General features: G+C 71.2%; 105 protein-coding genes and 1 pseudogene (2 of these 106 cut by a window edge). 70 read left to right on the top strand and 36 right to left on the bottom strand.

Features of this window, described 5'->3' with window-relative positions; translation table 11 throughout:
• The 16 genes from rsmH to LGI35_RS14290 all read left to right on the top strand — a co-directional run.
• Positions 1-386, top strand: partial view of a 16S rRNA (cytosine(1402)-N(4))-methyltransferase RsmH gene (rsmH, locus tag LGI35_RS14365; protein ID WP_116502573.1) — the end only. Its footprint begins 574 nt before the window's first position; the window shows 386 of its 960 coding nt (coding positions 575-960); its start codon lies off the left edge, out of view; its stop codon occupies positions 384-386.
• Positions 387-411: 25 nt separating this feature from the next.
• Complete coding sequence (gene ftsL / locus LGI35_RS14360) at positions 412-936, top strand: cell division protein FtsL (protein WP_227294237.1); 525 nt, start codon at positions 412-414, stop codon at positions 934-936.
• Between the two features lie 4 nt (positions 937-940).
• Complete coding sequence (locus LGI35_RS14355) at positions 941-2,920, top strand: peptidoglycan D,D-transpeptidase FtsI family protein (protein ID WP_227294236.1); 1,980 nt, start codon at positions 941-943, stop codon at positions 2,918-2,920.
• 31 nt (positions 2,921-2,951) lie between these two features.
• Positions 2,952-4,616 (top strand): UDP-N-acetylmuramoyl-L-alanyl-D-glutamate--2,6-diaminopimelate ligase, encoded by a 1,665-nt coding sequence (locus LGI35_RS14350; RefSeq protein ID WP_227294235.1) that lies wholly within the window; start codon positions 2,952-2,954, stop codon positions 4,614-4,616.
• A 4-nt stretch (positions 4,617-4,620) separates the two neighbouring features.
• A complete protein-coding gene (locus tag LGI35_RS14345; protein ID WP_227294234.1) occupies positions 4,621-6,033 on the top strand; it encodes a UDP-N-acetylmuramoyl-tripeptide--D-alanyl-D-alanine ligase in 1,413 nt (470 codons plus the stop codon).
• On the top strand, positions 6,030-7,103 hold the full coding sequence (gene mraY, locus LGI35_RS14340; RefSeq protein WP_100592220.1) for a phospho-N-acetylmuramoyl-pentapeptide-transferase: 1,074 nt from the start codon (positions 6,030-6,032) through the stop codon (positions 7,101-7,103). The genes LGI35_RS14345 and mraY overlap by 4 nt, the downstream gene beginning before the upstream one ends.
• A complete protein-coding gene (gene murD / locus LGI35_RS14335) occupies positions 7,085-8,533 on the top strand; it encodes a UDP-N-acetylmuramoyl-L-alanine--D-glutamate ligase (protein ID WP_227294233.1) in 1,449 nt (482 codons plus the stop codon). Before mraY ends, murD begins: the two co-directional genes overlap by 19 nt.
• Before the next feature lie 86 nt (positions 8,534-8,619).
• Positions 8,620-9,933 (top strand): putative lipid II flippase FtsW, encoded by a 1,314-nt coding sequence (gene ftsW / locus LGI35_RS14330; RefSeq protein ID WP_227294232.1) that lies wholly within the window; start codon positions 8,620-8,622, stop codon positions 9,931-9,933.
• A 6-nt stretch (positions 9,934-9,939) separates the two neighbouring features.
• A complete protein-coding gene (gene murG, locus LGI35_RS14325) occupies positions 9,940-11,031 on the top strand; it encodes an undecaprenyldiphospho-muramoylpentapeptide beta-N-acetylglucosaminyltransferase (RefSeq protein ID WP_227294231.1) in 1,092 nt (363 codons plus the stop codon).
• Positions 11,032-11,172: 141 nt separating this feature from the next.
• The gene (locus tag LGI35_RS14320) at positions 11,173-12,021 is read left to right on the top strand and encodes a cell division protein FtsQ/DivIB (protein ID WP_227294230.1); all 849 of its coding nucleotides are present in this window, start codon (positions 11,173-11,175) and stop codon (positions 12,019-12,021) included.
• 285 nt (positions 12,022-12,306) lie between these two features.
• Positions 12,307-13,518 carry a cell division protein FtsZ gene (gene ftsZ, locus LGI35_RS14315; protein WP_227294229.1) on the top strand — a complete coding sequence of 404 codons (1,212 nt, stop codon included), beginning with the start codon at positions 12,307-12,309 and terminating at the stop codon, positions 13,516-13,518.
• 35 nt (positions 13,519-13,553) lie between these two features.
• On the top strand, positions 13,554-14,285 hold the full coding sequence (gene pgeF / locus LGI35_RS14310; protein ID WP_227294228.1) for a peptidoglycan editing factor PgeF: 732 nt from the start codon (positions 13,554-13,556) through the stop codon (positions 14,283-14,285).
• A 6-nt stretch (positions 14,286-14,291) separates the two neighbouring features.
• Positions 14,292-15,011 carry a YggS family pyridoxal phosphate-dependent enzyme gene (locus LGI35_RS14305; RefSeq protein ID WP_227294227.1) on the top strand — a complete coding sequence of 240 codons (720 nt, stop codon included), beginning with the start codon at positions 14,292-14,294 and terminating at the stop codon, positions 15,009-15,011.
• Between the two features lie 127 nt (positions 15,012-15,138).
• Positions 15,139-15,777 (top strand): cell division protein SepF, encoded by a 639-nt coding sequence (locus tag LGI35_RS14300; RefSeq protein ID WP_227294226.1) that lies wholly within the window; start codon positions 15,139-15,141, stop codon positions 15,775-15,777.
• A gap of 75 nt (positions 15,778-15,852) precedes the next feature.
• Entirely contained in the window at positions 15,853-16,137 is a 285-nt protein-coding gene (locus LGI35_RS14295; RefSeq protein ID WP_033318070.1) for a YggT family protein, read from the top strand.
• A 46-nt stretch (positions 16,138-16,183) separates the two neighbouring features.
• Positions 16,184-17,374, top strand: coding sequence for a DivIVA domain-containing protein (locus tag LGI35_RS14290; RefSeq protein WP_227294225.1), 1,191 nt, complete (start codon positions 16,184-16,186; stop codon positions 17,372-17,374).
• Between the two features lie 312 nt (positions 17,375-17,686).
• Here the strand turns inward: LGI35_RS14290 and ileS are convergent, their stop codons facing one another.
• Both ileS and LGI35_RS14280 read right to left on the bottom strand, forming a co-directional pair.
• Positions 17,687-20,815, bottom strand: coding sequence for an isoleucine--tRNA ligase (gene ileS / locus LGI35_RS14285; RefSeq protein ID WP_227294224.1), 3,129 nt, complete (start codon positions 20,813-20,815; stop codon positions 17,687-17,689).
• A 383-nt stretch (positions 20,816-21,198) separates the two neighbouring features.
• A complete protein-coding gene (locus LGI35_RS14280; RefSeq protein ID WP_116502588.1) occupies positions 21,199-21,390 on the bottom strand; it encodes a DUF1059 domain-containing protein in 192 nt (63 codons plus the stop codon).
• A 344-nt stretch (positions 21,391-21,734) separates the two neighbouring features.
• Between LGI35_RS14280 and LGI35_RS14275 the strand changes: the two genes are divergently transcribed.
• The 6 genes from LGI35_RS14275 (at position 21,735) to LGI35_RS14250 (ending at position 27,274) form a co-directional block, all read left to right on the top strand.
• Complete coding sequence (locus tag LGI35_RS14275; RefSeq protein ID WP_341483361.1) at positions 21,735-22,736, top strand: TraR/DksA family transcriptional regulator; 1,002 nt, start codon at positions 21,735-21,737, stop codon at positions 22,734-22,736.
• Between the two features lie 102 nt (positions 22,737-22,838).
• A complete protein-coding gene (gene lspA, locus LGI35_RS14270; protein ID WP_116502589.1) occupies positions 22,839-23,420 on the top strand; it encodes a signal peptidase II in 582 nt (193 codons plus the stop codon).
• 62 nt (positions 23,421-23,482) lie between these two features.
• Entirely contained in the window at positions 23,483-24,424 is a 942-nt protein-coding gene (locus tag LGI35_RS14265) for an RluA family pseudouridine synthase (protein ID WP_116502590.1), read from the top strand.
• A complete protein-coding gene (locus LGI35_RS14260) occupies positions 24,421-24,924 on the top strand; it encodes a GNAT family N-acetyltransferase (RefSeq protein WP_227294222.1) in 504 nt (167 codons plus the stop codon). The genes LGI35_RS14265 and LGI35_RS14260 overlap by 4 nt, the downstream gene beginning before the upstream one ends.
• 141 nt (positions 24,925-25,065) lie before the next feature.
• Positions 25,066-26,652 (top strand): Na+/H+ antiporter, encoded by a 1,587-nt coding sequence (locus LGI35_RS14255; protein WP_227294221.1) that lies wholly within the window; start codon positions 25,066-25,068, stop codon positions 26,650-26,652.
• Between the two features lie 52 nt (positions 26,653-26,704).
• Positions 26,705-27,274, top strand: a complete 570-nt coding sequence (locus LGI35_RS14250) for a dienelactone hydrolase family protein (protein ID WP_227294220.1) — start codon at positions 26,705-26,707, stop codon at positions 27,272-27,274.
• Between the two features lie 63 nt (positions 27,275-27,337).
• Here LGI35_RS14250 and LGI35_RS14245 read toward each other — a convergent pair whose 3' ends face one another.
• The 5 genes from LGI35_RS14245 to LGI35_RS14225 all read right to left on the bottom strand — a co-directional run bounded on the left by LGI35_RS14245 (position 27,338) and on the right by LGI35_RS14225 (position 33,446).
• Complete coding sequence (locus LGI35_RS14245; RefSeq protein WP_227294219.1) at positions 27,338-28,336, bottom strand: zinc metalloprotease; 999 nt, start codon at positions 28,334-28,336, stop codon at positions 27,338-27,340.
• Positions 28,337-28,654: 318 nt separating this feature from the next.
• A complete protein-coding gene (locus LGI35_RS14240; RefSeq protein WP_227300301.1) occupies positions 28,655-30,334 on the bottom strand; it encodes an alkaline phosphatase D family protein in 1,680 nt (559 codons plus the stop codon).
• A 143-nt stretch (positions 30,335-30,477) separates the two neighbouring features.
• Positions 30,478-31,287 (bottom strand): thioredoxin domain-containing protein, encoded by an 810-nt coding sequence (locus LGI35_RS14235; protein WP_227294218.1) that lies wholly within the window; start codon positions 31,285-31,287, stop codon positions 30,478-30,480.
• 60 nt (positions 31,288-31,347) lie between these two features.
• Positions 31,348-32,037: a hypothetical protein gene (locus LGI35_RS14230; RefSeq protein WP_227294217.1), complete on the bottom strand. Its 690-nt coding sequence runs from the start codon at positions 32,035-32,037 to the stop codon at positions 31,348-31,350.
• An 83-nt stretch (positions 32,038-32,120) separates the two neighbouring features.
• Complete coding sequence (locus LGI35_RS14225; protein WP_323182765.1) at positions 32,121-33,446, bottom strand: DUF2252 domain-containing protein; 1,326 nt, start codon at positions 33,444-33,446, stop codon at positions 32,121-32,123.
• A gap of 223 nt (positions 33,447-33,669) precedes the next feature.
• On the opposite strand from LGI35_RS14225, the gene dnaE reads away from it, so the two are divergent.
• Positions 33,670-37,209, top strand: coding sequence for a DNA polymerase III subunit alpha (gene dnaE, locus LGI35_RS14220; RefSeq protein ID WP_227294215.1), 3,540 nt, complete (start codon positions 33,670-33,672; stop codon positions 37,207-37,209).
• A gap of 116 nt (positions 37,210-37,325) precedes the next feature.
• Here the strand turns inward: dnaE and LGI35_RS14215 are convergent, their stop codons facing one another.
• Positions 37,326-37,505 (bottom strand): hypothetical protein, encoded by a 180-nt coding sequence (locus LGI35_RS14215; RefSeq protein ID WP_116502594.1) that lies wholly within the window; start codon positions 37,503-37,505, stop codon positions 37,326-37,328.
• Positions 37,506-37,813: 308 nt separating this feature from the next.
• On the opposite strand from LGI35_RS14215, the gene LGI35_RS14210 reads away from it, so the two are divergent.
• The 4 genes from LGI35_RS14210 (at position 37,814) to LGI35_RS14195 (ending at position 42,091) form a co-directional block, all read left to right on the top strand.
• Complete coding sequence (locus tag LGI35_RS14210; protein ID WP_227294214.1) at positions 37,814-39,136, top strand: NYN domain-containing protein; 1,323 nt, start codon at positions 37,814-37,816, stop codon at positions 39,134-39,136.
• A gap of 362 nt (positions 39,137-39,498) precedes the next feature.
• Positions 39,499-40,521: an ABC transporter ATP-binding protein gene (locus LGI35_RS14205; protein WP_206301911.1), complete on the top strand. Its 1,023-nt coding sequence runs from the start codon at positions 39,499-39,501 to the stop codon at positions 40,519-40,521.
• Between the two features lie 51 nt (positions 40,522-40,572).
• Positions 40,573-41,406 carry an ABC transporter permease gene (locus LGI35_RS14200; protein WP_227294213.1) on the top strand — a complete coding sequence of 278 codons (834 nt, stop codon included), beginning with the start codon at positions 40,573-40,575 and terminating at the stop codon, positions 41,404-41,406.
• Between the two features lie 34 nt (positions 41,407-41,440).
• Positions 41,441-42,091, top strand: coding sequence for a hypothetical protein (locus LGI35_RS14195; protein ID WP_227294212.1), 651 nt, complete (start codon positions 41,441-41,443; stop codon positions 42,089-42,091).
• Between the two features lie 146 nt (positions 42,092-42,237).
• Here LGI35_RS14195 and ybaK read toward each other — a convergent pair whose 3' ends face one another.
• From ybaK to LGI35_RS14175, 4 genes are all read right to left on the bottom strand, one after another.
• Positions 42,238-42,738, bottom strand: a complete 501-nt coding sequence (gene ybaK, locus LGI35_RS14190) for a Cys-tRNA(Pro) deacylase (RefSeq protein WP_227300300.1) — start codon at positions 42,736-42,738, stop codon at positions 42,238-42,240.
• 36 nt (positions 42,739-42,774) lie between these two features.
• Positions 42,775-43,557, bottom strand: a complete 783-nt coding sequence (locus LGI35_RS14185) for an LON peptidase substrate-binding domain-containing protein (RefSeq protein WP_116503744.1) — start codon at positions 43,555-43,557, stop codon at positions 42,775-42,777.
• Between the two features lie 11 nt (positions 43,558-43,568).
• Positions 43,569-44,564 carry a hypothetical protein gene (locus LGI35_RS14180; RefSeq protein WP_227300299.1) on the bottom strand — a complete coding sequence of 332 codons (996 nt, stop codon included), beginning with the start codon at positions 44,562-44,564 and terminating at the stop codon, positions 43,569-43,571.
• 142 nt (positions 44,565-44,706) lie between these two features.
• On the bottom strand, positions 44,707-46,281 hold the full coding sequence (locus LGI35_RS14175) for an oxidoreductase (protein WP_227294211.1): 1,575 nt from the start codon (positions 46,279-46,281) through the stop codon (positions 44,707-44,709).
• A gap of 216 nt (positions 46,282-46,497) precedes the next feature.
• On the opposite strand from LGI35_RS14175, the gene hisD reads away from it, so the two are divergent.
• The 10 genes from hisD (at position 46,498) to LGI35_RS14125 (ending at position 54,252) form a co-directional block, all read left to right on the top strand.
• On the top strand, positions 46,498-47,820 hold the full coding sequence (hisD, locus tag LGI35_RS14170; RefSeq protein WP_227294210.1) for a histidinol dehydrogenase: 1,323 nt from the start codon (positions 46,498-46,500) through the stop codon (positions 47,818-47,820).
• Positions 47,817-48,932: a histidinol-phosphate transaminase gene (locus LGI35_RS14165; RefSeq protein WP_227294209.1), complete on the top strand. Its 1,116-nt coding sequence runs from the start codon at positions 47,817-47,819 to the stop codon at positions 48,930-48,932. The genes hisD and LGI35_RS14165 overlap by 4 nt, the downstream gene beginning before the upstream one ends.
• Positions 48,929-49,522 (top strand): imidazoleglycerol-phosphate dehydratase HisB, encoded by a 594-nt coding sequence (hisB, locus tag LGI35_RS14160; RefSeq protein WP_100592249.1) that lies wholly within the window; start codon positions 48,929-48,931, stop codon positions 49,520-49,522. The genes LGI35_RS14165 and hisB overlap by 4 nt, the downstream gene beginning before the upstream one ends.
• A gap of 3 nt (positions 49,523-49,525) precedes the next feature.
• Positions 49,526-49,690 carry a hypothetical protein gene (locus LGI35_RS14155; protein WP_165914440.1) on the top strand — a complete coding sequence of 55 codons (165 nt, stop codon included), beginning with the start codon at positions 49,526-49,528 and terminating at the stop codon, positions 49,688-49,690.
• A 20-nt stretch (positions 49,691-49,710) separates the two neighbouring features.
• The gene (hisH, locus tag LGI35_RS14150; RefSeq protein ID WP_100592250.1) at positions 49,711-50,373 is read left to right on the top strand and encodes an imidazole glycerol phosphate synthase subunit HisH; all 663 of its coding nucleotides are present in this window, start codon (positions 49,711-49,713) and stop codon (positions 50,371-50,373) included.
• Complete coding sequence (priA, locus tag LGI35_RS14145) at positions 50,373-51,101, top strand: bifunctional 1-(5-phosphoribosyl)-5-((5-phosphoribosylamino)methylideneamino)imidazole-4-carboxamide isomerase/phosphoribosylanthranilate isomerase PriA (protein ID WP_116502603.1); 729 nt, start codon at positions 50,373-50,375, stop codon at positions 51,099-51,101. Before hisH ends, priA begins: the two co-directional genes overlap by 1 nt.
• Complete coding sequence (locus LGI35_RS14140) at positions 51,098-51,499, top strand: RidA family protein (RefSeq protein ID WP_227294208.1); 402 nt, start codon at positions 51,098-51,100, stop codon at positions 51,497-51,499. Before priA ends, LGI35_RS14140 begins: the two co-directional genes overlap by 4 nt.
• Positions 51,496-52,251, top strand: coding sequence for an imidazole glycerol phosphate synthase subunit HisF (gene hisF, locus LGI35_RS14135; protein WP_227294207.1), 756 nt, complete (start codon positions 51,496-51,498; stop codon positions 52,249-52,251). Before LGI35_RS14140 ends, hisF begins: the two co-directional genes overlap by 4 nt.
• A 151-nt stretch (positions 52,252-52,402) precedes the next feature.
• A complete protein-coding gene (locus LGI35_RS14130) occupies positions 52,403-52,990 on the top strand; it encodes an ArsR/SmtB family transcription factor (protein WP_227294206.1) in 588 nt (195 codons plus the stop codon).
• 14 nt (positions 52,991-53,004) lie between these two features.
• Entirely contained in the window at positions 53,005-54,252 is a 1,248-nt protein-coding gene (locus LGI35_RS14125) for an MFS transporter (RefSeq protein WP_227294205.1), read from the top strand.
• 7 nt (positions 54,253-54,259) lie between these two features.
• Here the strand turns inward: LGI35_RS14125 and LGI35_RS14120 are convergent, their stop codons facing one another.
• On the bottom strand, positions 54,260-54,895 hold the full coding sequence (locus LGI35_RS14120; RefSeq protein WP_227294204.1) for a TIGR03085 family metal-binding protein: 636 nt from the start codon (positions 54,893-54,895) through the stop codon (positions 54,260-54,262).
• An 83-nt stretch (positions 54,896-54,978) separates the two neighbouring features.
• Between LGI35_RS14120 and hisI the strand changes: the two genes are divergently transcribed.
• The 11 genes from hisI to lgt all read left to right on the top strand — a co-directional run bounded on the left by hisI (position 54,979) and on the right by lgt (position 63,842).
• The gene (hisI, locus tag LGI35_RS14115; RefSeq protein ID WP_100592257.1) at positions 54,979-55,353 is read left to right on the top strand and encodes a phosphoribosyl-AMP cyclohydrolase; all 375 of its coding nucleotides are present in this window, start codon (positions 54,979-54,981) and stop codon (positions 55,351-55,353) included.
• A 75-nt stretch (positions 55,354-55,428) separates the two neighbouring features.
• Complete coding sequence (locus tag LGI35_RS14110; RefSeq protein ID WP_227294203.1) at positions 55,429-56,910, top strand: anthranilate synthase component I; 1,482 nt, start codon at positions 55,429-55,431, stop codon at positions 56,908-56,910.
• Positions 56,911-56,932: 22 nt separating this feature from the next.
• Positions 56,933-57,589, top strand: a complete 657-nt coding sequence (locus LGI35_RS14105) for a TIGR02234 family membrane protein (protein ID WP_116502609.1) — start codon at positions 56,933-56,935, stop codon at positions 57,587-57,589.
• Positions 57,590-57,730: 141 nt separating this feature from the next.
• The gene (locus tag LGI35_RS14100) at positions 57,731-57,973 is read left to right on the top strand and encodes an HGxxPAAW family protein (protein WP_227294202.1); all 243 of its coding nucleotides are present in this window, start codon (positions 57,731-57,733) and stop codon (positions 57,971-57,973) included.
• A 115-nt stretch (positions 57,974-58,088) separates the two neighbouring features.
• Entirely contained in the window at positions 58,089-58,535 is a 447-nt protein-coding gene (locus LGI35_RS14095) for a DUF2752 domain-containing protein (protein ID WP_227294201.1), read from the top strand.
• 146 nt (positions 58,536-58,681) lie between these two features.
• Positions 58,682-59,491 carry an indole-3-glycerol phosphate synthase TrpC gene (gene trpC / locus LGI35_RS14090; protein WP_116502611.1) on the top strand — a complete coding sequence of 270 codons (810 nt, stop codon included), beginning with the start codon at positions 58,682-58,684 and terminating at the stop codon, positions 59,489-59,491.
• An 8-nt stretch (positions 59,492-59,499) separates the two neighbouring features.
• Entirely contained in the window at positions 59,500-59,646 is a 147-nt protein-coding gene (gene trpM / locus LGI35_RS46600) for a tryptophan biosynthesis modulator TrpM (protein ID WP_368080809.1), read from the top strand.
• Between the two features lie 105 nt (positions 59,647-59,751).
• Positions 59,752-61,038: a tryptophan synthase subunit beta gene (gene trpB, locus LGI35_RS14085; RefSeq protein ID WP_227294200.1), complete on the top strand. Its 1,287-nt coding sequence runs from the start codon at positions 59,752-59,754 to the stop codon at positions 61,036-61,038.
• Positions 61,035-61,850, top strand: coding sequence for a tryptophan synthase subunit alpha (gene trpA / locus LGI35_RS14080; protein ID WP_227294199.1), 816 nt, complete (start codon positions 61,035-61,037; stop codon positions 61,848-61,850). The genes trpB and trpA overlap by 4 nt, the downstream gene beginning before the upstream one ends.
• A 93-nt stretch (positions 61,851-61,943) precedes the next feature.
• Complete coding sequence (locus LGI35_RS14075) at positions 61,944-62,723, top strand: DsbA family protein (RefSeq protein WP_227294198.1); 780 nt, start codon at positions 61,944-61,946, stop codon at positions 62,721-62,723.
• A gap of 90 nt (positions 62,724-62,813) precedes the next feature.
• Positions 62,814-63,842, top strand: a complete 1,029-nt coding sequence (gene lgt, locus LGI35_RS14070; RefSeq protein WP_227294197.1) for a prolipoprotein diacylglyceryl transferase — start codon at positions 62,814-62,816, stop codon at positions 63,840-63,842.
• Positions 63,843-63,916: 74 nt separating this feature from the next.
• Here lgt and LGI35_RS14065 read toward each other — a convergent pair whose 3' ends face one another.
• The 6 genes from LGI35_RS14065 to LGI35_RS14040 form a co-directional block, all read right to left on the bottom strand.
• A complete protein-coding gene (locus tag LGI35_RS14065; protein ID WP_227294196.1) occupies positions 63,917-64,753 on the bottom strand; it encodes an HpcH/HpaI aldolase/citrate lyase family protein in 837 nt (278 codons plus the stop codon).
• Positions 64,750-66,012 carry a CaiB/BaiF CoA transferase family protein gene (locus LGI35_RS14060; protein WP_227294195.1) on the bottom strand — a complete coding sequence of 421 codons (1,263 nt, stop codon included), beginning with the start codon at positions 66,010-66,012 and terminating at the stop codon, positions 64,750-64,752. Before LGI35_RS14060 ends, LGI35_RS14065 begins: the two co-directional genes overlap by 4 nt.
• The gene (locus LGI35_RS14055) at positions 66,009-67,499 is read right to left on the bottom strand and encodes an ADP-ribosylglycohydrolase family protein (protein ID WP_227294194.1); all 1,491 of its coding nucleotides are present in this window, start codon (positions 67,497-67,499) and stop codon (positions 66,009-66,011) included. The genes LGI35_RS14060 and LGI35_RS14055 overlap by 4 nt, the downstream gene beginning before the upstream one ends.
• Positions 67,499-68,707 carry an ADP-ribosylglycohydrolase family protein gene (locus tag LGI35_RS14050; RefSeq protein WP_227294193.1) on the bottom strand — a complete coding sequence of 403 codons (1,209 nt, stop codon included), beginning with the start codon at positions 68,705-68,707 and terminating at the stop codon, positions 67,499-67,501. The genes LGI35_RS14055 and LGI35_RS14050 overlap by 1 nt, the downstream gene beginning before the upstream one ends.
• Positions 68,707-69,906: an ADP-ribosylglycohydrolase family protein gene (locus LGI35_RS14045; protein ID WP_227294192.1), complete on the bottom strand. Its 1,200-nt coding sequence runs from the start codon at positions 69,904-69,906 to the stop codon at positions 68,707-68,709. Before LGI35_RS14045 ends, LGI35_RS14050 begins: the two co-directional genes overlap by 1 nt.
• A 648-nt stretch (positions 69,907-70,554) precedes the next feature.
• Positions 70,555-71,646: an ADP-ribosylglycohydrolase family protein gene (locus LGI35_RS14040; RefSeq protein ID WP_227294191.1), complete on the bottom strand. Its 1,092-nt coding sequence runs from the start codon at positions 71,644-71,646 to the stop codon at positions 70,555-70,557.
• Between the two features lie 361 nt (positions 71,647-72,007).
• Between LGI35_RS14040 and LGI35_RS14035 the strand changes: the two genes are divergently transcribed.
• The 3 genes from LGI35_RS14035 to LGI35_RS14025 all read left to right on the top strand — a co-directional run bounded on the left by LGI35_RS14035 (position 72,008) and on the right by LGI35_RS14025 (position 79,134).
• Complete coding sequence (locus LGI35_RS14035) at positions 72,008-72,739, top strand: VIT1/CCC1 transporter family protein (protein ID WP_100592271.1); 732 nt, start codon at positions 72,008-72,010, stop codon at positions 72,737-72,739.
• A gap of 346 nt (positions 72,740-73,085) precedes the next feature.
• Positions 73,086-77,681 carry a glutamate synthase large subunit gene (gltB, locus tag LGI35_RS14030; RefSeq protein WP_227294190.1) on the top strand — a complete coding sequence of 1,532 codons (4,596 nt, stop codon included), beginning with the start codon at positions 73,086-73,088 and terminating at the stop codon, positions 77,679-77,681.
• Positions 77,674-79,134 carry a glutamate synthase subunit beta gene (locus LGI35_RS14025; protein ID WP_227294189.1) on the top strand — a complete coding sequence of 487 codons (1,461 nt, stop codon included), beginning with the start codon at positions 77,674-77,676 and terminating at the stop codon, positions 79,132-79,134. The genes gltB and LGI35_RS14025 overlap by 8 nt, the downstream gene beginning before the upstream one ends.
• Positions 79,135-79,281: 147 nt before the next feature.
• On the opposite strand, the gene LGI35_RS14020 is transcribed toward LGI35_RS14025, so the two are convergent.
• The 6 genes from LGI35_RS14020 to LGI35_RS13995 form a co-directional block, all read right to left on the bottom strand.
• Entirely contained in the window at positions 79,282-80,277 is a 996-nt protein-coding gene (locus LGI35_RS14020; protein ID WP_227294188.1) for a hypothetical protein, read from the bottom strand.
• 18 nt (positions 80,278-80,295) lie between these two features.
• Complete coding sequence (locus LGI35_RS14015) at positions 80,296-81,201, bottom strand: chitosanase (RefSeq protein ID WP_227294187.1); 906 nt, start codon at positions 81,199-81,201, stop codon at positions 80,296-80,298.
• Between the two features lie 191 nt (positions 81,202-81,392).
• On the bottom strand, positions 81,393-82,307 hold the full coding sequence (locus LGI35_RS14010; protein WP_227294186.1) for a rhomboid family intramembrane serine protease: 915 nt from the start codon (positions 82,305-82,307) through the stop codon (positions 81,393-81,395).
• 73 nt (positions 82,308-82,380) lie between these two features.
• A complete protein-coding gene (locus tag LGI35_RS14005) occupies positions 82,381-83,331 on the bottom strand; it encodes an alpha/beta hydrolase (protein WP_227294185.1) in 951 nt (316 codons plus the stop codon).
• Positions 83,328-84,056 carry a glucose 1-dehydrogenase gene (locus LGI35_RS14000; RefSeq protein WP_227294184.1) on the bottom strand — a complete coding sequence of 243 codons (729 nt, stop codon included), beginning with the start codon at positions 84,054-84,056 and terminating at the stop codon, positions 83,328-83,330. The genes LGI35_RS14005 and LGI35_RS14000 overlap by 4 nt, the downstream gene beginning before the upstream one ends.
• Positions 84,053-85,186, bottom strand: a complete 1,134-nt coding sequence (locus LGI35_RS13995; protein ID WP_227294183.1) for an LLM class flavin-dependent oxidoreductase — start codon at positions 85,184-85,186, stop codon at positions 84,053-84,055. Before LGI35_RS13995 ends, LGI35_RS14000 begins: the two co-directional genes overlap by 4 nt.
• Before the next feature lie 88 nt (positions 85,187-85,274).
• Between LGI35_RS13995 and LGI35_RS13990 the strand changes: the two genes are divergently transcribed.
• Entirely contained in the window at positions 85,275-85,880 is a 606-nt protein-coding gene (locus LGI35_RS13990; protein ID WP_227294182.1) for a PadR family transcriptional regulator, read from the top strand.
• On the opposite strand, the gene LGI35_RS13985 is transcribed toward LGI35_RS13990, so the two are convergent.
• On the bottom strand, positions 85,805-86,356 hold the full coding sequence (locus tag LGI35_RS13985) for a flavin reductase family protein (RefSeq protein ID WP_227294181.1): 552 nt from the start codon (positions 86,354-86,356) through the stop codon (positions 85,805-85,807). The two genes, LGI35_RS13990 and LGI35_RS13985, sit on opposite strands and share 76 nt — an antisense overlap.
• A 109-nt stretch (positions 86,357-86,465) precedes the next feature.
• Here LGI35_RS13985 and LGI35_RS13980 point away from each other — a divergent pair, with 109 nt between their 5' ends.
• Genes LGI35_RS13980 through LGI35_RS13970 form a run of 3 tightly spaced genes read left to right on the top strand, consistent with a single transcriptional unit; the run spans position 86,466 to position 89,693 of the window.
• On the top strand, positions 86,466-88,049 hold the full coding sequence (locus LGI35_RS13980; RefSeq protein WP_227294180.1) for a FadD3 family acyl-CoA ligase: 1,584 nt from the start codon (positions 86,466-86,468) through the stop codon (positions 88,047-88,049).
• Positions 88,046-89,083, top strand: coding sequence for an acyl-CoA dehydrogenase family protein (locus LGI35_RS13975; RefSeq protein WP_227294179.1), 1,038 nt, complete (start codon positions 88,046-88,048; stop codon positions 89,081-89,083). Before LGI35_RS13980 ends, LGI35_RS13975 begins: the two co-directional genes overlap by 4 nt.
• 43 nt (positions 89,084-89,126) lie before the next feature.
• Positions 89,127-89,693: a HutD/Ves family protein gene (locus tag LGI35_RS13970; protein WP_227294178.1), complete on the top strand. Its 567-nt coding sequence runs from the start codon at positions 89,127-89,129 to the stop codon at positions 89,691-89,693.
• A gap of 731 nt (positions 89,694-90,424) precedes the next feature.
• On the opposite strand, the gene LGI35_RS13965 is transcribed toward LGI35_RS13970, so the two are convergent.
• From LGI35_RS13965 to LGI35_RS13955, 3 genes are read right to left on the bottom strand one after another with little or no spacing between them, the layout of a single operon-like run.
• Positions 90,425-91,393, bottom strand: a complete 969-nt coding sequence (locus LGI35_RS13965; RefSeq protein ID WP_227294177.1) for an acyl-CoA dehydrogenase family protein — start codon at positions 91,391-91,393, stop codon at positions 90,425-90,427.
• Positions 91,393-92,535 (bottom strand): acyl-CoA dehydrogenase family protein, encoded by a 1,143-nt coding sequence (locus LGI35_RS13960; RefSeq protein ID WP_227294176.1) that lies wholly within the window; start codon positions 92,533-92,535, stop codon positions 91,393-91,395. Before LGI35_RS13960 ends, LGI35_RS13965 begins: the two co-directional genes overlap by 1 nt.
• Positions 92,535-93,428: an enoyl-CoA hydratase gene (locus LGI35_RS13955; RefSeq protein WP_227294175.1), complete on the bottom strand. Its 894-nt coding sequence runs from the start codon at positions 93,426-93,428 to the stop codon at positions 92,535-92,537. The genes LGI35_RS13960 and LGI35_RS13955 overlap by 1 nt, the downstream gene beginning before the upstream one ends.
• A 47-nt stretch (positions 93,429-93,475) precedes the next feature.
• Here LGI35_RS13955 and LGI35_RS13950 point away from each other — a divergent pair, with 47 nt between their 5' ends.
• From LGI35_RS13950 to LGI35_RS13925, 6 genes are all read left to right on the top strand, one after another.
• The gene (locus tag LGI35_RS13950) at positions 93,476-94,624 is read left to right on the top strand and encodes an acyl-CoA dehydrogenase family protein (RefSeq protein ID WP_227294174.1); all 1,149 of its coding nucleotides are present in this window, start codon (positions 93,476-93,478) and stop codon (positions 94,622-94,624) included.
• The gene (locus LGI35_RS13945; RefSeq protein WP_227294173.1) at positions 94,621-95,406 is read left to right on the top strand and encodes an SDR family oxidoreductase; all 786 of its coding nucleotides are present in this window, start codon (positions 94,621-94,623) and stop codon (positions 95,404-95,406) included. Before LGI35_RS13950 ends, LGI35_RS13945 begins: the two co-directional genes overlap by 4 nt.
• Before the next feature lie 36 nt (positions 95,407-95,442).
• Positions 95,443-96,063: a TetR/AcrR family transcriptional regulator gene (locus tag LGI35_RS13940; RefSeq protein WP_227294172.1), complete on the top strand. Its 621-nt coding sequence runs from the start codon at positions 95,443-95,445 to the stop codon at positions 96,061-96,063.
• A gap of 13 nt (positions 96,064-96,076) precedes the next feature.
• Positions 96,077-97,234, top strand: coding sequence for an acetyl-CoA C-acetyltransferase (locus tag LGI35_RS13935; protein ID WP_227294171.1), 1,158 nt, complete (start codon positions 96,077-96,079; stop codon positions 97,232-97,234).
• A gap of 199 nt (positions 97,235-97,433) precedes the next feature.
• Entirely contained in the window at positions 97,434-97,637 is a 204-nt protein-coding gene (locus tag LGI35_RS13930; protein ID WP_042152846.1) for a cold-shock protein, read from the top strand.
• A 154-nt stretch (positions 97,638-97,791) separates the two neighbouring features.
• Positions 97,792-99,492, top strand: a complete 1,701-nt coding sequence (locus LGI35_RS13925; RefSeq protein ID WP_227294170.1) for a DEAD/DEAH box helicase — start codon at positions 97,792-97,794, stop codon at positions 99,490-99,492.
• 76 nt (positions 99,493-99,568) lie between these two features.
• Here the strand turns inward: LGI35_RS13925 and LGI35_RS13920 are convergent, their stop codons facing one another.
• The 5 genes and pseudogenes from LGI35_RS13920 to LGI35_RS13900 form a co-directional block, all read right to left on the bottom strand.
• Positions 99,569-100,489 (bottom strand): tyrosine-protein phosphatase, encoded by a 921-nt coding sequence (locus LGI35_RS13920; protein WP_227294169.1) that lies wholly within the window; start codon positions 100,487-100,489, stop codon positions 99,569-99,571.
• A gap of 27 nt (positions 100,490-100,516) precedes the next feature.
• Positions 100,517-101,581, bottom strand: coding sequence for an NAD(P)H-dependent flavin oxidoreductase (locus LGI35_RS13915; RefSeq protein WP_227294168.1), 1,065 nt, complete (start codon positions 101,579-101,581; stop codon positions 100,517-100,519).
• Positions 101,578-102,288: a CoA-transferase subunit beta gene (locus LGI35_RS13910; RefSeq protein WP_227300298.1), complete on the bottom strand. Its 711-nt coding sequence runs from the start codon at positions 102,286-102,288 to the stop codon at positions 101,578-101,580. Before LGI35_RS13910 ends, LGI35_RS13915 begins: the two co-directional genes overlap by 4 nt.
• Before the next feature lie 111 nt (positions 102,289-102,399).
• Positions 102,400-103,251 (bottom strand): annotated as a pseudogene (locus LGI35_RS13905) (CoA transferase subunit A); the annotation flags it as partial.
• Positions 103,248-104,027: an enoyl-CoA hydratase family protein gene (locus LGI35_RS13900; RefSeq protein WP_227294167.1), complete on the bottom strand. Its 780-nt coding sequence runs from the start codon at positions 104,025-104,027 to the stop codon at positions 103,248-103,250. The pseudogene LGI35_RS13905 and the gene LGI35_RS13900, both read right to left, overlap by 4 nt.
• An 88-nt stretch (positions 104,028-104,115) precedes the next feature.
• On the opposite strand from LGI35_RS13900, the gene LGI35_RS13895 reads away from it, so the two are divergent.
• The 8 genes from LGI35_RS13895 to LGI35_RS13860 all read left to right on the top strand — a co-directional run bounded on the left by LGI35_RS13895 (position 104,116) and on the right by LGI35_RS13860 (position 111,148).
• On the top strand, positions 104,116-104,871 hold the full coding sequence (locus LGI35_RS13895) for an SDR family oxidoreductase (RefSeq protein ID WP_227294166.1): 756 nt from the start codon (positions 104,116-104,118) through the stop codon (positions 104,869-104,871).
• A gap of 1 nt (position 104,872) precedes the next feature.
• A complete protein-coding gene (locus tag LGI35_RS13890) occupies positions 104,873-105,826 on the top strand; it encodes an SDR family oxidoreductase (protein WP_227294165.1) in 954 nt (317 codons plus the stop codon).
• Positions 105,827-106,022: 196 nt separating this feature from the next.
• Positions 106,023-106,805 (top strand): 2-keto-4-pentenoate hydratase, encoded by a 783-nt coding sequence (locus tag LGI35_RS13885; RefSeq protein ID WP_227294164.1) that lies wholly within the window; start codon positions 106,023-106,025, stop codon positions 106,803-106,805.
• 34 nt (positions 106,806-106,839) lie between these two features.
• Entirely contained in the window at positions 106,840-107,739 is a 900-nt protein-coding gene (locus LGI35_RS13880; protein ID WP_227294163.1) for an acetaldehyde dehydrogenase (acetylating), read from the top strand.
• Complete coding sequence (gene dmpG / locus LGI35_RS13875) at positions 107,736-108,761, top strand: 4-hydroxy-2-oxovalerate aldolase (RefSeq protein WP_227294162.1); 1,026 nt, start codon at positions 107,736-107,738, stop codon at positions 108,759-108,761. The genes LGI35_RS13880 and dmpG overlap by 4 nt, the downstream gene beginning before the upstream one ends.
• A gap of 17 nt (positions 108,762-108,778) precedes the next feature.
• Complete coding sequence (locus tag LGI35_RS13870) at positions 108,779-109,924, top strand: 3-ketosteroid-9-alpha-monooxygenase, oxygenase component (RefSeq protein ID WP_227294161.1); 1,146 nt, start codon at positions 108,779-108,781, stop codon at positions 109,922-109,924.
• Positions 109,924-110,151 carry a hypothetical protein gene (locus LGI35_RS13865; RefSeq protein ID WP_116502649.1) on the top strand — a complete coding sequence of 76 codons (228 nt, stop codon included), beginning with the start codon at positions 109,924-109,926 and terminating at the stop codon, positions 110,149-110,151. Before LGI35_RS13870 ends, LGI35_RS13865 begins: the two co-directional genes overlap by 1 nt.
• Positions 110,144-111,148 carry a ferredoxin--NADP reductase gene (locus tag LGI35_RS13860; protein WP_227294160.1) on the top strand — a complete coding sequence of 335 codons (1,005 nt, stop codon included), beginning with the start codon at positions 110,144-110,146 and terminating at the stop codon, positions 111,146-111,148. The genes LGI35_RS13865 and LGI35_RS13860 overlap by 8 nt, the downstream gene beginning before the upstream one ends.
• Before the next feature lie 126 nt (positions 111,149-111,274).
• On the opposite strand, the gene LGI35_RS13855 is transcribed toward LGI35_RS13860, so the two are convergent.
• Both LGI35_RS13855 and LGI35_RS13850 read right to left on the bottom strand, forming a co-directional pair.
• Positions 111,275-112,144 carry an IclR family transcriptional regulator gene (locus tag LGI35_RS13855; RefSeq protein ID WP_227294159.1) on the bottom strand — a complete coding sequence of 290 codons (870 nt, stop codon included), beginning with the start codon at positions 112,142-112,144 and terminating at the stop codon, positions 111,275-111,277.
• A 329-nt stretch (positions 112,145-112,473) separates the two neighbouring features.
• Complete coding sequence (locus tag LGI35_RS13850; RefSeq protein ID WP_227294158.1) at positions 112,474-113,181, bottom strand: HAD family hydrolase; 708 nt, start codon at positions 113,179-113,181, stop codon at positions 112,474-112,476.
• A 214-nt stretch (positions 113,182-113,395) separates the two neighbouring features.
• Between LGI35_RS13850 and hsaA the strand changes: the two genes are divergently transcribed.
• Positions 113,396-113,618, top strand: partial view of a 3-hydroxy-9,10-secoandrosta-1,3,5(10)-triene-9,17-dione monooxygenase oxygenase subunit gene (gene hsaA, locus LGI35_RS13845; protein WP_227294157.1) — the 5' end (the start) only. The gene runs 962 nt beyond the window's last position; the window shows 223 of its 1,185 coding nt (coding positions 1-223); its start codon is at positions 113,396-113,398; the stop codon falls past the right edge of the window.

Genomic DNA, 113,618 nt, shown 5'->3' with positions numbered 1-113,618 from the left:
ACGCGCTGCCGCAGGCCGCCAAGCGCACCGGCGGCAACCCCGCCAAGCGCACCTTCCAGGCCCTGCGCATCGAGGTGAACGGCGAGCTCAGCGTCCTGGAGCGGGCCATTCCGGCCGCCGTGCAGGCGCTCGCCGTCGGGGGACGCATCGCCGTCCTGTCGTACCACTCGCTCGAGGACCGGCTGGTGAAGCAGGTGTTCGCGGCCGGCGCCGCGACGACCGCGCCGCCCGGACTCCCGGTCGTCCCCGAGCGCTACCAGCCACGGCTCAAGCTGCTCACGCGCGGCGCCGAACTCCCCACGGAGGAAGAGGTCGCCGAGAACCGCCGGGCGGCCCCGGCGCGGCTGCGGGGTGCGCAGCGCATCCGCGAGGAGGTCGCCGGGTGAGTTCCGGGCGCGCGAGGAGGGGTCGATGAGTCCCAGGGGCGAACTGCGGGGGAGGGCCGCGCGACTCGCGCGGCTGCTGCCCTCGGGATCCGCGGGCGCCGGCCAGGCGGCCCGCACACCGTTCGTGCTCCTCGTCGTGCTCCTGCTCGGCGGCGGGCTGATCACGCTCCTGATGCTGAACTCGGCGCTCAACGAAGGGTCGTTCAGGCTGAACGACCTCAAGAAGCAGACGACCGACCTCACCGAGGACGAGCAGGCGCTCCAGCGCGACGTCGACGCCTACGCGGCCCCCGACGCCCTGCAGCGCCGCGCCCGCGAGCTCGGCATGGTCCCCGGCGGCGACCCGGCCTTCCTCAACCCCGACGGCACCGTGCGCGGCGTCCCCGGCGCGGCGACCGCCCCCTCCACCCTGTGGCGGCCCGCGCCGCCCCCACCCGAGGTCGTGGGCACGACTCCGAGCCCCTCGCCGACCCCGTCCGCGACCCCCAAGGCCACGCCTAATCCCACGTCCTCGCAGGTGAAACCCGCGCCCTCGACCTCCGGCAGGTGACGGAATGACCGACAGGGAGCCCCCGCGACGCCGGGTCCCAGCCCCCGCGAGGCCCGCGAGGAACGGCCGCCCCGCCGCCTCCCGGCGCCCGAACCCCGGTGCCAGGCGCCCGCGTCCCGCCCCCGTCAAGGCGCCCACCGCCCTGCGCCTCGGCAGCCCGCGCCCCCGGCTGCGCATGGTCAGCCTCGGCCTCACCCTCGTCCTCATCGCCTTCGTCGTCCGCCTGCTCCAGGTGCAGGCCGTCGACGCCAGCGCGTACGCGGCCAAGGCCGAACAGCACCGGTACGTCGAGCACGTCCTGGCTGCCGAGCGCGGCGGGATCACGGACCGCAGCGGGGTCGCGCTCGCCACCAGCGTGGACGCGTACGACATCACGGCCGACCCCACGATGTTCCGGCCGGCGGACACCGCGGCCGCCAAGAACTCCACGGCCCCGGTGGTGCCGCGGGACGCGCCCGAGCAGGCCGCGGCGCTCCTCGCCCCGATCCTCGGCCTGGACGCCGACGTGGTCGCGAAGAAACTGCGGACCCCCAGGACGCGCTACGTCCTGCTGGCCCGCCGCCAGACCCCCCAGGTCTGGAAGCAGATCAAGGACCTCAAGAGCACGCTCTCCGAGAAGGCGGACCGGGAGAAGTCGGCGAGCGTCATCGCCGGAGTCTTCGCCGACCCCAGCAGCAAGCGCGTGTACCCGAACGGCGATCTGGCCGCCGGGATACTGGGCTGGGTCAACGCCGACGGCAAGGGCGGCGGCGGTATCGAGCAGCAGTTGAACAAGGATCTGGCGGGCAAGCCCGGCAAGATCAAGTACGCCCAGTCCGGCGGCCGTCAGGTACCCACGGCCGGCAGCAACGAGCAGCCCGCCGTGCCCGGTTCGGAGATCGAGCTCACCATCGACCGCGACATCCAGTGGGCCGCGCAGAAGGCCATCACCGACCAGGTGAAGAAGTCCGGGGCGGACCGCGGCTACGTGATGGTGCAGGACACCAGGACCGGCGAGGTCCTGGCGATGGCCAACGCGCCCGGCTTCGACCCCAACGACCTCTCGCAGGCCAACTCCACCGCCATGGGCAACGCCGCGCTCCAGGACGCGTACGAGCCCGGTTCCACCGCGAAGGTCATGTCGATGGCCGCCGTCCTGGAGGAGAACGCGGCCACCCCCGCCACGCATGTCACGGTGCCCAACCGGCTGCACCGCGGCGACCGGCTCTTCCAGGACGACATCGACCACCCCACCTGGCATCTCACGCTGAACGGCGTGCTCGCCAAGTCCAGCAACATCGGCACCATCCTGGCGGCGGGCCAGCTGGGCAAGACCCAGCCCCAGGCCAACCAGGTGCTCTCGTCGTACCTGCGCAAGTTCGGCATCGGCCGCCCCACCGGGCTCGGCTTCCCGGGCGAGACACCGGGCATCCTGGCCCCCGCCGACAAGTGGTCGACCTCGCAGCAGTACACGATCCCTTTCGGCCAGGGTTTCTCCATCAACGCGATGCAGGCGGCCTCCGTCTACTCCACCATCGCCAACGGCGGCGTACGCGTGGAGCCCACCCTCGTACGCGGCACCAAGGGACCCGACGGCAGGTTCACCCCGGCCCCGAAGCCCAAGGAGAACCGGGTCGTCAGCGCGAAGACGGCCAAGACGGTCGCGCAGATGCTCGAGTCCGTCGTGGACGACGAGGAGGGCACCGGCGCCAAGGCGCGCATCCCCGGCTACCGCGTCGCCGGCAAGACGGGCACCGCCAACCGAGTCGATCCGGCCACCGGCAGGTATAAGGGGTACACGTCGTCGTTCGCCGGTTTCGCCCCCGCCGACAAGCCCCGCGTCACCGTCTACTGCGCGATCCAGAACGCCACCAAGGGCAGCTACTTCGGCGGCCAGATCTGTGGCCCCATCTACAAGCAGGTCATGGAGTTCGCCCTCAAGACGCTCCAGGTGCCGCCCACCGGCGCCGAGCCCGCCCGGCTGCCCGTCAGCTACCAGCCCTGATCCGAGCCCCGAGAGTGACCAGGTACAGCCCGTGACAACGATCACCCCGGACCCCGGGAACCAGCCCGCGCCACGCCCCTCGCTTCGCTCCATGGGGGGTGAGCCCGGTACGCTCACCGCCGTGCCACACGCTGATCAGTCCCAAAACACCCAGAAGGGCGCCCCCGTGACATATCCGGGACCGCCGCGACCGGTGCAGGTCACCGCGACACGACTTGCCGATCTCGCAGATCAGCTGGGTGTCCCCGCGCCCGAAGGGCCCGCGGCGTCGACGGGGAGCACCGGCATCACGCACGACTCGCGTGCCGTGCGCCCCGGCGACATCTACGCGGCCCTGCCCGGCGCCCGCTTCCACGGCGCCGACTTCGCCGCCCAGGCCGCGAGCCTCGGCGCCGTCGCCGCCCTCACCGACCCGTCGGGCGCCGAACGCGTCGCGGCGGCCGGTCTGCCGGCCCTCGTCGTGGAGAACCCGCGCGGCCGGATGGGAGAGCTGGCGGCCACGATCTACGGCCACCCCGGCCGCGATCTGCTCCAGATCGGCATCACGGGCACCTCCGGCAAGACCACGACGGCCTACCTCATCGAGGGTGGGCTGCGCACGATGCACAGCACCGGACTCATCGGCACCGTCGAGATGCGCATCGGCGACGAGCGCATCAAGTCGGAGCGCACCACCCCCGAAGCCACCGACCTCCAGGCGCTGTTCGCGGTGATGCGCGAGCGCGGTGTGGACGCGGTCGCGATGGAGGTCTCCAGCCACGCCCTCGTGCTCGGCCGGGTCGACGGCTGCGTCTTCGACGTGGCGGTCTTCAACAACCTCAGCCCGGAACACATGGAGTTCCACTCCGACATGGAGGACTACTTCCGGGCCAAGGCGCAGCTGTTCACACGCGCACGCAGCAAACAGGGCGTCGTGAACTACGACGACGAGTACGGCCGCCGGCTCATCGACGAGTCCGAAGTGCCCGTCGTGACCTTCTCCGCCGAGGGCCACCCGGACGCCGACTGGCGCGCCGAGGACGTCGAGGTCGGCCCGTTCGACTCCACCTTCGTGGCCGTCGGCCCCAAGGACGAGCGGATCACCGCCAAGTCCCCGCTGGCCGGGCCGTTCAACGTGGCCAACGCGCTCGCCGCGATCGTCGCGCTCGCCGGCGCGGGCATCGACCCGCAGCAGGCCGCGGACGGTGTCGCCGCCGTGCCGGGCGTCCCCGGCCGCCTGGAGCGCGTCGACGTGGGCCAGCCCTACCTCGCCGTCGTCGACTACGCACACAAGACCGACGCCGTCGAGTCCGTGCTGCGCGCGCTGCGCAAGGTCACCGAGAACAAGCTGCACATCGTGCTCGGCTGCGGCGGCGACCGTGACACCACCAAGCGGATGCCGATGGGCGCCGCCGCCGCCCGGCTCGCCGACACCGCCGTACTGACATCTGACAACCCCCGCTCCGAGGACCCCCTCGCGATCCTCGCCACGATGCTCGCGGGCGCCGCCGAGGTGCCCGCCCACGAGCGCGCCGAGGTCCAGGTCTTCGAGGACAGGGCGGCGGCCATCGCCGCCGTCGTCGCCCGCGCACAGCCGGGCGACACCGTCCTCGTCGCGGGCAAGGGCCACGAGCAGGGCCAGGACATCGCCGGGGTGGTGCGTCCCTTCGACGACCGCCTGGTGCTTCGCGAAGCTATCCAGCAAACCCAGGGATGAAGTTGTGATCGCCCTCTCCCTCGCCGAGATCGCCACAGCCGTCGGCGGGCAGACGTACGACATACCGGATCCGTCGGTCCGGGTGACAGGACCGGTCGTCATCGACTCCCGGAAGGTCACGGACGGCAGCCTGTTCGCCGCCTTCGTCGGCGAGCGTGTCGACGGCCACGACTACGCGGCCGCCGTGGTGGAGGCCGGGGCCGCCGCCGTACTCGCCTCGCGCCCGGTCGGGGTGCCGGCCATCGTTGTCGACGACGTGCAGGCCGCCCTCGGCGCGCTGGCGCGCACCGTCGTCGAACGGCTCGGCGCCACCCTCGTCGCGCTCACCGGTTCCGCCGGCAAGACCAGTACCAAGGACCTGATCGCCCAGGTTCTGCGCCGCAAGGCGCCCACGGTCTTCACACCGGGCTCGTTCAACAACGAGATCGGCCTGCCGCTGACCGCGCTGAGCGCCACCGACGACACCCGCTTCCTCGTCCTGGAGATGGGCGCGCGCGGCAAGGGCCACATCCGGTACCTCACCGGCCTGACCCCGCCGAGGATCGGCGTCGTCCTCAACGTCGGCACCGCCCACATCGGCGAGTTCGGCGGCCGCGAGCAGATCGCCGAGGCCAAGGGCGAGCTGGTCGAGAGCCTGCCGGCCGACGGCACCGCGATCCTCAACGCCGACGACCCCCTCGTCCGCGCGATGGCCTCCCGCACGAAGGCGAGGGTGCTGCTCTTCGGAGAGGGCGCCGATGCCGACGTGCGCGCCGAGAATGTCCGTCTCACGGAGAACGGACAGCCTTCCTTCAGCCTTCGCACACCCTCCGGGTGCAGCGACGTGACCTTGCGCCTGTACGGTGAGCACCACGTGTCGAACGCGCTCGCCGCGGCCGCCGTCGCCCATGACCTTGGCATGTCCGTGGAGGAGATCGCCCTCGCGCTCTCCGAGGCGGGCACACTGTCCCGCTGGCGTATGGAGGTCACCGAGCGCCCGGACGGCGTGACGGTCGTCAACGACGCCTACAACGCGAACCCCGAGTCCATGCGAGCCGCTCTGCGAGCGCTCGTAGCGATGGGCAGAGGGCGCCGTACATGGGCGGTGCTCGGTCACATGGCCGAGCTCGGGGACGAGGCGCTGGCCGAGCACGACGCGGTCGGACGGCTTGCCGTCCGGCTCAACGTCAGCAAGCTCGTGGCAGTCGGGGGCAGGGAAGCGTCCTGGCTGCAACTGGGCGCCTATAACGAGGGTTCGTGGGGTGAGGAGTCGGTGCACGTGTCCGACGCACAGGCGGCTGTCGACCTGTTGCGCAGCGAGCTGCGCCCGGGTGACGTCGTGCTCGTGAAGGCCTCCAGGTCGGTGGGCCTGGAGAGCGTCGCGCAGGCGCTGCTCGCCGTCGACGGCGACAACGTGGGCGAGGTTGCTGCCCGATGATGAAGCAGATCCTCTTCGCGGGTGTGATCGGGCTCTTCCTGACCCTGATCGGGACGCCCCTGCTGATCAAGCTCCTTGCGCGCAAGGGCTATGGCCAGTACATCCGTGACGACGGCCCGCGCGAGCACCACGCCAAGCGCGGTACGCCGACGATGGGTGGTATCGCCTTCATCCTGGCGACGTTCATCGCGTACTTCATGAGCAAGATCATCACCGGTGCCGCGCCGACCCTGTCGGGTCTGCTGGTGCTCGGCCTGATGGGCGGCATGGGCCTGGTCGGCTTCCTCGACGACTACATCAAGATCGTCAAGCGCCGCTCGCTCGGCCTGCGGGCCAAGGCGAAGATGGCCGGACAGCTGACCGTCGGCATCGCCTTCGCGGTGCTCTCGCTCCAGTTCGCCGACAACCGCGGCAACACCCCGGCCTCCACGAAGCTCTCCTTCGTGCAGGACTTCGGCTGGACGATCGGCCCGGTCCTGTTCGTGGTCTGGGCGCTGTTCATGATCCTCGCGATGTCCAACGGCGTGAACCTCACGGACGGCCTCGACGGCCTCGCCACCGGCGCCTCCGTGATGGTCTTCGGCGCGTACACCTTCATCGGTGTCTGGCAGTTCCAGGAGTCCTGCGCCAACGCGCAGACCCTCACCAACCCCGCCGCCTGTTTCGAGGTCAGAGACCCACTCGACCTGGCGGTCGTCGCATCGGCCCTGATGGGCGCCTGCTTCGGCTTCCTGTGGTGGAACACCTCGCCCGCGAAGATCTTCATGGGTGACACCGGCTCCCTCGCACTCGGCGGCGCCCTCGCGGGTCTGGCCATCTGCTCCCGCACGGAGTTCCTGCTCGCCCTGCTCGGCGGCCTCTTCGTCCTGATCACCATGTCCGTGGTCATCCAGGTCGGCTCCTTCCGGCTCACCGGCAAGCGCGTCTTCCGCATGGCGCCACTGCAACACCACTTCGAACTCAAGGGCTGGTCCGAAGTCCTTGTGGTGGTCCGCTTCTGGATCATCCAGGGCATGTGCGTGATCGTCGGACTCGGCCTCTTCTACGCGGGATGGGCAGCCGACAAGTGACCACTGCGTCCGACTGGCAGAACAAGCGAGTCACCGTCGCCGGTCTCGGCGTGAGCGGCATCAGTGCCGCCCGCGCCCTGGCCGGCCTCGGCGCGTCGGTCACGGTCGTGGACGGCGGCGACAGCGAGACGCACCGCGCCAGGTCGGCCGAGCTCGCGCAGCTCGGCGTCGCGGCCCGCCTCGGGGACGCCGAGACGCTCCCCGAAGGCACCGAACTCGTCGTCACGTCACCGGGCTGGAAGCCCTCGTCCCCGCTCTTCGCGGCGGCGGCCGAGGCGGGCGTGGATGTCGTCGGGGACGTGGAGATCGCCTGGCTCCTGCGTGGCCCCGGCGCCGCCCCCTGGCTCGCCATCACGGGCACCAACGGCAAGACCACCACCACGCAGATGCTCGCGTCGATCCTGGAGGCGGCGGGCCTGCGCACGGCGGCCGTCGGCAACATCGGTACGCCGATCATCGACGTCGTACTCGAAGGCGACGACGCGTACGACGTGTTCGCCGTCGAGCTCTCCTCGTACCAGCTGCACTGGGCGCCCTCGCTGCGCGCCCACTCCGCGGCGGTCCTCAACCTCGCGCCCGACCACCTCGACTGGCACGGCTCCATGGAGGCGTACGCCGCCGACAAGGGCCGTATCTACGAGGGCAATCAGGTCGCCTGCGTCTACAACGCCGATGCCACCGACAAGCCGTCGACCGAGGACCTGGTCCGCGAGGCCGACGTCGAGGAGGGCTGCCGCGCGATCGGCTTCACCCTCGGCACGCCTGGCCCCTCCCAACTGGGCGTCGTGGACGGCATCCTGGTCGACCGTGCCTTCGTCGACAACCGGCACAAGAACGCCCAGGAGCTCGCCGAGGTCGCGGACGTCAACCCGCCCGCCCCGCACAACATCGCCAACGCCCTCGCGGCCGCCGCCCTCGCACGCGCCTTCGGCGTCGAGCCCGCCGCCGTACGCGACGGACTGCGCGCCTTCACACCCGACGCGCACCGCATCGCGCACGTCGCCGACGTCGACGAGGTCGCGTACGTCGACGACTCCAAGGCGACCAACACCCATGCCGCGGAAGCCTCCTTGGCCGCCTACGAGTCGATCGTGTGGATCGCCGGCGGGCTCGCCAAGGGCGCGGTCTTCGACGAGCTCGTCACCAAGTCGGCCGAGCGGCTGCGCGGGGTCGTCCTGTTCGGCCAGGACCGCGCGCTGATCCGGGAAGCCCTCGCGCGACACGCCCCTGACGTCCCGGTGGTCGACCTCGACCGGACCGACACTGGGGCGATGTCGCAGGCGGTCCAGGAGGCCGCGCGGCTCGCCCGGCCGGGGGACACCGTGCTGATGGCCCCGGCCTGTGCGTCGATGGACATGTTCACCAACTACAACAAGCGTGGCGACGCGTTCGCGGAAGCGGTCCGCGAACTCGGCTCCACGAGCGTCTGACGGGGCCTTCGGGTGCCCGGTGACGCCGGGCACCCTCGGGAGGGGATCGTGGCAGCGTCATCGTCGTACAGCGGTGGGGTGCGCTGATGCCCGGCAGCAGCGCACGGGCGGCCCGGCGGCCCCCGGCGGCGCGTCCCCCGAAGAAAGCGGCCAGGCCGGCCCGCGTCAGCCCCGTACGACGCCTCTACACCCAGGCCCGCCGCGCCTGGGACCGTCCTCTCACCGCGTACTACCTCATCCTCGGCTCCAGCCTCCTGATCACCGTGCTCGGCCTGGTGATGGTCTACTCGGCCTCGATGATCACGGCGCTGCAGAACGGGCTGCCCAGCTCGTACTACTTCCGCAAGCAGTTCCTCGCGGCGGTGATCGGCGGAGCCCTCCTGTGCGCGGCCATGCGGATGCCGGTGAAGCTGCACCGCGCGCTGGCCTACCCGCTGCTCGCCGTCAGCGTCTTCCTGATGGTCCTCGTGCAGGTGCCGGGGATAGGAGTCTCCATCGGGGGCAACCAGAACTGGATCTCGCTGGGCGGCCCCTTCATGCTCCAGCCCAGCGAGTTCGGGAAGCTGGCCCTCGTCCTGTGGGGCGCCGACCTCATGGCACGCAAGCACGACAAACGGCTGCTGACCCAGTGGAAACACATGCTGGTGCCGCTCGTCCCGGTGGCCTTCCTGCTGCTCGGACTGATCATGCTCGGCGGCGACATGGGCACGGCGATCCTGCTCACCGCCATCCTCTTCGGCCTGCTCTGGCTGGCCGGGGCGCCCACCCGCCTGTTCGTCGGCGTGCTCTCCGTCGCGGCCGCCATCGGCGTCTTCCTCATCAAGACCAGCCCCAACCGCATGGCACGCCTGTCCTGCCTCGGCTCCACCGACTCGGGCCCCGACGACATCTGCTGGCAGGGACTGCACGGCATCTACGCCCTGGCCTCGGGCGGATTCTTCGGATCCGGACTCGGGGCGAGTGTGGAAAAATGGGGCCAACTCCCCGAAGCGCACACCGACTTCATCTTCGCCATCACCGGTGAGGAACTGGGCCTTGCGGGGACGCTGTCGGTGCTCGCCCTGTACGCGGCTCTAGGCTATGCGGGTATCCGCGTGGCCGGACGCACGGAGGACCCCTTCGTGAGGTACGCCGCGGGTGGCGTGACCACCTGGATCACGGCCCAGGCCGTGGTCAACCTCGGTGCGGTGCTCGGTCTCCTGCCGATCGCCGGTGTCCCGCTCCCGCTGTTCTCGTACGGGGGGTCAGCGTTGCTGCCGACCATGTTCGCCGTAGGGCTTCTGATCGCGTTCGCGCGGGACGAACCCGCGGCGCGGGCGGCCCTGGCCATGCGGCAGCCTCGGATGAGATGGAACACGATGCGACGGCGCGCCACGGCGCGTACGTCCGGAGAGCGGTGAATTTCGGTGCATGTCGTACTCGCCGGCGGGGGGACCGCCGGCCACATCGAGCCCGCGCTCGCCCTCGCGGACGCCCTGCGCAGGCAGGACCCGACCGTGGGCATCACGGCCCTCGGTACGGAGAAGGGGCTCGAGACGCGGCTCGTACCCGAGCGCGGATACGAACTCGCGCTGATCCCCGCCGTACCGCTGCCGCGCAAGCCAACCCCTGAACTGATCACCGTCCCGGGCCGGCTGCGCGGCACCATCAAGGCGGCCGAGCAGATCCTGGAGCGCACCAAGGCGGACTGCGTCGTCGGCTTCGGCGGCTATGTCGCCCTGCCCGGTTACCTCGCGGCCAAGCGCCTCGGTGTGCCGATCGTCGTCCACGAGGCCAACGCCCGCCCCGGACTCGCCAACAAGATCGGTTCGCGCTACGCCGCGGGCGTCGCGGTCTCCACGCCCGACAGCAAGCTGCGCGGCGCCCGTTACGTGGGTATCCCGCTGCGCCGCACCATCGCCACGCTCGACCGGGCACGTGTACGGCCCGAGGCGCGCGCCGCCTTCGGCCTGGACCCGAACCTTCCGACGCTGCTCGTCTCCGGCGGTTCCCAGGGCGCCCGCCGCCTCAACGAGGTCGTCCAGCGGGTCGCTCCGCTGCTCCAGCAGTCCGGGATCCAGATCCTGCACGTCGTCGGCCCCAAGAACGAACTGCCGCACGTCCAGCAGATGCCGGGGATGCCCCCGTACATCCCGGTACCGTACGTGGACCGGATGGACCTCGCGTACGCCGCGGCCGACATGATGCTCTGCCGCGCGGGCGCGATGACCGTCGCCGAACTCTCCGCCGTCGGGCTCCCCGCCGCCTACGTCCCGCTGCCCATCGGCAACGGCGAACAGCGGCTCAACGCCCAGCCGGTGGTCAAGGCCGGCGGCGGACTGCTGGTCGACGACGCGGAGCTGACGCCCGAGTGGATCATGGGCAACGTCCTGCCCGTGCTCGGCGACCCGCACCGGCTGTACGAGATGTCCCGCGCCGCCTCCGAGTTCGGCCGCCGGGACGCCGACGAGCTGCTCGTCGGCATGGTGCGCGAGGCGATCGCCTCACGCCACCGCTAACAACACACCGGCGGGTGCGGCGAAGGGGCGTGCCGGTGCCGGGAGGTCGAGCGCGCGGAGGTCCGAAGGGCTGAGCACGCTCGGGCCCCGACACCGGCCGAGGCGCCCCTGAGGTGAACCGAGCCAGGACAGGGAGTGCGCGTGGCCGGACCGACGACCGCAGACCGCGGCGAGCGGCACAAGCCGAAGTCCGGCCCGCCCCGGCCCCCGCGTGGCCGCCGCCTGCGCATGCGCCTGCCGCGCCCGCGCGTCGTGATCGTGACCGGGGTCGCCCTCCTGCTCGGCGCCGCCACCATCTGGCTCCTGTACGGCTCTCAGTGGCTGAGGGTGGAGCGTGTCACGACCTCGGGGACCGGGGTCCTGACGCCCGCTCAAGTGCGCGCGGCCGCCGCCGTTCCGGTCGGCGCCCCGCTGATTTCCGTCGACACGGGCGACATTGAGGACCGTCTTCGCCGGAAATTGCCCCGGATCGACTCGGTCGAGGTCGTGCGTTCCTGGCCGCACGGAATCGGATTGAAAGTGACCGAACGCAAGCCGGCCCTGATTGTCGAAAGCGGCGCAAACGGTAAAAACGGCGAAAATCGCGAAGGTGGCTCCAACGCGGGCAAGTTCGTCGAAATTGACGCCAAGGGTGTCCGTTTCGCGACCGTGCAGAAGGCCCCTCGCGGCGTTCCCCGACTGGAATTGACGCCGGATCAGACGGGCGCCGCCGCAAGCCTTCGGCGCTTCGGCCCCGACCGTCTGGTGCGCGAGGCGGTCCGCGTCGCGGGTGATCTGCCCCCGGCCGTGGCCCGTGACACCCGCACGGTCAGGGTCCGTTCGTACGACGACGTGTCCCTGGCGCTGAGTGGCGGCCGCACCGTCGCATGGGGAAGTGGTGAGAAGGGCGACACCAAGGCGACCACCCTCACCGCCCTCATGAAAGCCGCCCCGAAGGCGCGGCACTTCGACGTCAGTGTCCCCACCGCCCCTGCGTCATCGGGGAGTTGACGCACATCAGCGCAGGCCAGCACCCTGGTTGGGCACTGCTACGGCTGATCACATAGGGTGAAAAGAAAAACGGGAGGTTCGGCGTGTTCGTTGAACGTGCGCCACTTGTCGACTTAGTGTCCTGTTCGGAAGAGTCCAGGGAACAGACACACTGGTAACCCTAAACTTCAGCGTTAGGGTTCGGGTCGGCAGACAAGTAGTCCGGGCCGCCCCAATTCGGCATCAGTCGTCGCAACGTACCAATGCGAGGCGGCGACACGTAACTCGAGGCGAGAGGCCTTCGACGTGGCAGCACCGCAGAACTACCTCGCAGTCATCAAAGTCATCGGTGTCGGCGGCGGTGGTGTCAATGCCATCAACCGGATGATCGAGGTCGGTCTCAAGGGCGTCGAGTTCATCGCCATCAACACCGACGCGCAAGCCCTGTTGATGAGCGACGCGGACGTCAAGCTCGACGTCGGCCGTGAACTCACCCGCGGACTCGGCGCCGGAGCCAATCCGGCCGTCGGACGCAAGGCGGCCGAGGATCACCGCGAGGAGATCGAGGAGGTCCTCAAGGGGGCCGACATGGTCTTCGTCACCGCCGGCGAAGGCGGTGGCACCGGCACCGGCGGCGCACCTGTCGTCGCCAACATCGCACGCTCGCTGGGCGCCCTGACGATCGGTGTGGTCACCCGGCCGTTCACCTTCGAGGGCCGGCGTCGCGCGAACCAGGCGGAGGACGGCATCGCCGAGCTCCGCGAAGAGGTCGACACCCTCATCGTCATCCCCAACGACCGTCTCCTGTCCATCTCGGACCGGCAGGTCTCCGTCCTCGACGCCTTCAAGTCGGCCGACCAGGTCCTCCTGTCCGGTGTCCAGGGCATCACCGACCTGATCACCACGCCCGGCCTGATCAACCTCGACTTCGCCGACGTCAAGTCGGTCATGTCCGAGGCCGGTTCGGCGCTCATGGGCATCGGCTCGGCCCGCGGCGACGACCGCGCGGTGGCCGCCGCGGAGATGGCGATCTCCTCGCCGCTCCTCGAGGCCTCCATCGACGGCGCACGCGGTGTGCTGCTCTCCATCTCCGGCGGCTCCGACCTCGGTCTCTTCGAGATCAACGAGGCGGCGCAGCTGGTCAGTGAGGCCGCGCACCCCGAGGCCAACATCATCTTCGGTGCCGTCATCGACGACGCCCTGGGTGACGAGGTGCGGGTCACCGTCATCGCGGCCGGCTTCGACGGCGGACAGCCGCCGTCCAAGCGGGACAACGTGATCGGCAGCGCGTCCGCCAAGCGCGAGGAGCCGGCGCCGCGAGCCGCCGAGGCCCGTCCGTCCTTCGGCAGCCTCGGCAGCGTCACCCCGCGCGACGAACCGAAGGTTCCGGAGCCCGTCGAGGTCACCCCGGCGAACGAGGTGCCGTCCGCCCCGGTCGCCGCGCCGCAGGTTCCGCCGGCCCGTCCCTACCAGGACAGCCAGGCCGAGGAGCTGGACGTGCCGGACTTCCTGAAGTGACCGGCACAAGTGACCTGCAGAAGTGACCTCCTGAAGTGATAGGACAGCGCGACCACGTGAGCGGCGCCCACTTCGCCTTCACCGACCGGTGGGGCGGGGTGAGCGCCGCTCCGTACGAGGAGCTCAACCTCGGCGGCGCGGTCGGCGACGACCCGGCCGCCGTCCACGCCAACCGCAGCAGCGCGGCGCGGTCGCTCGGCCTCGACCCGGCGCAGGTGGTCTGGATGAACCAGGTGCACGGCCCGGACGTCGCGGTGGTCGACGGGCCCTGGGGTCCGGCCGCCGACATCCCGTCCGTCGACGCGATCGTCACCGCACGGCGCGGACTCGCTCTCGCGGTGCTCACCGCGGACTGCACACCGGTTCTGCTCGCCGACCCCGTCGCGGGAATCGCCGCCGCCGCTCACGCCGGACGCCCCGGCATGATCGCCGGAGTCGTCCCCGCGGCGGTCGAGGCGATGGTGGGGCTCGGCGCCGAACCCGCCCGCATCGTGGCCCGCACCGGCCCCGCCGTCTGCGGGAAGTGCTACGAAGTCCCGGACGGGATGCGCGCCGAGGTGGCCGCCGTGGAACCCGCGGCGTACGCCGAAACCAGCTGGGGCACCCCTGCCGTCGATGTGACCGCCGGAGTGCATGCACAGCTGGAGCGGCTCGGGGTGCGTGACCGGCAGCAGTCGCCGGTGTGCACCCTGGAGTCGCACGACCACTTCTCGTACCGCCGCGACCGCACCACCGGTCGGCTCGCTGGCTATGTCTGGCTGGACTGATGGGACATGACGGACCGTAAGGCTCAACTCGCAGCAAATCTGGCACAGGTGGAGGAACGCATCGCTTCGGCATGCGTCGCCGCAGGCCGTAAGCGCGAGGAAGTGACCCTGATCGTGGTCACCAAGACGTACCCCGCGAGCGATGTGCGGATCTTGTCGGAACTCGGTGTGCGCGATGTCGCCGAGAACCGCGACCAGGACGCGGCGCCCAAGGCTGCGGAATGTGCGGATCTGCCGCTCCGGTGGCACTTTGTCGGGCAGCTGCAGACCAACAAGGTTCGCTCCGTGGTCGGTTATGCCGACGTCGTGCAGTCGGTCGACCGGTCGAAGCTCGTCACGTCACTGTCGACGGCGGCCGTGCGCGCGGAGCGTGAACTCGGCTGCCTGATCCAGGTCGCACTCGACGCGGGGGAGAACGGGCGGGGCGAGCGCGGCGGCGTAGGGCCGGGCGGAATTGAGGAGTTGGCCGCAATTGTGGCGGACTCTCCCGGTCTGCGCCTCGACGGTCTGATGACGGTCGCACCACTCACCGGTCCCTACGCCGACCGCCAACAGGCCGCGTTCGAGCGGCTGATGGATTTGTCGACTGACCTGCGCCGGGCTCATCCGGCTGCGAACATGGTGTCAGCAGGGATGAGTGCGGACCTCGAACAGGCCGTGGCGGCCGGAGCGACACATGTGCGCGTCGGTACGGCGGTACTCGGAGTCCGACCCAGGCTCGGGTAACGTCGCCAAGAAGTCGGACCACAGCAGAAAATATGGTCATTCTCGCTGATGGGCGGGGAGATCGCGTGGATCGCAGGCACTTTGGTTGACGTCAGCCGATCCACCACAGAGCGGAGGACTCAGAGCAATGGCCGGCGCGATGCGCAAGATGGCGGTCTACCTCGGCCTCGTGGAGGACGATGGGTACGACGGCCGGGGGTTCGACCCCGACGACGACTTCGAGCCTGAGCTGGACCCCGAACCCGAGCGGGACCGCAGGCGCCACGAACCGTCGCATCAGTCGCACAACACTCATCAGCCACACCAGTCCCAACGGGACGAATCGGTACGAGTGGTGCAGCCTCCCGCCCAGCGCGAACCGGTTCCGCTGCCCGCGGAATCCGGACGTCCGGCGCGAATCGCCCCCGTGGCATCCATCACACCTGAACGCCAGAGTCTGGAGAAGAACGCACCGGTGATCATGCCCAAGGTTGTGTCCGAGCGGGAGCCCTACCGCATCACGACGCTGCACCCCCGGACGTACAACGAGGCCCGTACCATCGGGGAACACTTCCGTGAGGGCACTCCGGTGATCATGAATCTGACGGAGATGGACGACACCGACGCGAAGCGACTTGTCGACTTTGCCGCCGGTCTCGTCTTCGGTCTGCACGGCAGCATTGAGCGGGTGACGCAGAAGGTGTTCCTGTTGTCGCCTGCTAACGTCGATGTCACGGCAGAGGACAAGGCCCGCATCGCAGAGGGCGGGTTCTTCAACCAGAGCTGAGACGCAGCACCGGTGAAGTGCCGGTGCAGTAACTAGCCACGAAGCACGAGACACAGGGGAGAGGGAACCGCGGACATGAGCGTGGTTTTGGATGTTGTCTACATCGCGCTGATGTGTTTCCTCATCGTGCTGATCTTCCGGCTGGTCATGGACTACGTCTTCCAGTTCGCCCGCTCGTGGCAACCCGGCAAGGCGATGGTGGTCGTACTTGAGGCCACCTACACTGTCACTGATCCACCGCTCAAGCTTCTGCGGCGGTTCATTCCGCCGCTGCGTCTCGGGGGCGTGGCGCTCGACCTGTCCTTCTTCGTACTGATGATCATCGTCTACATCCTGATCTCCGTCGTGAGCCGGCTGTGAACGATACGGTCTTGCCGAATGCCGACGACTACGTTGAGGTGAAGAGATGCCGTTGACCCCCGAGGACGTGCGGAACAAGCAGTTCACGACCGTCCGCCTCCGAGAAGGCTATGACGAGGACGAGGTCGATGCCTTCCTCGACGAGGTCGAAGGCGAACTGACTCGCCTTCTCCGAGAGAACGAGGACCTGCGCGCGAAGCTCGCCGCAGCCACCCGCGCCGCTGCGCAGAACCAGCAGCAGGGCGGTATGCGCAAGCCTCCGGAACCGCAGGACCAGCGCGGTCCCGGTGCGCCGGTGCCCGCCGCAATATCGGGTCCGCAGCCGGTGCAGCCGCAGCAGCAGATGGGTGGCCCCATGGGCGGCCCGCCCCAGCTGCCCAGCGGTGCGCCGCAGCTGCCCGCAGGCCCCGGTGGACATGGTCCGCAGGGTCCCGGTCCGCAGGGTCCCGGTCCGCAGGGTCCCGGCCCGATGGGCCAGGGTCCGATGGGCCAGGGTCACCCCGGCCAGAACCAGCTCGGTCAGGGCCAGATGGGCCAGGGCCAGATGCAGCAGCAGATGGGCGGCCCGATGGGCGGTCCCATGGGTGGCCCCATGGGCGGTCACGGTCCGCAGATGCCGCAGCCCGGTCAGGGCCCCGGTGGCGACAGCGCCGCCCGTGTCCTCTCCCTTGCGCAGCAGACCGCCGACCAGGCGATCGCGGAGGCCCGTTCCGAGGCCAACAAGATCGTCGGCGAGGCCCGCAGCCGCGCCGAGGGTCTCGAGCGTGACGCCCGTGCCAAGGCCGACGCCCTGGAGCGGGACGCGCAGGAGAAGCACCGCGTCGCGATGGGCTCCCTGGAGTCCGCCCGCGCCACGCTGGAGCGCAAGGTCGAGGACCTGCGTGGCTTCGAGCGCGAGTACCGCACGCGTCTGAAGTCCTACCTCGAGTCGCAGCTGCGTCAGCTGGAGACCCAGGCCGACGACTCGCTGGCGCCCCCGCGGACGCCTGCGACCGCGTCGCTGCCGCCGTCGCCCGCGCCTTCCATGGCGTCGGCCGGTGCGGGTGCCCCGTCCTACGGTGGCAACCAGACCATGGGCGGCAACCAGCCGCCGGCCGGTCCGTCCTACGGCGGCCAGCAGCAGATGTCGCCGGCGATGACCCAGCCGATGGCGCCGGTGCGGCCGCAGGGTCCCGCGCCGATGCAGCAGGCTCCGTCGCCGATGCGCGGTTTCCTCATCGACGAGGACGACAACTGACGGGCGTGACCACGCCATAGGCGTCGGCAGCGTTCAAGGGCCGGGCCCCCGGATTTCCGGGGGCCCGGCCCTTTGCCGTGGTCAGGGCGCGGAAGTCGCCGTGGGCCAGAGGCGGATACCGCCGAGGGGCATGTGCGGGCACCGGTGAGCCAGGCGCGGGCACCGCTGTGAGTCAGTTGCGGTCACCGCTGTGGGCCAGGTGCGGATCCTGCCTTGGGTGCGGTGCAGAAACGTTCATCTGTGCGTGAGTACGAAACGCCGAAGGCCCGGTCCCGCCAAGATCTTTGGCGGGACCGGGCCTTCGGTCGTGGGTTACGCCTTGCGGAGGCGGAACGCGAGGGCGAGAGGCTCGTCCGCGAACGTCTCGCCGTAGGCGTCGTCGGCCTCGCCCTGGGCGAAGTCCGTGGCGAGGACCTCGTCCGCGATCAGCGTGGCGTGCTCGGACAGGGCCGTGACGACCGCGGGCTCCGTGGACGTCCACCGCAGGGCGATCCGGTCCGCGACGTCCAGGCCGCTGTTCTTACGGGCCTCCTGGATCAGACGGATCGCGTCACGGGCCAGGCCCGCCTGACGCAGCTCCTCCGTGATCTCCAGGTCGAGCGCGACCGTCGCGCCGGAGTCCGAGGCGACGGACCAGCCCTCGCGCGGGGTCTCCGTGATGATGACCTCGTCGGGCGCCAGCGTGATCGTCTCGCCGTCCACCTCGACCGACGCCGTGCCCTCGCGCAGGCCGAGCGAGAGCGCGGCGGCGTCCGCCTCGGCGACCGCCTTCGCGACCGCCTGGACGCCCTTGCCGAACCGCTTGCCGAGGGCGCGGAAGTTCGCCTTGGCGGTCGTGTCGACCAGTGAGCCACCGACCTCGGAGAGCGACGCCAGCGAGGAGACGTTGAGCTCCTCGGTGATCTGCGCGTGCAGCTCCGGGTTGAGCGTCTCGAAGCCCGCGGCCGCGACCAGCGCGCGGGACAGCGGCTGACGCGTCTTGACGCCCGACTCCGCGCGCGTGGCGCGGCCCAGCTCGACGAGGCGCCGGACGAGGACCATCTGCCGCGACAGGTCCGGGTCGACGGCGGAGAGGTCCGCCTCCGGCCAGGTGGACAGGTGGACCGACTCGGGGGCGCCCGGCGTGACGGGAACCACCAGGTCCTGCCAGACCCGCTCCGTGATGAACGGGGTCAGCGGCGCCATCAGCCGCGTGACCGTCTCGATGACCTCGTGCAGGGTGCGCAGGGCCGCCTTGTCGCCCTGCCAGAAGCGGCGGCGCGAGCGGCGCACGTACCAGTTCGACAGGTCGTCGACGAAGGAGGAGAGCAGCTTGCCGGCGCGCTGGGTGTCGTACGCCTCCAGGGACTGCGTCACCTGGTCGGTGAGCGCGTGCAGTTCGGAGAGCAGCCAGCGGTCGAGCACGGTGCGCTCGGCGGGGGCCGGGTCGGCCTCGCTGGGCGACCAGTCCGACGTACGGGCGTACAGGGCCTGGAAGGCGACCGTGTTCCAGTACGTCAGGAGGGTCTTGCGGACCACTTCCTGGATCGTGCCGTGGCCGACGCGGCGCGCGGACCACGGGGAGCCGCCGGCGGCCATGAACCAGCGCACCGCGTCCGCGCCGTGCTGGTCCATCAACGGGATCGGCTGGAGGGTGTTCCCCAGATGCTTGGACATCTTGCGGCCGTCCTCGGCGAGGATGTGGCCGAGGCACACGACGTTCTCGTAGGACGACTTGTCGAAGACGAGCGTGCCGACCGCCATGAGGGTGTAGAACCACCCGCGGGTCTGGTCGATGGCCTCCGAGATGAACTGCGCCGGGTACCGGCTCTCGAAGAGCTCCTTGTTCTTGTACGGGTAGCCCCACTGCGCGAACGGCATCGAACCCGAGTCGTACCAGGCGTCGATGACCTCGGGCACGCGCGTGGCCGTCTTCTCGCACTGGGGGCACGCGAAGGTGACCTCGTCGATGAACGGGCGGTGCGGGTCGAGGTTCGCCAGGTCGGTGCCGGTCAGCTCGCCGAGCTCGGCCAGCGAGCCGACGCAGGTGAGGTGGTCGTCCTCACAGCGCCACAGCGGGAGCGGAGTGCCCCAGTAGCGGCTGCGGGAGAGCGCCCAGTCGATGTTGTTGTTCAGCCAGTCGCCGAAGCGGCCGTGCTTCACGCTCGAAGGGAACCAGTTGGTCTTCTCGTTCTCCTGGAGGAGGCGGTCCTTGATCTCCGTGGTGCGGATGTACCAGGACGGCTGCGCGTAGTAGAGCAGCGCCGTGTGGCAGCGCCAGCAGTGCGGGTAGCTGTGCTCGTACGGGACGTGCAGGAAGAGCAGGCCGCGGTCCTTGAGGTCCTCGGTGAGCTTCTCGTCCGCCTTCTTGAAGAAGACACCGCCCACGAGCGGGACGTCCTCCTCGAACGTGCCGTCGGGACGGACCGGGTTCACCACCGGCAGGCCGTACGCCTTGCAGACCTTGAGGTCGTCCTCACCGAACGCGGGGGACTGGTGGACGAGACCGGTGCCGTCCTCGGTCGTGACGTAGTCGGCGTTGACCACGTAGTGGGCCTCGGCCGGGAACTCCACGAGCTCGAACGGACGTTGGTACTTCCAGCGCTCCATCTCGGCACCGGTGAAGGACTCGCCGGTCTTCTCCCAGCCCTCGCCGAGCGCCTTTTCGACGAGGGGCTCGGCGACGACGACCTTCTCGTTGCCGTCCGTCGCGACGACGTAGCGGACGTCGGGGTGGGCGGCGACCGCCGTGTTCGAGACGAGCGTCCAGGGGGTCGTCGTCCAGACGAGGAGCGAGGCCTCGCCGGCCAGCGGACCGGAGGTGAGCGGGAAACGGACGTAGACGGAGGGGTCGACGACCGTCTCGTAGCCCTGCGCCAGCTCGTGGTCCGAGAGCCCGGTGCCGCAGCGGGGGCACCAGGGGGCGACGCGGTGGTCCTGGGTCAGCAGACCCTTGTTGAAGATCTCCTTGAGCGACCACCAGACGGACTCGATGTACTCGGGGTCCATGGTGCGGTACGCGTCGTCGAGGTCGACCCAGTAACCCATGCGGGTCGTCAGGTCGGTGAAGGCGTCGGTGTGCCGGGTCACGGACTCGCGGCACATGGCGTTGAACTCGGCGATGCCGAACGCCTCGATGTCCTTCTTGCCGTTGAAGCCGAGCTCCGTCTCGACCGCCAGCTCCACGGGCAGGCCGTGGCAGTCCCAGCCGGCCTTGCGGGCCACGTGGTAGCCGCGCATCGTGCGAAAGCGCGGGAAGACGTCCTTGAAGACGCGGGCCTCGATGTGGTGGGCGCCCGGCATGCCGTTGGCCGTGGGCGGGCCCTCGTAGAACACCCACTCGGGGCGTCCCTCGGACTGCTCCAAGGTCTTGGCAAAGATCTTCTGCTCGCGCCAGAAGTCGAGCACGGCGTGCTCGAGGGCGGGCAGGTCGACCTGGGCGGGCACCTGGCGGTACGTCATCGATCTTCCTCCGGCGGACACTGTTTCTTCCGTCTCCGTCGGAGGGACGAGAGCTTCGTCTGTGACATACGCCGTGTGCGGCGCGCTCCCGCGGTACCACCCTCCTTGGCCCTCCGGGGCGCTGACTGCTCCGGTGAGCCCCCTCATTGGGGTCGCGATGCCGGTTCTACTCGCCCCGCGAGCGGGGCTTTCTTCCGGCGGCTCCGGGGTGATCTTCGCGTCGCGCTCGCCCCCGGGCTTCCACCGTCCCCGGGTCGCTCATGGCTGCGTACGCCGCTACTCGGCCCCATCCACGCTTCTCGCTCCGCCCAGTGTACGGGGCCCGGGCGCACGCGGCCGACCGGTTTCGGGGCGGGCGGCGAAGCACCCCGGGGCGGCTGGTGTCAGACGTGCTGAGGGATCTCGTCCTTGAGTCCGCTGCGGATCATGTTCCGCAGCTCGGGGGTGTCGGTGTGACCGTGGACGGACACAGCGTGCTCGGCCGCGGCGCGGACCACCTCGTCCTCCTCGCCCGTGATGGCGAGCGTGCAGTTCGTCTCGCTCGGCATGTCACGACAGTCGACTACTTTGCGCATGATAATGCACCTTCTCCGCTTCCGCCCCATTTTATTCCTCCAGAGCTCTGCGGAGCGGGCTCGTCAGGGGCTTTCGCCGGGCTGGTCACGGCCGCGTGGGCTGACCCGAATGGCGACGTGGGCTGCGGCGGATCCGCGGGCCGGGGCCTCGGCGGATTACCCGGCGGGGAGCTGGGCACAACGCTTGCAAGTCTGCCGCGCGGGACGTGCGGGGCGGGCGCATCGGGCGATGTGCCCCGTTGCCGCGGGTCAGAAGTCGATTTATCGTCCCAGAACGATTCGCGTGCAAGATCACAAAATGTGAAGGGGCCGCGGCCATGGTGGCGAAAAAGAGTCCGGCGGGGGTGCGTGAGGCATCCGCCGGCGTGAAGGCCGCGGCCGAGGAGGCGGTGCCCGCGACGGCGGCGGCCAAGGCGGCTCCGGCCGCGAAGAAGCCTGCCGCCGGGAAGAGGAGCACCGCGACGGAGACGGCCGTCGGGAAGAGCACGGCGGCCACGAAGACCACTACGAGGGGCGCGGGTGCGAAGACCGCGGCCGCCAGGAAGACGGCGAGGATCGCGAAGGCGGACACCGAGCCCGTGGCCAAGGCCACCAAGAGCACCAAGACCGCCAACAGCACCAAGGCCGCCAACAGCACCAAGACCGCCAAGTCGACGAGGGCTGCGAAGGCCGTCACGAGTACGACGTCCACACAGGCCTCCGCGGAAGCGGAGAGTGTCGCCGCCGAGAAGGGCGCGGCCGGGAGAACGGGCGCCAGGAAGAGCGCGGTCAAGAAGGCCACCGGCCACAAGACCGCGGAGAAGAAGGCGGCCGCGTCCGCGGCCGATGGCGCGGCGTCGGCCGCGGAGACGACGGGAGCCACGACTGTGGTTGCGAAGAAGACCCCTGGCACGGCCACGGTGAAGAAGTCCCGCGCGGTGCCGAACGCGAGGATCGTGGCCGCGAAGCCGGGCGAGCTCGCGGTACGGCCGGGCGAGGACCCCTGGACCCCGGCGGAGGTCGAGGAGGCGCGGGCGGAGCTTCAGAGCGAGGCGCTGCGCCTGGACAGTGAGATCGAGTCGTCGGAGAAGTCCCTCGCCGGGCTCATGCGGGACTCCGGGGACGGCGCCGGCGACGACGAGGCGGACACCGGCACGAAGAACATCACGCGGGAGCACGAGCTGTCGCTGGCCGCGAACGCCAGGGAGATGCTCCAGCAGACCGAGCGCGCCCTGGAGCGGCTCGACGCGGGGACGTACGGGATCTGCGAGAACTGCGGGAACCCCATCGGCAAGGCGCGGATGCAGGCCTTCCCGCGGGCGACCCTGTGCGTCGAGTGCAAGCAGAAGCAGGAGCGCCGTTACTGACCCCGCCGCACGCGGCGTCATGGAGTCGCTCCTGGGCTGCTGAGGGCGTACGTGTGTGCCGTACTCTCGTCCTCAGTCAGGTACCTAGGTTGAGGGACTCACGTGGCAGAGGCGGAGCGCGTCATCGGTACTCCGGACACCCCGGATGCGGGGGCAGACGGGCCGGACAACGGCGGGGAGGCCCAGGAACGGCCCAAGGGCAAGCGGAAGATCGCCGTGCTGTTCGCGGTGGCCGCCCTCGCGTACGCCCTCGACCTGGTCAGCAAGATGATCGTGGTCGCGAGGCTGGAGCACCACGAGCCGATCGAGCTCCTCGGTGACTGGCTGCGGCTCGAGGCGATCAGGAACGCGGGTGCCGCGTTCGGCATCGGCGAGGCCTTCACGATCATCTTCACCGTGATCGCCGCGGCCGTGATCGTCGTGATCGCCCGCCTCGCCCGCAAGCTCTACAGCCTGCCCTGGGCGATCGCCCTGGGGCTGCTGCTCGGCGGGGCGCTCGGCAATCTCACCGACCGGATCTTCCGTTCGCCCGGCGTCTTCGAAGGGGCCGTGGTCGACTTCATCGCGCCGAAGAACTTCGCCGTGTTCAACCTCGCCGACTCGGCGATCGTGTGCGGCGGCATCCTGATCGTGCTCCTCTCGTTCCGGGGGCTCGACCCGGACGGGACCGTCCACAAGGACTGAGGGGCCAGGGGCTTTCCCCTCGCGCGGTCCGGAGTGTCGGCGGGCTCCTGCATACTCAATGGGTGAGCACGTTTCCCGAGATCCGAACCCTGCCCGTGCCCGACGGCCTGGAGGGCGAGCGCGTAGACGCCGCCATCTCCCGCATGTTCGGCTTCTCCCGCACCAAGGCCGCCGAGCTCGCCGCGGCGGGGAAGGTGGCGGTCGACGGCTCTGTGGTCGGCAAGTCCGAGCGCGTGCACGGCGGGGCCTGGCTCGAGGTGGAGATGCCGCAGGCGCCCGCCCCGGTGCAGATCGTCGCCGAGCCCGTCGAGGGCATGGAGATCGTCCATGACGACGACGACATCGTCGTGATCATGAAGCCGGTGGGCGTCGCCGCGCACCCCAGCCCCGGCTGGACCGGGACGACCGTGATCGGCGGCCTCGCCGCAGCCGGGTACCGGATCTCCACGTCCGGCGCCGCCGAGCGCCAGGGCATCGTCCACCGGCTCGACGTCGGCACCTCCGGCCTCATGGTCGTCGCCAAGTCGGAGCGCGCGTACACGACGCTGAAGCGGCAGTTCAAGGAGCGCGTCGTCGACAAGCGCTACCACTCGCTGGTCCAGGGGCACCCGGACCCGATGAGCGGCACGATCGACGCCCCCATCGGGCGCCACCCGAACCATGACTACAAGTGGGCCGTGACCGCCGAGGGCAAGCCCTCCGTCACGCACTACGACCTCATCGAGGCGTTCCGCGCCGCCAGCCTCCTCGACATCAAGCTGGAGACGGGGCGTACGCACCAGATCCGCGTGCACATGTCGGCCCATCGGCACCCCTGCGTCGGCGACCTGACGTACGGCGCCGACCCGACGCTCGCCAAGCGGCTCGGCCTCACCCGCCAGTGGCTGCACGCCGTGCGGCTCGGCTTCGAGCACCCGGCCGACGGCGAGTGGGTGGAGTTCTCCAGCCAGTACCCCGAGGACCTGCAGACGGCCCTGGACCGCGTCCGGGCGGAGAGCTCGTGACCGTGCCGCAGCCCTCTTCCCCGTACGTGGTGCGGGTCGCCGACAGCGAGGCCGACCGCAAGGCCTGCTTCGCCGTGCGCCAGGAGGTCTTCGTCGTCGAGCAGCGGGTTCCTCAGGAGCTCGAGTACGACGAGTACGACGACGGGGCCGGCACGGTGCATGTGCTGGCGCTGCGCGCCGACGGTGAGCCGCTCGGCACGGGGCGGCTGCTGACCGGCGCCGCCGCCGTGGCGAAGAACGGCGGGGACGCCGGGGTCGGCGCGCTCGGGCGGCTCGCGGTGGCGAAGGCCGCGCGCGGGCTCGGCGTGGGAGCGGCCCTCGTGCGAGCCATCGAGGACGCCGCGACGGAGCGTGGGCTCGTCGCCGTGGACCTGCACGCGCAGACACATGCGCTGGGGTTCTACGAGCGTCTCGGCTATGCGGTGTACGGGCCGGAGTTCCCCGACGCGGGAATTCCCCACCGGGCGATGCGCAAGGCGCTGGGTCAGCCGCAGGGCTAGGGTCATTCGCCCCAGCGCGAGCACGGTCCGGTCCCAACGGCGCCGACTCGCGCCACAAATCACCACAGAGCGATGCGCGTGGCACGCTGAGGACTTGATCGTCCGATGGCTTGACCGCCGCTACTCGCCGGGGTGCGCACCGTGGATCAGTTGGCCCTGCTGTTCGTGCTCCTGCTCGGGGCCGTGCTGAGCGTGCCACTCGGAGACCGGCTCGGGCTGCCCGCGCCCGTCCTGATGACGCTGCTCGGCATCAGCCTGGCGCTCGTCCCGGTCGTGCCGAACGTCGAGGTCCCGCCCGACCTGATCCTCCCCATCCTGCTGCCGCCCCTGCTCTACGCGGCCGTGAAGCGCACGTCATGGCGCCAGTTCGCGGCGAACAAGAGACCGATCTTCCTGCTCGCCGTGGCCCTGGTCTTCGTCACCACGGCCGCCGTGGCGTTCGTCGCCAACGCCATCGTGCCGGGCCTGCCGATCGCCGCGGCCGTCGCGCTCGGCGCCCTCGTCGCTCCGCCCGACCCCGTCGCCGCGACCGCCGTGGCCGGCCAACTCGGCCTGCCCCGCCGCCTGGTGTCGACCCTGGAGGGCGAGGGCCTGTTCAACGACGTGACCGCGATCGTGCTCTATCACGTGGCCATCGCCGCGGTGGTGAGCGGCAGCTTCTCCTGGCCGGAGGCCGTCGTCTCGCTCCTCCTGTCCGCCGTCGTCGCGCTCGTCGTCGGGCTCGTGATCGGCTGGACCGCCAACAAGGTGATGGACTTCCTCGACGACTCCACGCTCCAGATCGGCCTGACGCTCCTGATGCCGTTCGCCTCGTACGTGCTGGCCGAGGAGCTGCACGGCTCCGGTGTGCTCGCCGTACTCGTCACGGCGCTGTTCCTCGCCGAGTACGCCTTCGACGCGGACGACGTCATGACCCGGCTGACCGGCCGCGCCTTCTGGGACATCGTCGACACACTCGTCACCGGCGTCGCCTTCGGCCTCATCGGCCTCGAACTGCACAACGCGATCAGGACCGCGGCCGGCCGCTGGGGCGAGATGCTCGGCTGGGCCGGCACCGTCGTGGCGGTCGTCATCTTCGTACGCCTGCTGTGGCTGCTTCCGGCGACCTGGCTGACGCGGCGTCTGCATGCGCGGCGGGACCTCGACGAGGACATCCCGATCTCCTGGCGCGAAGCCGTGATCATGTGGTGGGCGGGAATGCGCGGGGTGGCCTCCGTCGCCCTGGCCCTCGCCATTCCGTTCACCATGGACGACAACTCGCCCTTCCCCGACCGCGACGAGATCGTCTTCATCGCCTTCGGCGTCATCATGGGCACCCTCGTGCTCCAAGGGCTGAGCCTGCCCTGGCTGGTGAAGAAGCTGGGGGTCAAGGCGGACGCCGAAGCCGAGAAGGAGTTCGAGCAGCAGCTCGCGCTCCGCGCGGCCAAGGCTGCCAAGCGGCGGCTGAAGGAGATCGAGGAGGTCGAGGAGCTGCCTGACGACCTCTCCGACCAGATGGCGCGCAGGGCCTACGACATCGGACTGCGCATCGACCCCGAACTGGGCAGCGAGGAACGCAAGGAGGCGCACGCCAAGCGCGTCTCAAGGATCAAGCGCGTGCGCCGCATCCAGAACGAGATGCTCTCCGCCGCCCGCCACGAGGTGCTCGCGGCACGCAGCGAGCCGGGCGCCGATCCCGAGATCGTGGACCGTGTACTGCGCCATCTCGACGTGCGCAGCCTGCGCTGAGGAGCCCGGCCGCTGACGGGCACGGGCGCCCCCGGATGGCACCATGGGCCACATGAACATCATGCTTTTCCACTCGACGTACGGCCTGCGTCCCGCCGTCCGTGACGCGGCCGACCGGCTGCGGGCCGCCGGACACGAGGTGTGGACCCCGGATCTCTTCGAGGGCCGCACCTTCGACACCGTCGAGGACGGCATGGCCTTCAACGAGGAGATCGGCAAGGACGAGCTGCTCAAGCGCGCCATCCTCGCCGCCGCTCCCTACTCCGAGCGTGGGCTCGTCTACGCCGGTTTCTCCCTCGGCGCCTCGATCGCGCAGACCCTGGCCCTCGGTGACGACAAGGCGCGCGGCCTGCTGCTGTTGCACGGCACCTCGGACATCGCCGAGAACGCCGCCGTGGACGAACTGCCCGTCCAGCTGCACGTCGCCGAGCCCGATCCGTTCGAGACCGACGACTGGCTGAGCGCCTGGTACCTCCAGATGGGCCGGACCGGCGCCGACGTGGAGGTCTACCGCTACCCGGGCGCCGGCCACCTCTACACCGACCCCGAACTGCCGGACTACGACGCGGAGGCGGCCGAGACCACCTGGCGGGTGGCGCTCGGCTTCCTCGATTCGCTCTAGGGCCGCTCGCCCGGATCATGCCGCCCGATCCGGGCGAAAGGCCCTACGTCGTACCGCGGTCCGTCAGCCCGCGCGGTACGCCGTCCAGCTGTCCTTCATCCGCTGCACCTGGCCCGCGGTGAACTGGTACATGCAGGAGTCGTACGTGTAGTCCATGAAGTTGTGGATCGGGTCGACACCCGTCTTGTTGGTGCAGGTGTCGCGCCCGGTCGGGCACTCGAACGCGGCGCTCTTCTCGGCCGGAGTGTCGGAGACGTAGTCACCGTTGCCGTTACAGCCGCCCTGGAACGTGTGGTACAGCCCCATCCAGTGGCCGATCTCGTGGGTGCCCGTGTCGCCCTGGTTGTAGTTGGTGGCCGAGCCGCCCGGCAGCGAGGTGTCGAGGACGACCACGCCGTCGTCGGACGGGTTCGACTTGTACGAGGACGGGAACGTCGCCCAGCCGAGCAGGTCGTCGCCGAGGTTCGCGGTGTAGAAGTTCAGCGCGCCCGCGCCGCCCTTGCGGAGCGAGGACTTCATGGACTTCTCGGCGGCGGAGCCCGGTGTGATGCCGTTGTACCAGGCGGCGTTGTCCGTGTAGTCGGTGCCGGCCAGCGTGAACGTGAAGCCCGAGTCGTTGTTGCCGGTGCCCTGGCCGCTGTAGGCCGCGTTCAGGACGTCGATCTGCTTGGTGATGTCGGTCGACGTGAGCTTGCCGGTCGTGCCGTCGTGGATGACGTGGACGTAGACCGGGATCGTGGTCGACGCCGCGGCGAGGCCTCTGGAGAGTGTGCCGTCGGCGCGCATCCTGTCGAGTCTGCGCCGCATGTCCGCGTCCATGGACTTGGCCTTGGCCGCGCTGACCTCGTTCGGCTCCTGCGCGTGGTCGGCGCCGGTGGGCTTCTTCTCGCGTGCCACGGCGTTGCCACTGTCGGCGCACTTCTCCGCGGAGGCCGACGCCTTGGCGGTCGCGGCGCTGCCCGCCGGGGCGGACAGCGGGGCGATGGCCAGGGTTCCGGCCACGAGTGCGGTGCCGATCAGTCGGCGGCGCATCAGCGGAGATATTCGGGCAAGCGTGGTCATGCGGACTCCTCGCGGACGGGTGGGGGGAGGAACTTCCTCGCCGCCGCGGGGAGATTACGTGGCCATGTCATCCCTTGAAGAGCGATGTTCTGGCCCAATCAACTACCTCTCTTCCTCCGGCAATTCGGGGCAACGGGAAGAAATTTTCGTGTGGCGTCCGGAGTTTGAGATCCGTACGTAACGGGAGCGGTTACCGCGACGGGCGGTGTGTCCGCATTCGATCCGCGGACAGCACCACCCGCCGTAGTGCTGTGATCTGTTCTTAACGTGCCGACGAGTGGCCGGAATTAGCCCCTCATCGGCCCCCCGGGGTCCGGGTCAGCGCACCGGCGCGTTCACCCGCTCGACCTTCTGCGTACCGCTGAGCGTGCGGTAGGAGCGGGACCAGGAGGTCGTCGCGGCCGGATCCCTGCGGTCGGAGACGACGTAGTAGTCCATCTGCGAGCGCTCGGCGGTGACGTCGAGGACGCCGTAGCCGTGCGCGTCCATGTCCAGCCACTTCACATGGCGGTTGGCCGCCTTGATGGCGCCCTCCGCCACCGTCGAGATGGTGTTCGGGGCCACGTGCAGGATGTCGTCGAGGTTGTCGGAGGTCACCGACGTGACGACGAACTCCGTGGCCGCGGACGGGGAGAGCGGATACGTTCCGGCCGTCACCGGTACGTCGTTCGCCCAGGCCATGTGGATGTCGCCGGTGAGGAAGACCGTGTTGTGGATCGCCTTGTCCCGCAGGTGCCCGATCAGCTCCTTGCGGTCGTGGGTGTAGCCGTCCCACTGGTCGACGTTGATCGCGAGGCCGCCGGTCGGCAGGCCGAGCAACTCGGCGAGCGGCTCCAGCAGATGGGCCGGCAGCGAGCCGAAGGCGACCGGCGAGATCATCACCGAGGTGCCGACGAGCTTCCACGAGGCGTCGGACGCGGCCAGGCCCGCCTTCAGCCAGTCGAGCTGGGCGCGGCCGGTGATCGAGCGCTCGGGGGAGTCCACGTCGCCGTTGCCGACGGTCGACTGCTGGGAGCGGAACGAGCGCAGGTCGAGCAGGTGCAGATCGGCCAGCTTGCCGAAGCGCAGGCGGCGGTAGACCGTGCCCGCGGTGGACGGGCGCACCGGCATCCACTCGAAGTAGGCCTGCTTGGCGGCCTGCTGACGCGCCGCCCAGTCGCCCTCGGTGCCGGGCGTGTGGTTCTCGGCGCCGCCCGACCAGGCGTCGTTGGCGAACTCGTGGTCGTCCCAGATGGCGATGAGCGGGTGCGCGGCGTGCACGGCCGTCACGTCGGCGTCGGTCTTGTGCAGGCCGTGGCGCACGCGGTAGTCGGCGAGCGTGAGGATCTCGTGCCGCGGCTCGTGCTGCCGTACGACGTACTTGGCCTCGGGGTACTCGCCGGTCTTGTACTCGTAGATGTAGTCGCCGAGATGGAGCACCGCGTCCAGGTCGGTGCGGGCGGCGAGATGGCGGTACGCGGAGAAGTAGCCGGCCTCCCAGTTGGCGCACGAGACGACGCCGAACCGGACGCCCGCGGCCTGCGCGTCGAGCGCGGGCGCCGTGCGTGTACGGCCCACGGGGGAGACGGTGCCCTGGGCGCCCTCTACGGAGAAGCGGAAGTAATAGACGCTCGCCGGGAGCAGGCCCCTCACATCGGCCTTGACGGTGTGGTCGGCGGACGCCCGCGCCGTGGTGGTGCCGTGGGCGACGACCTGGCGGAAGTCCTTGTCCTGGGCGACCTCCCAGCGGACGTCCGTGTCGGGGCCCTTTCCGGAGCCGGGCACGGCGTCGGGGGTGGGCGTCACGCGCGTCCACAGGAGGATGCCGTCGGGCAGTGGGTCGCCCGACGCGACGCCGTGCAGGAAGGCGGGTCCGTCGGCCGCGTGCGCGGCGGGCGCGGTGGCGAGCGGGGCGAGGGCGGCGGCTCCGGCCGTGGCGGCGGCGGCCTTCACGACCGAACGGCGGCGCGGGGCAAAGGAGTTGGCCGTACCGGCGGCGGTGCCGGGAGGGCTGTCTATGTTGAGTCGACTGGTCACGAGTGATCACATTACTGACCAGTAAAGGCAAAGTGTGGGCGAACTCCGAAGAGTTCGCCCACACTTCGACGGCGCGTCAGCCGACGGGGCGATCAGCCGACGGGGCGATCAGTCCGGCAGGACCGTCAGGCCTTGAGGGCCTTGTCGATCGCGGTCGTGTAGTCGGCCACCGTCATCGGGGCGTTCCCGTCGGGCCCGGTGAGTGCCTTGCCGTCCATCTTGAGGGTCGGCGTGCCCTTGACGTCGCTGTCGTCGAACTTCTTCGACATGGTCAGCGCCCACTTGTCGTAGGTGCCGTCCTCGACGTTCTTCTGGAACGCCTTGTTGTTCTTGAGGGCGTCGACCGTGTTCGCCACCTTGATCAGGTAGGCGTCCTTCTTGAACTTGTCGTCCGTCTCCTCGGGGTGGTTCGCCTTCGAGTACAGCGCGGTCTTGTACTCGAGGAAGGCCTCGGGGCTGACGTTCAGCGCGGCGCCCAGGGCGCTGAGGGCGTTCTTTGAGCCCTCGCCGTTGTCGCTGTTGTCGATGAACGTCGCGCCGATGTACTGGATCTTGTACTTGCCGGCCTCGACGTCCTTGTCGACGTTCGAGCCGACGGTCTGCTCGAAGGTGGCGCAGATCGGGCAGCGCGGGTCCTCGTACATCTCGAGGGTCTTCTTCGCGCTGTCCTTGCCTATGACGACCGTGGTCCCGTCCTTGCCCGACGTGTTCGCGGGCGCGACCAGCTTGTCGTCCTTCGCGGCCTCCCAGTAGCTGGGCTTGTTGGCCTGCATCACGGCGAAGCCGATGCCGCCGGCGATCGCCAGGACGGCGACGATGGCCCCGGCGACGGTCACCTGCCGCTTCGTCTTCTCCTTCTTGGCCTGCCGCTCGCGCTCGACGCGAAGCCGCTCGCGGGCGGCCGTCTTCGCGGCCTGGCTGTTCCTCTGGCTCATGATCGTTCTCCGTGTGGGTTCTGCGAGGTCTTCGGGGGACTGCTGTGCCGGGCCCGGGCCTCAGGCGGCCAGGGCCACGCACGGCGGTCCGCGCCGTCCCACGGAGTGCGCCCACAACTGCGTACGGGCGGCCCGCACCCGGCGCGAGGGGCGCCGCGGCAGGCGGCGTGCGGGCTCCAGGTGGGCCCGTACCGCGGCGAAGGCGATCAGCAGCGGCCGGAAGGTGAACCCGGCGACCGCGCGCAGCAGCTGGGCCAGCGCCTGCTCGCCGCGGCGAAGCCAGGCGGCGGCGAGGAGGCCCACGGCGACGTGCGCGCCGAGGAGCAGCCAGGCGGCGGCCGGGTCGGTGTGCGCGAGGAGCGCGGCCGCCTTGTCGGTGTGGCCGCCGGTCATGCGGGCCAGCGGCGTACCGATGCTGCCGCCGCACAGGACGTCCAGGCCGACCGCGCGCAGCGGCCCGGCGACGGGCCCGCCCGCCGCGCCGTAACAGACGTGCTGGCCCGTGGTGAACACCGTGTCGGCGGCCAGCTCCAGGGGCACGAGCAGCGCCGCGATCCGGCCGAAGCTCCGCTCACGCCCCGCCAGCGCGTACGCGAGGACGAAGACGGCGAAGGCCGTGGCCGCCACCGTCACCACCGGAAGGGGGACCCGGGACAGCAGGACGTGCGACGCGGCGGAGAGCGTCACGACGAGCGCCGTGAAGAGCGCCGCGCGCACGGCTCTGAGCTGGGTCCCGGATATGTCGTCCATCGCGGAGGAGTGTGCCATGCGTTCCTGTAAGGGACCCCTAAAGGGTCGCTGTGAGTTACGGGAGCGTTGTCGGCCCCTGTGGCCTACAGGCCCGGGATCCGGCCGTTGCGGAAGAGGTCCACGAAGATCTGGTGGTCCGCACGCGCGCGTGCCCCGTAGTCGTGCGCGAAGTCGACCAGCAGACCCGCGAAGCCGTCCTCGTCCGCCGCGATGGCCGCGTCGATGGCCCGCTCCGTGGAGAACGGCACCAGGGACTGCCCGGACAGGTCGTCGGCCGCCGCGTGCATCGCCGCCGTGGCCCGGCCGAGGTCGGCGACGACCGCGGCGATCTCCTCCAGGTCGTCGATGTCCGACCAGTCCAGGTCCACGGCGTACGGCGAGACCTCGGCGACCAGCTGCCCAGAGCCGTCCAGCTCGGTCCAGCCCAGCCACGGGTCGGCGTGCGCCTGGAGCGCGCGCTGCGAGATCACCGTGCGGTGGCCCTCGTGCTGGAAGTAGTCGCGGATCGCCGCGTCGGTGATGTGCCGCGACACGGCAGGCGTCTGCGCCTGCTTGAGATAGATCACGACATCGTTCTCCAGGGCGTCGCTGTTGCCCTCCAGAAGGATGTTGTACGAGGGCAGGCCCGCGGAGCCGATGCCGATGCCGCGCCGCCCCACGACGTCCTTCACGCGGTACGAGTCGGGACGGGCCAGGGAGGACTCGGGGAGCGTCTCCAGGTACCCGTCGAAGGCCGCGAGGACCTTGTAGCGCGTGGCCGCGTCGAGCTCGATGGAGCCGCCGCCGGGCGCGAAGCGGCGCTCGAAGTCACGGATCTCCGTCATCGAGTCGAGCAGCCCGAAGCGCGTCAGGGAGCGGGCGTCGCGCAGCGCGTCCAGGAGCGGACCGTCGGCGGTGTCCAGGGTGAAGGGCGGCACCTCGTCGCTCTTCGCGCCCGTCGCCAGCGCGTGGATCCGCTCGCGGTACGCGCCCGCGTACGTGCCCACCAGCTCGGTGATCTGCTCGTCGCTGAGCGCCTTCGAGTAGCCGATCAGCGCCACGGAGGCGGCGAAGCGCTTGAGGTCCCAGGTGAAGGGGCCGACGTACGCCTCGTCGAAGTCGTTCACATTGAAGATCAGGCGGCCCGTGGAGTCCATGTACGTGCCGAAGTTCTCCGCGTGCAGATCGCCGTGGATCCACACCCGGCCCGTGCGGTCGTCCAGGTACGGGCCGCCGTGCCGCTCGCGCTCCAGGTCCGCGTAGAACAGGCACGCCGTGCCGCGGTAGAACGCGAACGCGGACGAGGCCATCTTCCGGAACTTGACCCGGAACGCCGCCGGGTCGGCGGCCAGGAGCTCGCCGAACGCGGTGTCGAAGACGGTGAGGATCTGCTCGCCGCGCTGCTCAGCGGTGGGCTGCGGGACCGACATCGCGGGGTGCCTCCTGGTGCGGGCTGTGCCGTCGGGGGTGACGGCGGATGGTGACCGTGGATCGTGCCATGGGGGACAGCTGTCCTGCCCTGTCCAACGCACGACCGTACCCCCGAGTGCCCGCGGGGTGTCAGTGCCCACCCGTAGACTTCAAAGCTGTCCGCCGACTGCCCGCAGCCCGTCGCCGGTCCGTATCGTTCCGTTTCCGTTGGAGGCCGAAGCCGTGTCAAAGCCGCCGTTCACGCACCTGCACGTCCACACCCAGTACTCGCTGCTGGACGGTGCCGCGCGGCTCAAGGACATGTTCAACGCCTGCAATGAAATGGGCATGACGCACATCGCCATGTCCGACCACGGCAACCTCCACGGGGCGTACGACTTCTTCCACACGGCGAAGAAGTCCGGTGTCGTCCCGATCATCGGGATCGAGGCGTACGTCGCCCCCGAGTCCCGGCGCAACAAGCGCAAGGTCCAGTGGGGCCAGCCGCACCAGAAGCGGGACGACGTGTCCGGTTCGGGTGGTTACACCCACAAGACGATCTGGGCGTCGAACAGCACGGGCCTGCACAACCTCTTCAAGCTGTCCTCGGACGCGTACGCCGAGGGCTGGCTGCAGAAGTGGCCGCGCATGGACAAGGAGACGATCTCCCAGTGGTCGGAGGGGCTCATCGCCTCGACCGGCTGCCCGTCCGGTGAGCTCCAGACGCGCCTGCGCCTCGGCCAGTTCGACGAGGCCCTGAAGTCGGCCGCCGAGTACCAGGACATCTTCGGCAAGGACCGGTACTTCCTGGAGCTGATGGACCACGGCATCGAGATCGAGCGCCGCGTCCGCGACGGACTTCTGGAGATCGGCAAGAAGCTCGGCATCCCGCCCCTGGTGACGAACGACTCGCACTACACGTACGCGCACGAGGCGACCGCGCACGACGCGCTTCTCTGCATCCAGACCGGCAAGAACCTCTCGGACCCAGACCGCTTCCGCTTCGACGGCACGGGCTACTACCTCAAGACGACCGACGAGATGTACGCCGTCGACTCCTCGGACGCCTGGCAGGAGGGCTGCGCCAACACGCTCCTGGTCGCCGAGCAGATCGACACCACGGGCATGTTCGAGAAGCGCGACCTGATGCCGAAGTTCGACATCCCGGAGGGCTTCACAGAGGTCACCTGGTTCCAGGAGGAGGTCCGGGTCGGCATGGAGCGCCGCTACCCGGGCGGCGTCCCCGACGACCGGCAGAAGCAGGCCGAGTACGAGATGGACATCATCATCCAGATGGGGTTCCCGGGGTACTTCCTGGTCGTCGCCGACTTCATCATGTGGGCCAAGAACAACGGCATCGCGGTCGGCCCCGGCCGAGGCTCCGCGGCCGGCTCGATCGTCGCCTACGCCATGGGCATCACCGACCTCGACCCGATCACGCACGGCCTGATCTTCGAGCGGTTCCTGAACCCCGAGCGCGTCTCCATGCCCGATGTCGACATCGACTTCGACGAGCGCAGGCGCGTCGAAGTGATCAGGTACGTGACCGAGAAGTACGGCGCCGACAAGGTCGCCATGATCGGCACCTACGGAAAGATCAAGGCCAAGAACGCGATCAAGGACTCCGCGCGCGTCCTCGGCTACCCGTACGCGATGGGCGACCGCCTCACCAAGGCGATGCCCGCCGACGTCCTCGGCAAGGGCATCGACCTGTCGGGCATCACCGACCCCGCCCACCCGCGCTACAGCGAGGCGGGCGAGATCCGGGGGATGTACGAGAACGAGCCGGACGTCAAGAAGGTGATCGACACCGCCAAGGGCGTCGAGGGCCTGGTCCGGCAGATGGGCGTGCACGCCGCCGGCGTCATCATGTCCAGCGAGCCCATCGTCGACCACGCCCCGATCTGGGTCCGGCACTCGGACGGCGTGACCATCACGCAGTGGGACTACCCGCAGTGCGAGTCGCTCGGCCTGCTGAAGATGGATTTCCTCGGCCTGCGCAACCTCACGATCATGGACGACGCCGTCAAGATGGTGAAGGCCAACAAGGGCATCGACCTGGAGATGCTCTCCCTGCCGCTGGACGACCCCAAGACGTACGAGATGCTCTGCCGCGGTGACACGCTCGGCGTGTTCCAGTTCGACGGCGGCCCGATGCGTTCGCTGCTGCGCCAGATGCAGCCCGACAACTTCGAGGACATTTCCGCCGTCTCGGCCCTGTACCGGCCGGGCCCGATGGGAATGAACTCGCACACGAACTACGCGGAGCGCAAGAACGGGCGCCAGGAGATCACCCCGATCCACCCGGAGCTCGAAGAGCCGCTGAAGGAGACCCTGGGTCTCACCTACGGCCTCATCGTGTACCAGGAGCAGGTGCAGAAGGCCGCCCAGATCATCGCCGGCTACTCGCTCGGCGAGGCCGACATCCTGCGCCGCGTGATGGGCAAGAAGAAGCCCGAGGAGCTGGAGAAGAACTTCGTCCTCTTCCAGGCCGGAGCCAAGAAGAAGGGCTTCTCCGACGCGGCGATCCAGGCCCTGTGGGACGTCCTGGTGCCGTTCGCCGGATACGCGTTCAACAAGGCGCACTCCTCCGCGTACGGCCTCGTCACCTACTGGACCGCCTACCTCAAGGCGAACTACCCGGCCGAGTACATGGCCGCGCTGCTCACGTCGGTGAAGGACGACAAGGACAAGTCCGCGGTCTATCTGAACGAATGCCGGCGCATGGGCATCAAGGTCCTCCCGCCGAATGTGAACGAGTCGGAACACAACTTCGCCGCCCAGGGCGACGACGTGATCCTCTTCGGCCTCTCCGCCGTCCGTAACGTCGGTACGAACGTGGTCGAGTCGATCATCCGCAGCCGCAAGGCGAAGGGGAAGTACGCCTCCTTCCCCGACTACCTCGACAAGGTCGAGGCCGCCGCCTGCAACAAGCGCACCACGGAATCGCTGATCAAGGCAGGCGCGTTCGACACGATGGGGCACACCCGCAAGGGCCTCACCGCACAGTACGAGCCGATGATCGACAACGTCGTGCAGGTCAAGCGCAAGGAGGCCGAGGGCCAGTTCGACCTCTTCGGCGGCATGGGCGAGGAGGACAGCAGCGAGCCGGGCTTCGGGCTCGACGTCGAATTCTCCGAGGACGAGTGGGAGAAGACCTATCTCCTCGCCCAGGAGCGCGAGATGCTCGGTCTCTACGTCTCCGACCACCCGCTGTTCGGCCTCGAACACGTGCTGTCCGACAAGGCCGACGCCGGCATCGGGCAGCTCACCGGCGGCGACTACTCGGACGGCTCGATCGTCACCATCGGCGGCATCATCTCGGGCCTCCAGCGCAAGATGACCAAGCAGGGCAACGCCTGGGCCATCGCGACCGTCGAGGACCTGGCCGGCTCCATCGAGTGCATGTTCTTCCCGGCAACGTATCAGCTGGTGTCGACCCAACTCGTCGAGGACGCCGTCGTGTTCGTCAAGGGCCGCCTCGACAAGCGCGAGGACGTGCCGCGCCTCGTCGCGATGGAACTCATGGTCCCCGACCTGTCGAACGCCGGGACCAACGCGCCCGTGACGATCACCATCCCCACGGTGAAGGTGACCCCGCCGATGGTCAGCAGGCTCGGCGAGATCCTCAGCCACCACAAGGGCAACAGCGAGGTGCGGATCAAGCTCCAAGGGGCCCGTAAGACAACGGTGCTGCGGCTCGACCGGCACCGTGTGCAGCCCGACCCCGCGCTCTTCGGTGACCTCAAGGTGCTGCTCGGGCCGTCCTGCCTGGCGGGCTGACGCGGGCTGAAGGGCCCTGAGGATCTGGTCATTACGTGAGTGAGGGGCGCTCCCGGATTTCTCCGGGAGCGCCCCTCACTTGTGTGCCCAAAGGGCCACGTGCCTTACGAAAGGCGTCAGTTGTGGCCGAAGCGGCGCTGGTGCTTACGGGCAACATCCGCGGGCGTGCCCTGAGCCTGCGACTGCATCTCCGACTGTGCTTCCATACCGGCCGACTTGGCCTGCTCGGAAGCCTGCTCGGAGGCGGAGGCGCGGCTGCGCTGGTCGCCCTGCTTGCGGTTCTTGTTCTTGGCCATGGTGACTGCCTCCTGCGGGGGGTCTAGGGGCCAGGGCCGGATTCAGATTCACATATGCTGACGAGGCACGCATTTCAGAGAATTACCGTGCGTAATAAGCGCTGTCAGGGCGTTGTTCGGAGCGCGACGGGAGTTCTGTGAGCGGGCCGCTTTCGGGAATTCGTCCGATCCGCCACGCCGAAGATCGAGTTCGGGCCGTTAACCCCCGTGTGGTCGGGCAGACTCGAAGGAAACCCGAGGCGAACCCGCGATCGTCGACACCGTGGGACCTCCGGACGCCGGTAATTCAGCGAAAGAGGGTGGATCGCGTGGACCGTTGCATCGTCCTGGTGGACGCCGGTTACCTGCTCGGGGCCGCCGCGAGTCTCCTCGCGGGGGAGCCGTCCCGGTCCCGGATCACCGTCGATCATGTCGCCCTCATCCAAGGGCTGCGTGAGCGCGCCGAATCCGATACCGAGCGGCCACTTCTGCGGATCTATTGGTTCGACGGGGCGCCGGACCGGGTGCCCCAGCCCGAGCACCGCCGGCTCCGCGTGATGCCCCGCGTGACCGTGCGGCTCGGTGCGCTCACCCGTAGTGACGGGCGCTGGGCGCAGAAGGGAGTCGACGCGGCGATGCACGCCGAGCTGACCGAACTCGCCCGCAACCGCGCCTGCTCCGACATCGTGCTCGTCACCGGCGACGGCGATCTGCTGCCCGGCATGATGGCCGCGAAGGAGCACGGGGTCGCCGTGCACCTGTGGGCCGTGCAGGCCGCAGACGGCGACTACAACCAGTCCGAGGACCTCGTCGCCGAGGCGGATGAGCGGCGCGTGCTCGACCGGGCCTGGATCACCAAGGCCGTGCGGGCCAAGGAAGTCGGCGGGATCTGTGCGCCGCAGCCCGCTCCGCGGCCGGAGATCGCGGCGATTCTGTCCGCACCACTGCCCGAGTCGGCGCTTGCCTCCGCGGCCGGGCACTCCGCGGATCTCTCCGATGTGCCGGGGGGCGGTGGTGCCCCCGGCGGCGCCGGGCAGGGGGGTGCCCCGGTCGGCGAAGGCGTCGATCATGGGGTGGCCGCGCGTGAAGGTGACGGTGGAGGGACCGAGGACGAGCGGGGTGGCGCGGGGAAGGGTGTCCCCACGCCCAAGGACCTTGCCGCCCTGCGCGGGCCCGGCGCCGCTCCTGGGCTAGGGGCGCATCCTCACGTGCATCCCGCGCAGCACCCCGCCAACGCCACCTTGCGGTGGTCCTCCGACAAGGGGTGGGTCGAGCGGCCCGGGGTCGTGGGGGAGTCGGCGGACGCGGCGTCCCTGCCGACGCTGGCCCAGCTCACCACCGCCGAGCAGCGGTGGGCCGACCGCGAGGAGGACATCACCACCGTCGGTGGTGACCCCTTCGAGGTGGGGCAGGTGTTCGCCCGGCGATGGATGGAGCGGCTGGGGGACCAGGTTCAGCTGCAGAAGCTGTCCACCATGTATCCGCGAGTGCCGCATCGCATCGACGGGGAGCTGCTGCGGTATGCCGCGCGGTTCGGGTTGCTCGCCCACAAGGACGATCAGATCGACGAGCACGATCGGTATGCGATTCGGGCCGGATTCTGGCGCGAGGTCGATGTGCGTAGCTCTGCGGAGCGGGTGACTGCGGAGTAGTCGGGGCGGTCTCGCTCTGGGTGCGCTCTTGCTCGGGGTGGTGGTCTTGCCGGGTGCCGGGTGCGGGCTTGTTTTTGGCTTGTGGCTCGCGCCCGTCGTGGGGCGGGGCCGGGCCGGTATGTCCGTCCCCGCTTGGATGGTTCGGCGTTGGATCTCGTAGGCGTCAGTTGTGTGTGCCGGCTCCGGGCGGACGTACCGGACCGGCCCCTTCCGTTCGGTCTCGGATGCGGCCGCGTTGGTGCCTGGGTCCGCTGGGCCCTCTGCTCTGTGTCCGTGGGTGGGGGTGGGGCGCGTCCCGATTTCGGTGGCATGTCCCTACCCGGGCGTCGTCCGGAGGGCGCGACCCCGTAGTCTCGTCCTTCGTGAGTACGCGCACGGCACAGGCGGCCCCCAGAGGGCGACGGGGGGATGTGGTGTGCGTCGTGCGGGATCTCGTGCGTACGTATCCCGCCACCCGCGGGCGTCGCGGAGCGCCCGGGAGCGCTGCGATCCGGGCCACCGACGGGGTGTCCCTCGAGATCCGGCGCGGGGAGATCTTCGGGCTGCTCGGGCCCAACGGCGCCGGTAAGTCCACCCTCGTACGGCAGCTGACCGGGCTGATGCGGCCCGACAGCGGGAGCGTCGGGATTCTGGGGCACGACATCGTGCGGTATCCGGAGCGGGCCTCGCGGATTCTGGCGTATCTGGGGCAGGAGTCGAGCGCCCTGGACGAGCTGACCGTGTCGCTCGCCGCCGAGACCACCGGGCGGTTGCGCGGGCTCGATCTGCGTACGGCGCGGGCCGAGCGGGACGCCGTGGTGGAGGAACTCGGGCTCGGGGCGATTGCGTCGCGGCCCCTGAAGAAGCTTTCCGGTGGGCAGCGGCGGCTTGCCTGCTTCGCTGCCGCTCTCGTGGGGGAGCGGCCGCTGCTGGTGCTTGATGAACCGACCACGGGGATGGATCCCGTCGCCCGTCGTGCCGTCTGGGCCGCCGTCGACCGGCGGCGGGCCGAGAGCGGCGCCACCGTCGTGCTGGTCACCCACAACGTCATCGAGGCCGAGACCGTGCTCGATCGCGTCGCCGTGCTCGACCGCGGGCGTGTGATCGCCTGCGACACCCCGGCCGGGCTGAAGGAGAAGGTCGCCGGCGAGGTGCGCGTCGAGCTCGTGTGGCGGGAGCGGGCGCCCCTGGACGTGCCCGCCGTCGCCGCGCTGCGCGCCTCCGCCGTCGAGTCGGGGCGCCGCTGGTCGCTGCGGCTCGGCCCGGACGAGGCGCGGGCCGCCGTCGCCGCCGTCACCGGCGGCCCGGCGTTCGCCGCGCTGGACGATTTCTCCCTGACCACGCCGAGCCTGGAAGATGTGTACCTGGCGCTCGGCGGCGAGGCCAAGGGGCTGGTGAAGTCGTGAACACGGCGGCCCCCGTACCCGACGGAACAGTCACGACAGGAGTCGCGCACCGTGAGTGTCGTACCCGCTGAGGTCCTTCAGGGCGGCGCCCGGGCGGGCGCGAGCGGGCTGAGCGCCGAGGGTGACGCCGTCGGCGAGCTCGCCCCGAGGGCCCGGCTGCTGCCGTCCCTCGCCGCCGTGTACCGCGCGCAGCTCTCGCGGGCGCGCGTCGCCAGGATCCCGCTGCTCTTCGTCGCCACCTTCCAGTCCGTCGGCATCATGATTCTGATGCGGGGCGTGGTGGACGGGGGCCGGGAGGCCCAGGCTGTCGTCGCCGGGTCGAGTGTTCTGGTTGTCGCGTTCGTCGCTCTCAATCTGCTCGCGCAGTATTTCGGGCAGTTGCGGGCCGCCGGCGGGCTCGATCACTACGCGACGCTGCCCGTGCCGCCCGCCGCCGTGGTGCTGGGCGCCGCCGGCGCGTACGCCTCCTTCACCGTGCCCGGGACCGTGGTCACCGCCGTCGTCGGCTGTGTCATGTTCCAGCTTCCGCTCGCGCACCTGTGGGTGCTCGCCGCCGTCATCCCGCTCGCCGGTGCCGCGCTCTCCGGGCTCGGCGCCGCGCTCGGGCTGCTCGCGCCACGGCCCGAACTGGCCACACTGCTCGGCCAGTTGGGCATGTCCGCGGCGCTCCTGCTCGGCGTCCTGCCGGCGGACCGCATGCCGGACGTCATCCAGTACGCGCGCGATCTGCTGCCGTCGACGTACGGCGTCGAGGCCTTCGCCCGCACCTTCGGGGCACATCCGGACTGGGGCGTCGTGCTCCTCGATCTGGGGGTCTGCGCGGGCGTCGGCGTCGCTTCGCTGGCCCTCGCCACCTGGGCGTACCGCCGGGCAGCCGTCCGGTGACGCGCGAGTCGCAGGGGCCTGGCACGATGGCAGGGTGACCGCACCGCTGACGCCACGACCCCAGCAACCCCAGCACGACCCCTGGCAGGCCTCCGGGCCCGCGGGCGCTGTGCCGTCTCACGCTCACGAGCACCAGGAGGACGGGCCAGGGATGAGGACCGAGTTGCGGGAGGCCGCCGTCGTCACGGTCGCGCTGGCCGTGTGCGGGCTGCTCCTGGGCGCGCTGTGGATGTGGCTCGCGCCGCAGGTGCCGCTCATCGCGGACGCCCAGGCCGTCTACCTCAAGGACACCGAGGGCGAGCAGGCCGTCGGCGTCGACGGAACGTTCACGCTGCTGGGCCTCGCGTTCGGCGTCGTCAGCGCGGTCGCCGTGTTCCTGTGGCGCAAGCGCGGCGGCGTACCGCTCGTCGTCGCCCTGGCCGTCGGCGGACTGCTCGGCGGGCTCCTCGCCTGGCGGTTCGGGATCTGGCTCGGCCCCACGCAGGACGTGGCGGCCCACGCCAAGGAGGTCGGCAAGGGCGTCACGTTCGACGCGCCGCTCGAACTCAAGGCGAAGGGCGCGCTCCTCGCCTGGCCGCTCGCCGCGATGATCGTCCACCTCGGCCTGACCGGCCTGTTCGGGCCCCGCGATCCCGACCCGTACTTCGACACCCACTACCCGCAGAACACCCCTCCGGTGGCCTGAGGGCGCCTCTCAGGCGGGCCTGCGCCCGTGATTGGCCTTGTGCTTCCTGATCCGCCACTTCCGCTTGCGCGTCCTCTTCGACATGTCCTCGGTACTTAGCCGAGGACATGTCGTGCGTCGAGAGGTGGCGGCGATTCCGGGCGGAATCAGGTGCGGCCGATGGGGGCCAGCACCGCTGACGTGAGCGTCGCCAGGTCCGTGGGGGCCAGCTCCACCTCCAGGCCGCGGCGGCCCGCCGAGACGCAGATCGTGTCGTGCGCCCGCGCCGAGTCGTCCAGGACCGTACGGAGCTTCTTGCGCTGGCCCAGTGGGGAGATGCCGCCCCGCACATAGCCCGTGGTGCGCTCCGCCGCCGCCGGATCGGCCATCGCGGCCCGCTTGCCGCCGACGGCCGTCGCCAGGGCCTTCAGGTCGAGCTGGCCCGCCACCGGCACGACGGCGACGGTCAGCTCGCCGTCCACGTCGGCGACGAGTGTCTTGAACACCCGCTCGGGGGAGACGCCCATCGCCTCCGCCGCCTCGTCCCCGTACGAGGGATGCGCCGGGTCGTGCTCGTACGCGTGCGTCGTGAAGGGCGTACCCGCGGCGGTGAGCGCCACGGTCGCGGGCGTTCCCCCGGACTGCTGCTTCTTGGACTTCTTCGCCAACGTCCTCATGCCTTACGTCAGTCGGGACCGGCCACGTCAGTTGAGGCTGGTCGCCTGCCGGGTCAGGTCGCCGGCCGGCAAGGACGGCAGATTACGGATGATCGCCGTCTCGGCGCGAAGGAGTTTCAGCTCGTCGCGCAGGCGCGACGCCGTGTCCGGGGCCTGCAGCAGGCGCTGCTTGGTCGGCACGTCGAGGACGGCCGCCGCGGCCACCAGGTACGACACGACGGACGGGTCGTCCGGCAGGTCGGCGCCCGTCGCCAGGGAGCGCTCACGGGCGCCCGCGAGCCGCTTCTGGTAGGAGCGGAAGGCGCGCAGCACCCCTTCGGCGAGGGCGCCCGCCTCGTCGCCGGACTCCTCGGGCAGCTCCTCGACCTCGGCGGTCAGATAGGCGCCCGACGCGTCGACCGAGTGGATCTTCACGCGGGTCGTGCCGGTGGCGAGCACCTCGAAGCTGCCGTCGGCGCGCTCCCGGATCGTCGCGGCGTCCGCGATGCAGCCCACGCCGTGCAGGGCCTTGATCGGGTCGTCGCCGAAGCCGGCCGCGGGGCCCGCCTCGGCGGCCGTCTTCGCCGCCTCGTCCGGCATGCCGGGGGCGCTGGGCGCGACCTCGTGGCCGTCGCGGATCGCCACGACGGCGAACCGGCGCGGCTCGTCGGAGTCGGCGGGGTCGCCGGAGGCCTCGGAACCCCCGGAGGAGGTCTTCAGCAGGTCGCGCATCATGGCGCGATAGCGCTCCTCGAACACGTTCAACGGGAGCACGAGTCCCGGGAACAGCACCGAGTTGAGCGGAAAGAGCGGAAGCCGGACGGTGGTCACGACGGTCAAGCCTAATGGGAGCCGGAGGCGAGGGATCCGCGACCGGTCCCGCGGCCGCCGAGCGGCCGGGCCGCGGCCACCTCGATCCGTACGCCGTCGCGCAGTTCCAGGAACTGCCCGAGCGGGTCGTCCGAGATCCGGTCCCAGGGGAACGACGTCGCGTACGGGCCGGTCAGGCGCAGTTGATCCAGGGCGTCGGACCAGCGTTCCAGGCGGACCAGGACGTACGTGAGGAGGTTGCGGACCTCGGCGGGCCAGGGGTCGTCGGCGGCGTACTCGCGGGACAGGGCGATCGCCAGGTCGGCGGCCTCGTCCAGGCGCTCGCGGGGCACCTTGGCGGCGGGTCCCGGGCCCTCCTCGCTCGTCAGGTACGCGAACGCGGCCCGCACCGGCAGCGCCTGCACGAGGGACCCCGGCAGGGCGTCCTGGGCCGCGCGCTCGGCGAAGTCGAAGCACTCGCGGTGCGAGCCGTACCAGGCGGCCGACAGGTACTGGAGCGCCGACACATGGCAGCCGTAGTGGTGCGGGGAGCGCCTTATGGCCTCGGCCCAGAGCCTCTCGAAGACGGTGTGCGAGGCGTTCGTGCCGCGCGCGTGGTCGAGGGCGACCCGCCAGGGCACCGGGTCGCCGGGGTCGCCCTCGGCGGCGGCGGTGATCAGCGGCGTCACCTCGCGCAGCAGCTCGGCGCGGGCGGGGGACTCCCAGCCGCGCGCGACCTCCAGCTCGGCCTTGACGAGGAGGGCGTCCGGGTCGTGGGGCGCCGCGAAGCGCCAGTCGTCGAACCATTCGCCGCGGGATCTGGCGAAGGCGGCGAGCCGGGTGACGTAGCGGTCCCGGTTCTCCCACTCGCCGGCCTCGCGGGTGGCGGCGAGCAGCTTGGCGGCCGCCTCGTACTCGCCCCGGCCCGCGGCGACGAGCGCCGGCGCGAGGCGTTCGTCGGGGACGTCCAGGAGGACGTCGTCGTCGGCGGGCAGCCCGGCCGAGAGACCCGAGGTGTGGCGGACCATCCGCGCGGTGCGGATGAGGGCGCGCAGCAGTGCCAAGGTGTGGACCCCGCTCCCCGTCGCTCGGTTGATGGTTGCGCTGGGATGACGGCTGAAATGCGCCCATGGTTGCCCGCGGTCCGGCAAAAAATGCGAGGGTGCCCGGTCAGTTTCTGCGGAGCAGCCGGGTGGCGCCCGCGGCGACCGTCGTGGCGAGGATCCAGCCGAGCAGGATCAGCACGGTCGCGGCCCACTGCCAGCCGCCCCGCAGCTGCCAGTAGCCGTCCTGGCCCAGGTCGATGACCGGCAGGATGAGATCGAGCGAGAACAGGGCCGGACTCCAGTGCGGTGCCTCACCCGGTTTGATGGCCGGATGTGACGCGTGGGAGAAGGCCAGCGTGCTCGCCGCCCACAGCACGGCCATCCACACCGCGGCCCGCCCGGGCCGGTACCCGTAGGCGACCGTCCAGTCCTGGATGTACCCCCAGATCTTCGCGGCCGGTGGCAGCGTCTCGCGGCGGCGGCGCTGCTTGGCGAGCAGCACCTCGCGCGCGTCGGCGTCCTCGCCGCTGTTGCGCAGCACGGTCGCGAGCTTCTCGTACGGCTCCGGGCTGTACTCCGGCGTCGCGGCCGACAGCCACTCCAGGCGCCGCGACAGCGGGAACGGGCCGGAGGGGATGAGGTTCTCGTACGTGAAACCGCCCACACGCAGACCGCCGGGGCCCGGCCAGCTCGCCGCCTTGTCGATCAGGTTGACGACCTTCGCGCCGGACAGGACGATCCGTCCGCGCTGCGGCCGCTCGCACAGGAAGCGCAGCTCGGGCGTCTGGATGCGGCGCAGCGACACCTCCTGGTCGTTCTCCAGGTGGAAGCGCGCCTGGTCGAGGTCGACGGCGTCGCCGAACCGGCCGTCGTCGAGCCGCACCCCGCCCTGGCACTCGAAGCGCTGCACGCGGGTGCCGCGGGCCGGTGTCGTGCCGCTGGTCTGGAGCGGATTGCCGACACCGGCGGGGGTCAGGTAGAGGGAGCGCTCGACCGTCAGCTGCGGCGCGTTGAGCGCGCGGCTCCCGTACGCGTTGGAGAGCCGGCTGCCGCGCAGGCTGAGCGAGACGCCGATCTGGGCACCGCGCAGGCTGAGCTCCCCGTGCGTCTCCAGCATCTCGGCCTGGAGGTCCTGTCCGACGGACATGCCGTCCGCCATGATCGACTTGCCGCGCCGGTCGCGGTACACGACGGCCTGGTTGAGCAGCAGGTCCGTGCCGATGTGCGCGTCGGTGAGGCGCACGCCGCTGTGGAAGCGGCAGCGCGGCAGATGCAGATCGCCCTCCGTGTGGACGCGGGCGGCCTCCAGGCGGGGGATCGAGCAGTCGACCAGACGCAGGGTGGTGAACCGGGCCTCGGGGACCAGGATCTCCTTCTCGAAGCGGCACTGCTTCATCTCGACGTACGGCACGACGCCGCCGCCCGAGACGTCGAGCGTGTCGATGATCTGTACGCCCTTGAGCTTGAGCGACGCGACACGCCCGGACAGCGCGGGCGGTCCGTCGAGCAGCAGCCAAGCCACGATCCGCGCCCGCACGCTGCGGTCGGGCCCCCAGGCGTGCCCGCCGTGCGGGTCGTCCACGTCCGGGTCGCCCGAGCTGAGGTCGTAGACACTGCCGTTGCGGAAGGCCTGCCACATGCCGATCTCGGCGCCCGTGAGACCGTCCGGCGGGTCAGCGATGCCGGTGCCGTCGACCACGACTCGTCTTCCTCCCCGTAGACCCCCGAATCCACACAGAGCCCGCACGTCCCGGTACGGCTCCGCTACTCGTGGGTTTCGTACAACTGTTCATGCCCGCTGAGTGACGGCCTGAACGCTACTGGTGAAGGTCTTCCTCCGGTCTCGCGCGGTGATCCGTATCAGCCATTGATACGGACGTCGGTCGCTCATGTGGCGTCTGCGAGAATTGAGCACGTGATCTCCCGAATCGATCTGCGCGGCGACGCCCTCCCCGAGGGCCCCGCACTGCGCGACCTGCTGCCCCGAGCCGACTTCGACGTTCAGGCCGCCCTCGAGAAGGTGCGTCCGATCTGCGAGGCCGTGCATCATCGTGGCGACGCGGCACTGATCGACTACGCGGAGCAGTTCGACGGGGTGAAGCTGGAATCCGTACGGGTTCCCGCCAAGGCCCTCCAGGACGCCCTCGAGCAGCTGGACCCCGCCGTCCGCGCGGCTCTGGAGGAGTCGATCCGCCGGGCCCGCATCGTCCACCGCGAGCAGCGCCGCACCACCCACACCACGCAGGTCGTCCCCGGCGGCTCGGTCACCGAGAAGTGGGTGCCCGTCGAGCGCGTCGGGCTCTACGCGCCGGGCGGTCGCTCGGTCTACCCGTCCTCCGTGATCATGAACGTGGTGCCCGCGCAGGAGGCCGGCGTCGAGTCGATCGCCCTCGCCTCGCCGGCCCAGGCGGAGTTCGACGGCCTCCCGCACCCGACGATCCTGGCCGCGTGCGCGCTGCTCGGCGTCGACGAGGTGTACGCCGCGGGCGGCGCCACGGCCGTCGCGATGTTCGCGCACGGCACCGAGTCCTGCGCCCCGGCGAACATGGTCACCGGCCCCGGAAACATCTGGGTCGCCGCGGCCAAGCGCTACTTCACCGGCCTCATCGGCATCGACGCCGAGGCGGGCCCGACGGAGATCGCGGTCCTCGCGGACGCCACCGCCGACCCGGCGCACGTCGCGTCCGACCTGATCAGCCAGGCCGAGCACGACCCGCTCGCCGCCGCCGTCCTCGTCACGGACTCGGCGGAGCTCGCGGACGCCGTCGAGAGGGAGCTGGAGCCGCAGGTCGCGGCCACCAAGCACATCGACGACCGGATCGTCCCCGCCCTGCGCGGCAGGCAGTCCGCGATCGTCCTGGTCGACGGGGTCGACGAGGGCCTGCGTGTCGTCGACGCGTACGGCGCCGAGCACCTGGAGATCCAGACCGCCGACGCCGCCGCGGTCGCCCAGCGCGTGAAGAACGCCGGCGCGATCTTCGTCGGCCCCTGGGCGCCGGTCTCCCTCGGCGACTACGCCGCGGGCTCCAACCACGTGCTGCCCACCGGCGGCTGCGCCTGCCACTCGTCCGGTCTGTCCGTCCAGTCCTTCCTGCGCGGCATCCACATCGTCGACTACACGCGCGAGGCCCTCGCCGACGTGGCCCACCACGTGGTCACGCTCGCCGAGGCGGAGGACCTGCCCGCGCACGGCGCGGCGATCAAGGCAAGGTTCGAATGGAAGGTTCCCGGCCAGTGACCGGCATCGACGATCTGCCCGTACGGGACGAGCTGCGCGGCAAGTCCCCGTACGGCGCCCCCCAGCTCGACGTACCCGTACGCCTGAACACGAACGAGAACCCCTACCCGCTGCCCGAGCCGCTCGTCGAGCGGATCGCGGAGCGCGTGCGCGAGGCCGCCCGCGACCTCAACCGCTACCCCGACCGGGACGCGGTCCAGCTGCGCACCGAGCTCGCCGGCTATCTCACGCGCACCGGCGGCCACCACGTCGGCATCGAGAACGTCTGGGCCGCCAACGGCTCGAACGAGGTCCTCCAGCAGCTCCTGCAGACCTTCGGCGGCCCCGGCCGCAGCGCCATCGGCTTCGAGCCCTCGTACTCGATGCACGCCCTCATCGCGCGCGGCACCGGCACCGGCTGGATCTCCGGACCGCGCAGCGCGGACTTCACCATCGACGTGGAAGCGTCCGTGAAGGCCATCGCCGAGAACCGGCCGGACGTCGTCTTCATCACGACGCCCAACAACCCCACGGGCAGCGCCGTCCCGCCCGAGACGGTCCTCGCCCTGTACGAGGCCGCGCAGGCGGCCAAGCCGTCCATGGTCGTCGTCGACGAGGCCTACATCGAGTTCAGCCACGGGAAGTCCCTTCTCCCGCTGCTCGAAGGCCGGCCGAACCTGGTCATCTCGCGCACGATGTCGAAGGCGTTCGGCGCGGCGGGCCTGCGCCTCGGCTACCTGGCCGCCGCCCCCGCCGTCGTCGACGCCGTCCAGCTGGTGCGCCTGCCGTACCACCTGTCGGCGGTCACCCAGGCCACGGCGCTCGCCGCCCTGGAGCACACCGACACGCTCCTCGGCTACGTCGAGCAGCTGAAGGACGAACGCGACCGCCTGGTGAACGAGTTGCGGGCGGCCGGCTACGAAGTGACCGACTCGGACGCCAACTTCGTGCAGTTCGGCCGATTCGAAGGCGAAGGCGCCGCGCACGCGGTGTGGCAGAAGATCCTCGACCGGGGCGTCCTGGTCCGGGACAACGGCGTACCCGGGTGGCTGCGTGTCTCCACGGGCACCCCGGACGAGAACGACGCGTTCCTCGATGCGGTACGCGCAATCAAGAAGGAGCGGAACGCATGAGTCGCGTAGGCAGGGTGGAGCGGACCACCAAGGAGACCTCGGTCCTCGTCGAGATCGACCTCGACGGCACCGGCAAGGTCGAGGTGTCGACGGGCGTGGGCTTCTACGACCACATGCTCGACCAGCTCGGCCGCCACGGCCTCTTCGATCTCACGGTCAAGACCGAGGGCGACCTGCACATCGACACGCACCACACCATCGAGGACACCGCCCTCGCGCTCGGCGCCGCCTTCAAGCAGGCGCTCGGCGACAAGGTCGGCATCTACCGCTTCGGCAACTGCACCGTCCCGCTGGACGAGTCGCTCGCCCAGGTCACGGTCGACCTCTCCGGCCGTCCCTACCTGGTGCACACCGAGCCCGAGAACATGGCCCCCATGATCGGCTCGTACGACACGACGATGACCCGGCACATCCTGGAGTCGTTCGTCGCGCAGGCCCAGATCGCGCTGCACGTCCACGTCCCGTACGGGCGCAACGCGCACCACATCGTGGAGTGCCAGTTCAAGGCGCTGGCCCGCGCGCTGCGTTACGCGTCCGAGCGCGACCCGCGCGCCGCGGGCATCCTTCCCTCCACGAAGGGCGCCCTCTAAGCCATGAACGGCCTCAACACCGTCCTCATCGTCGTCGGTCTCTTCCTGATCGGCGGCGTCATCTCGTTCGTCAAGCAGGGCTTGCCCAAGGGCCTGATCGCGCTGCTCTCCATCGCCGCGGCCATGTGCCTGGTCTCCGGCGTCCTGCGGCTCGACTACTGGAACTGAGGGGCAGGGAGCAGCCAGCCATGACTTCAGCCAAGCCCGCCGGCACAGCCGGCAAGAAGGTCGTCGTCTTCGACTACGGGTTCGGCAACGTCCGTTCGGCCGAGCGGGCCCTGGCCCGCGCGGGCGCGGACGTCGAGATCACCCGCGACTTCGACACCGCACTCAACGCCGACGGCCTCCTCGTCCCCGGCGTGGGTGCCTTCGCCGCCTGCATGAAGGGCCTCAAGGAAGCGCGGGGCGACTGGATCATCGACCGCCGCCTGGCCGGCGGCCGCCCCGTGATGGGCATCTGCGTCGGCATGCAGATCCTCTTCGCGCGCGGCATCGAGCACGGCGTCGAGGCCGAGGGCCTCGACGAGTGGCCGGGCACGGTCGAGCCCCTCAAGGCCGAGATCGTCCCGCACATGGGCTGGAACACGGTCCGCCCGCCGCAGGACACCGAGCTCTTCGCCGGTCTCGACAGCGACGCCCGCTTCTACTTCGTGCACTCCTACGCCGTGCAGCAGTGGGACTTCGAGGTCGGCAACGTCCACATGCGCCCGCCGAAGGTCACGTGGGCCACGCACGGCGAGCCGTTCATCGCCGCCGTCGAGAACGGCGCACTGTGGGCGACACAGTTCCACCCCGAGAAGTCCGGCGACGCCGGCGCCCAGCTCCTCACGAATTGGATCGGAACCCTCTGATGTCCCGCACGCTCGAACTCCTCCCCGCCGTCGACGTCCGCGACGGCCAGGCCGTACGTCTCGTGCACGGCGAGTCCGGCACCGAGACCTCCTACGGTTCCCCGCTCGAGGCCGCCCTCGCGTGGCAGCGCTCCGGCGCCGAGTGGCTGCACCTCGTGGACCTGGACGCCGCGTTCGGCACGGGCGACAACCGCGCCCTGATCGCCGAGGTCGCGCGAGCCATGGACATCAAGGTGGAGCTGTCCGGCGGCATCCGCGACGACGACACGCTCGCCGCCGCGCTCGCCACCGGCTGCACCCGCGTCAACCTCGGCACCGCCGCCCTGGAGACCCCCGAGTGGGTCGCCAAGGTCATCGCCGAGCACGGCGACAAGATCGCGGTGGGCCTCGACGTGCGCGGCACCACGCTGCGCGGCCGCGGCTGGACCCGCGACGGCGGCGACCTCTACGAGACGCTCGCGCGCCTCGACTCCGAGGGCTGCGCCCGCTACGTCGTCACCGACATCGCCAAGGACGGCACGCTGCAGGGCCCGAACCTGGAGCTCCTGCGCAACGTGTGCGCCGTGACCGACCGGCCCGTCGTCGCCTCCGGCGGCGTCTCGTCGCTCGACGACCTGCGCGCCATCTCCGAGCTCGTCCCGCTGGGCGTCGAGGGCTCGATCGTCGGCAAGGCGCTGTACGCGAAGGCCTTCACGCTGGAAGAGGCCCTCGCCGCGGTGGCGTCATGATCGACGGCGTACGCAGGGTCGACTCGGACGGGCCGTGGGAGGAGGCCGTGGGCTACTCGCGCGCGGTCGAACTGCCCAACGGCCTTGTCCTGGTGTCCGGTTGTACGTCCGTGGTCAATGGCGTCATCGACGCGGGAACGCCGTACGAGCAGACGCTCAACGCGTTCCAGGCCGCGTTCGACGCTCTCAAGACCCTCGGGCTCGGGAGCGAGCATGTGGTGCGCACCCGTATGTACATCACCCATGCGCGGGATGTGGACGACGTGGGCCGGGCCCACAAGGAGCTGTTCGACGCCGTCCGCCCCGCCGCATCCATGATCATCGTCTCCGGCTTCATCGACCCGAGCCTGGTCGTCGAGGTCGAGGTGGAGGCGTACCGAGGAGACACACCGTCATGACGCTGGCCGTACGGGTCATCCCCTGCCTGGACGTGGACAACGGCCGGGTCGTCAAGGGCGTCAACTTCCAGAACCTGCGCGACGCGGGCGACCCCGTCGAGATGGCGAAGGTGTACGACGCCGAGGGCGCCGACGAGCTGACGTTCCTCGACATCACGGCGTCCTCCGGCAACCGCGAGACGACCTACGACGTGGTGCGCCGCACCGCCGAACAGGTCTTCATCCCGCTCACCGTCGGCGGCGGCGTCCGCACGGCGGACGACGTGGACAAGCTCCTGCGGGCCGGCGCGGACAAGGTGGGCGTGAACACGGCCGCCATCGCCCGCCCCGAGCTGATCCGCGAGATCGCCGAGCGGTTCGGCCGCCAGGTGCTCGTCCTGTCGGTCGACGCGCGCCGCACACCGTCCGGCACGTTCGAGGTGACGACGCACGGTGGCCGCAAGTCCGCCGGGATCGACGCCGTCGAGTGGGCGCACGAGGCCGCCGAGCTCGGAGCGGGCGAGATCCTGCTCAACTCGATGGACGCCGACGGCACGAAGGACGGCTACGACATCGAGATGATCGCGGCCGTCCGCAAGCACGTCACGGTGCCCGTGATCGCGTCCGGCGGCGCGGGGCGCCTGGAGCACTTCCCGCCCGCGATCGGCGCGGGTGCCGACGCGGTGCTCGCCGCGTCCGTCTTCCACTTCGGTGATCTGCGGATCGGCGAGGTCAAGGAGACGCTGCGCGAGGCGGGTCACCCCGTCCGCTGACACCGGGAGCGCACGCTCTCAGGCCCCGGTCACCCTCAGGGTGGCCGGGGCCTTTTCTCGTCCCGACGCGCAGGATCTTCTCCGCCCGATACGCAGGATCAGTTGCGCAATTTCTGTTGCGCAATATTTCTTTCGTATCTAGGCTCAGGTCATGACCGACGAACAGACCCGCCGCATCACGGACCTCGGCACCCTCAAGGCGCTCGCCCACCCGCTGCGCTCGCAGCTGTACCGCGCCCTGGTCGTCGCCCGCACCGCGACCGCGTCGCAGCTCGCCGAGCAGGTCGACGGGGCTGTCTCGCTGGTCAGCTACCACCTGCGCAAGCTCGCTGACGCCGGGCTCATCGAAGAGGCGCCCGGGACACGGCGGGACGGCCGCGAGCGCTGGTGGCAGCCCGCGTCCGACGGCGTCAGCATCCACGAGGCGGACTTCGGCGACGCCCCCGAGAAGGCCGCGGCGCACCAGGCGGCCACCCGGCTCTTCTACGAACAGCGCAGCGAGCTCTACCGCCGCTACCTCGACGAGCGCTCCACCTGGGCCTCCGAGTGGCGCGCCGCGTCCTCGGACTCCGAAGCCCTGATGCCTCTGACGGCGGCCGAACTGACCGAGCTGACAGGCGAGTTGCTCGCCGTCATCAGGAAGTACGACGAGCAGGGCCGCGCCGCACAGGCCGCGGGCGACACCCAAGGGCGCGAGAACGTCGCGCTGCACCTGTACGGCTTCCCGTTCCGCGCCTGAGAGGACCACCTCCCATGACCGTGACCGCGCCCCTCACCCGTACCCCCGCCCCCGGGAAGCCCGCCCACCGCGACGGCAACGTGCTGCGCTGGCTCGGCGCCTACGGTGCCTCGATGATCGGCGACAACATCTACTACGTCGCCCTGTCCTGGGCGGCCGTCCAGTCGGGCAGCCCGTCGCAGGCCGGGATCGTCATGGCGGTGAGCGCGGCACCCCGGGCCCTGCTGATGCTCGGCGGGGGAGTGATCGCCGACCGGCTCGGGCCGCGCCGCATCGTCATAGCCAGCGACGCCGTGCGCAGCGCCGCGGTCCTCGGTGTCGCCGGGCTCTTCCTCGCGACCCAGCCGGGCCTGTGGCCGCTCACCGTCCTCGGCCTGGTCTTCGGCGTCGTCGACGCCCTCTTCCTGCCGGCCGTCGGCGCACTGCCCGCCCGCGTCACCGGACGTGACCAGCTCGCCCGGGTCCAGGGCATGCGCGGACTCGCGGTGCGCCTCGCCAACGTCGTGGGCGCGCCCCTGGGCGGTCTAGGCGTCGCGCTCGGCGGCCCGGCGGCGGCGTTCGGCGCGGCCGGACTGCTGTTCGCGATCTCGCTGCCGCTCCTGATGTCCCTGCGCGTCCGGGACCTGCCCGGCGACAACGGCAAGAGCGGCGCCCCGGCGAGGAACGGCCTCGCGGACGGCCTGCGCCACATCCGCCGCCACAGCGTCCTCGCCCCGCTGGTCGTCGTCATCGCCCTCAGCGACCTCGGCTTCGTCGGCCCCCTGAACGTCGGCCTGACCCTCCTCGCCGACCAGCGCGGCTGGGGCGCCTCGGGCATGGGCTCGGTGCTCGCCGGGTTCGGCGTCGGCGCGGGCGCGGCCTCGCTGCTCCTCGCCGTCCGCGGCCGGGTGCCGCGCGCCGGTCTCGTCCTCGCCGCGACCATGGGGGGCGGCGCCGTCGCCATCGGCGCGCTCGCCTTCGTACCGCACCTCGTCGGCGCGGTCGCCGTCGCGCTGGTCATCGGGCTGCTCGCCGGTCTCAGCGGAGCCCTGTGCGGAGCGCTCACGCAGACCCACGCGGACCCGGCCTACATCGGCCGGGTCACCGCCGTCACGAGCCTGTCCAGCCTCGGCCTCGTCCCGCTCACCATGCCGCTGACCGGCGCGGCCGTCGGCCTGTGGGGTACCGGACCCGTCTTCGTGGCCAGCGCCGCGATCTGCGCCCTCGCCGGCGTCTACGGCCTGTGCCGCACGCCGCTGCGCCGCGCCGAACTCCCGGCCTGAACCCGCCTCAGATCCCGAGCTGCTTCGCCTCGTGCAGTTTCCCGATCGCGTCCTTCTCGCCTTCCGTCTCCACCCGCGCCGCGTCCTGCCGGCCGAACGCGAACATCAGCAGCTCGCCGGGCTCACCGGTCACCGTCACCACGGGCGCGCCCTTGTGCGCCACCACCGTCCGGCCGTCCGGGCGGCGCAGAACCAGGCCGACCGGCGACTTGCGGCCGACCACGCGGGCCATCCGCTCGAGGCGAGACCACAGCACGTCCGCGAAGACCGGGTCGAGCTCGCGCGGCGTCCAGTCCGGCTGCGCGCGGCGTACGTCCTCCGTATGGACGTAGAACTCGACCGCGTTCGACGCCTCGTCGATCTGCTTGAGGGAGAACGGCGAGTAGCGCGGCGGTCCCGTCCTGATCAGCTGGATCAGCTCGTCGTAGGGCTTCTCGGCGAACTCGGCCTGCACCCGCTCCAGACGCTGCGCCAGCTGCTTGATCAGGATCCCGCCCGCGGCGTCCGCACGGCGCTCGCGCACCACCACATGGGCCGCGAGATCACGGGCGGTCCAGCCCTCGCAGAGGGTCGGGGCGTCGGGGCCCGCCGCCTCCAACAGGTCGGCGAGGAGAAGTCGTTCACGCTTTGCATGGGTCGACATACGGCCAGCCTACGACCGCCCGACCGGTCCGCCCAGTGGACGCCCGCCCGAAAGGGCACGCGGGGCGCGGCACAATGGTCCCCATGACCAGCACGCCCCCGCCCAGCAGCCTCGACCCCGCCGTCGCCGCCCGCCTCAAGCGCAGCGCCGACGGCCTGGTCCCCGCGATCGCCCAGCAGTACGACACCGGCGAGGTGCTCATGCTCGGCTGGATGGACGACGAGGCGCTGCACCGCACGCTGACGACGGGCCGCTGCACGTACTGGTCCCGCAGCCGCCAGGAGTACTGGGTCAAGGGCGACACGTCCGGTCACTTCCAGCACGTGAAGTCGGTCGCCCTCGACTGTGACGCGGACACCCTCCTGGTGAAGGTCGACCAGGTCGGCGCGGCCTGCCACACCGGTGACCGCACCTGCTTCGACGCGGGCGAGCTGACGGTGACCGGCACCGGCGCCTGAGACCACCGCCCCGCCGCCCGTTCCACGGACCGGGCGGCGCACCGGACCTGCCCGGACACGGCCTAAGCTCTTCCTATGGATCTCGAGACCTTCCGCAAGCTCGCGACCGACCGCCGAGTGATCCCCGTGAGCCGCAAGCTCCTCGCGGACGGCGACACCCCCGTCGGTCTGTACCGCAAGCTGGCCGGTGAACGCCCCGGCACGTTCCTCCTGGAATCCGCGGAGAACGGCCGCTCGTGGTCCCGCTACTCCTTCGTCGGCGTCCGCTCGGCCGGCACCCTCACGACCCGCGACGGCGAGGCGCACTGGCTCGGCACCCCGCCCGTGGGCGTCCCCACCCACGGCGACCCGCTCGCCGCCCTGCGCGCCACCGTCGAGACCCTCCACACCCCCCGCTACGAGGGCCTGCCCCCGTTCACCGGCGGCATGGTCGGCTACCTCGGCTACGACATCGTGCGCCGCCTGGAGAAGATCGGCCCCGGCGAGCGCGACGACCTGCAGCTTCCCGAGCTGACGATGCTGCTCACCAGCGACCTCGCCGTCCTCGACCACTGGGACGGCTCGGTCCTGCTGATCGCCAACGCGATCAACCACAACGACCTCGACACCGGCGTCGACGAGGCCTACGCGGACGCCGTGGCCCGCCTCGACGCGATGGAGGCCGACCTCTCCCGGCCCGTCGTCCAGGCCCCCGCCGCGCTCCCGCCCTCCGAAGTCCCTGAGTTCACCGCTCTGTGGGGCGGCACGGACTACCAGGAGGCCGTCGAGGACATCAAGGAGCGCATCCGGGCCGGCGAGGCCTTCCAGGTCGTGCCCTCGCAGCGCTTCGAGACGCCCTGCACGGCCGGCGCGCTCGACGTCTACCGGGTGCTGCGCGCCACCAACCCGTCGCCGTACATGTACCTGTTCCGCTTCGACGGGTTCGACGTGGTCGGCTCGTCGCCGGAGGCCCTCGTCAAGGTCGAGGACGGGCGCGCCATGGTGCACCCCATCGCCGGGACCCGGCATCGCGGCGAGACCCCCCAGGAGGACCAGGCGCTCGCCGACGAGCTCCTGGCCGACCCCAAGGAGCGCGCCGAGCACCTGATGCTCGTCGACCTCGGCCGCAACGACCTCGGCCGCGTCTGCGAACCGGGCTCCGTCGAGGTCGTCGACTTCATGTCCGTCGAGCGGTACTCGCACGTCATGCACATCGTGTCCACCGTCACCGGCCGGGTCGCCCCGGGCACCACCGCCTTCGACGTCCTCACCGCCTGCTTCCCCGCGGGCACCCTCTCGGGCGCGCCCAAGCCGCGCGCGATGCAGATCATCGACGAGCTCGAACCCTCCCGGCGCGGTCTGTACGGCGGATGTGTCGGATATCTCGACTTCGCCGGGGACTCCGACACGGCCATCGCCATCCGCACCGCGCTCCTGCGCGACAACACGGCATATGTGCAGGCCGGAGCGGGTATCGTCGCCGACTCCGATCCCGTCGCCGAAGACACCGAGTGCCGCAACAAGGCGGCGGCGGTGCTGCGCGCGGTGCACACGGCCAACCGGATGCACGGCGCCTGACGGCGTGGGGGATAGTGGAGAGGTGACTTCCGCAGTGCCATCCCCCCGAACCGAAGCCGGGACCGCCTCCCCGGAGACGGCCGCCGCGCGCAACGGCCGCCGCAGCCTCGCCGCCGCGCTCCTGTTCGGCGCCGTCGGCGCGGCGGTGGCCCTGCTCTCCTCGCGACAGGAGTGGGCCTCCGGGTCCGCGACCGTGCCGGGCGGCAGCTTCCCGCTCGCCGCGAAGGGCAGTGACGTCACCGGAGTGCCCGCGGCCCTCGCCATAGTGGGGCTCGCCGCCCTCGTCGCCGTCTTCGCGGTCCGCCGCGCCGGGCGCACGCTCGTCGCCGGGCTCCTCGCGCTCAGCGGCGCGGGCGCCGTCGTCGCGGCCGTCCTCGGCGCCGGCGACAGCGCGGCCCTCGACGAGAAGGCCGCCGAGGTCTCCGGCAACACCGCCGCCACCATCGGCTCCCTCGGCCACACCGTATGGCCGTACGTCGGTGCCGCCGGCGGCGCCCTCATCCTCCTGGCCGGCCTGCTCGCCCTGCGCTACGGCCGTTCCTGGCCGTCGATGGGCGGCCGCTACGAGCGTGACGGCACGCCGCGGCCCCGCAAGGCGGCCCGTCCCGTCGACCCGGAGCGCCCCGAGGAGCTGTGGAAGGCCCTCGACCGGGGCGAGGACCCCACACACGAGGCATAGCGGGGCCCCGGACCCCGAGTGCCGCCCATGCCCGCGAGTGCGGGACAATGGGCACGAGCGTCCGGCTCACCACCCAGCGCGGTGCCACGCGCGGGACACGGGGCCGGGCATCAGCCACGCATTGAGCAACGAGGAGCAACCATGGCGGACAGCAGCCACGGACACACCCCGGCCGCCTGGACCGGTGTCATCATCGCCTTCATCGGTTTCTGCGTCGCGGGCGCCTTCATGGTGATGGGCAACCCCGTCGGCTTCTGGGCGGGCATGGCCCTGCTCGCCATCGCCGCGGTCGTCGGCGGCGCCATGAGCGCCGCGGGTCTCGGCAAGCCGAAGCCGCAGTCGCTGCCGGCCGTCTCGCCCGAGGTCGTTGCCGCGGAGGCCTGAGCCTCACCCACGTCGTGAGAGGCGGTCCGGCACCAGGTGCCGGACCGCCTCTCACGCTTTTCCGAGCGCTGCGCGCCGACGGGCGGACCCGGCGGGCCCGTTGCACAATTCACGGGTGAACGCCGAAACGGACACCTCCGCGGCCACCCTGACCAGCGGCGCCGGCGGTGCGCTGCGGCGGCTGGCCGTCCCCGCGGGTGTCCTCGCCGCGGTCGGTGCGGGCTTCGCGTACGTCGGGTCCGTCGACCCGAACGAGCCGGGCCACTACCCCGCCTGCCCGCTGCTCCACTACACGGGGATCTACTGCCCCGGCTGCGGCGGTCTGCGCAGCGCCCACGCACTCGTCCACGGCGACCTCACGGCCGCTCTGGGGGACAACGTGCTCGCCGTGGCGGGCTATGCCCTCTTCGCCGTCCTGTGGGCCGTATGGGCCGTACGGGTGGCACGGGGACTGCCCGTACGAATCGATCTCGGACGCCGCCACCTGTGGGCCGTGGGCGCCGTGGTCCTTGTCTTCACGGTTGTCCGGAACCTGCCCCTAGGTGGCTGGCTCCACCCTTGATCAACAGTATTTGTCCAGGTAGTGGGACCGGCGTCAACCGGATGCGGAGCCTTCGTCCTCCTCCGGATATCATCACTGTGACCAGTGGATTGCTCTTCGGGGCAATCTGCTTCCACCGCTCCACCGTCAGGAAGGGGGCCGCTCGCGTGAGTGTGCTCGACGAGATCATCGACGGAGTCCGTGCCGACCTCGCGGAGCGGCAGGCGCGCGTCAGCCTCGACGAGCTCAAGGAGCGCGCGGCCAAGGCACCCGCCGCCAAGGACGGTGTGGCCGCCCTGCGCGGCGACGGCGTCAAGGTGATCTGCGAGGTCAAGCGTTCCAGCCCGTCCAAGGGCGCGCTCGCCGCGATCGCCGACCCGGCCGGCCTCGCCGCCGACTACGAGGCGGGCGGCGCGGCCGTCATCTCCGTACTGACCGAGCAGCGCCGGTTCGGCGGTTCGCTCGCCGACCTGGAGGCCGTGCGCGCCAAGGTCGACATCCCGATCCTGCGCAAGGACTTCATCGTCACCTCGTACCAGCTGTGGGAGGCCAGGGCGTACGGCGCCGACCTCGCGCTGCTGATCGTGGCCGCCCTGGAGCAGCCCGCCCTCGAGTCGCTCATCGAGCGCGCGGAGTCCATCGGGCTCACGCCGCTCGTCGAGGTGCACGACGAGGACGAGGTGGAGCGCGCCGTGGACGCGGGCGCCCGCATCATCGGCGTGAACGCGCGCAACCTCAAGACGCTCAAGGTCGACCGCGACACGTTCGAGCAGGTCGCCCCGGAGATCCCCGACCACATCGTCAAGATCGCCGAGTCGGGCGTGCGAGGCCCGCACGACCTCATCGCGTACGCCAACGCGGGCGCCGACGCCGTCCTCGTGGGCGAGTCCCTGGTGACCGGCCGCGACCCGCGCACCGCGGTCTCCGACCTGGTCGCCGCGGGCGCCCACCCCGCCCTGCGCCACGGCAGGAGCTGACCTCCCCGATGGCCATCGCCGCCCGCCTCGCACCCGGCTGCCGCCCCCGCGGCTGCCGGGCGCCGGCGCGGCGTGTGCACGGGCGCCGGGTGCGTTACGTCATCGGTGACGAGCCCGGTCAGGTCAACGGGATGCGATGGTGCTGCGCCCCATAAGGGGCGCGGGGAACGGCGCGGGTGGCCACATGCGGCCCGCCGCCGAAACATGACCCCGCCCCCATGGCGCGTAGTGTCCACACCACTCACACCATGAGGTTTCGCATGCCCAGCAACTTCTTCATTCCCGACCCCGAGGGTCAGGTCCCCACCAGCGAGGGGTACTTCGGCGCGTTCGGCGGCAAGTTCATCCCGGAGGCGCTCGTCGCCGCCGTCGACGAGGTCGCCGTCGAGTACGACAAGGCCAAGAACGACCCGGCCTTCGCCGCCGAGCTCGACGACCTGCTCGTCAACTACACGGGACGGCCCAGCTCCCTCACCGAAGTGCCCCGGTTCGCCGAGCACGCCGGTGGCGTCCGGATGTTCCTCAAGCGCGAGGACCTCAACCACACCGGCTCGCACAAGATCAACAACGTGCTCGGCCAGGCGCTCCTCACCAAGCGCATGGGCAAGACGCGCGTCATCGCCGAGACCGGCGCCGGCCAGCACGGCGTGGCCACCGCCACCGCCTGCGCGCTGTTCGGTCTCGAGTGCACCATCTACATGGGCGAGATCGACACCGAGCGCCAGGCGCTCAACGTGGCGCGCATGCGGATGCTCGGCGCCGAGGTCGTCGCCGTGAAGTCCGGCAGCCGGACCCTCAAGGACGCCATCAACGAGGCGTTCCGCGACTGGGTCGCCAACGTCGACCGCACGCACTACCTCTTCGGGACCGTCGCGGGACCGCACCCCTTCCCGGCGATGGTCCGCGACTTCCACCGCGTCATCGGCGTCGAGGCCCGCCGCCAGATCCTGGAGCGCGCCGGACGCCTGCCCGACGCGGCCGTGGCCTGCGTCGGCGGCGGCTCGAACGCCATCGGCCTCTTCCACGCCTTCATCCCCGACGCCGACGTGCGCCTCATCGGCTGCGAGCCGGCCGGCCACGGCCTCGAGACCGGCGAGCACGCCGCGACGCTGACCGCGGGCGAGCCCGGCATCCTGCACGGCTCACGCTCGTACGTCCTCCAGGACGACGAGGGGCAGATCACCGAGCCGTACTCGATCTCTGCGGGCCTCGACTACCCGGGCATCGGCCCCGAGCACGCCTTCCTCAAGGACAGCGGCCGTGGCGAGTACCGCGCGGTCACCGACGACGCCGCCATGCAGGCCCTGCGCCTGCTCTCGCGCACCGAGGGCATCATCCCGGCCATCGAGAGCGCCCACGCGCTCGCCGGAGCCATCGAGGTCGGCAAGGAGCTCGGCAAGGACGGGCTGATGATCGTCAACCTGTCCGGGCGCGGCGACAAGGACATGGACACGGCCGCCCGTTACTTCGGCCTGTACGACACCGACGCCGCCGTCGCGGCGGACGCGGCCGGGACCGGCGCGGAGATCGAGGGAGACGCCAAGTGAGCGGCAACATCCAGCTGTTGAACGACACCCTCGCCGCCGCGCGCGCCGAGGGCCGCTCCGCCCTCATCGCCTACCTCCCGGCCGGGTTCCCGACCGTGGACGGCGGCATCGAGGCGATCAAGGCCGTCTTCGACGGCGGCGCCGACGTCGTGGAGGTCGGGCTGCCGCACAGCGACCCCGTCCTCGACGGCCCCGTCATCCAGACCGCGGACGACATCGCGCTGCGCGGCGGCGTGCGGATCGCCGACGTCATGCGCACGGTCCGCGAGGCCCACGCGGCGACCGGCAAGCCGGTCCTCGTCATGACGTACTGGAACCCCATCGACCGCTACGGCATCGAGCGGTTCACCGCCGAGCTCGCGGAGGCGGGCGGCGCGGGCTGCATCCTGCCCGACCTGCCCGTCCAGGAGTCGGCGACCTGGAGGGAGCACGCGGACAAGCACGGCCTCGGGACCGTCTTCGTCGTCGCCCCCAGCAGCAAGGACGAGCGCCTCGCGACGATCACCGCCGCGGGCTCCGGCTTCGTGTACGCCGCCTCCTTGATGGGCGTCACCGGCACCCGCGAGTCCGTCGGCAACCAGGCCCAGGACCTCGTGCGCCGCACCAAGGCCACCACCGACCTGCCGGTCTGCGTCGGCCTCGGCGTCTCGAACGCGAAGCAGGCGGCGGAGGTCGCCGGGTTCGCCGACGGGGTCATCGTCGGCTCGGCGTTCGTGAAGCTGATGCTGGACGCGGACGACGAGGCCGCCGGACTCGCCGCCGTGCGGGCACTCGCGGCGGACCTCGCGGACGGGGTGCGCGTCAAGGCGTGAGCCATGACGTCGTCACCCATCGCGTCGTAACCCGTATGGGTGGACCTGGGACCGGGGAGGCACGCTCGTGCCTCCCCGGTTCGTTTGGCGGGTGTGAGCGAGAAGAACCGTGAGGGAAAGCGCACCGCCCGGGACCGGCTGGCGGAGGAGCGCGAGAAGCAGAGATCCAAGGACAGGCGCCGCAGAGGCTTGATCGTCGGGGGCGCCGTCGTGGGTGTCCTCGCGCTGGCCGCCGTGATCGGCGTGATCGCGGCGAATTCCGGTGACGACAAGACCGCCGCCTCGGGTCCCGTGGTCGCCCCGCAGGGCGCGATCGGCAAGGACAGCCTCGCGATCCCGGTCGGCAAGGACAGCGCGAAGTCGACACTCACGGTGTGGGAAGACTTCCGCTGCCCCGCGTGCAAGGCCTTCGAGGACGCCTACCGCACGACGATCCACGAGCTGACCGACTCCGGACAGCTCAAGGTCGAGTACCACCTGGCCACCCTCATCGACAAGAACATGGGCGGCACCGGCTCCCTGCGCGCGGCGAACGCGGCGGCGTGTGCCCAGGACGCCGGGAAGTTCCCCGCGTTCCACGACGTCCTCTACGAGAACCAGCCTCCGGAGACCGACGACGCCTTCGCCGACAACGGCAAGCTGATCGCGCTGGCCGGCAAGGTCGGCGGCCTCGTGACGCCGGACTTCAAGAAGTGTGTCGACGACGGCAGCCACGACAGCTGGGTCAAGAAGTCGAACCAGGCGTTCCAGGACGGCGGCTTCCAGGGCACACCGACGGTGCTCCTGAACGGGAAGAACGTGTTCGGCGACCAGGCCAACCCGCTGACCCCCGCGAAGCTGAAGCAGATGGTGCAGGCGGCCGACAAGCAGTAGGAGCGGCCGCGGACGCGGGGGTCTCGTTATGGACCCGTAGCCGGGCTGGTTGCCGCCGCCACGGCCCGGCACGGTAGCGTCGACATTGCCATGACTCTTGCCTTCATCCCCAGCCCGGCTCACGGAGTGGTCTATCTCGGACCCATTCCGCTGCGCGGCTACGCGTTCTGCATCATCATCGGCGTCTTCGTGGCCGTATGGCTCGGCAACAAGCGCTGGATCGCCCGCGGCGGGCGGTCCGGCACCGTTGCCGACATCGCGGTCTGGGCCGTGCCGTTCGGCCTCGTCGGCGGCCGGCTCTACCACGTGATCACGGACTACGAGCTGTACTTCAGCGAGGGCCGTGACTGGGTGGACGCCTTCAAGATCTGGGAGGGCGGCCTCGGGATCTGGGGCGCCATCGCGCTCGGCGCGGTGGGCGCGTGGATCGGGTGCCGCAGGCGCGGTATCCCGCTCCCCGCGTACGCCGACGCCATCGCGCCCGGCATCGCCATCGCGCAGGCCATCGGCCGCTGGGGCAACTGGTTCAACCAGGAGCTGTACGGCAAGCCCACCGACCTGCCGTGGGCCCTGAAGATCACGTCGTCGGCGGACGGGCGCGTGCCGGGCACGTACCACCCGACCTTCCTGTACGAGTCCCTGTGGTGCATCGGTGTCGCGCTGCTCGTGATCTGGGCGGACCGCCGCTTCAAGCTCGGCCACGGACGCGCCTTCGCGCTCTACGTCGCCGCGTACTGCGTGGGCCGCTTCTGGATCGAGTACATGCGCGTCGACGACGCCCACCACATCCTCGGCCTGCGGCTCAACGACTGGACCGCGATGGGTGTCTTCCTGCTCGCGGTGATCTACATCGTGATCTCGGCGAAGATCCGCCCCGGCCGCGAAGCGATCGTGGAGCCGGGCGCCGGTGACGACGACGCGGGCACGGACACGGCCAAGGCCGAGGGCGACGACGCCGATCCCCGGGACAAGGCCGAGGTCAAGGCGGAGGACGAGGCAGCGGGCGACGATGCCGAGTCCACCACGGCGGCCGAGGACGAGGCCGCCGTCAAGGACGAGGCCGCCGACAAGGACGAGGCCAACGGTGAGGCAGGGGCCACGAAGGCCGGGAAGAGCTAGCCGAGCCTCACCGCCCAGACGTCGACGGGGGCGCCGGATCGCATCGATCCGGCGCCCCCGTCGCTCTGTCCCGGTCAGCCCCCGCGACGGCGGGAGGCCAGCGTGAGCACCCGGCGCGCGTCCGACACGATCGCCGCGTCGACGAAGCGGCCGTCGGGCAGCGCCAGGGCCCCCGCCTCCGTGGCGGCGGCGCCGACGACCTCCGTCGCCGCGTCGACCTCCGCCGCCGTCGGCAGGAACGCCGCCTCGATGACGGGGAGCTGGCGGGGATGGATCGCCATACGGCCGAAGAAGCCGAGCGCCCGGCCGTGCGAACAGGAGCGGGCCAGGCCCACCGTGTCGCGGACGTCCGGGTAGACGGACTGCGGAGGCGGGGGGAGTGCCGCGGCGCGCGCGGCGACGACGGCCCGCCCGCGTGGCCACGCCAGCCCCTCGCCGTTCGTCACGCCGAGCTCCGCCCGCAGATCCGCCTCGCCCAGCGCGATGCCCCGTACGCTCGGATGCCGCGCGATCTCGTACGCCTGCTCGACGCCGAGCGCCGACTCCAGGAGGGCGTACAGGGGCGGCACCTCGACCGACCAGTCCGAGACACGGTCCAGGTCGGCGGGGCCGTGGACCTTGGGGAGACGCAGGGCGCCGAGGCCCGGGAGCGGGGTGAGCCGTCTGACCTCGGACTCGGCGCGCGGCGAGTGCAGCGCGTTGACCCGCACATGCACCGGCACCGGGTGCTTCTCGGCGAGCAGCTCGGCGGTGGCGTCGAGGGCGTACGTCTTGCGGTCGGGAGCGACCGCGTCCTCCAGGTCGATCAGGACCACGTCGGCGCCCGAGTCGAGCGCCTTCGCCACCACCTCCGGCCGGTCGCCCGGGGCGTAGAGCCAGGTCAGGAATGTCTCGTAGGACTGGGCGGTCACAGGGCGCCCGCTTCGCGGAGGGTGCTGATCTCCGAGGGGGAAAGACCGAGGCCCGTAAGGATCTCGTCCGTGTCGGCGCCGTGGGGGCGGCCGGCCCATTTGATCGCGCCGGGGGTCTCGGAGAGGCGGAACAGCACGTTCTGCATCCTGACCGTGCCCAGCTCGGGGTCGGGCACCTCGGTGATCGAGTCGAGCGCCTGGTACTGCTCGTCGTCCATCACGTCGCGGATGTCGAAGACGGGGGCGATGGCGGCCTCCGCCTTCTCGAAGGCCGCGAGGACGTCGTCCCGCGAGTGCCGGTTGATCCAGGCGCCGACCGCGGCGTCGAGTTCGTCGGCGTGGCCCGCGCGGCCCGACCCCGTCTCGAACCACGGCTCGTCGATCAGCTCGGGGCGGCCGACCAGGCGCATCACGCGCTCGGCGATCGACTGGGCGGACGTGGAGACCGCCACCCACTTGTCGTCGCTCGTGCGGTAGGTGTTGCGCGGGGCGTTGTTCGTGGACCGGTTCCCGGTGCGCGGCTGTACGTAGCCGAGCTGGTCGTACCAGATGGGCTGCGGGCCGAGGACCGTCAGCATCGGCTCGATGATCGCCATGTCGACGACCTGGCCCCGCCCCGTCCGCTCGCGGCCCTGGAGCGCGGCCATCACCGCGTACGACGTGGAGAGGGCGGCGATCGAGTCCGCGAGGCCGAACGGCGGGAGCGTCGGGGGGCCGTCGGGCTCGCCCGTGAGCGCCGCGAAGCCGCTCATCGCCTCGGCGAGCGTGCCGAATCCCGGGCGCCGCGAGTACGGCCCGAACTGGCCGAAGGCGGTGACGCGGGTGAGTACCAGGCGCGGGTTGGCGGCGTTCAGCTCCTCCCAGCCGAGGTTCCACTTCTCCAGGGTGCCGGGACGGAAGTTCTCGATCAGCACGTCCGCGTCCGCGACCAGCTTGAGGAGGATCTCGCGCCCGCCCGGTGTGGAGAGATCGAGGGTGATGTTCCGCTTGTTGCGGCCGAGGAGCTTCCACCACAGGCCGACGCCGTCCTTCGACGGGCCGTGGCCTCGGGACGGGTCCGGTTTACGGGGGTGCTCGACCTTGATCACGTCGGCGCCGAAGTCGCCCAGCATGGTGGCGGCGAGCGGGCCGGCGAAGAGGGTGGCCAGGTCGAGTACGCGCAGGCCCTGCAGGGGGGCGGGGCGTTGGGAGGTGGGGGTGTCGGGTGCGGGGGTGTCGGGCGTGGGGGCGGCGGTGTGCTGGTCGTGATCGGAATTCATGTGCGGGCCTCCTGAGTGAGCCTGGCCAGTTCGTCGAAGCCGATCCCGTCGAAGTCGGCGACCGAGGTCGCCAGACGGTTCTTGAGCGGGGTGGTCCAGCGGTCGTCGATCGCGTCGGGCGAGCCGGCGAGAAGTCCGGCGATCGAACCGGCGGTCGCGCCGTTCGAGTCGGTGTCCCAGCCACCCGACACCGCACGGCAGATGGACCCCGTGAAGTCGCCGTCGGCGTGGGTGAGCGCGGCGGCGAGGAGCGCCGCGTTGGGCAGGACGTGCACCCAGTGGTGGTCGTGGGCGTAGCGGGCGTGGAGCGTGTCGACCACGGACGCGAAGCCGGCCGGGGTGCCGGCGGGTTCGGCGCGGGCCGTCTCGATGCCGAAGCGGATCGCCTGGGCGTAGCGCGAGTCGGGCGGGATCACGGCGAGGCCGGCGTCGAGGGTGGTGCGGACGGTTGGGGTTGTGGGGCTGGTGGGGGCCTGGAGAGTGGCGTGGAGGGTGGGGGTGGTCCGGTGCGGCGCGGCGGTGCGGGGCGTGGTGGCGGTCGGTGCTGCCGCGTGGGCGATGGCTGCCGCTACGAACATCTCTCCGTAGACGCCGTTCGCCGTGTGCGTCAACGTCGCGTCCCTGTAGGCCAGTTCGGCCGCCCGGGCCGGGTCGCCGGGGTTCGTCCAGCCGAAGACGTCCGCGCGGATCTGGGCGCCGATCCACTCCCGGAACGGGTTGCGGTGCACCGCCGTCTCCGGGGGCTCGATGCCGTCCAGGAGATTGCGGTACGCGATGCGCTCCGCGGTGAACGTGCGGCCCGCCGGCAACTCGTCGAGCCACAGCCGCGCCACGTCCGCCGTGGTGAACTCGGCGCCGTGGCGCCGGAGCAGGAGCAGGCCGAGGAGCGGGTAGTTGAGGTCGTCGTCCTCCGGCATGCCGTCGATGTTCTCGGCTAGGGAGGTGGGGCGGGAGCGGCGGTTCCAGGGGTGGCGCTCCGCCACGTCCCTCGGGAGGTTCCGGTCCGTGAACCAGGTGTTCAAGGGCCAGTTGGACGTGGACTTCGCGATGGACCGGATGCCGTCCAGGGGGAGCTTCTCCACGGGTTTGCCCAGGAGGCAGCCGACCGCTCTGCCCAGCCAGGACGCGTGCAGGCTCTTCGTTTCGGGGATTTCCGGGGGCGCTGCCCCCAGGCCCGCGCGTCCCTTGTCCTGGAGCGCCGGACCGGCTGGTCGTGGGGTGAGCTGCTTGATCTCCGGCAAGGAGGTCGGTTCAAGTGGCCCCAGAGGGCTCTGTGTTGAGGCCAGTTCGTCCAGGAGCGTGTTCGCCAGCGCTCGTAGCCTTGGGTCCTGGGGTGGCGGTGACGCTCCCGCGCGCTCGGGGGGCGGGAGGCCGCCCGCCTCGCGCCAGCGGCGCTCCACTCCGCTTGCGTCCCGGCCGTCCTGGGCCGCCTGGCGCAGTTCGTGGCCGAGCAGGTCCTCGGGCTGGACCCAGGTGAGGCGCAGCATCACGACCCCGCGGTCGCGGTGAGTTCGGCGAACGCCGCCTCGTGGGACCGGCGGCGGGTCAGGTCCTTGGCGAAGACCTCGCGCGTGACCCGGGCCAGCGAGGCCGCCGGTGTGTGCAGGTCGAGCCTGCTCGCGCGGGCCACCTCCCCGCTCCACTCCCGTGGCACCGCCGACTCCCCGTACAGCGCGCCCACGATCGCACCGCTCATCGTCGCGATCGAGTCGCAGTCACGGCCGTAGTTGACCGAGCCGAGGACCGTCTGCCGGAAATCGCCTCGGCCGACCAGGAGCATCCCGAGCGCGATCGGCAGCTCCTCGATCGCGTGCAGCCGGGACGGGCGGCGCGCCCCGAGCGACGGCTTGCGGTACTCCGGGCCGACCGTGTCGAACGGCGTGACCGCCTCCCGCAGCGGTCCCAGCGCGTCCTCGAAGTCCGTGTGGTCGCGTGCCACTTCGCACACCGCCTCGATCGCCGACCGTGTGCCGTCCTTCGCGAGAGCCAGCGCCTCCTCGACCACCGACTCCGGCGTCGCATCCGGCCTGAACGCCGCGGCGACCGCCGCCGCGAAGACGCCCGCCGCCTCCCTGCCGTACGACGACTGGTGCGCGCCCGCCACGTCCAGCGCCTCCTCGTACGCCCTGCCGGGGTTGCCCGCGTTCACCGCTCCCACCGGAGCCATGTACATCGCCGCGCCGCAGTTCACGATGTTGCCCACGCCCGCCTCGCGCGGGTCCACATGGCCGTAGTGGATGCGCGCCACGATCCACTTCTCGGCCAGGAAGATCCGCTGCAGCGGGAGCGCCTCCGCCTCCAACTCGGGGATCCAGCGGGTGTTGGTGATCAGGTCGGGGACGAGGTGGTCCGCGACCGCGTACGCGTCCAGGTGGTCCCGTACGTTCTCGTAGACCCGGATCAGCGCGTGCGTCATCAAGGTGTCGTCGGTGACATGACCGTCGCCCTTGTGGTACGGGGCGATCGGGCGCGCCGTACGCCAGTCGTCCTTGTGGAACGGCTCCACGATGCCGCGGACCCGGCCGCCGTGGCGCTCCGCGATCGCCTCCGGCGTCCAGCCCTCCACCGGGCCGCCCAGCGCGTCGCCCACCGCGGCGCCGAGCAGCGCTCCGGTGGTGCGGTCCTCCAGGGAGCGGGGGGTGGGGGTGGGGGTTCCTTTCGGGGTTCGCTTCGGGGTGGGTGCGGTAGTGGTCATCAGGGGCCTTTCGGTGTGGTTGCTGCCCTGGTCAGGTCTGCTGCGATGTCCACGAGGTCCGTTCCCGCCAGGCGCGGCAGTGCGCAGCCCGCGAGCCTGCGGCAGGCGTCCCGCCAGCTCGCCGGGAGCGTGTCGGCTCCGCCGATCGCTCCGGTCAGCGCGCCCGCCAGCGCCGGGGCCGAGTCCGCCACCCGCGAGAGGCACGCCGCCGTGGGTACCGCCTCCGTCACGTTGCCGCCGGCCGCGGTCGCCACGGCCAGGGCCACCGGGACCGTTTCCGCCGCCGCGATGCCGTAGCTGTAGACGTGGTCGACGATCTCGTGCTCCAGGACCGGGACCAGCGCGAACGCGTTTCCCGGCAGGCCGGGGCGGGCCGCTGCCGCCCTTCGCGCCAGGTCCACCGCGTGCAGCGCGTTGCGGCGGATCTCGGTTCCCTCGGGGAGCTGGGCCAGCGCGGCGTCCACGCAGGCGTCCACCGGCGCGCCGCCCAGCGCTGTCGCCACCGCCGCCGCCATGGCTCTGGCGCCGTGCACCCCGTCGCCGTCCTGCGTGTACCGGGCGTCGAACTCCGCCAGTTCCGCGGCGAGTTCGGGGGCGCCCGGGTGGACCACGGCCAGTACGGCCGCGCGTACGCAGGCCGCGTCGTCGAAGTAGTGAGGGTTGTCGTGTCCTGTGGCCGGGGGGCTCAGGCCCGCCGCCAGGTTGCCGAGGCCCGCTCTTACGGAGATGCGTGCCCGCATCGGCATGCGCGCCGACTCGATCTCGTCCGCCCGGGCCGTTGCCTCGGCCACCTCCGCGGCGAGGGTGTTCCAGGCGAGGGTGAGTGCCGTGCGTACGTGGTCGTCCGGGAGGAGGTTCGCGCTCTGGGCTCTCGCCTCGGCGGCGTTCAGGATCGAGGCCGCCGTGAACGCCGCCCATTCCGCGTCGTCCGACGGGCCCAGGCGCAGGGGTTCCGGGGGCTGGTTGAGCGCGATCGGTACGGGGAGCGTCGTCGTCGCGTTCTGCTCCGCGAACGTGTCCAGTTCTCGGGTCAGGCGGCGGGTCCAGTCGGGGAGGCGGGCTGCGCGGTGCCGGCCTGAGGGCCAGCCTGCGGCGTCGCCTGCGGCGATGCCGAGCAGCAGGCCCTCGATTCGGCGGGGGGTGGTGGGGGGTCCGGGGGCGCGGGGCTTTGATTCGGGTGTGGCCGTGGGGGGCGTCATGGTGTGCGGGCCTCTCCGGGGCGGGCTTGTGGGTGCGGGCCTGTTCTCGGCTTGTGGGTCGCGCCCGTTGTGGGTGTGGGCCTGTTCTCGGCTTGTGGGTCGCGCCCGTTGTGGGTGTGGGCCTGTTCTCGGCTTGTGGGTCGCGCCCGTTGTGGGTGTGGGCCTGTTCTCGGCTTGTGGGTCGCGCCCGTTGTGGGTGTGGGCCTGTTCTCGGCTTGTGGGTCGCGCCCGTTGTGGGTGTGGGCCTGTTCTCGGCTTGTGGGTCGCGCCCGTTGTGGGTGCGGGGCCGTTCTCGGCTTGTGGGTCGCGCCCGTTGTGGGTGTGGGCCTGTTCTCGGCTTGCGGCTCGCGCCCGTTGTGGGTGCGGTGCCGGGCCGGTATGTCCGTCCTCGCTTGGATGGTTCGGCGTCGGATCTCCTGCGCGTCAGTTGTGTGTGCCGGCTCCGGGCGGACATACCGGCCCGGCCCCTTCCGTTCGCGCGCGGGTGCCGGTGCGTCGGGGCCGGGGTCCGTCGGCCTCTCTGTGGGGGTGGGGCTGGGGGGTTCGGCTCGTGTGTGGGGGTGGGGGCCGGGGGTCTCGGCCCATGTACGTGGGTGGGTGCCGGGGGTCTCGGCCCATGTACGTGGGTGGGGGCCGGGTGGTGGGGCGTCACGTTGTGGCTCCCTCAGGGGGTGAGGGCTTGGGGGTCAAGGTGTCGGCGATGTCCAGGATGTGACGGCCCGTCATCGACGGGAGGCAGCTGCCTCGGACCGGGCCGATCGCCGTCGCCCAGTCGGCGGGGATCGTCCGTTCGCCGCGTAGCGCGCCGGCCAGGGCGCCCGCCACCGCGGCCGTCGTGTCCGCGTCGCGGCCCATGTTCACCGCCATCAGGACCGACTCCCTGAACTCGCCCCGGGCCGCGGCGAACGCGCCGAAGGCCAGGCCCACCGCCTCCGGGGCCAGGTCCGGCCACGGGTAGCCGCCGATCACCACGGCCCGGCGTACCTCTCGTTCCATGGAGAGCTGGGTGCCGTCGGGGTCGCGGCGGGCGCTGCGGGCCGCCGCCACCGCGCGGTGCAGCGAGCGTGCTGTCCAGGAGTCCTCGGGGATCGCGGACAGCGCTGCCTCGACCACCGTGTCCGGGTTGTGGCTCACCATCGCCGCCGCGACCCCGGCCGCCACCGCCCGGCCTCCGAGGATGCCCTCCCCGTCGTGCGACACCGAGCCGTCCACCGCGACGAGGCGTGCCGCCTCCGCCGGACGGCCCGCCGCGTACACCCCGAACGGGGCCGCCCGCATGGCGAGTCCGTCGCTCCACGCGTGGCGGTGCTGCGCCGAGATGGGTGCCGCAAGGCCCCGGCGCAGGTTCTCCAGGGTTCCTCTCTCGCTGAAGCCCGCGCCCCGGAACGGGCCCTCGTCGAGGTCGGCGATCCAGGTGTGCCAGGCCGCCTCGACCTGTCCCACGGTGAGCGCCGAACCGTGGGCCGCGAGCAGCAGGCCCGAGAAGATCGCGTACTCGGTGTCGTCCGTGCCCACCGGGTCCGGCGAGACGAACCCCTCGATACGGCCCCATCGTTCCCGGATCTGCGACGGCTTCATGTTCTCGGCGGGCGCGCCGAGCGCGTCGCCCACCGCGAGGCCGAGCAGGGCTCCCCGGGCGCGGTCCCGCAGGGAGATCGCGGCCGGCGGCCGGCGGTGCGGGACCGTGCCGAGCCTTCGGGGACCTTCCGCGCCCGGCGACGGGTCCAGGCCGACGCTCATGGCGTGTTCGGGCTCTGCGAGGTGTGGTGGGCACTCATGTGGACCTCGTGTTCTCGGTCGGCGGTGCTGTGGATGCGCGGACCACCAGGCGCGGTCTCCTCACCGCAGTCGGAAACGTTTACAGGTGTTGCGGCGATGTTTCCCCCGTCCGTCAACGCTCAGATCATGTGATCCATCTCTCGGGTGACGGTGAGGGCCGTTCGAGCGGGTGGGCAAAGCGGTCGAAAGTCCTGGTAAGTACGGCCTTCCTTGCTGGCGGGGGCCCGAATCCGTGCGTACTTTCGAGGGTGTTGAGGGGGGAGTCCGGGCCCGCGGGAACGCTGCGCGGCATGGGCTCCGTACGAGAGGAGCACTGCGCGAAATGGCCATCATCGAGACCGAAGCGACGCTGCACGACGCGCACCGCGACAACCACACGCACCGCGATGTCAACGGTGGCTGGCTGCGCCCCGCGGTGTTCGGCGCGATGGACGGACTCGTCTCGAACCTGGCCCTGATGACCGGTGTCGCGGGCGGCGCCGTTTCGCAGCAGACGATCATCATCACCGGGCTCTCCGGCCTTGCCGCCGGCGCCTTCTCCATGGCCGCCGGCGAGTACACCTCCGTCGCCTCTCAGCGCGAGCTGGTCGAGGCCGAACTCGACGTCGAGCGGCGGGAGTTGAGGAAGCACCCGGCGGACGAGGAGCGGGAGCTCGCCGACCTCTACATGTCGCGTGGCGTGGAGCCCGACCTCGCCCGGGAAGTGGCGCGCCAGCTGTCGAAGGACCCCGAGCAGGCCCTGGAGATCCACGCGCGCGAGGAGCTGGGCATCGACCCCGGCGACCTGCCGTCGCCGACCGTCGCCGCCGTCTCCTCCTTCGGGTCCTTCGCCCTCGGCGCCCTGCTTCCGCTGCTGCCCTATCTGCTGGGTGCGAGCGCCCTGTGGCCCGCGGTCCTGCTCGCGCTCGTCGGCCTCTTCGCCTGTGGGGCGATCGTGGCCAAGGTGACGGCGCGGTCCTGGTGGTTCAGCGGGGTGCGCCAGCTGGCTCTCGGCGGTGCCGCGGCGGGTGTGACGTATCTCCTGGGCAGCCTGTTCGGTACGGCCGTAGGATGACGCCCCAGTGATGGCTATACGGACCCCTGTATAAGTAGCCGTTACTTGGCGGTTTCGATTGCTTAACGGCGGGGCATGAGCCGTAAGCGCTGCGGGCAACGACGCCCGCCTCGCTCATGGACCCGCGGACATCGATCTGCCCGTGAAGGTCGCTTTTTCCGCCGCTGTTCCGTCATCGGGAGCGGCACCGCCACCGCCACCGCGGTGTCCGCATGCTGGAACGGAGTATCCGGTTCCCGAGAACCGCTCCATCATGTAACTTGTACGAAATTTGCACCCCAGCAGAGGGCCAACGTCGTCCCTCGGCAGATGTCATATGCCACGCAAAACGACGACGGGAGAGCCGATGCGCACGCCGCGCCAGCCGTCCCAGCACTCCATGAACCAGCCGTTCATGGATGCTCGCCCTGCAGCCCAGGGCATGTACGACCCCCGTAACGAGCACGACGCCTGCGGCGTCGGCTTCGTGGCCACCCTCACCGGCGAGGCGAGCCACGCGCTGGTCGAACAGGCGCTCACGGTTCTGCGCAACCTGGAGCACCGAGGTGCCACCGGTTCCGAGCCCGACTCGGGTGACGGAGCGGGCATCCTGTCCCAGGTCCCGGACGCCTTCCTGCGTGCCGCGGTCTCCTTCGATCTGCCCGAGGCCGGCGCGTACGCGGTCGGCATCGCCTTCCTGCCCGTCGACGAGGCCGACAACGCCGCCGCCGTCTCACAGATCGAGACGATCGCCGCCGCGGAGGGCCTCACCGTCCTCGGCTGGCGCGAGGTGCCGGTCGCCCCGCAGCTCCTCGGCGCCACCGCCCGCTCGACGATGCCGGCCTTCCGCCAGATCTTCGTCTCGGACGCCGACGGCACCGCGAAGGACATCGCGCTCGACCGCAAGGCCTTCGTCCTGCGCAAGCGCGCCGAGCGCGAGGCCGGCGTGTACTTCCCGTCGCTCTCCGCCCGCACCATCGTCTACAAGGGCATGCTGACCACCGGCCAGCTCGAGCCCTTCTTCCCCGACCTTTCGGACCGCCGATTCGCATCTGCGATCGCGCTCGTCCACTCGCGGTTCTCCACGAACACCTTCCCGAGCTGGCCGCTCGCGCACCCGTACCGCTTCGTCGCGCACAACGGTGAGATCAACACGGTCAAGGGCAACCGGAACTGGATGAAGGCGCGCGAGTCGCAGCTCGCCTCCGACCTGTTCGGCGCCGAGGACCTGTCGCGGATCTTCCCCGTCTGTACGCCCGACGCCTCGGACTCGGCGTCCTTCGACGAGGTGCTCGAACTGCTGCACCTCGGCGGCCGCTCCCTGCCGCACAGCGTCCTGATGATGATCCCGGAGGCCTGGGAGAACCACGCCTCCATGGCGGCCGACCGCCGCGCCTTCTACCAGTTCCACTCCGCGATGATGGAGCCCTGGGACGGCCCGGCGTGCGTGACCTTCACCGACGGTACGCAGGTGGGTGCCGTTCTCGACCGCAACGGTCTGCGTCCCGGCCGCTACTGGGTCACCGACGACGGCCTCGTCGTCCTCGGCTCCGAGGTCGGCGTCCTCGACATCGACCCCGCGAAGGTCGTCAAGAAGGGCCGTCTGCAGCCCGGACGGATGTTCCTCGTCGACACCGCCGAGCACCGCATCATCGAGGACGACGAGATCAAGGCCGGCCTGGCCGCCGACAAGCCGTACGGCGAGTGGCTGGAGGCCGGTGAGATCGAGCTCGAGGACCTCCCCGAGCGCGAGCACATCGTTCACACCCACGCCTCGGTCACCCGCCGCCAGCAGACCTTCGGCTACACCGAGGAAGAGCTGCGCGTCATCCTCACGCCGATGGCCAAGACCGGCGGCGAGCCGCTCGGCTCCATGGGCACGGACTCGCCGATCGCGGCGCTCTCCGCCCGCCCGCGGCTGATCTTCGACTACTTCACCCAGCTGTTCGCGCAGGTCACGAACCCGCCGCTGGACGCCATCCGCGAGGAGCTCGTCACCTCGCTGCGCTCCACCCTCGGCCCGCAGGGCAACCTGCTCGACCCGAGCGCGGCCTCCTGCCGTTCGGTCACCCTGCCCTTCCCGGTGATCGACAACGACGAGCTGGCCAAGCTCATCCACATCAACGCCGACGGCGACATGCCCGGCATGAAGGCCGCGACCCTGTCCGGCCTGTACCGGGTCTCCGGCGGCGGCGACGCGCTCGCCGCCCGCATCGAGGAGATCTGCGCCGAGGCCGACGCCGCCATAGAGGCCGGCGCCCGCCTGATCGTGCTCTCCGACCGGCACTCCGACGCCGAGCACGCGCCGATCCCGTCGCTGCTGCTCACCGCGGCCGTCCACCACCACCTCATCCGTACGAAGCAGCGCACCGAGGTGGGCCTGCTCGTCGAGGCGGGCGATGTGCGCGAGGTCCACCACGTGGCCCTCCTCATCGGCTTCGGCGCCGCGGCCGTCAACCCGTACCTGGCGATGGAGTCCGTCGAGGACCTGGTCCGCGCCGGCACGTTCCTGCCCGGCGTCGAGGCCGAGCAGGCCATCCGCAACCTGATCTACGCGCTCGGCAAGGGCGTCCTCAAGGTCATGTCCAAGATGGGCATCTCGACCGTCGCCTCCTACCGCGGCGCCCAGGTCTTCGAGGCCGTCGGCCTCGACGAGGCCTTCGTCGACAAGTACTTCAACGGCACCGCGACGAAGATCGGCGGCGCCGGTCTCGACGTCATCGCCAAGGAGGTCGCCGCCCGTCACGCGAAGGCGTACCCGGCGAGCGGCATCGCGCCCGCGCACCGCGCCCTCGACATCGGCGGCGAGTACCAGTGGCGCCGCGAGGGCGAGCCGCACCTGTTCGACCCGGAGACGGTCTTCCGCCTCCAGCACGCCACGCGCAACCGCCGCTACGACATCTTCAAGAAGTACACGGGCCGCGTGAACGAGCAGTCGGAGCGTCTGATGACGCTGCGCGGCCTCTTCGGCTTCAGGAGCGGCCGCGAGGCGATCTCCATCGACGAGGTCGAGCCGGTCAGCGAGATCGTCAAGCGGTTCTCCACGGGCGCCATGTCGTACGGCTCCATCTCCAAGGAGGCGCACGAGACCCTCGCCATCGCCATGAACCAGCTGGGCGCCAAGTCCAACACCGGTGAGGGCGGCGAGGACGCGGACCGGCTGTACGACCCGGCGCGCCGCTCCAGCATCAAGCAGGTCGCCTCCGGCCGCTTCGGTGTCACGAGCGAGTACCTGGTCAACGCGGACGACATCCAGATCAAGATGGCGCAGGGCGCCAAGCCCGGCGAGGGCGGCCAGCTGCCCGGCCACAAGGTCTACCCGTGGGTCGCCAAGACGCGTCACTCGACGCCGGGCGTCGGGCTCATCTCGCCGCCGCCGCACCACGACATCTACTCCATCGAGGACCTGGCCCAGCTGATCCACGACCTGAAGAACGCGAACCCGCAGGCGCGGATTCACGTGAAGCTGGTCTCCGAGGTCGGCGTCGGCACCGTCGCCGCGGGTGTCTCCAAGGCGCACGCCGACGTGGTGCTCATCTCCGGCCACGACGGCGGTACGGGCGCCTCTCCGCTCACCTCCCTCAAGCACGCCGGCGGTCCCTGGGAGCTCGGCCTCGCCGAGACCCAGCAGACCCTGCTGCTCAACGGCCTGCGCGACCGCATCGTCGTCCAGACCGACGGCCAGCTCAAGACCGGCCGCGACGTCGTCATCGCCGCGCTGCTCGGCGCCGAGGAGTTCGGTTTCGCGACCGCGCCGCTCGTCGTCTCCGGCTGCGTCATGATGCGCGTCTGCCACCTGGACACCTGCCCGGTCGGCATCGCCACGCAGAACCCCGTCCTGCGCGAGCGGTTCTCCGGCAAGGCCGAATTCGTCGTGAACTTCTTCGAGTTCATCGCCGAAGAGGTCCGCGAGATCCTGGCCGAGCTCGGCTTCCGCACCATCGAGGAGGCCGTCGGCCACGCCGAACTCCTCGACACCGAGCGGGCCGTGGACCACTGGAAGGCCCAGGGCCTCGACCTCGAGCCCCTCTTCTACGTCCCCGAGCTGCCCGAGGGCGCCGTGCGCCACCAGGTGATCACTCAGGACCACGGCCTGGAGAAGGCCCTGGACAACGAGCTGATCAAGCTGGCCGCCGACGCGCTCGCCGCGAACGCGCAGGCGGACGCCCAGCCGGTCCGCGCCCAGGTCGCGATCCGCAACATCAACCGCACGGTCGGCACCATGCTCGGCCACGAGGTGACGAAGAAGTTCGGTGGCGCGGGCCTGCCCGACGACACCATCGACATCACCTTCACCGGCTCCGCGGGCCAGTCGTTCGGCGCGTTCGTGCCGCGCGGTGTCACCCTGCGCCTGGAGGGCGACGCCAACGACTACGTCGGCAAGGGCCTGTCAGGCGGCCGCATCGTGGTCCGCCCGGACCGCGGCGCCGACCACCTCGCCGAGTACTCGACGATCGCGGGCAACACGATCGCGTACGGCGCCACGGGCGGCGAGCTGTTCCTGCGCGGCCGCACCGGCGAGCGCTTCTGCGTCCGCAACTCGGGCGCGACGGTCGTCTCGGAGGGCGTGGGCGACCACGGCTGCGAGTACATGACCGGTGGCCGCGCGGTCGTTCTCGGCGAGACCGGACGCAACTTCGCGGCCGGCATGTCCGGCGGTATCGCGTACGTCGTCGACCTGGACCTCGACAACGTGAACGCCGCGTCCCAGACGGCCGTCGAGGCCCTGGACGACACCGACAAGCAGTGGCTGCACGACGTCGTGCGCCGCCACGCCGAGGAGACCGGCTCGACGGTCGCCGAGAAGCTCCTCGCGGAGTGGACGGTGGCGGTGGACCGCTTCAGCAAGATCATCCCCAGCACGTACAAGGCAGTGCTCGCCGCCAAGGACGCCGCCGAGCGAGCCGGACTCTCCGAGTCCGAGACCACCGAGAAGATGATGGAGGCGGCGACCAATGGCTGATCCCAAGGGCTTTCTCAACCATGGCCGCGAGGTCGCCAAGACCCGTCCGGTCGGCGAGCGCGTGCGGGACTGGAACGAGGTCTACGTTCCCGGCTCCCTGCTCCCCATCATCAGCAAGCAGGCCGGCCGCTGCATGGACTGCGGCATCCCGTTCTGCCACAACGGCTGCCCGCTCGGGAACCTGATCCCCGAGTGGAACGACTACGCGTACCGCGAGGACTGGTCGGCGGCGCAGGAGCGACTGCACGCCACCAACAACTTCCCGGAGTTCACCGGCCGCCTCTGCCCGGCGCCCTGTGAGTCGGCGTGTGTGCTCGGCATCAACCAGCCGGCCGTCACCATCAAGAACGTCGAGGTCTCGATCATCGACCAGGCGTGGGACCGCGGCGACGTCGCGCCCCAGGCCCCGGAGCGCCTCTCCGGCAAGACCGTCGCCGTCATCGGCTCGGGCCCGGCGGGCCTCGCCGCCGCCCAGCAGCTGACGCGGGCCGGCCACACGGTCGCCGTCTACGAGCGCGCCGACCGCATCGGCGGCCTGCTCCGCTACGGCATCCCCGAGTTCAAGATGGAGAAGCGCCACATCAACCGCCGCATCGAGCAGATGCGCGCGGAGGGCACCAAGTTCCGTACGGGCGTGGAGATCGGCCGCGACATAGACGCCGCGAAGCTGCGCAAGCGCTATGACGCCGTGGTCATCGCCGCCGGTGCCACGACCGCCCGCGACCTGCCGGTCCCGGGACGTGAACTCAAGGGCGTCTACCAGGCGATGGAGTACCTGCCCCTGGCCAACAAGGTCCAGGAGGGCGACTACGTCACCACGCCCGTCTCCGCCGAGGGCAAGCACGTCGTCGTCATCGGCGGCGGCGACACCGGCGCGGACTGTGTGGGCACCGCCCACCGCCAGGGCGCGGCCTCGGTCACGCAGCTGGAGATCATGCCGCGTCCGGGCGAGGACCGGAACGCGGGCCAGCCCTGGCCGACGTTCCCCATGCTCTACAAGGTGACGTCCGCGCACGAGGAGGGCGGCGAGCGGGTCTACTCCGTCTCGACCACCCACTTCGAGGGCGACGAGGACGGCAACGTCCAGTACCTGCACCTCGTCGAGGTGGAGTTCATCGACGGCAAGCTGACGCAGAAGCCGGGCACGGAGCGCAAGATCCCCGCCCAGCTGGTCACGCTCGCGATGGGCTTCACGGGCACGGACCAGGACAACGGCCTCGTCTCCCAGTTCGCCCTGGACCTCGACGCGCGCGGCAACGTGGCGCGCGACGACGAGTTCCAGACCAACGTCCCCGGCGTCTTCGTCGCCGGTGACGCGGGCCGCGGCCAGTCCCTCATCGTGTGGGCCATCGCGGAGGGCCGCTCGGCCGCCCGCGGGGTCGACCGCTTCCTGACCGGAGCCAGCGAACTGCCGGCTCCGATCCGCCCGACGGACCGCTCCCTGACCGTCTGACCGACGCGAAGGCGGCCTGAAGGCCCCCAAAAAAGACGTCCCGTACAACGGCGTACGGAACTGAGCGCGACGCTCGCCCGAACTGTCCCCGACCGGACGCCTGGGCGGGCGTCGCGGTGCGTCGGCCCTCTGCCGCGCCGCGGCCACCTATTGCGTGACGAGCCGGAGCGGATGGTGCGGGTCGCGGGGGCACACGGCGATGGTCAGGCGGCCGCGGCCGGGGGAGACGCGGGTCGGGACGTTGTCGCGGCGGACCGTGCTGACCTCCCGGTCCTCGTACGGGATCCAGCTGGTGGTGGCAGGGTCCCACTCGCGCCGGTCCGCCGTCAGGAGCGGGAGGAGTTCCGTTGCGCAGGCGGAGCAGTTCAGCGATGCCGGGCCGGTGAGGTTCCAGGCGATGTAGCCGCCGACCTTCCAGCCGGGCGCCGTGGACAAGTCGGAGATGTACTGCGGTCCTTCGTCCTCCTCGGGCCCTTCCCACGCGTCGATACGGTCCTGCAGGGCCGTGTCCAGGTCCTCGAGGTACGGGTGCTCGACGACCTCTTCGGGGAACAGCGCACAGGCCGCCGGCACGAGTTCGCCACGGCCTACGACTTCGGGTGCCGGCTGCTGATCGAGTGTCCGGGTCACGTCCTGGGACCGTCGCCGTCGCAGCTGCACATGGGGTTCGTGACGGCTCTCGCCGTGCCTCTCGAAACCGCACCAGAAGACCTGGAGCAGGTCTCCTTCGCCACTCTCGGGCAGGCCGGGAACATCGCGGCGGTACAGCTGGGCCACGGCGATCATCGGGATGGGGTCCGTGTCGGCGAGATGCGGGGCGTGCCGGCCCCGTTTGAAACCGGCCAGCATCTCGCGCTCCTCACGGTTCGGCCCACTCCGTGGATCGCGCCGCCACGCCCGCTCGAGGATCTCGCGTTCGCGCAGCACGTCGGAGTAGCGGTAGCCGCTGCCGCGCTTGTGAGGGATCGCGCAGACCGGCCAGGGCTCGTCGCGCGGCCACAGCATCGGACCGCCGACGGAGCTCTCGTGCACCGAGGGGGTACCGCGCCTCGGGTGCAGCCGGGTGGCCGTGCGGCGCAGCGCGCTCAGCTCGGGGAAGCGGTCCTCGACATCGACAGGCCGAGGCGGGGTGGTACGTGGCATGGTCAGGGCTCCCAGGGGTTACGGCACCCGGTACGTCTCCCCGTACACCTTCCACACCAGCGGTGTCTTCAGGGTCAGGTTGCCGTCGTAGAGGAACTGGCGCTGGGCCGTGTCGATGCGGGTGGTGTCGCGGTTCGGCTTCTTCGCCTTCATCGCAGCCCGGCGCACGTCGAGGAAGATGTCGAGGTACGCCTTCTCCTTGCCGCCCTGCGCCGGGGTGTCCGCCTCCCGCATGGCCTTCTCGCGCAGGCCGTAGAAGCCGTTCGGGCCCGTGCCGGGGCCGTGCAGGACCATCGCGTCGTAGTAGACGAACTGGCCGAGCGTGCCCAGGCCGTCGAGCTTGGCGAGGCGGACGGCCGGGTCGAAGTAGACACGGTCGCGCTCGGAGTTCTGGGCGGCGCGGAAGGCGGGGTCGGTCGCCTCCTTCTTCCACGCCGCGGTGAAGCCGGGGTCGAGGCCCTCGTGGGAGTCCGTGCCGTCGACCTTGCGCAGGGCGGGCAGATAGCGGGCGAGACCGTTGTCCGGGTAGGCCTTCGTGTACCGCTCGACGAGGGTGAGCAGGTCGTGCGTGCCGGTGCAGAAGCCGATGATCCCGGCCGTGTAGCCCTGCCCGTCCTTGATGTCCTCGATGTAGCCGTACTGGCCGCGCCAGTCGAGCGTCGAGTTCTCCGCGCTGGCCACGATCTGCTGGGCGAGGTCCTTCTTCGCGGGCGCGGCGAGGCCGGGCGGCAGGTCGGCGATGGCGTCGTCGTCGGCCTTCTTCTCCGCGGCGGCCTTGGCGGCCGCGGCGTCCTCGACGGACTGGTGCGACGTGGACGAGCCGTGCGAGCCGCCCTTGCCGTCGTCGTGCCCCGGCGTGAAGAGGAACACCGCGACCGTGGCGACCGGAGCCACGGCCAGAAGTATGCAGCCTGCGCGTTTCATGCGGCTCAGATTACGTGGCGGACGCACCGGCTTCGGCGTCCGCTTCTATTGACCAGAAGTCAATCCGACGCCTGATGGACGACGCAGGCAAGCGGCGGATCCTCGAACTCCCCGCGTTCCAGGAGCAGGCGCAGGCACAGGAGCGAGACCAGGGCCAGGAGCAGGAGCAGGCGGAGTGACAGCCCGTCGTCCTACGGCTGCTTGAGGAACGTCAGCGCCATGAGGAGTACGAACAGCCCCGCGCACGCCGAGACCTGTACCAGGGTGCGGCGGGCTCGGGGCGCGTACGCGAGGGCGAGGGTCGCCGCGCCGCCCGTGAGCAGGCCGCCCAAGTGGCCCTGCCAGGAGGCGAATCCGGCCGAGATCAGCATCCACAGCAGGAAGTACGCCATGAACCGGTTGACGCCGCTCATGTCCGCGCCCACGCGCCGCGCCGTCACGTAGTACGCGGCGCCGAGCCCGAAGATCGCGCCCGAGGCGCCGACCGTGAGGGTGCCCGGGGCGATCAGGTAGACGAGCACGGAGCTGCCGAACGCGGACAGGAGATAGACGGCGAGGTAGCGGACGCGGCCCAGCTGCGTCTCGACGACGCGGCCGAGGGTCCACAGCGAGTACATGTTGAACAGGATGTGCAGGATCCCGAAGACACCCTCGGTGGCCGGCATGTGGAGGAACGCGCCGGTGATCATCCGGTACCACTCGCCCGCCACCACCCCCTCCGCGTGGAAGTCGGCCGGGAACCCGTCCTGGTACACGTAATGCCCGCCGTCAGGGCCGACGAGCCCCGCGCCCAGCATCCCGAACCGGTCCACGACGGCCGGGCGCACCAGCTCGGCGAGGTAGGCCACGATGTTCAGGCCGATGAGGACGTACGTGACGAGCGGGACGGCCGACACCCGTCCGCCGAAGACCGTGCGGGCCTGGCGGACCGAGCGGACGCCCTCCTTCACGCAGTCGGGGCAGTGGTGGCCGACGGCCGCCGATCGCATGCAGTCGGGGCAGATCGGCCGCTCGCAGCGGGTGCAGCCGACGTAGGTCTCCACCTTGGGATGGCGGTAGCAGGTGGTGACCGCGGGGGTCGTGGCGGGCTGGGACTCGGCATCCACGGCCGGCTCCTCTGAGGTTCGGGGAGGGGGACAGAGCCGGTGGGGACGGCGGCGAACAAAATAGCGAACGCCGTCAGGTGCCGGTGCCCGGGGTGTCGGTCAGCCAGGCGGCGGCCCGCGCGAGCGCCGCGTCCGCCTCGGGCAGGAACCCGGCCGCGCCCAGGAACCCGTGGAACACCCCCGGATACAGCGCCACCTCCGCCCGCACCCCGGCCCGCGCGAGACGCCGCGCGTAGGCGAGCCCCTCGTCGCGCAGCGGGTCGCAGTCCGCGAGGAGCACGAGGGCGGGCGGCAGGCCGTCGAGGTCGGCTGCGAGCCCGGGCGAGGCGGCGACGGGATCGCCGCCGGAGCCGAGGTACTGCTCCCAGTACCAGCGCATATGGGCCGTCGTGTGGAAGAACCCCCGCTCGAACGCCGCCGGGGACTCGCCGCCGAGCCGGTGGTCGAGCACCGGGTACAGCAGCAACTGGCCCGCGACCGCAGGCCCCTCGGGATCGCCCTGCGCCCGCTGCGCGACGGCGGCGGCCAGGTTCCCGCCGCTGGAGTCCCCGGCGACGAACAGCCGGTCCGGGTCGCACCCCAGGTCCCGCGCGTGCGCGGCGGCCCACCGTGCCACGGCGTACGCGTCGTGGGAGGCGGCCGGGAAGGGGTGCTCGGGGGCACGCCGGTAGTCGACGGATACGACCGACGCACCGGACAGCGCGGCGAGTTGGCGGCAGATCCCGTCGTGCGTGTCGAGGTCGCAGAGCACCCACCCGCCGCCGTGCAGGAACACCACGAGCGGGCGCGGGCCGTCGGACCCGGGTTCGTAGATCCGTACGGGCACGGGGGCGTCGAGATCCGGCGAGGACACCCGCCGTTCGGTCACCGACCGCATCGGGACGGCCGGCTTCCCGATCCCCGCCCGCGCGGCGGCCCGCAGGGCGTCCGCGTCGAGGGGGCCGTCGGCCGGGTCGGGGAACATGGCCGACATGGCGTCGCACAGCGTGCGCGCCTGCGGGGTGAGGGGGTCGTGCGCCGTCATCCCGTCGTCGACCCCCCGTCCACCGTGAACTCCGTGCCGGTGATGTACGAGGAGGCGTCCGACGCCAGGAAGAGGACCAGCTCACCGACCTCCTCGGGGCGGCCCATCCGGCCCAGCGGCAGATGCGACCAGTCCTTGGCGGAGACCCCGGCGATCATCGGGGTGTCGATGGCGCCCGGGTGCACCGAGTTGACGCGGATCCCGTACCCCGCCAGGTCGAGCGCCGAGGACCGGGTCAGGCCGCGAAGACCGAACTTCGTGGAGCCGTACGCGGCGTGCCCCGGGATGCCGATGAGACCCGCCGTCGACGAGACGTTGACGACCGATCCGCCGCCTGCCTCCCTCATCGCGGGCACCACGGCCTGGATGCCGAGGAACGGGCCGAGCAGGTTGACCCGGATCAGCTGCTCGAAGTTCTCCAGGGTTTCCCGCTCGACCGGGGCGGTGCGCCACAGTGCCGCGTTGTTGACCAGCGCGTCGATGCGTCCGAAGGCGCCGAGCGCGGCATCGACGACCGCGCCCCAGCTGTCCGGGTCCGACACGTCGTGCCGCACGAACAGCCCTTGCCCGCCCAGCGACTCGGCGACCTCGGCGCCCTCCTCCTCCCGCACGTCCGTGACCACGACCCGCGCGCCTGCCGCGGCGGCGAGAGCGGCCTCCGCCGCGCCCTGGCCGCGACCCGCGCCCGTGATGACAACGACCTTGCCGTCCAGTGAGACCGTCACTTCGCCTCCAGTGCCCGGAAGTGCGGGATGACCTTCTCGCCCCACTGGCGGATGGTCTCCATGCACGCCTCCTGCGGGACCGTGCCCATCTGGATCAGGCACATCACCTCGTCCACGCCGATCTCGCGCAGCTGCTCGACGTACGAGATCGCGGTGTCCGCGGAACCGTAGGCGTGTTCGGCGTTGTAGGTGCCGGTGTCGACCGGGCGGGCCGGGATGTTCGCCTCGTGCAGCTTGGCGACGAGCTCCTCGCGGTCCTTGGCCATCGCGGCCACGTGGTCGGCGGTGTCCTCGGACTCCGCGTAGGAAGTGGGCGCGGGCGCGTTCCCGTACCAGTGCGCGATCGACTCGGCGAAGAAGCGCTGGCCGCGCGTGCCGAGGCGCAGCGCGAGGTCCGCGTCGTCGAGGACGATCGTCGGGCAGAGCGCCGAGAGGTGGTCGTTGACCTCGGTGGACACGAAGCGCTCGCCGGTGCGGGTCGCGATGGCCTCGTCGTAGACCTTGCGCATCGTGCGGACGTCGTCGGCGCCGGCGAAGCCCATCACCAGGGCCCCGATGCCGAGTTCGGCCGCGAGCTTGAGCGTGTCGTGCTTGGAGCAGGCCATGAAGAGCGGCGGGTGCGGGTTCTGCACCGGGCGGGGCAGGATCGCGCCGGGCCCGATGTCGATCGAGCCGTGCCACTCGAACTGCTCCTCGCGCCACGCCGAGGAGAAGATCCGCAGGGCCTCCTCCATCTGCGGATACGTGTCCTCGGGGCGGACCCCGTACATGCGCATCTCCTGCTTCGTCGCGCCGCGACCCGCGCCGATGTCGACGCGGCCGCCGGTCAGCGAGTCGAGCATCGCGGCCCGCTCGGCGACGCGGACCGGGTGCTGGTAGCCGAAGGGCATCGTGACGACGCCATGCCCGATGCGGATCCGGGACGTCCTGGCCGCGACCCAGGTCAGGAAGATCTCGGACGCGCTCATGTGGGCGTACTGGGTGAGGGAGTGGTGCTCGACCGCCCAGATGCGGTCGAAGCCCATCTCCTCGGCGAAGACGGCCTGTTCGACGCAGTCCTTGAGGACCTGGCGCTCGTTCTCTGGCGTCGGGTCGGCGAGCTGAGCCTCGAAGATCATGGAGAACTTCACGGGGGATCCTCCCGGGGATGTGTTTCTAATAGGAATACTTCTAGCAGGCATACGCATGGCGAGGGAAGGGGCTACGTAGACTGCGTGCGTGGTGAAGAAGAAGGCGGTAGACGACGCGGCCGGCGCGGGGCGCCCCGCACTCCCGGCGACCAGCTGGGCGGTGCTCGGACTGCTCTCCTTCGGTGAGGAGCTGTCCGGCTACGACCTGAAGAAGTGGTCCGACTGGTCCCTGCGCTTCTTCTACTGGAGCCCGTCGTTCAGTCAGATCTACAGCGAGCTCAAGCGCCTGGAGCAGGCCGGTTACGCGACCTCGCGGATGGTCGCGCAGGAGACCGGCACCCGCGACAAGCGGGTCTACCGGATCACCGGCGAGGGTATGGAGGCCGTGCGGACCTGGGCGCGCGAGGCGCCCGTCGACCCGCCCGTCCTCAAGCACGGGCCCATGCTGCGGCTCTGGCTCGGGCACCTGCTCGAAGGCGAGCAGATGCGTGAAGTGCTCGCGCGGCACCGGGAGTTCGCCGAGACGATGCGGGTGCGCGCGGAGGAGGACGTGGAGGGCGCCAAGGGCAACGAGGCCTGGACGTACCCCACGCTCACACTCAAGTGGGCCGAGCGGTACTACGCCTCCGAGCGCGACCTCGCCGACGCCATGCTCGCGGACATCGAGGAGCTGGAGCGCGGCAAGCGCCCGTAGGTGCGCCGGAAGTAGAGCAGCGGCCCCGCGTCGCGGTGCGTGGTCAGTGAGGTGACCCGGCCGAGTGCGATGGCGTGGTCGCCGCCGTCGAGCACGTCGGCGACTTCGCACTCGATCGTGGCGAGCGCCCCGTCGAGCAGGGGGGCGCCGTTGCCGCCCGGCCGCCAGGGCGTGTCGGCGAACTTGTCGCCGCCGGTCACCGCGAAGCGCCGGCACAGCTCGCGCTGGTCCTCGGCGAGGACGTTGACGGCGAACCGGCCCGCCGCCCTGATCCGCGGCCAGGTCGTCGAGGTGTGTGCCGGGCAGAAGCAGACCAGGGGCGGGTCGAGCGAGACCGACGAGAACGACTGCACGGCCATGCCCGTGGGCCGGCCGTCTCCGTCGAGCGCCGTGATGACCGCGACGCCCGTACAGAAACCGGCGAGGGCGGACTTCAGGTCCTCGGCCGAGGTGGCGGGGTGGGTGGGGATCGGCATGCGAGGCCTCCAAGGAATGTGCCTACTAGGTATATGCCTAACCGAAACACCTGTGATTGGATACCGGCCACGCTCGCACGTCAAGTACCCCTGATCACAGGGAGGGTTCGTGACCAGCACCACCCCACCGCGTACGCTCGCCCAGCTTCCCGAGTACGCCGCCGCCACGTACGGCGACCGGGAGGCACTCGCCGACGGCGAGGTCCGCTGGACCTTCAGCCGGCTGCGCGACGAGATCGCCGCGGCCTCGCGCGCCGCCGTCGCGCACGGCGTACGCCCCGGCACCCGCGTCGCGATCTGGGCCGCCAACAGCCGTCAGTGGATCCTCGCCGCACTGGGCACGGTCGGTGCCGGGGCGGTCCTCGTCCCGGTCAACACGCGCTACAAGGCGGCCGAGGCCGCCGACATCATCCGCCGCAGCGGCGCCGAACTCCTCTTCACGGAGCGCGGCTTCCTCGGCACCGACTACGTCCACACACTCCGCGCGAGCGGCGAGGACCTCGGCGCCCTGCGCTCCGTGGTCGTCCTCCGCGGCGACGCGCACGACGACGCTCTCGCATGGGAGACGTACCTGAAGGCGGGCGAAGGAGTCACCGACACCGAACGCCTGGCCCGCGCCGCCGCCGTGGGTCCCGACGACCTCAGCGACATCCTCTACACCTCCGGCACCACGGGCCGCCCCAAGGGCGTGATGACGACACACGGACAGACGGTCCGCCTCTACCAGGAGTGGTCGCACCAGGTCACCTTGAGAACCGGCGACCGCTACCTCCTGCTGAACCCGTTCTTCCACACCTTCGGCTACAAGGCGGGCATCATTGCCTGCCTGCTGCGCGGCGTCACGATGCTGCCCGAGGAGGTCTACGACGCGGACCGCGTCCTGGAACGCATCGCCACCGAACGCGTCTCCTGCCTCATGGGCCCGCCGACGATCTTCCACGGCCTGATCCACCACCCCCACCGGAACGAAGCGGACCTCGGAGCGCTGCGGCTCGCCGGAACCGGCGCCGCCGCCGTCCCGACCGAACTGGTCGAACTGATCCGCACCGAACTCGGCGCCCCCGACGTGTTCACGGCGTACGGACTCACCGAGTCGGGCGGCGTCGTCTCCGTCTGCCCCACGGACGCCGACGCGTGGACGGTCGCGCACACGGTGGGCCGCGCGCTGCCCGGCACCGAGATCCGGATCGCCTCACCGCTGGGCGACGAACTGCCCGCCGGCGAACCGGGCGAGGTACAGGTGCGCGGCTACCACGTGATGCGCGGCTACCTGGACGACGAAACAGCGACCCGCGAGGCGGTTCCCCAGGACGGCTGGCTCCGCACGGGCGACATCGGCGCTCTCGACGAACGCGGCTTTCTCACCATCACGGACCGGCTCAAGGACATGTACGTCGTGGGCGGGTTCAACGCGTACCCGGCCGAGGTCGAGAACACCCTCCTGGGCCACGAACTGATCGTCGACGCGGCCGTGGTCGGCGCCCCGGACGAACGGCTGGGCGAGGTAGGAGTCGCCTTCATCGTCGTATCCACACCCGTGGACGCGGAGCAGCTCACCGCATGGACGCGCGAGCGCCTGGCCAACTTCAAGGTGCCGCGCCGCTTCGTGACCGTCCGCGAGCTGCCGCGCAACGCGGGCGGCAAGCTCCTGAAAGGCGCGCTGCGCAGCAAGGCGAGAGAGGACCGGGCATGAACTTCACCAGGGAACAGGACGAACTGCGCTCCGCCGTACGGACGGTGCTGACCCGGCACGAGGACGCGGCCGCGTGGGGCCCGCTCACCGAGGCGGTCGGCGCGGCGGGCCTCGGGGTGCCGGAGGAGTACGGGGGGTACGGCGGCGGCACGGTGGAGACGTGCGTGGTCATGGAGGAACTGGGCCGGGCACTCAGCCCGGTTCCGTACCTGGCCTCCACCGTCCTGGTCACACAGGCACTGCTCGCGTCCGGCGACGCGCGGGCCTGCGCGGAGCTGCTCCCCGAGCTCGCCGACGGCACGGCGGTGGGAGCGCTGGCCTGGGCGGAGAACGGAAGCTGGGAGCCCCAGGCGATGAGCGCCCGGGGCCGAGCGGGCCGTCTCACGGGAGTGAAGGACCACGTCCTGACGGGCCCGGAACGCCCGGACATCCTGCTGGTCCTGGCCCAAGGCGACGCCGGACCTGGACTGTTCCAAGTCGACGTCCGCGAAGCCGAGTTCACGCCTCTGCCCACCATGGACCAGACCCGCCCCCAGGCCCGAGTCGCCTTCGACGGGTCCCCGGCAGAACTCCTCGCGGCCAATGGCGAACGTGTCCTGTCCCGAGTGCGGGACCTCGCCTGCACAGCGCTGGCGGCGGAACAGACAGGCGCCGCAAGCCGCGCACTCGCGGACACCGTGCAGTACGCCAAGAACCGTGTGCAGTTCGGGCGGCCCATCGGCTCGTTCCAGGCGGTCAAGCACCGCATCGCAGACCTGCACGTACAACTGGAGGCGGCACGCTCACTGGCACAGGCGGCCGCGCACTCCGACGCCGCACCCCACCTGGCGGCAGCAGCGAAAGCCGCCTGCTCCCAGGCGTACACGCACATCGCCGGCGAGATGATCCAGTTGCACGGAGGCATAGGCATCACCTGGGAACACGAGGCGCACCGCCACCTGAAGCGGGCCCACTCGGGCCGTCACCTGTTCGGCACCCCGTCGGCCCATCGCCAACGGCTTGCCGACAGGCTGGGCCTGACCTCAGTGGCGTAGCCTCGGCACTCCCGCCACACGAGAGCACCATCGGAGCCGCCCAATGCCCGGGATCACTGACAACGGCGTACGGCTGCTGCCCGCGGCGGAACGGACGGCTGTGCCCTGGAAGAACGGCGGCGGGGTCACCCGCGACATCGCGGCGTCGCCACCGGACGCGGGGACGGACGACTTCGTGTGGCGGGTGAGCCTCGCGGAGGTCGAGGGCGACGGCCCGTTCTCGGCGTTCCCCGAGGTCGACCGGACCCTGACGATGGCCGAGGGCGCCGGCATGGAACTGACGCTCGGCGGCGAACAGAGAACCGTGGACGAGCGCTACGTGCCACAGGACTTCCGAGGCGACGTCCCGACCGACTGCCACCTCATCGACGGTCCAGTGGTGAACTTCAACGTCATGTGGCGCAGGGGAGCGGGCACGCCCCCGGCGGTGGCAGTGGTCCGAGGCCGCCTCACCATCACCGGCAGGGTCCTGGTCGTAGCCCTCGACGAACAGGGTGCCGACTTCGCCGACGTGACGCTCAACCACTACGACGCGGCGCTGATGGACTCCACCACTGGCAGGGCAGCCCTCCACGCCAGAGGACGCACCGCCGTAGTCACGTTCCACTGAGCGCGACAACGGCCGCGAGAGGAAGGCCCCACCGGCCGGCAGCCGCCCCCCGACGGGAGGGGACGTGGCGGGATGTGCGCGCGGAGCCACCCCAGGGAGCGCGCGGGACGCAGCCCTCTGGTGCCCAGAACCCATAGAACGGCGAGCACGTACATCCCGCCGCGGCCCCGCACCCACGAACGGCGAGACGAAGCACGCACGGTTCCGCACTCCCGAACGGCGAGGCGAAGCACGCACGGCGCGGCACTGGCGAACGCCGAGACGGGACAAGTACGGCCCGCACTCCCAAACGGCGAGACGAAGCACGCACGGTGCCGCACTCCCGAACGGCGAGGCGAAGTACGCACGGCGCGGCACCCGCGAGCGGCGAGACGTAGCAAGTACGGCCCGCACTCCCAAACGGCGAGGCGAAGTACGCACGGCGCGGCACTGGCGAACGCCGAGACGGGACAAGTGCGGCCCGCACTCCCAAACGGCGAGGCGAAGCACGCACGGCGCGGCACCCGCGAGCGGCGAGACGTAACAAGTACGGCCCGCACTCGCGAACGGCGAGACGAAGCACGCACGGCGCGGCACCCGCGAGCGGCGAGACACACCAAGCACGGCGTCGCACTCCCAAATGGCAAGCCGCGCCAAGAACGGCCCCGCACCCACGAACGGCGAGACGCCTCACGGCCAAGGCCGCGAGGCGCACCGCACCGCACCACGCCCGAACCGAGCACGGGAGCGCGTCAGCCCTCCAGCACCCGAGCCCGGCAAGCCGCAGGCGCCCCCCAGGCGTCCCGCAGCGGTCGAGCCTTGCGCAGCCACAGCGACAGGTCCAGCTCCTGCGTGTAGCCGATGGCCCCATGGAGCTGAAGCGCAGCCCGCGCCGCCGCGTAAGACGCCTCACCCGCAGCGACCTTCGCGGCAGCGATGTCCCCGGGCGCAAGCGAGAGCGCCGCCCCGAAGACCAGAGGCCGCGCGAACTCCAGCCCCGTGAGCGCGTCCGCGAGCCGGTGCTTCACGGCCTGGAAGGAGCCGATGGGTACGCCGAACTGGGTGCGCTGCGTGACGTATTCGACGGTCCGGTGCAGCAGGGAGAGCCCCACGCCGAGCGACTGCGCGGCGGTGAGGAACGAGGCCAGGTCCACAGCCCGCGCCGCAGCGTCCCGCACCTCCGGCCCCCGCGCGAGCAGCGTCCCACCCTCCGCGGGAGCGTAGAGCCGGCGCGCAGGATCGGCGGACGGCAGCAGAGGCCCGTGGCCGCCGGAGGCGAGCCGCAGCTCGTCACCGCTGACGACGAAGACGGCGTCGGCGGAATCCGCGTCAAGGACGTACGGGGACGAGGAGTCCACACCCAAGGTCACGACGGCGTCCCCGGAGGCGATCCGGGGAAGCCATTCCTTGGCGACATCAGGCAGGCAGCCCAACAGCCGGGCAGCGGCGGCAGTCTCCACCACGGGTCCAGGCACCCCGTGGCGCCCCAACTCCACATAGGAGAGGGCCAGTTCGACCGGCAGGAACCCCGCCCCGTCGAACGCCTCGGGAACGCCGAGCGCGAAGACCCCCGTCCCACCCAGCCGCTCCCACAAGGCCCGCCCGGGCCCGTGATCGCCGGACGACCAGGCCCGGATCACAGTGGGCGTATCCGCGGAGCCCAGAAGCCGATCGAGCGTGCGCGCGAACTCGGCCTGCTCCGCGTCGAGGAGGAACCTCATCAGCGCCGTCCCTTCGGCAGGCCGAGCAGCCGCTCGGCGATGATGTCGCGCTGGATCTCGTTGGTCCCCGCATAGATGGGCCCGGCGAGCGAGAAGACGTACCCCTCGCCCCACCCTCCGTCGTCGGTCAGCTCCCCGCCCGCGCCGAGAAGATCGAGCGCGGTCTCATGCAGGGCGATGTCGTACTCCGACCAGAACACCTTGTTCAGACTGGACTCGGCACCGATCGTCTGGCCGGCAGCGAACCGCGACGCATTGGCGTACGTGAACAACTGATACGCGCGCGCCCCGATCAAGGCATCGGCGACGCGATCGCGCGTGCCCGCGTCCTCCCCGCGCTCGCGCCACAGCCGCGCGAGCCGGTCGGCGGAAGCGAGGAAGCGCCCGGGGGAGCGCAGGGTGAGCCCTCGCTCGTTGCCCGTCGTGGACATCGCGATCCGCCACCCGTTGCCCGGCTCGCCGATGACGTCCGCGTCGGGTACGAAGACACGGTCGAGGAACAGCTCGGCGAACGCGGGCTTCCCGTCGAGGCGTCCGATGGGCCGCACGGTCACCCCGGGCGCCCGCAGGTCGAACATCAGGTAGGTCAGGCCCTGGTGGGGCTTGGGCGCGTCAGGGTCCGTACGGAAGATCCCGAAGGCGCGGTCGGCGAAGGCGGCCCGGGAGGACCAGGTCTTCTGCCCGGACAGCAGCCAGCCCCCCTCGGTGCGCACGGCCTTGGACTTCAGGGAAGCCAGGTCGGAACCGGCCTCGGGCTCGGACCAGGCCTGCGCCCAGATCGTCTCGCCGCTCGCCATGGACGGCAGCACCCGGGCCCGCTGCTCGGGGGTGCCGTGGTCGAAGAGGGTCGGCGCGAGCAGGTTGATGCCGTTCTGCGAGACACGGCCCGGGGCGCCCGCGGCGTAGTACTCCTCCTCGAAGAGCAGCCACGCAAAGATGTCGGCGCCCCGCCCCCCGTACTCCTCGGGCCAGGACACCACCGACCAGCGGCCGGCGTGGAGCTCGGCCTCCCACACGCGGTGCGCGGCGAACCCTTCCTCGGTCTCCAGGGACGGCAGCGGCTCGTCCGGGACATGCGAGGCGAGCCACTCACGTGCCTCGGCGCGGAACGCGTCCTCGGCGGGTGTGAAGTCGAGGTCCATCAGGCGTTCGCCTCCTTCATCGCGCGTACGTCCATGCCGCCGAGGGAGTCCTTCGCCGTCTCCGCGTTGTGCGCGTGGGCGAGATGGTGCAGGCCGAACACGGAGTCCATGCCCGCGTGCAGGCCCTGAAGGTCCTCCGCCTGGTTCACCGCCCGCTTGGTGAGGGCGAGTCCGAGCCGCGGCATCTCGGCGACGCGCAGCGCCAACGCGTCCGTCGTCCCGGCCAGTTCGCCGCGCGGTACGACGCGGTTGACCATCCCCACCTCGTAGGCCCGGCGGGCGCTCATCCGGTCGCCGGTGAACAGGAACTCCTTGGCGACGCGCGGCGGCATCACCCACGGGTGCGCGAAGTACTCGACGCCGGGGATCCCCATGCGCACGACGGGATCCGCGAAGAACGCGTCGTCGGAGGCCACGATCAGGTCGCAGACCCACGCGAGCATCAGTCCGCCCGCCACACACGCCCCGTGGACCGAGGCGATCACCGGCTTCGGCAGCTCGCGCCAGCGCCGGCACATGCCGAGATACACCTCCGACTCACGGGCGAACCGCGACTCGGCGCCCTGCTTGTCCGAGTGGTCCCACCAGAGCCCGGCCCGCCGCTCGAAGGGCAGATGCGCGTCCCGCTCCGGGGTGCCGATGTCGTGCCCCGCGGAGAAGTGGTCACCCGCGCCGGCCAGGACGACGACCTTGACATCGGGGTCGTCGGCCGCGCGGTAGAAGGCGGCGTCCAGGGCGTAGGTCATCGCCGAGTTCTGCGCGTTGCGGTACCGCGGACGGTTCATCGTCACGTACGCGACCGGGCCGCGGCGCTCGTACAGGACGGGCTCGGCCGGGGCGGGCGCGGGGCCGTCCTGCGCGACGCGCTCGGGGCTGTCGTGGGCTGCGGGCATCGGAAACATCCTTCCCTAACAAGTGTTTGGTAGGTTAACGTACGTCCATGAGCAGCGTCGAGGAGTTTCGCGCCGAGATCCGGGCCTGGCTCGCGGACCATCTCGTGGGAGAGTTCGCCGAGTTGAGGGGCCGCGGCGGGCCGGGCCGTGAGCACGAGGCGTTCGAGGGGCGGCTCGCCTGGGAGCGGCACATGGCGGCGCACGGGTGGACCTGTGTCGGCTGGCCCGTCGAGCACGGCGGGCGCGGCGCGAGCCTCGAGGAGCAGATCGCGTTCCACGAGGAGTACGCGCTCGCGGACGCCCCCGCCCGGGTCAACCACATCGGGGAGCAGCTCCTCGGACCGACACTCATCGCCTTCGGCACGGAGGAGCAGAAGCAGCGCTTCCTGCCGCCGATCGTCGCCGTCGAGGAGCTGTGGTGCCAGGGCTACAGCGAGCCGGACGCGGGCTCCGACCTGGCGAACGTCCGCACGAGAGGCGCCCTGTCACCCGACGGTTCGCAGTGGGTCGTCGACGGTCAGAAGATCTGGACCTCGCTCGCCCATGAGGCGCAGTGGTGCTTCGTCGTCGCCCGCACCGAACCCGGCTCGCGGCGGCACGCAGGCCTGTCCTACCTCCTGGTGCCGCTCGACCAGTCGGGCGGCCGCGTCGACATACGGCCCATCGTGCAGCTCACCGGCACCAGCGAGTTCAACGAGGTGTTCTTCGACGGCGCCCGCACCGACGCGTCCCACGTTGTCGGCGAGCCCGGCGACGGCTGGCGGATCGCGATGGCCACCCTCGGCTTCGAGCGCGGCGTCTCCACCCTCGGCCAGCAGGTCGGATTCCGCCGCGAATGGGACGCACTCGCGGAGCTGGCCAGGAAGAACGGCGCGATCGCCGACCCCCTGATCCGTGACCGTCTCGTCCAGGCCTGGATCGACCTGGAGGCCATGGCGGCCTCCGCCCGGCGCGGCGTCGACCCCTCCGTCGGCAAGCTCCACTGGGCGGCCTGGCACCGCGGTCTCGGCGAGCTCGCCATGGACGTGTGCGGCGCCGCGTCCACGGTCGCCGCCGGTGAACCCTACGAACTCGACGACTGGCAGCGGCTGTTCCTCTTCTCCCGCGCCGACACCATTTACGCCGGATCCGACGAGATCCAGAAGAACATCGTCGCCGAGCGCCTGCTCGGCCTGCCCAAGGAGGCGCGGGTATGAGCGCGAAGCCCGAGTACGTGCCCGGCCACGGCCTGCTGAAGGGGCGCACGGCCGTCATCACCGCGGCCGCCGGAGCCGGGATCGGCGGCGCGACGGCGCGCAAGTTCCTCGAAGAGGGCGCCCGCGTCCTCATCAGTGACGCGCACGCCCGCAGGCTCAAGGAGAGCGAACAGGTGCTCGCCGACGAGTTCGGCGCGGCGAACGTCGCCTCGCTGCCTTGCGACGTCACCGACGAGGAACAGGTCGCCGCCCTGTTCGCGCTGGCCGCCGAGGCACATGGCGGCCTCGACATCGTGGTCAACAACGCCGGTCTCGGCGGCACTTCGGACCTCGTCGACATGACGGACGACCAGTGGTCCCGCGTCCTCGACGTCACCCTGAACGGCACGTTCCGGTGCACCAGGGCCGCCCTGCGCGCCTTCCGCGACACCGGCCGCCACGGCGTCGTCGTGAACAACGCGTCCGTCGTCGGCTGGCGCGCCCAGGCCGGACAGGCCCACTACGCCGCCGCGAAGGCGGGCGTCATGGCCCTGACCCGGTGCGCCGCGATCGAGGCCGCCGAGTACGGAGTCCGGGTCAACGCGGTCTCGCCCAGCCTCGCCATGCACCCCCACCTCGTGAAGGTCACCTCCGCCGAACTCCTCGCCGAACTCACCGAGAAGGAGGCCTTCGGCAGGTACGCCGAGCCCTGGGAGATCGCCAACGTGATCGTGTTCCTGGCGTCCGGCTACTCCTCGTACATGACGGGCGAGGTCGTCTCCGTCAGCAGCCGGCATGCGTAGCGCCGCCGCCGCGCCGGTGAGGACGACAATGGACCCGTGCCTATCAAGAAGAAGCCCCAGGTGACCGCCTCGCCCGAGCGCCGCCGCGAACTCCTCGACACCGCGGCCGAGGTCTTCGCCGCCCAGGGGTACAACGCCACCACCGTCCGCAAGATCGCCGACCACGCGGGGATGCTCGCGGGCAGTCTCTACTACCACTTCGACTCCAAGGAGTCGATGCTCGAAGAGATCCTGCGGACCTTCCTCGACGAGCTGTGGCACGGATACGACTCCGTCCTCGACTCCGGGCTCGGCCCCAGGGAAACCCTGGAGGCCCTCGTCACCGAGTCCTTCCGCGAGATCGACCGGCACCGCGCCGCCGTCGCCATCTACCAGAAGGAGTCCAAGCACCTCGCCGTCCAGGAGCGCTTCGAGTTCCTGGCGGCCTCCCAGCGCAAGTTCGAGAAGGCGTGGCTCTCCACTCTGGAGCGCGGCGTCGCCGCCGAGGTGTTCCGCGCCGACCTCGACATCCGGCTCACCTACCGGTTCGTCCGCGACACCGTCTGGGTCGCCGCGTCCTGGTACCGCCCCGGCGGACAGCACAGCCCCGAGGAGATCGCCCGCCAGTACCTCTCGATGGTCCTGGACGGCATCGCCCTACGCGTCACCCAACCCTGAAGGGAAACCCGTCATGGCCGAGGCCTACATAGTCGAAGCGCTCCGCACCCCCGTCGGACGGCGCAAGGGAGGCCTCGCCGCCGCCCACCCCGCCGACCTCGGCGCGCACGTCCTCAAGGAGCTGGTCGCCCGCTCCGGGATCGACCCCGCGGCCGTCGAGGACGTCGTCTTCGGCTGCCTCGACACGGTGGGCCCGCAGGCCGGTGACATCGCGCGGACGGCCTGGCTCGCCGCCGGCCTCCCCGAGGAGGTGCCCGGCGTGACCATCGACCGCCAGTGCGGTTCGTCACAGCAGGCCGTGCACTTCGCGGCGCAGGGCGTCCTGTCCGGCACCCAGGACCTCGTCGTGGCCGGCGGCACCCAGAACATGACGCAGATCCCCATCGCCTTCGCCTCCCGCCAGGCCGCCGAGCCCCTCGGCCTCACGGACGGCCCCTACGCGGGCAGCGAGGGCTGGCGCGCCCGCTACGGCGACCAGCCGGTGAACCAGTTCCACGGCGCCGAGCTCATCGCCCGCAAGTGGGGCATCACCCGCCGCGACCAGGAGGAGTGGGCTCTGCGCTCCCACGAGCGGGCCATCCGCGCCATCGACGAGGGCCGCTTCGCCCGCGAGACCGTCGCCTACGGAGACGTCACCGTGGACGAGGGCCCCCGCCGCGACACGACCCTGGAGAAGATGGCGGGCCTCAAGCCCGTCGTCGAGGGCGGCACGATCACCGCGGCCTGCTCCTCGCAGGTCTCCGACGGCGCCGCCGCGATGCTCCTCGCCTCGGAGCGTGCCGTACGCGAGCACGGCCTCACCCCGCGCGCCCGCGTCCACCACCTCTCCGTACGTGGCGAGGACCCCATCCGCATGCTCTCCGCGCCGATCCCCGCGACGGCGTACGCGCTGAAGAAGACCGGCCTGTCCATGGACGACATCGACCTCGTCGAGATCAACGAGGCCTTCGCCCCCGTGGTCCTCGCCTGGCTCAAGGAGACGGGCACGGACCCGGAGAGGGTGAACGTGAACGGGGGAGCGATCGCCCTCGGGCACCCCCTCGGCGCGACCGGGGCGAAGCTGATGACGACGCTGCTGCACGAGCTGGAGCGCACGGGCGGTCGCTACGGACTGCAGACGATGTGCGAGGGAGGGGGCCAGGCGAACGTCACGATCATCGAGCGTCTCTAGTCCCGTGACGGTCGTGCTAAGGTCGATGACGTTGCAGTTTTGGTACCCATAGACTTTATGTGCGCCTGACGGGAATGTTCCTCAGGCGCATTATTGTTTTCCGGCCGGTCCTCCGGGCCAACTCCGGATGGGGCTCAATGGTGCGACTGGAGATTCGAAGGACTCGGATTTCCGTACCGCCCCAGTAAAGGAGATTGTTATGGCCACCGGAACCGTGAAGTGGTTCAACTCGGAAAAGGGCTTCGGCTTCATTGAGCAGGACGGCGGCGGCGCCGACGTCTTCGCCCACTACTCGAACATCGCCACCCAGGGCTTCCGTGAGCTCCAGGAAGGCCAGAAGGTGACGTTCGACGTCACGCAGGGCCAGAAGGGCCCCCAGGCGGAGAACATCCTCCCCGCCTGAAACACCGCTTGATCCCAAGGATCACGCACCCCACGGCCGGGGTCCGCACCGCGAAGGTGCGGACCCCGGCCCGTGCTGTCCCCAGGCCGGCGGCCCGCAGACGCGTCGATGGCCACCGGCTCCCGGCCGCCCAGGCCCAGGAAGGCATGCCCGCATGGCTAACCCCGCACGTCCGCCCCGTCCGACCCGCACCCGGTCCGCATCCGCTTCAGGAAACGCGGGCGCCGGAAACGCCGGAAGGAATTCCCGGGGCGGAAGGTCCGGCGGAAAGGGCCGCGTTCCCGAGCGCAGGCCCACGCCGCCGCAGGAATTCACGATGCCGGAGAACACGACGCCCGCGCTGCCCGCGGCCGCGACGTTCGCCGAGCTCGACATGCCGGCCGGCCTTCTGAAGACGCTCACCGAGCAGGGCGTCACCGAGCCGTTCCCCATTCAGGGCGCCACCCTCCCCAACTCCCTCGCGGGACGCGACCTCCTCGGCCGCGGCCGCACCGGCTCCGGCAAGACCCTCGCGTTCGGCCTGCCGATGCTCGCCCGCACCGCCGGCCGCAAGGCGGAGCCGCGCATGCCGCTGGCCCTCGTCCTCGTGCCGACCCGCGAGCTCGCCCAGCAGGTGACCGACGCCCTCACGCCGTACGCGGGCGCCGTCAGGCTCCGACTGACCACCGTCGTCGGCGGCATGTCGATCTCCCGTCAGGCGTCCTCCCTGCGCCGTGGCGCGGATGTCGTCGTGGCGACGCCCGGCCGCCTCAAGGACCTCATCGAGCGCGGCGACTGCGATCTGTCCGAGGTGCGGATCACCGTCCTCGACGAGGCCGACCAGATGGCCGACATGGGCTTCATGCCGCAGGTCACGGCGCTCCTCAAGCAGGTCGCCCCGGGCGGCCAGACCATGCTGTTCTCGGCGACGCTCGACCGGAACGTCGACCGGCTCGTCCGGCAGTTCCTCACCGACCCGGTCGTCCACTCCGTGGACCCGTCGGCGGGTGCCGTCACCACGATGGAGCACCACGTCCTCCACGTGCTCGACGAGACCGACAAGAAGGCCGTCACCGCGCGCATCGCCGCCCGCGAAGGCCGCGTGATCCTCTTCGTCGACACCAAGCGGTCCGCCGACCGGCTCGCCAAGCGGCTCCTCGCCAGCGGTGTCCTCGCGGCGCCGCTGCACGGCGGACGCTCGCAGCCGCAGCGCAACCGCACCCTGGAGCAGTTCAAGGACGGCCGGGTCACAGCCCTCGTCGCCACGAACGTCGCCGCCCGCGGCATACACGTCGACGACCTCGGCCTGGTCGTGAACGTCGACCCGCCGACCGAGCACAAGGACTACCTGCACCGCGGCGGCCGCACCGCCCGCGCCGGTGAGTCCGGCAGCGTCGTCACGCTGGTTCTGCCCGAGCAGAAGCGCGACGTCACGCGCCTCATGCGGGACGCGGGCATCCGCCCGCAGACCACCCAGGTCAAGTCCACCGACGAAGAGCTCGTCCGTATCACCGGCGCGCGCGAGCCCTCGGGCGTCCCCGCCGTCATCGAGGTCCCGGAGCCGACCGCTCCGGCGGCCTCCGGTGCCCGCAAGCCGCGGCGCAGCCGTGGCGGCAGCGGACGCGGTCAGGGCGCCGGCCAGGCAGGGCGTGCCCAGGGCGGGCGCGCGCAGGCCGGGCGCGGCGAAGGCGGCGGCCAGGGCGGAGGGCGTGGTCAGGCCGTCCAGGGCGGCCGCTCCCAGAGCGCCGGTGGCCGGGGCCAGGGCGGCCGGGGCCAGGGCGGTCCCGGGCAGGGCGGCGCAGGTCAGAGCGCCGGCGGGCGCGGCGGCCGGGCCCGGCGCGGTCCGCGTGACGCCGGGCGCGGCGCGGCCGCGTAACCGGTACTCCAGCTGAGCGGCGGGGCGGTGGGACGAGGTGAACAGCCTCGCCCCACCGCCCCGCTTCGTTCTCGCGTCAGTCGAGGAGCCGGTGACGCAGGGCCATGACCGTGTGCCCGTCGAGGCCGAGCCCCCGCGAGACGTACCGGCCCAGGCTGCCGTAGTCCGTCCGCGCCTGCTCGACGGCCGCCGACAGATACTCCGTGCGGACCTCCTGGAGCGGGATCAGCAGGTCCGGGTCGAGCATCATGCCGGACTGCTTCAGTCCGTCGCGCACCTTCGCGTCGTTCGCGGCACGGAAGGCGTTCGACGCCAAGTAGTCGTCCACGGCGGTCCGTTCGGGGACGCCGAGCAGCAGCAGGAGGACGTACGTCGTCCAGCCCGTACGGTCCTTCCCCGACGTGCAGTGGTACAGGAGCGCGCCCCGGCCCCCGGTGCCGTACGCGGCGTCGCGCAGGGTGGCCGCGAAACGCGCGCGGTTGTCCGCGTCCGACACGAACCGCGGATACACGCTCCGCATGAACGCGGCCGCCCGGCCTCCGCCGAGCATCTCCTCCTGCCGCACGGGGTCCTTGGAGGCGATCGCGGCCATCATCTGCGCGTACAGCCCGTTGTCGGAGACGGGACGTGACTCCGGGGTGAGGCCGGCGGGGAGGCGGTCCGCGCCGTCGTACTGGAGCTCCACCGGCACCCGGTAGTCGACCACCCGGCGCAGACCGAGGCCCGCGAGGGTGGTGACGTCGGTGTCGGTGAGCTTGGCCAGGGCGTCGGAGCGGTAGACGAGTCCGTGGCGGACGCGACCGCCGCCGAGGGCCCGGTAGCCGCCCACGTCGCGGACGTTGACCGCGCCCTGGAGCGGGATGTGCCGTATCCGCGGGTCCTGGTGCGGACGCCGTCCGGCCGCGGAGGCACCGGGCGCGACGGCCGCCGCCGTCAGGGTGGTGAGCGCGGCGCCGACGAGGGCGCGTCTCGAAACGGTGCGTGGCGTGCGTGGCATCGCTGAACTCCCTTGCGGGAAGCGGGATCACCCTGGGGTAGGCAGGGTGCCGAGCACGTGCAGGGCATCCGACATCACGCGGGTGACGAGTTCCTCGCAGCTCGGGAGGTCCTCGATCACCCCCGCGACCTGGCCCGATGCCATGACGCCGAGGTCGGTGCGGCCCTCGACCATGGACGCCTTGAGGAGCATGGGGGTGTTCGCGGCGAGCAGGACCTGGCTCCACGACAGTTCCTTGCCGTGCTTCATCGCCAGTCCGTCGCGGACCATCTGAGGCCAGCTCAGGCCCGACAGCTTCCTGAACCCGGCGGCCCGCCGCACGGCCTGCACGAGCGCGCGCGTACGCCCCGCCCGCTCCAGCGAGTCGACGAGATCCGTCCGCAGCATGCGGTGCGGCAGACCGTCCACGGCGGTCGTCACCGTGACGTCCTTGACCGTGGCCGCCACATATCTGGCCTTCACCGCGTCAGGGACGGTCGAGTCGGAGGTGAGCAGGAAACGGGTGCCCATGGCGACGCCGGCCGCCCCGTACGCGAGGGCGGCGACCAGGCCGCGCCCGTCGTGGAACCCGCCCGCGCCGATCACGGGGATGTCCACGGCGTCCACGACCTGCGGCAGCAGCACCGTCGTCGCGACGTCCCCCGTGTGCCCGCCGCCCTCGCCGCCCTGCACGATGACGGCGTCCGCGCCCCACGCGGCGACCTTCTCCGCGTGCCGCCGGGCACCGATGGAGGGGACGACGACGACGCCCGCGTCCTTCAGCTCGGCGATCAGGTCACGGGACGGCGCGAGTGCGAACGAGGCGACCCGCACCCCTTCGTCGATGATCAGCCGCACCCGGTCCCGCGCGTCACCGGCGTCCGCGCGCAGATTGACCCCGAAGGGTTCGTCCGTACGGGACTTCACCTCGCGCACCGCCGACCTGAGCTGGTCGAGGGTCATGGTGGCGGAGGCGAGGATGCCGAGCGCCCCGGCGTTCGCCGACGCCGACACGAGGCGCGGGCCCGCGACCCAGCCCATGCCGGTCTGCACGAGCGGGTGGCGGACACCGACGAGCTTGGTGAACGCCGTCTCGAGGGTCGCGTCGCTCATACGGGCCTGACCTCGCGGTCGCGCAGACCCTTCGGGTCGATGACCTCGCGGATCAGCCGCAGCTCCTCGGGGGTGGGCTCGCGCGTCTGTGGCACCTCGCCCCCGTCCGGCAGGGCCAGCGGGAAGCCCGTCGCCGTGATGACCTCGTCGACGGTGACCCCGGGGTGCACGGACGCGAGCCGCATCGAGCGGTCCGGCGTCTCGAAGTCGAAGACGCCGAGGTTCGACACGACGCGCGGGATGCGGTGGTAGCGCGTCGCCGACGGTCCCGCCGCGGCGGCGCTGTCGTAACCGACCCCGCTGATCATGTCGACCTTCTCGACGAACACGCGCGCGGAGTGCTTCGGGATCCAGTAACTCACGGGATTGTTGAGGGTGTTCACGGGCGCCCCGCGTACGCCGAGGAGCTGGCGGTCGGGGCGGTCCCAGTCGCCGATGCACGAGATGTTCTGGTTGCCGTGCCGGTCGATCTGACTCGCGCCCATCATCACGTGACGCCTGCCGCCGGTGACCATGGTCAGGTGCTGACGGTACGGAAGCCAGCCCTCCGGCTCCCCGCCGAGACCCACGGTCATCGCCTCGCCGTCGGTGAGGAGGAGATCGGGGGAGAACGTGCGCTTGGCGAGGCGGGCGCCGACGGAGGGGATCAGTCCCATCGGACTGGCCAGGATCTCGCCGCTGTCGCGCCAGGCGTCGGCGCAGGCGATGACGCAGTATTCGGCGCGGGTGGGGGTGGTGGTCGTTCCCGGGGTGGTTGCCGTCTCCGGTACGGGCGCAGGTGTGCGCGTGGCCGCTCCGGTGGCCGGCCCCGCGTGCTCCTGCTGCTCCGCGTGCCAGCTCCGTACGGCTTCCTGGTAGCTCTTCTCGTCGCCGCGCGCGGGCAGGAAGCGCTCGGCGAACTCGGGCCAGGGCGTGGTCGCGTACAGCTTCTGGAAGGCCTCGTCCCGGCCGTAGTCGGGGGCGCACGACGTGAAGTGCGCGCCGTTCGGCGTCTCGACCACGCCGGTGACCGCGTGCCGCTTGACGAGGAGGGTCTGCGGAACGGCGTCCCCGACGTCGCCGAATCCCTCCACCAGCTCCTCGCAGGACACGTACGCCGTGTCGGCCGCCTCGCAGAACAGGTCGTCGAAGTACGGGTCGGGGCCCAGGTACTGGCCGTTGCCGTGCCGGTCCGCGCGGTTCATGTGGACGAGTGCCGCGTCCATCCGCAGCGCCGGCATCGCTACCAGGGTCTCGCCGTCCTCGTACGGCGAATCGACCGTCCTGAGCGCGGGGTTGACGCGCATGACGTCCGAGCCGATGCCGGCCCGCACCGGGATGAAGGGAAGCCGGTTCGCCGCGGCGTGCAGGCCCCACATGAACATCGCCTCGTCGACCTCCGTCAGCTCGAACGCGCCGCGCTGGCGGGCCTCGCGGAAGTGCGGTTCGAGCGGGATCGAGTCGAGGGTCACGAACGCGGTGACCAGCTTGCGGATCTTCCCGGCGGCGGCGAGCAGGCCGACGTCCGGGCCGCCGTACGCGACGACGGTCAGGTCCGTGACATCGCTGCGCAGCAGGGCCCGTACGAGCGCCATGGGCTTGCGGCGCGAGCCCCAGCCGCCGATGCCGATGGTCATGCCGCTGCGGAGGCGGGCGACGACGTCCTCGGGCGTCATGGTCTTGTCCGTCACTTGGCTTCCCCCTTGGTTGCCGTGTCCGTGTCCGTGCCGAACGTGTCGCGGACACGGTCCGCGACGCCGCTGAGGTTCGCCTCGAAGGTGAAGCCCTGCTCGAAGCGGTAGCTCCGGCGTACGTCGACGGGGTCGATGCCGTTGATCGCGGCCTTGGCGAGACGGATGAGCGAGCCGTCCTTGCGAGCGATCTCGCGGGCCAGGTCCAGTGCGGCGGACCGGAGTTCGGTGCGTGGCACGACCTTCCAGACGGAACCGTGCGCGTGCAGCTCCTGCGCCGTCGCCGTGCGCGAGGTGTAGTAGAGGGCGCGCATCAGGTGCTGCGGCACGAGTCTGGCGAGATGGGTCGCGGCGCCGAGCGCTCCGCGGTCGAGCTCGGGGAGGCCGAACGTGGCGTCGTCCGAGGCGACGATCGCGTCCGCGTTGCCCACGAGGCCGATGCCGCCGCCCAGGCAGAAGCCGTTGACCGCGGCGACGACCGGCACCTCGCACTCGTACACGGCCGCGAAGGCCTCGTAGCAGCCGCGGTTGGCGCCGATGAGGGCGCCGTGGCCGCCGGTCGCCGTGTCGCGCTGCATCTCCTTGATGTCGACGCCCGCGTTGAACCCCCGGCCCTCGGAGGCGAGGACGACACAGCGCACGTCCGGGTCGCGGCCCGCCGCGCGCAGGGCATCGGCCAGGTCGTACCAGCCCCGCACCGGCAGCGCGTTGACCGGAGGGAAGTCCACCGTGACGACGGCGATCCCCTTTTCGGGTGAGGAGGTGGAGACACCCATGGCGTTCAGCTACCTTTCCACCTAACGTTTGTTTGGTAGGAAGGTAGCAGGCGATGGGGACGAGCGGAATGGACCTGGGGTGGACGGCATGGATCTGAGCTCAAGGCCGCTGAGGGGGAAGGTCGCGGTCGTCACCGGGGGTACGCGGGGCGTGGGGGCCGGAATCGCGGCGGCGTTCGTGCGGGCGGGCGCGGACGTGGTGGTGTGCGCGCGCAGACCCCCCGAAGAGCCTCTGCCCGGCTGCGAGTTCATACCCGTCGACCTGCGGGACGGTCCGGCCGTACGCCGCTTCTTCGCGGGCCTCGACCGGGTGGACGTGCTGGTGAACAACGCGGGAGGTACGCCGTACCGGCTGCTCGGGGAGTCCGACGCGGAGCGGCACGCGCGCGTGGTCGAGCTCAATCTCACGGCGCCGATGACCGCGTCGCTGGCCGCGCGCGAGCAACTGCGGCGCACGCGCGGCTCCGTCGTGATGATCGGCAGCGTGAGCGGCGCGAGACCCTCGCCGGGCACGGCGGCGTACGGGGCGGCCAAGGCGGGTCTGGAGAATCTGGCGCGCTCGATGGCGGTGGAGTGGGCGCCCGAGATACGGGTGAACACGCTGGTCCTCGGGATGGTGCGCACCGAGCTGTCCCATCTGCACTACGGGGACGAGGAAGGCGTGGCGGCGGTGGGGCGCACGGTGCCGATCGGACGCCTCGCCGAGCCGTCGGAGATCGGGGACGCGGCGGTGTTCCTCGCCTCGGACGCCGCGTCGTACATCACGGGGGCGAGCCTCCTGGTGCACGGAGGCGGGGAGCGCCCGGCGTTCCTGGACGCGGCAACTGTCAACAAGGAGGCGTGACATGGCGAACGGCAAGGGAGCGGATGTGGCTGCGGGTACGGGTACGGGTTCCGGGCTGTGCGCGGGGCGCGTCGTCATCGTGACGGGGGCCGGGCGCGGACTGGGGCGCGCGCACGCGCTGGCGTTCGCCGCCGAGGGCGCGCGGGTCGTGGTCAACGACCTGGGGGTGGGCCTCGACGGGGCCCCGGCGCCGGACAGCCCGGCGGCCCAAGTGGTGGAGGAGATACGGGCCCTGGGCGGCGAGGCGGTCGCCCACGGTGGGGACATCGCGACCACGGACGGCGCCGCCTCCCTCGTCGCCACGGCCGTCGACACGTTCGGACGCCTGGACACGCTGGTCAACAACGCGGGCTTCCTGCGCGACCGCATGCTGGTCAACCTCGACGAGGACGACTGGGACGCGGTCATGCGGGTGCATCTCAAGGGCCACTTCCTGCCCTTGAAGCACGCGGCGGCGCACTGGCGCGCGGAGGCGAAGGCGGGCAGGACACCCTCGGCCCGGGTCGTGAACACATCGTCGGGAGCGGGTCTGCTCGGCTCGGTGGGCCAGGGCAACTACAGCGCGGCGAAGGCCGGCATCGTGGGCCTGACCCTGGTCGCCGCGGCGGAGATGGGGCGGTACGGGGTGCAGGTGAACGCGGTCGCGCCGGCGGCCCGCACCCGCATGACGGAGCGCACGTTCGCCGACACCATGGCCGCCCCCGAGGACGGCTTCGACGCGATGGCCCCGGAGAACGTGTCGCCGGTGGTGGTGTGGCTCGGCTCCGCCGCGAGCGACGGCGTGACCGGCCGCGTCTTCGAGGCGGAGGCCGGCCGCATCACGGTCATGGAGGGCTGGCGCCCGGGCCCCACCGCCGACAAGGCGGCGCGCTGGACCCCTGCCGAGGCGGGGGAGGCGGCGAGGGAACTCCTCGGCAGGGCGGAGGTGCCGGGGGCGGTGTACGGGAGCGGGTGACGCCCCTCGCAGGGGTGTGCTCCCGCCTGCCCCTGCGGGCCCCACCCCGTCACTTCCCGCTCGGCCCCGTCCCCCCTCACCTTCCCGCTGAGCGGGAATCCGGCCTCCCTCCACGTCCCGGCTCCGACCTACCGTCTGGCCCACCGCGGTGCACCGCACCGCACCGCGGGTCAGACCGTCACCCCAAGGAGCCGAGATGCTTGACGTCCGGAGTCGGCAGGAGGCCGCCGCGCTGCTGCGCCGCGCCGAACTCGGCCGCAGTCCCGTGGCGCCCCTGGCCGGCGCGTTCGAGGGCATCGGCACCGAGGACGCGTACGAGATCCAACTGATCAACATCCGGCACAGGACAGCCCTGGGAGCCCAGGTCACCGGGCACAAGGTGGGCCTCTCCTCACCGGTGATGCAGCGCATGATGGGCGTCGACGAACCCGACTACGGCCATCTCCTCGACGACATGGAGCTGCGCGAGGACCGGCCCGTGGACACCGTCCGCTACTGCGCGCCCCGCGTCGAGGTCGAGATCGGGTTCGTACTCGGCAACGACCTGCCGGGCGAGGGCTGCACCCCGGCCGACGTCCTCGACGCGACCGAACGCGTCGTGCCCGCACTGGAGTTGATCGACAGCCGGATCGCCGACTGGCGCATCACCATCGCCGACACGATCGCCGACAACGCCTCGTCCGCCGGTTACGTCACCGGTGCGGGCCGCGACCCGCGCGACCTCGACCTGAAGGCCCTCGAGGCCCGGCTCACCTGCGACGGCGACGAGATCGCGCAGGGTCGCGGTGACGCCGTCCTCGGCGACCCCGCGGCCTCCGTCGCCTGGCTGGCCCGCACCGTCGCCCGCTTCGACGTGCCCCTGCGCAAGGGACACGTCATCCTGCCCGGCTCCTGCACCCGCGCCGTCGACGTCGAGGCGGGCCGCACCTACACCGCCGAGTTCACCGGACTCGGCGCCGTATCGCTCTCGTTCCGATGACCCCGACGGGTCCGCTGACTCTGCTGAGGTATGTATGACCGCGAAGAAAGCCACCGCCGCCATCGTCGGCTCCGGGAACATCGGCACCGACCTCCTCCACAAGCTCCACCGCTCCCCGTACATCGAGCCGCGCTGGATGATCGGCGTGGACCCCGACAGCGCGGGCCTCGCGCGGGCGCGGAAGCTGGGGGTCGAGGCGAGCCACGAGGGCGTCGAGCACCTCCTCGCCCAGGACGAGCTGCCCGACCTCGTCTTCGAGGCGACGAGCGCCTATGTCCACCGCGCCAACGCCCCGCGCTACGCCGAACTCGGCATCAGGGCCGTCGACCTGACCCCGGCCGCCGTCGGCCCCGCCGTGGTCCCGCCCGCGAACCTCACCGCGCATCTCGACGCGCCCAACATCAACATGATCACCTGCGGCGGCCAGGCCACCATCCCCATGGTGTACGCGGTCTCACGCGTCGTCCCTGTCGCGTACGCGGAGATCGTGGCGTCCGTCGCCTCGGAGTCCGCGGGGCCCGGCACCCGCGCGAACATCGACGAGTTCACCCGCACGACGTCCCGCGGCATCGAGGAGATCGGCGGCGCCGCGCGCGGCAAGGCGATCATCATCCTCAACCCGGCCGAGCCGCCCGTCATCATGCGCGACACCGTCTTCTGCGCCATCCCCGAGGACGCCGACCGGGACGCGATCACCCTCTCCGTGAAGGAGATCGCCGAGAGCGTGGCGGCGTACGTGCCCGGCTACCGGCTGCGCACGGAACCGCAGTTCGACGACCCGTCACCCATGAACGGCGGGATGGCGCGCGTCGCGATCTTCCTGGAGGTGGAGGGGGCGGGCGACTTCCTGCCGCCGTACGCAGGAAACCTCGACATCATGACCGCCGCCGCGACGAAGGTCGGCGAGGAGCTCGCGAAGGGGATCAGCAAGTGAAGCCGTACTCCGAGACGCTCGACATCCGCGTCACCGACTCCTCGCTGCGCGACGGTTCGCACGCGAAGCGGCACCAGTTCACCGCCGACGACGTACGCCGCGTCGTCGGCGCCCTCGACGGCGCGGGCGTCCCCGTCATCGAGGTCACCCACGGCGACGGCCTGGGCGGCTCGTCCTTCAACTACGGGTTCTCCAAGACGCCCGAGCAGGAGCTCATCAAGGTCGCCGTCGACACGGCGCGGCAGGCGCGCATCGCGTTCCTGATGCTGCCCGGCCTCGGCGTGAAGGACGACATCAGGGCCGCGCACGCGAACGGCGCGAGCGTGTGCCGCATCGCGACGCACTGCACGGAGGCCGACATCTCCGTCCAGCACTTCGGCCTGGCACGGGAGATGGGCCTGGAGACCGTCGGATTCCTGATGATGGCGCACTCCACGACGCCGGAGCGGCTCGCCGCCCAGGCCAGGATCATGGCCGACGCCGGCTGCCAGTGCGTGTACGTCGTCGACTCGGCCGGCGCCCTGGTGATGGACGACGTCACCGACCGGGTGTCCGCGCTCGTCGCCGAGCTGGGCGACGACGCGCAGGTCGGCTTCCACGGTCACGAGAACCTCGGCCTGGGCGTCGGCAATTCCGTGGCCGCCGTGCGCGCCGGAGCGCAGCAGATCGACGGCTCGACGCGGCGGCTCGGCGCGGGCGCGGGCAACACGCCCGTCGAGGCGTTCGCCGCCGTCTGCCACAAGATGGGCCTGCGCACCGGCATCGACGTACTGAAGATCATCGACGCGGCCGAGGACGTCGTGCGGCCCGTCATGGACGACGAGTGCCTGCTCGACCGGATGTCCCTCCTGATGGGGCACGCCGGCGTCTACTCCAGCTTCCTCAAGCACGCCTACCGGCAGGCGGAGCGCTACGGCGTCTCCGGCGCCGAGATCCTGCTGCGCGCCGGGGAACGCCGCCTCATCGGCGGCCAGGAGGACCAGCTCATCGACATAGCCGTCGAACTCGCCGCACGCGACTGAAGGGCAGGACACGCGACATGACCGCACAGCAGCAAGAGGTCCGCGTCATCGAGGCCGCCGCCCCGCCGGCCCGCTACGCCCGTGGCTGGCACTGCCTGGGCCTGGCCGACGCCTTCCGTGACGGCGGCCCGCACGAGGTCGAGGCGTTCGGCACGAAGCTCGTCGTCTTCCGGGGGGAGCCCGCGGCGGGAGGTGCCGGCAGCCTGCACGTCCTCAACGCGTACTGCCCCCACATGGGCGGCAATCTCGCCCACGGCACCGTCAAGGGCGACGCCGTCGCCTGCCCCTTCCACGACTGGCGCTGGGCGGGCGACGGGAGCTGCGCCGGCATCCCGTACGCGCGCCGCGTCCCGCCGCGCGCCAGGACCCGCGCCTGGACCACCCTCGAACGCAACGGGCAGCTCTACGTGTGGCACGACCCCGAGGGCAACGAGCCCCCGCCCGGCGTCACCATCCCGGAGATCGAGGGCTTCGGCAGCCCCGAGTGGTCCGACTGGTCCTGGAGCGCCCTGCGCGTCGAGAACTCCAACTGCCGCGAGATCGTGGACAACGTCGTCGACATGGCGCACTTCTTCTACGTCCACTACGCGTTCCCGAACTACTTCAAGAACATCTTCGACGGCCATGTCGCCACCCAGTACATGGAGTCCACGCCGCGCGGCGACGTCGAGCTCGGCACGCTGTCCACCGGGGGCGGCCTGCGCTCCGACGCCTCGTACTTCGGCCCCTCGTACATGATCGACAAGCTGTGGAGCGATGTCGGGGGCGGTGTCGAGATGGAGTCCGTCCTCATCAACTGCCATTACCCGATCGACGAGAACAGCTTCATGCTCATGTACGGCGCGATCGTCAGGAAGCTGCCCGGAATGAGTGACGAGCAGGCCGCCGACGCCGCCCGGCTCACCTCCGAGGGCCTCGCGGTCGGCTTCGAGCAGGACGTCGAGATCTGGCGGAACAAGACCCGCATCGACAACCCGCTCCTCACCGAGGAGGACGGCCCCGTCTACCAACTGCGGCGCTGGTACGAGCAGTTCTACGTGGACGCCGGGGACGTCAAGGACGAGATGGTGCGGCGCTTCGAGTTCGAGATCGACACCGAGCGCGCGACCGCCGCCTGGCGCGCGGAGGTCGAGGAGAACCTCGCCCGGCGGGAGGCCGACTGATGCGGCCCGTGCAGTGCGGGGTCTGCGGAAACCAGGTCCTGTGCGAGAAGTTCAGCGCCGCCCACACGCAGATCCAGTGGACCGAGGAGGCGGCCGCGGTCTGCCCGATCATCGCGGAGCGCGTCGCGGCCGGCGAACTGAGCGCGCGGGTACGGGGCTGCGCGCCGCTGCGGGCGAGCATCGACGTGGCGGTCGCGAGCGGGCTCCTGGAGGTCGCGGATGCCTAGCGTGAGGGTCCGGGTCGCGGAGGTGGTACGGGAGACGGCCGACGCGGTCTCCCTCGTCCTGGACGCACAACTTCCTTACAAGCCTGGCCAGTTCATGACGGTGAGGCTGCCCGGTGGTGGGGCCCGCTGCTACTCGCTGGCCAGCTCCCCGCACACCGGCGAGCCCATGAAGGTCACCGTGAAGAGGGTCGCCGGGGGAGTCGGGTCGGGCTGGATCTGCGAACGCGTCGCACCCGGCGACGAACTGGAGGTCCTGCCGCCCGCGGGGACGTTCACGCCACCCGACCTCGACGGGGACCTGCTGCTCGTGGCGGGCGGCAGCGGCATCACCCCTGTCCTCTCCATCGCCAAGTCGGCGCTCACCGCGGGGCGCGGCCGGGTCGCCCTCCTGTACGCGAACCGCGACGAGGAGTCGGTCATCTTCCGCGAGGAACTCCGGCTCCTGGGAGTCGAGTTCGCGGGCCGGCTCACCGTCGTGCACTGGCTGGAAACCCTCCAGGGCCTGCCCACGGCCGCCGCCCTGCGCGCACCCCTCGCCCCGTACGCGGGTCGCGACGCCTATCTGTGCGGTCCCGCGCCCCTGATGGACGCGGCCGAGCAGGCGCTACGGGCGGTGGGCGGACGCTCCGTGCGCAGGGAGCGGTACTTCTCGCTCGGCGACGACGTGTTCGCCGAGCGGGAGGACCGGGCCGAGCAGCGGGTCGGGGGCGAGCCGGACGCCGACGACCACCGGCTTCACGTAGAACTCGACGGCGAGGAGCGGGAAGTGGCGTGGCCCGCCGGGACGCCGCTGCTCGACGCCCTGCTCGCCGCCGGTGTCGACGCCCCCTTCTCGTGCCGCGAGGGCGCGTGCAGTGCGTGCTGCTGCCGGATCACCAAGGGGGAGGTCACGATGGCGCGCAACGAGATCCTCGACCAGCGGGACCTCGACGAGGGGTATGTCCTCGCGTGCCAGGCGCTGCCGGTGTCGGACGCGGTGGGGGTCACGTACTCCTGAGGCGCGCGGGCCGGGTCCGCCCCTGAGGCACCCGGCCCGCGCGGGTGGAACGGGCCGGGTGCCTCGGAAGCAGACCCGGCCCGCCGAATCCACTCACCCGCTGCATCCGCTTACCCGCTGCATCCGCTACATCCACTCACTCGTCCGCAGCCACCCCATCATGTTGTCCATCGCCTGCTCGGAGACGCCCGGCGCGCAGCTCGGCGGCGGCGCCGAACGGGTCGCGCGGCCGGGCCCGTACAGGTCGCGCCAGACCGAGCGGGCGCAGGCGAGCACGGCGGGCGCGAGGCGTTCCAGGTCGCGCTGGGCCGTCAGGCCCTTGCCGGACAGGGAGATCGCGGCGACGGCCCGGCCCGCGCCGCGCAGCGGGGCCGCGACGCAGACGACGTCGCGGTGGCTCTCCTCGTGGTCGAAGGCGACACCCCGGTCGCGGGCCGCGGCGAGCGCGGAGCGCAGCGCGGTCGGATGCGTGAGGGTGCGCGGCGTGCGGGGGCGCAGCCCGTGCGCGAGGACGCCCTCGACGGTGGCCGGGTCGCTGAACGCGAGAACCGCCTTGCCGGCTGCCGTGCAGTACGCGGGCATGCGGCCGCCGACCCGCGAGGGCACCGACGTGTCGTGCAGGCCGCCGATCCGCTCCAGGCAGACCACTTCGGCGCCGTCGAGGACGTACAGGTGCACCAGGTGCCCGGTCGACTCGTGCAGCGCGTGCAGCCGGGGGAGCGCCGTCCGGCGCAGCCGGTTGTGGTGGGCGGCGAGCGCGCCCAGTTCGAGCATCCCCATGCCCATCCGGTAGTCCCGGCCCTCCCGGTCGAGCCAGCCGAGCCGTACCAGTTGGTCGAGGATGCGGTGGGCGGAGGACCGGGGGATCCCGGAGCGCCGGATCACCTCGGTGAGGGAGAGACGCGGCTGTGCGCCGTCGAAGGCGCCGAGCACCTTCGCGGCCTTCTCCAGGAGCGAGGGCGCGGCGCCCCCGACGATCCCGGTCTGCTCGGGCATGGCTGAACCCCCAGGACAACAGGGCGCATCCGCGACATTGCGGGCGCGTTGACGACCTCGCGCCGACCTTGCCATGCGCCCTCGGCCCAGGGGAAGAGCCGGGAGCTATGTATTTCGGTTCGGCATACCTTTGCCGTCGCGCCGCTCGCTTCGGCGCGCCGGTCGTCAACACCTCCCTCGCTTCGACGCACCTGGCGTCGTCACCCCACGCGCTTCGGCGCGCCGGTCGTCAACGCCTCGCTCGCTTCGGCGCGCCTGGCGTAGTCACCTCACGCGCTTCGGCCCGCCTGCTGCCGTCGCGCCGCCCCGCTGCCCCACGCCCGACGTCGTCACGCGGCCCCCGCCACGAGGGACCGCAGCAGCCCCACATCCGCCCGCCTGAGATCGGCGACGACCGTGCGGCCCGGGGCCGGGGCGATCGGCCGCACCGACGGGACCGCGAGGACCGCGCACCCCGCCGCCTCCGCCGAGGCCACTCCCGTCGGGGTGTCCTCCACCGCGACGCACCGCGCGGGCTCCACGCCGAGGGCCGCCGCCGCCGCGAGATACGGGTCCGGCGCCGGCTTGGTGCGCGGCGTGTCCTCGGCCCCGTACACCGCGTCGAAGACATGCCCGTCCAGGGACTCGGCGATCCGGCGCACCACCGCGCGCGGCGACGCCGACACCAGGGCCGTCGGGACCCCGGCCGCGCGCAGCGCGGCCAGCAGCCCGAGGGCGCCCGGCCGCGGCGGCGCGCCCTCGGCGATCCGGGCGGTGAAGCCCCTGCCCAGTTCCTCCGCGAGGTCCTCGCGGGGCGCGCCCAGGGACTCGTACAGCAGGTCCGCCGTGTCCTCGACCGAGCGTCCGAGCGCCGCGGCGCGGCCCTCCTCGTCCAAGGGACGTCCGTGCCGCTCGGACACGGCCTCGACGACCTCGAGCCACATGTCCTCGGTGTCGACGAGTGTGCCGTCCATGTCGAAGAGCACCGCCTGGAGGGCGGAGGGTTCGACGGGCAGCGCGCGGGTGGGCGCGCCGGCGTGGGCGCGAGGGGTGTTCACAGTGCTCCAGAAGCCGAAGGGACAGGCCGACCCTCTCATTACGGTCGCCCCGCATGACAGGCCGGTGAACGGGGTGCGCCATCCACGCAGCCCACGGGCGACGGCCGGGGAACCCGCCGTGGTTCCCGCTCAGCGGGAACCACCCGTTCTCGGCCCGCGGGAGGCGGGCGTACGGTCCAGCCACTCGAACCCGCATCCAGGAGAGGGCCCCCGCATGAGCGAATCCCCGGCCACCGCAGCCGCCGTACTCGAAGCGGTCCGCGCCCTCGCGCCGGCGCTGCGCGAACGCGCCGCCGAGGCGGAGGCGCTGCGCAAGGTGCCCGACACGTCGATCAAGGACCTGGAGCAGACCGGCTTCTTCCGGCTCCTCCAGCCCCGGGCCCACGGCGGATTCGCCGCCGACCCGGCCGTCTTCTACGCCGCCGTCCGCGAGATCG

The organism is Streptomyces longhuiensis, assembly GCF_020616555.1.
Classification (GTDB): domain Bacteria; phylum Actinomycetota; class Actinomycetes; order Streptomycetales; family Streptomycetaceae; genus Streptomyces; species Streptomyces longhuiensis.
The sequence above is the reverse complement of the archived record's forward strand: the minus strand, read 5'-3'. Positions and strand labels throughout refer to the sequence as shown.

Bases quoted from the DNA above. Each gene is read 5' to 3' on its own strand.
- ftsL (WP_227294237.1), top strand. From the start codon at position 412: ATGAGTCCCAGGGGCGAACTGCGGGGGAGGGCCGCGCGACTCGCGCGG.
- LGI35_RS14355 (WP_227294236.1), top strand. From the start codon at position 941: ATGACCGACAGGGAGCCCCCGCGACGCCGGGTCCCAGCCCCCGCGAGG.
- mraY (WP_100592220.1), top strand. From the start codon at position 6,030: ATGATGAAGCAGATCCTCTTCGCGGGTGTGATCGGGCTCTTCCTGACC.
- murD (WP_227294233.1), top strand. From the start codon at position 7,085: ATGGGCAGCCGACAAGTGACCACTGCGTCCGACTGGCAGAACAAGCGA.
- ftsW (WP_227294232.1), top strand. From the start codon at position 8,620: ATGCCCGGCAGCAGCGCACGGGCGGCCCGGCGGCCCCCGGCGGCGCGT.
- LGI35_RS14305 (WP_227294227.1), top strand. From the start codon at position 14,292: ATGACGGACCGTAAGGCTCAACTCGCAGCAAATCTGGCACAGGTGGAG.
- LGI35_RS14300 (WP_227294226.1), top strand. From the start codon at position 15,139: ATGGCCGGCGCGATGCGCAAGATGGCGGTCTACCTCGGCCTCGTGGAG.
- LGI35_RS14295 (WP_033318070.1), top strand. From the start codon at position 15,853: ATGAGCGTGGTTTTGGATGTTGTCTACATCGCGCTGATGTGTTTCCTC.
- LGI35_RS14290 (WP_227294225.1), top strand. From the start codon at position 16,184: ATGCCGTTGACCCCCGAGGACGTGCGGAACAAGCAGTTCACGACCGTC.
- ileS (WP_227294224.1), bottom strand. From the start codon at position 20,815: ATGACGTACCGCCAGGTGCCCGCCCAGGTCGACCTGCCCGCCCTCGAG.
- LGI35_RS14280 (WP_116502588.1), bottom strand. From the start codon at position 21,390: ATGCGCAAAGTAGTCGACTGTCGTGACATGCCGAGCGAGACGAACTGC.
- LGI35_RS14250 (WP_227294220.1), top strand. From the start codon at position 26,705: ATGAACATCATGCTTTTCCACTCGACGTACGGCCTGCGTCCCGCCGTC.
- LGI35_RS14245 (WP_227294219.1), bottom strand. From the start codon at position 28,336: ATGACCACGCTTGCCCGAATATCTCCGCTGATGCGCCGCCGACTGATC.
- LGI35_RS14235 (WP_227294218.1), bottom strand. From the start codon at position 31,287: ATGAGCCAGAGGAACAGCCAGGCCGCGAAGACGGCCGCCCGCGAGCGG.
- LGI35_RS14230 (WP_227294217.1), bottom strand. From the start codon at position 32,037: ATGGACGACATATCCGGGACCCAGCTCAGAGCCGTGCGCGCGGCGCTC.
- LGI35_RS14225 (WP_323182765.1), bottom strand. From the start codon at position 33,446: ATGTCGGTCCCGCAGCCCACCGCTGAGCAGCGCGGCGAGCAGATCCTC.
- LGI35_RS14215 (WP_116502594.1), bottom strand. From the start codon at position 37,505: ATGGCCAAGAACAAGAACCGCAAGCAGGGCGACCAGCGCAGCCGCGCC.
- LGI35_RS14180 (WP_227300299.1), bottom strand. From the start codon at position 44,564: ATGGTCCGCCACACCTCGGGTCTCTCGGCCGGGCTGCCCGCCGACGAC.
- hisB (WP_100592249.1), top strand. From the start codon at position 48,929: ATGAGTCGCGTAGGCAGGGTGGAGCGGACCACCAAGGAGACCTCGGTC.
- LGI35_RS14155 (WP_165914440.1), top strand. From the start codon at position 49,526: ATGAACGGCCTCAACACCGTCCTCATCGTCGTCGGTCTCTTCCTGATC.
- hisH (WP_100592250.1), top strand. From the start codon at position 49,711: ATGACTTCAGCCAAGCCCGCCGGCACAGCCGGCAAGAAGGTCGTCGTC.
- priA (WP_116502603.1), top strand. From the start codon at position 50,373: ATGTCCCGCACGCTCGAACTCCTCCCCGCCGTCGACGTCCGCGACGGC.
- LGI35_RS14140 (WP_227294208.1), top strand. From the start codon at position 51,098: ATGATCGACGGCGTACGCAGGGTCGACTCGGACGGGCCGTGGGAGGAG.
- hisF (WP_227294207.1), top strand. From the start codon at position 51,496: ATGACGCTGGCCGTACGGGTCATCCCCTGCCTGGACGTGGACAACGGC.
- LGI35_RS14130 (WP_227294206.1), top strand. From the start codon at position 52,403: ATGACCGACGAACAGACCCGCCGCATCACGGACCTCGGCACCCTCAAG.
- LGI35_RS14125 (WP_227294205.1), top strand. From the start codon at position 53,005: ATGACCGTGACCGCGCCCCTCACCCGTACCCCCGCCCCCGGGAAGCCC.
- LGI35_RS14120 (WP_227294204.1), bottom strand. From the start codon at position 54,895: ATGTCGACCCATGCAAAGCGTGAACGACTTCTCCTCGCCGACCTGTTG.
- hisI (WP_100592257.1), top strand. From the start codon at position 54,979: ATGACCAGCACGCCCCCGCCCAGCAGCCTCGACCCCGCCGTCGCCGCC.
- LGI35_RS14110 (WP_227294203.1), top strand. From the start codon at position 55,429: ATGGATCTCGAGACCTTCCGCAAGCTCGCGACCGACCGCCGAGTGATC.
- LGI35_RS14100 (WP_227294202.1), top strand. From the start codon at position 57,731: ATGGCGGACAGCAGCCACGGACACACCCCGGCCGCCTGGACCGGTGTC.
- trpM (WP_368080809.1), top strand. From the start codon at position 59,500: ATGGCCATCGCCGCCCGCCTCGCACCCGGCTGCCGCCCCCGCGGCTGC.
- trpB (WP_227294200.1), top strand. From the start codon at position 59,752: ATGCCCAGCAACTTCTTCATTCCCGACCCCGAGGGTCAGGTCCCCACC.
- lgt (WP_227294197.1), top strand. From the start codon at position 62,814: ATGACTCTTGCCTTCATCCCCAGCCCGGCTCACGGAGTGGTCTATCTC.
- LGI35_RS14060 (WP_227294195.1), bottom strand. From the start codon at position 66,012: ATGAATTCCGATCACGACCAGCACACCGCCGCCCCCACGCCCGACACC.
- LGI35_RS14055 (WP_227294194.1), bottom strand. From the start codon at position 67,499: ATGCTGCGCCTCACCTGGGTCCAGCCCGAGGACCTGCTCGGCCACGAA.
- LGI35_RS14050 (WP_227294193.1), bottom strand. From the start codon at position 68,707: ATGACCACTACCGCACCCACCCCGAAGCGAACCCCGAAAGGAACCCCC.
- LGI35_RS14045 (WP_227294192.1), bottom strand. From the start codon at position 69,906: ATGACGCCCCCCACGGCCACACCCGAATCAAAGCCCCGCGCCCCCGGA.
- LGI35_RS14040 (WP_227294191.1), bottom strand. From the start codon at position 71,646: ATGAGCGTCGGCCTGGACCCGTCGCCGGGCGCGGAAGGTCCCCGAAGG.
- LGI35_RS14035 (WP_100592271.1), top strand. From the start codon at position 72,008: ATGGCCATCATCGAGACCGAAGCGACGCTGCACGACGCGCACCGCGAC.
- gltB (WP_227294190.1), top strand. From the start codon at position 73,086: ATGCGCACGCCGCGCCAGCCGTCCCAGCACTCCATGAACCAGCCGTTC.
- LGI35_RS14025 (WP_227294189.1), top strand. From the start codon at position 77,674: ATGGCTGATCCCAAGGGCTTTCTCAACCATGGCCGCGAGGTCGCCAAG.
- LGI35_RS14020 (WP_227294188.1), bottom strand. From the start codon at position 80,277: ATGCCACGTACCACCCCGCCTCGGCCTGTCGATGTCGAGGACCGCTTC.
- LGI35_RS14015 (WP_227294187.1), bottom strand. From the start codon at position 81,201: ATGAAACGCGCAGGCTGCATACTTCTGGCCGTGGCTCCGGTCGCCACG.
- LGI35_RS14005 (WP_227294185.1), bottom strand. From the start codon at position 83,331: ATGACGGCGCACGACCCCCTCACCCCGCAGGCGCGCACGCTGTGCGAC.
- LGI35_RS13985 (WP_227294181.1), bottom strand. From the start codon at position 86,356: ATGCCGATCCCCACCCACCCCGCCACCTCGGCCGAGGACCTGAAGTCC.
- LGI35_RS13975 (WP_227294179.1), top strand. From the start codon at position 88,046: ATGAACTTCACCAGGGAACAGGACGAACTGCGCTCCGCCGTACGGACG.
- LGI35_RS13970 (WP_227294178.1), top strand. From the start codon at position 89,127: ATGCCCGGGATCACTGACAACGGCGTACGGCTGCTGCCCGCGGCGGAA.
- LGI35_RS13965 (WP_227294177.1), bottom strand. From the start codon at position 91,393: ATGAGGTTCCTCCTCGACGCGGAGCAGGCCGAGTTCGCGCGCACGCTC.
- LGI35_RS13960 (WP_227294176.1), bottom strand. From the start codon at position 92,535: ATGGACCTCGACTTCACACCCGCCGAGGACGCGTTCCGCGCCGAGGCA.
- LGI35_RS13955 (WP_227294175.1), bottom strand. From the start codon at position 93,428: ATGCCCGCAGCCCACGACAGCCCCGAGCGCGTCGCGCAGGACGGCCCC.
- LGI35_RS13950 (WP_227294174.1), top strand. From the start codon at position 93,476: ATGAGCAGCGTCGAGGAGTTTCGCGCCGAGATCCGGGCCTGGCTCGCG.
- LGI35_RS13945 (WP_227294173.1), top strand. From the start codon at position 94,621: ATGAGCGCGAAGCCCGAGTACGTGCCCGGCCACGGCCTGCTGAAGGGG.
- LGI35_RS13935 (WP_227294171.1), top strand. From the start codon at position 96,077: ATGGCCGAGGCCTACATAGTCGAAGCGCTCCGCACCCCCGTCGGACGG.
- LGI35_RS13930 (WP_042152846.1), top strand. From the start codon at position 97,434: ATGGCCACCGGAACCGTGAAGTGGTTCAACTCGGAAAAGGGCTTCGGC.
- LGI35_RS13925 (WP_227294170.1), top strand. From the start codon at position 97,792: ATGGCTAACCCCGCACGTCCGCCCCGTCCGACCCGCACCCGGTCCGCA.
- LGI35_RS13920 (WP_227294169.1), bottom strand. From the start codon at position 100,489: ATGCCACGCACGCCACGCACCGTTTCGAGACGCGCCCTCGTCGGCGCC.
- LGI35_RS13915 (WP_227294168.1), bottom strand. From the start codon at position 101,581: ATGAGCGACGCGACCCTCGAGACGGCGTTCACCAAGCTCGTCGGTGTC.
- LGI35_RS13900 (WP_227294167.1), bottom strand. From the start codon at position 104,027: ATGGGTGTCTCCACCTCCTCACCCGAAAAGGGGATCGCCGTCGTCACG.
- LGI35_RS13895 (WP_227294166.1), top strand. From the start codon at position 104,116: ATGGATCTGAGCTCAAGGCCGCTGAGGGGGAAGGTCGCGGTCGTCACC.
- LGI35_RS13890 (WP_227294165.1), top strand. From the start codon at position 104,873: ATGGCGAACGGCAAGGGAGCGGATGTGGCTGCGGGTACGGGTACGGGT.
- LGI35_RS13885 (WP_227294164.1), top strand. From the start codon at position 106,023: ATGCTTGACGTCCGGAGTCGGCAGGAGGCCGCCGCGCTGCTGCGCCGC.
- LGI35_RS13880 (WP_227294163.1), top strand. From the start codon at position 106,840: ATGACCGCGAAGAAAGCCACCGCCGCCATCGTCGGCTCCGGGAACATC.
- LGI35_RS13870 (WP_227294161.1), top strand. From the start codon at position 108,779: ATGACCGCACAGCAGCAAGAGGTCCGCGTCATCGAGGCCGCCGCCCCG.
- LGI35_RS13865 (WP_116502649.1), top strand. From the start codon at position 109,924: ATGCGGCCCGTGCAGTGCGGGGTCTGCGGAAACCAGGTCCTGTGCGAG.
- LGI35_RS13860 (WP_227294160.1), top strand. From the start codon at position 110,144: ATGCCTAGCGTGAGGGTCCGGGTCGCGGAGGTGGTACGGGAGACGGCC.
- LGI35_RS13855 (WP_227294159.1), bottom strand. From the start codon at position 112,144: ATGCCCGAGCAGACCGGGATCGTCGGGGGCGCCGCGCCCTCGCTCCTG.